The organism is Ruegeria sp. CDSC045 (genome assembly GCF_059610725.1).
In genome coordinates, this window is the sequence record NZ_JBXWOE010000003.1 from 111,312 (window position 1) to 221,918 (window position 110,607).

Annotated in this window: 114 protein-coding genes, 4 tRNA genes, 1 other RNA gene and 1 pseudogene (2 of these 120 running past the window's edge); 66 read left to right on the forward strand and 54 right to left on the reverse strand. The window is 57.6% G+C overall.

The features are described 5' to 3' along the window. Positions 1-754, reverse strand: the 5' portion of a protein-coding gene (locus tag AC2FH6_RS07810; protein WP_496701963.1) for an N-acetylmuramic acid 6-phosphate etherase. Its footprint begins 131 nt before the window's first position; 754 of the gene's 885 nt are visible here — the first part of the coding sequence; the start codon lies at positions 752-754; its stop codon lies off the left edge, out of view. A 171-nt stretch (positions 755-925) separates the two neighbouring features. Between AC2FH6_RS07810 and AC2FH6_RS07815 the strand changes: the two genes are divergently transcribed. From AC2FH6_RS07815 to AC2FH6_RS07850, 8 genes are all read left to right on the forward strand, one after another. Further along, complete coding sequence (locus tag AC2FH6_RS07815; protein WP_281972697.1) at positions 926-1,801, forward strand: glucosamine kinase nucleotide-binding domain-containing protein; 876 nt, start codon at positions 926-928, stop codon at positions 1,799-1,801. After that, positions 1,788-2,537, forward strand: a complete 750-nt coding sequence (locus AC2FH6_RS07820) for a GntR family transcriptional regulator (protein ID WP_281972698.1) — start codon at positions 1,788-1,790, stop codon at positions 2,535-2,537. Before AC2FH6_RS07815 ends, AC2FH6_RS07820 begins: the two co-directional genes overlap by 14 nt. Before the next feature lie 19 nt (positions 2,538-2,556). Beyond that, entirely contained in the window at positions 2,557-3,585 is a 1,029-nt protein-coding gene (locus tag AC2FH6_RS07825; protein WP_496701965.1) for an SIS domain-containing protein, read from the forward strand. Then, a complete protein-coding gene (gene nagA / locus AC2FH6_RS07830) occupies positions 3,582-4,718 on the forward strand; it encodes an N-acetylglucosamine-6-phosphate deacetylase (protein ID WP_496701967.1) in 1,137 nt (378 codons plus the stop codon). The genes AC2FH6_RS07825 and nagA overlap by 4 nt, the downstream gene beginning before the upstream one ends. Before the next feature lie 138 nt (positions 4,719-4,856). Beyond that, a tRNA-Gly gene (locus tag AC2FH6_RS07835) sits at positions 4,857-4,931 on the forward strand. Positions 4,932-5,058: 127 nt separating this feature from the next. Next, positions 5,059-6,879, forward strand: coding sequence for an ABC transporter transmembrane domain-containing protein (locus AC2FH6_RS07840; RefSeq protein WP_496701969.1), 1,821 nt, complete (start codon positions 5,059-5,061; stop codon positions 6,877-6,879). A 151-nt stretch (positions 6,880-7,030) separates the two neighbouring features. Further along, a complete protein-coding gene (locus tag AC2FH6_RS07845) occupies positions 7,031-8,920 on the forward strand; it encodes an acyl-CoA synthetase (RefSeq protein ID WP_496701971.1) in 1,890 nt (629 codons plus the stop codon). Between the two features lie 13 nt (positions 8,921-8,933). Then, positions 8,934-9,857 (forward strand): alpha/beta hydrolase, encoded by a 924-nt coding sequence (locus AC2FH6_RS07850; RefSeq protein WP_496701973.1) that lies wholly within the window; start codon positions 8,934-8,936, stop codon positions 9,855-9,857. A 4-nt stretch (positions 9,858-9,861) separates the two neighbouring features. Here AC2FH6_RS07850 and AC2FH6_RS07855 read toward each other — a convergent pair whose 3' ends face one another. From AC2FH6_RS07855 to AC2FH6_RS07930, 16 genes and pseudogenes are all read right to left on the reverse strand, one after another. Further along, positions 9,862-10,698 carry an alkaline phosphatase family protein gene (locus AC2FH6_RS07855; RefSeq protein WP_496690969.1) on the reverse strand — a complete coding sequence of 279 codons (837 nt, stop codon included), beginning with the start codon at positions 10,696-10,698 and terminating at the stop codon, positions 9,862-9,864. A gap of 143 nt (positions 10,699-10,841) precedes the next feature. Beyond that, positions 10,842-12,479 (reverse strand): ABC transporter ATP-binding protein, encoded by a 1,638-nt coding sequence (locus tag AC2FH6_RS07860; RefSeq protein ID WP_496677699.1) that lies wholly within the window; start codon positions 12,477-12,479, stop codon positions 10,842-10,844. Continuing rightward, positions 12,476-13,291, reverse strand: a complete 816-nt coding sequence (locus tag AC2FH6_RS07865) for an ABC transporter permease (protein WP_142636698.1) — start codon at positions 13,289-13,291, stop codon at positions 12,476-12,478. Before AC2FH6_RS07865 ends, AC2FH6_RS07860 begins: the two co-directional genes overlap by 4 nt. Continuing rightward, on the reverse strand, positions 13,291-14,247 hold the full coding sequence (locus AC2FH6_RS07870) for an ABC transporter permease (protein WP_142636701.1): 957 nt from the start codon (positions 14,245-14,247) through the stop codon (positions 13,291-13,293). The genes AC2FH6_RS07865 and AC2FH6_RS07870 overlap by 1 nt, the downstream gene beginning before the upstream one ends. Positions 14,248-14,262: 15 nt before the next feature. Next, positions 14,263-15,846 (reverse strand): ABC transporter substrate-binding protein, encoded by a 1,584-nt coding sequence (locus tag AC2FH6_RS07875; protein WP_142636703.1) that lies wholly within the window; start codon positions 15,844-15,846, stop codon positions 14,263-14,265. Positions 15,847-15,971: 125 nt separating this feature from the next. Beyond that, positions 15,972-17,963, reverse strand: coding sequence for a CocE/NonD family hydrolase (locus AC2FH6_RS07880; protein WP_496701975.1), 1,992 nt, complete (start codon positions 17,961-17,963; stop codon positions 15,972-15,974). 51 nt (positions 17,964-18,014) lie between these two features. Then, positions 18,015-19,118 (reverse strand): glycerate kinase type-2 family protein, encoded by a 1,104-nt coding sequence (locus AC2FH6_RS07885; RefSeq protein ID WP_496701977.1) that lies wholly within the window; start codon positions 19,116-19,118, stop codon positions 18,015-18,017. Continuing rightward, positions 19,118-19,555 (reverse strand): D-aminoacyl-tRNA deacylase, encoded by a 438-nt coding sequence (gene dtd, locus AC2FH6_RS07890; RefSeq protein WP_496701979.1) that lies wholly within the window; start codon positions 19,553-19,555, stop codon positions 19,118-19,120. Before dtd ends, AC2FH6_RS07885 begins: the two co-directional genes overlap by 1 nt. Before the next feature lie 20 nt (positions 19,556-19,575). Further along, positions 19,576-20,244 carry a nitroreductase gene (locus AC2FH6_RS07895; RefSeq protein ID WP_496701981.1) on the reverse strand — a complete coding sequence of 223 codons (669 nt, stop codon included), beginning with the start codon at positions 20,242-20,244 and terminating at the stop codon, positions 19,576-19,578. 81 nt (positions 20,245-20,325) lie between these two features. After that, positions 20,326-21,435 carry a TFIIB-type zinc finger domain-containing protein gene (locus AC2FH6_RS07900; protein ID WP_496701983.1) on the reverse strand — a complete coding sequence of 370 codons (1,110 nt, stop codon included), beginning with the start codon at positions 21,433-21,435 and terminating at the stop codon, positions 20,326-20,328. A gap of 18 nt (positions 21,436-21,453) precedes the next feature. Beyond that, complete coding sequence (locus AC2FH6_RS07905) at positions 21,454-21,945, reverse strand: cytochrome b (protein WP_496701985.1); 492 nt, start codon at positions 21,943-21,945, stop codon at positions 21,454-21,456. A 65-nt stretch (positions 21,946-22,010) separates the two neighbouring features. Further along, entirely contained in the window at positions 22,011-23,159 is a 1,149-nt protein-coding gene (locus AC2FH6_RS07910) for an SPFH domain-containing protein (protein ID WP_281994943.1), read from the reverse strand. A gap of 22 nt (positions 23,160-23,181) precedes the next feature. After that, on the reverse strand, positions 23,182-24,186 hold the full coding sequence (locus AC2FH6_RS07915) for a DUF2927 domain-containing protein (protein ID WP_496701987.1): 1,005 nt from the start codon (positions 24,184-24,186) through the stop codon (positions 23,182-23,184). After that, positions 24,155-25,345, reverse strand: coding sequence for a toxic anion resistance protein (locus AC2FH6_RS07920; protein WP_281994942.1), 1,191 nt, complete (start codon positions 25,343-25,345; stop codon positions 24,155-24,157). Before AC2FH6_RS07920 ends, AC2FH6_RS07915 begins: the two co-directional genes overlap by 32 nt. 31 nt (positions 25,346-25,376) lie before the next feature. After that, on the reverse strand, positions 25,377-26,291 hold the full coding sequence (locus AC2FH6_RS07925; RefSeq protein WP_496701990.1) for a 5-bromo-4-chloroindolyl phosphate hydrolysis family protein: 915 nt from the start codon (positions 26,289-26,291) through the stop codon (positions 25,377-25,379). Between the two features lie 177 nt (positions 26,292-26,468). After that, a pseudogene (locus AC2FH6_RS07930) lies at positions 26,469-27,275 on the reverse strand (pseudouridine synthase); the annotation flags it as partial. A gap of 61 nt (positions 27,276-27,336) precedes the next feature. Between AC2FH6_RS07930 and AC2FH6_RS07935 the strand changes: the two are divergent. Next, complete coding sequence (locus tag AC2FH6_RS07935) at positions 27,337-27,792, forward strand: nucleoside deaminase (RefSeq protein ID WP_496701992.1); 456 nt, start codon at positions 27,337-27,339, stop codon at positions 27,790-27,792. A gap of 25 nt (positions 27,793-27,817) precedes the next feature. Here AC2FH6_RS07935 and AC2FH6_RS07940 read toward each other — a convergent pair whose 3' ends face one another. Together AC2FH6_RS07940 and AC2FH6_RS07945 are read right to left on the reverse strand one after the other, a co-directional pair. Beyond that, the gene (locus AC2FH6_RS07940) at positions 27,818-28,795 is read right to left on the reverse strand and encodes a nuclear transport factor 2 family protein (protein WP_496701994.1); all 978 of its coding nucleotides are present in this window, start codon (positions 28,793-28,795) and stop codon (positions 27,818-27,820) included. Positions 28,796-28,802: 7 nt separating this feature from the next. Beyond that, positions 28,803-29,495, reverse strand: a complete 693-nt coding sequence (locus AC2FH6_RS07945; RefSeq protein WP_496701996.1) for a metal-dependent hydrolase — start codon at positions 29,493-29,495, stop codon at positions 28,803-28,805. A gap of 58 nt (positions 29,496-29,553) precedes the next feature. On the opposite strand from AC2FH6_RS07945, the gene AC2FH6_RS07950 reads away from it, so the two are divergent. Then, positions 29,554-30,210, forward strand: coding sequence for a ceramidase domain-containing protein (locus AC2FH6_RS07950; protein ID WP_496701998.1), 657 nt, complete (start codon positions 29,554-29,556; stop codon positions 30,208-30,210). Here AC2FH6_RS07950 and AC2FH6_RS07955 read toward each other — a convergent pair. Further along, positions 30,201-30,764 (reverse strand): DUF4202 domain-containing protein, encoded by a 564-nt coding sequence (locus AC2FH6_RS07955; RefSeq protein ID WP_496677713.1) that lies wholly within the window; start codon positions 30,762-30,764, stop codon positions 30,201-30,203. The two genes, AC2FH6_RS07950 and AC2FH6_RS07955, sit on opposite strands and share 10 nt — an antisense overlap. Positions 30,765-30,900: 136 nt before the next feature. Beyond that, complete coding sequence (locus AC2FH6_RS07960; RefSeq protein ID WP_496677714.1) at positions 30,901-31,059, reverse strand: hypothetical protein; 159 nt, start codon at positions 31,057-31,059, stop codon at positions 30,901-30,903. A 227-nt stretch (positions 31,060-31,286) separates the two neighbouring features. Here AC2FH6_RS07960 and gatC point away from each other — a divergent pair, with 227 nt between their 5' ends. The 7 genes from gatC (at position 31,287) to AC2FH6_RS07995 (ending at position 36,091) form a co-directional block, all read left to right on the forward strand. Further along, positions 31,287-31,574: an Asp-tRNA(Asn)/Glu-tRNA(Gln) amidotransferase subunit GatC gene (gatC, locus tag AC2FH6_RS07965; protein ID WP_170562049.1), complete on the forward strand. Its 288-nt coding sequence runs from the start codon at positions 31,287-31,289 to the stop codon at positions 31,572-31,574. Positions 31,575-31,577: 3 nt separating this feature from the next. Next, positions 31,578-33,065, forward strand: coding sequence for an Asp-tRNA(Asn)/Glu-tRNA(Gln) amidotransferase subunit GatA (gene gatA / locus AC2FH6_RS07970; protein ID WP_496690955.1), 1,488 nt, complete (start codon positions 31,578-31,580; stop codon positions 33,063-33,065). 39 nt (positions 33,066-33,104) lie between these two features. Further along, on the forward strand, positions 33,105-33,797 hold the full coding sequence (locus tag AC2FH6_RS07975) for a hypothetical protein (protein WP_496690954.1): 693 nt from the start codon (positions 33,105-33,107) through the stop codon (positions 33,795-33,797). Continuing rightward, positions 33,748-34,503 (forward strand): N-acetylmuramoyl-L-alanine amidase, encoded by a 756-nt coding sequence (locus AC2FH6_RS07980; protein WP_496702202.1) that lies wholly within the window; start codon positions 33,748-33,750, stop codon positions 34,501-34,503. Before AC2FH6_RS07975 ends, AC2FH6_RS07980 begins: the two co-directional genes overlap by 50 nt. 12 nt (positions 34,504-34,515) lie before the next feature. Then, positions 34,516-34,907: RNase P RNA component class A (rnpB, locus tag AC2FH6_RS07985), an RNA gene on the forward strand. Positions 34,908-35,188: 281 nt separating this feature from the next. After that, positions 35,189-35,356 (forward strand): 50S ribosomal protein L33, encoded by a 168-nt coding sequence (rpmG, locus tag AC2FH6_RS07990; RefSeq protein WP_007799108.1) that lies wholly within the window; start codon positions 35,189-35,191, stop codon positions 35,354-35,356. A gap of 216 nt (positions 35,357-35,572) precedes the next feature. Beyond that, positions 35,573-36,091 carry a hypothetical protein gene (locus tag AC2FH6_RS07995; protein WP_142636739.1) on the forward strand — a complete coding sequence of 173 codons (519 nt, stop codon included), beginning with the start codon at positions 35,573-35,575 and terminating at the stop codon, positions 36,089-36,091. Between the two features lie 157 nt (positions 36,092-36,248). On the opposite strand, the gene AC2FH6_RS08000 is transcribed toward AC2FH6_RS07995, so the two are convergent. Then, complete coding sequence (locus AC2FH6_RS08000; protein WP_496690953.1) at positions 36,249-37,025, reverse strand: Bax inhibitor-1/YccA family protein; 777 nt, start codon at positions 37,023-37,025, stop codon at positions 36,249-36,251. A gap of 181 nt (positions 37,026-37,206) precedes the next feature. After that, on the reverse strand, positions 37,207-37,416 hold the full coding sequence (locus AC2FH6_RS08005) for a DUF1127 domain-containing protein (protein ID WP_496690952.1): 210 nt from the start codon (positions 37,414-37,416) through the stop codon (positions 37,207-37,209). A gap of 125 nt (positions 37,417-37,541) precedes the next feature. On the opposite strand from AC2FH6_RS08005, the gene AC2FH6_RS08010 reads away from it, so the two are divergent. Further along, on the forward strand, positions 37,542-38,423 hold the full coding sequence (locus tag AC2FH6_RS08010) for a LysR family transcriptional regulator (RefSeq protein ID WP_142636745.1): 882 nt from the start codon (positions 37,542-37,544) through the stop codon (positions 38,421-38,423). 7 nt (positions 38,424-38,430) lie between these two features. Here the strand turns inward: AC2FH6_RS08010 and AC2FH6_RS08015 are convergent, their stop codons facing one another. Then, positions 38,431-39,387, reverse strand: a complete 957-nt coding sequence (locus tag AC2FH6_RS08015) for an NADPH:quinone oxidoreductase family protein (RefSeq protein WP_496690951.1) — start codon at positions 39,385-39,387, stop codon at positions 38,431-38,433. Between the two features lie 339 nt (positions 39,388-39,726). Here AC2FH6_RS08015 and AC2FH6_RS08020 point away from each other — a divergent pair, with 339 nt between their 5' ends. The 3 genes from AC2FH6_RS08020 (at position 39,727) to AC2FH6_RS08030 (ending at position 42,383) form a co-directional block, all read left to right on the forward strand. Beyond that, on the forward strand, positions 39,727-40,098 hold the full coding sequence (locus AC2FH6_RS08020) for a helix-turn-helix domain-containing protein (RefSeq protein ID WP_142636749.1): 372 nt from the start codon (positions 39,727-39,729) through the stop codon (positions 40,096-40,098). A gap of 44 nt (positions 40,099-40,142) precedes the next feature. Next, a complete protein-coding gene (hisN, locus tag AC2FH6_RS08025) occupies positions 40,143-40,934 on the forward strand; it encodes a histidinol-phosphatase (protein WP_496702000.1) in 792 nt (263 codons plus the stop codon). A 114-nt stretch (positions 40,935-41,048) separates the two neighbouring features. Next, positions 41,049-42,383, forward strand: a complete 1,335-nt coding sequence (locus tag AC2FH6_RS08030) for an 8-oxoguanine deaminase (protein ID WP_496702002.1) — start codon at positions 41,049-41,051, stop codon at positions 42,381-42,383. Here the strand turns inward: AC2FH6_RS08030 and guaD are convergent. Next, positions 42,380-43,669, reverse strand: coding sequence for a guanine deaminase (gene guaD, locus AC2FH6_RS08035; protein ID WP_496702204.1), 1,290 nt, complete (start codon positions 43,667-43,669; stop codon positions 42,380-42,382). The genes AC2FH6_RS08030 and guaD overlap by 4 nt on opposite strands. A 140-nt stretch (positions 43,670-43,809) precedes the next feature. Between guaD and mgtE the strand changes: the two genes are divergently transcribed. Then, positions 43,810-45,204, forward strand: a complete 1,395-nt coding sequence (mgtE, locus tag AC2FH6_RS08040) for a magnesium transporter (RefSeq protein ID WP_496701598.1) — start codon at positions 43,810-43,812, stop codon at positions 45,202-45,204. Beyond that, positions 45,201-45,758, forward strand: coding sequence for a 5-formyltetrahydrofolate cyclo-ligase (locus AC2FH6_RS08045; protein WP_496702005.1), 558 nt, complete (start codon positions 45,201-45,203; stop codon positions 45,756-45,758). Before mgtE ends, AC2FH6_RS08045 begins: the two co-directional genes overlap by 4 nt. An 8-nt stretch (positions 45,759-45,766) precedes the next feature. Here the strand turns inward: AC2FH6_RS08045 and AC2FH6_RS08050 are convergent, their stop codons facing one another. Next, entirely contained in the window at positions 45,767-46,000 is a 234-nt protein-coding gene (locus AC2FH6_RS08050; protein WP_142636759.1) for a putative hemolysin, read from the reverse strand. 87 nt (positions 46,001-46,087) lie between these two features. Between AC2FH6_RS08050 and AC2FH6_RS08055 the strand changes: the two genes are divergently transcribed. The 3 genes from AC2FH6_RS08055 to AC2FH6_RS08065 all read left to right on the forward strand — a co-directional run bounded on the left by AC2FH6_RS08055 (position 46,088) and on the right by AC2FH6_RS08065 (position 49,615). After that, entirely contained in the window at positions 46,088-46,903 is an 816-nt protein-coding gene (locus AC2FH6_RS08055; protein ID WP_142636761.1) for a TIGR00282 family metallophosphoesterase, read from the forward strand. A gap of 90 nt (positions 46,904-46,993) precedes the next feature. Beyond that, the gene (locus AC2FH6_RS08060) at positions 46,994-48,772 is read left to right on the forward strand and encodes an SLC13 family permease (protein WP_496702007.1); all 1,779 of its coding nucleotides are present in this window, start codon (positions 46,994-46,996) and stop codon (positions 48,770-48,772) included. A gap of 96 nt (positions 48,773-48,868) precedes the next feature. Beyond that, positions 48,869-49,615: a YbaY family lipoprotein gene (locus tag AC2FH6_RS08065; protein WP_496702009.1), complete on the forward strand. Its 747-nt coding sequence runs from the start codon at positions 48,869-48,871 to the stop codon at positions 49,613-49,615. Here AC2FH6_RS08065 and AC2FH6_RS08070 read toward each other — a convergent pair whose 3' ends face one another. The 4 genes from AC2FH6_RS08070 to AC2FH6_RS08085 form a co-directional block, all read right to left on the reverse strand. After that, positions 49,616-51,277, reverse strand: coding sequence for an FAD-binding dehydrogenase (locus tag AC2FH6_RS08070; protein WP_496702011.1), 1,662 nt, complete (start codon positions 51,275-51,277; stop codon positions 49,616-49,618). An 11-nt stretch (positions 51,278-51,288) separates the two neighbouring features. Beyond that, positions 51,289-52,146 (reverse strand): bile acid:sodium symporter family protein, encoded by an 858-nt coding sequence (locus AC2FH6_RS08075; protein ID WP_496690945.1) that lies wholly within the window; start codon positions 52,144-52,146, stop codon positions 51,289-51,291. Positions 52,147-52,218: 72 nt separating this feature from the next. Further along, entirely contained in the window at positions 52,219-52,953 is a 735-nt protein-coding gene (locus tag AC2FH6_RS08080; protein WP_496702013.1) for a glutamine amidotransferase, read from the reverse strand. Positions 52,954-52,970: 17 nt separating this feature from the next. Next, positions 52,971-54,743, reverse strand: a complete 1,773-nt coding sequence (locus tag AC2FH6_RS08085; RefSeq protein WP_142636773.1) for an SLC13 family permease — start codon at positions 54,741-54,743, stop codon at positions 52,971-52,973. A gap of 110 nt (positions 54,744-54,853) precedes the next feature. Between AC2FH6_RS08085 and AC2FH6_RS08090 the strand changes: the two genes are divergently transcribed. Together AC2FH6_RS08090 and AC2FH6_RS08095 are read left to right on the forward strand one after the other, a co-directional pair. Continuing rightward, positions 54,854-55,594 (forward strand): YebC/PmpR family DNA-binding transcriptional regulator, encoded by a 741-nt coding sequence (locus tag AC2FH6_RS08090; protein WP_142636775.1) that lies wholly within the window; start codon positions 54,854-54,856, stop codon positions 55,592-55,594. Between the two features lie 135 nt (positions 55,595-55,729). Continuing rightward, complete coding sequence (locus AC2FH6_RS08095) at positions 55,730-57,001, forward strand: permease (RefSeq protein ID WP_496702015.1); 1,272 nt, start codon at positions 55,730-55,732, stop codon at positions 56,999-57,001. A gap of 14 nt (positions 57,002-57,015) precedes the next feature. Here the strand turns inward: AC2FH6_RS08095 and AC2FH6_RS08100 are convergent, their stop codons facing one another. Beyond that, positions 57,016-57,900, reverse strand: a complete 885-nt coding sequence (locus tag AC2FH6_RS08100) for a LysR family transcriptional regulator ArgP (RefSeq protein ID WP_496693833.1) — start codon at positions 57,898-57,900, stop codon at positions 57,016-57,018. A gap of 86 nt (positions 57,901-57,986) precedes the next feature. Here AC2FH6_RS08100 and AC2FH6_RS08105 point away from each other — a divergent pair, with 86 nt between their 5' ends. From AC2FH6_RS08105 to AC2FH6_RS08130, 6 genes are all read left to right on the forward strand, one after another. Further along, positions 57,987-58,586, forward strand: coding sequence for a LysE/ArgO family amino acid transporter (locus AC2FH6_RS08105; RefSeq protein WP_282021478.1), 600 nt, complete (start codon positions 57,987-57,989; stop codon positions 58,584-58,586). A 40-nt stretch (positions 58,587-58,626) separates the two neighbouring features. Then, on the forward strand, positions 58,627-59,535 hold the full coding sequence (locus tag AC2FH6_RS08110; RefSeq protein ID WP_496702017.1) for a DMT family transporter: 909 nt from the start codon (positions 58,627-58,629) through the stop codon (positions 59,533-59,535). An 87-nt stretch (positions 59,536-59,622) separates the two neighbouring features. After that, entirely contained in the window at positions 59,623-60,195 is a 573-nt protein-coding gene (gene betI, locus AC2FH6_RS08115) for a choline-binding transcriptional repressor BetI (protein ID WP_271949443.1), read from the forward strand. After that, positions 60,192-61,700: a choline-sulfatase gene (betC, locus tag AC2FH6_RS08120; RefSeq protein WP_496702019.1), complete on the forward strand. Its 1,509-nt coding sequence runs from the start codon at positions 60,192-60,194 to the stop codon at positions 61,698-61,700. Before betI ends, betC begins: the two co-directional genes overlap by 4 nt. Before the next feature lie 86 nt (positions 61,701-61,786). Further along, positions 61,787-63,445 (forward strand): choline dehydrogenase, encoded by a 1,659-nt coding sequence (gene betA / locus AC2FH6_RS08125; RefSeq protein ID WP_496702021.1) that lies wholly within the window; start codon positions 61,787-61,789, stop codon positions 63,443-63,445. A gap of 78 nt (positions 63,446-63,523) precedes the next feature. Continuing rightward, positions 63,524-63,763, forward strand: a complete 240-nt coding sequence (locus tag AC2FH6_RS08130; RefSeq protein ID WP_142636790.1) for an HP1242/YdcH family protein — start codon at positions 63,524-63,526, stop codon at positions 63,761-63,763. 59 nt (positions 63,764-63,822) lie between these two features. Here AC2FH6_RS08130 and AC2FH6_RS08135 read toward each other — a convergent pair whose 3' ends face one another. Beyond that, positions 63,823-65,223 (reverse strand): helix-turn-helix domain-containing protein, encoded by a 1,401-nt coding sequence (locus AC2FH6_RS08135; RefSeq protein ID WP_142636792.1) that lies wholly within the window; start codon positions 65,221-65,223, stop codon positions 63,823-63,825. A gap of 65 nt (positions 65,224-65,288) precedes the next feature. Beyond that, positions 65,289-66,494, reverse strand: a complete 1,206-nt coding sequence (locus AC2FH6_RS08140) for a multidrug effflux MFS transporter (protein WP_281972733.1) — start codon at positions 66,492-66,494, stop codon at positions 65,289-65,291. A 183-nt stretch (positions 66,495-66,677) separates the two neighbouring features. On the opposite strand from AC2FH6_RS08140, the gene AC2FH6_RS08145 reads away from it, so the two are divergent. The 5 genes from AC2FH6_RS08145 to AC2FH6_RS08165 all read left to right on the forward strand — a co-directional run bounded on the left by AC2FH6_RS08145 (position 66,678) and on the right by AC2FH6_RS08165 (position 72,291). After that, positions 66,678-68,210 carry an acyl-CoA carboxylase subunit beta gene (locus AC2FH6_RS08145; RefSeq protein ID WP_142636795.1) on the forward strand — a complete coding sequence of 511 codons (1,533 nt, stop codon included), beginning with the start codon at positions 66,678-66,680 and terminating at the stop codon, positions 68,208-68,210. Between the two features lie 251 nt (positions 68,211-68,461). Further along, positions 68,462-68,794 carry a DUF6497 family protein gene (locus AC2FH6_RS08150; RefSeq protein WP_281972735.1) on the forward strand — a complete coding sequence of 111 codons (333 nt, stop codon included), beginning with the start codon at positions 68,462-68,464 and terminating at the stop codon, positions 68,792-68,794. A gap of 73 nt (positions 68,795-68,867) precedes the next feature. Next, the gene (locus AC2FH6_RS08155) at positions 68,868-69,221 is read left to right on the forward strand and encodes a hypothetical protein (protein WP_142636799.1); all 354 of its coding nucleotides are present in this window, start codon (positions 68,868-68,870) and stop codon (positions 69,219-69,221) included. A gap of 706 nt (positions 69,222-69,927) precedes the next feature. After that, complete coding sequence (locus AC2FH6_RS08160) at positions 69,928-70,131, forward strand: hypothetical protein (RefSeq protein ID WP_142636801.1); 204 nt, start codon at positions 69,928-69,930, stop codon at positions 70,129-70,131. Between the two features lie 114 nt (positions 70,132-70,245). Further along, positions 70,246-72,291 (forward strand): ATP-binding protein, encoded by a 2,046-nt coding sequence (locus AC2FH6_RS08165; protein WP_496702023.1) that lies wholly within the window; start codon positions 70,246-70,248, stop codon positions 72,289-72,291. Positions 72,292-72,367: 76 nt separating this feature from the next. Here AC2FH6_RS08165 and AC2FH6_RS08170 read toward each other — a convergent pair whose 3' ends face one another. Continuing rightward, positions 72,368-72,814 (reverse strand): DUF4174 domain-containing protein, encoded by a 447-nt coding sequence (locus AC2FH6_RS08170; RefSeq protein ID WP_496690937.1) that lies wholly within the window; start codon positions 72,812-72,814, stop codon positions 72,368-72,370. A 168-nt stretch (positions 72,815-72,982) separates the two neighbouring features. On the opposite strand from AC2FH6_RS08170, the gene scpA reads away from it, so the two are divergent. The 6 genes from scpA to AC2FH6_RS08200 all read left to right on the forward strand — a co-directional run bounded on the left by scpA (position 72,983) and on the right by AC2FH6_RS08200 (position 78,449). Beyond that, on the forward strand, positions 72,983-75,109 hold the full coding sequence (gene scpA, locus AC2FH6_RS08175; protein ID WP_496702025.1) for a methylmalonyl-CoA mutase: 2,127 nt from the start codon (positions 72,983-72,985) through the stop codon (positions 75,107-75,109). Between the two features lie 108 nt (positions 75,110-75,217). Beyond that, on the forward strand, positions 75,218-75,820 hold the full coding sequence (locus AC2FH6_RS08180) for a VOC family protein (RefSeq protein WP_496702027.1): 603 nt from the start codon (positions 75,218-75,220) through the stop codon (positions 75,818-75,820). Beyond that, on the forward strand, positions 75,817-76,305 hold the full coding sequence (locus AC2FH6_RS08185; RefSeq protein WP_496702029.1) for a GNAT family N-acetyltransferase: 489 nt from the start codon (positions 75,817-75,819) through the stop codon (positions 76,303-76,305). Before AC2FH6_RS08180 ends, AC2FH6_RS08185 begins: the two co-directional genes overlap by 4 nt. Before the next feature lie 45 nt (positions 76,306-76,350). Beyond that, complete coding sequence (locus tag AC2FH6_RS08190) at positions 76,351-77,031, forward strand: molecular chaperone DjiA (RefSeq protein WP_142636813.1); 681 nt, start codon at positions 76,351-76,353, stop codon at positions 77,029-77,031. A gap of 4 nt (positions 77,032-77,035) precedes the next feature. After that, entirely contained in the window at positions 77,036-78,040 is a 1,005-nt protein-coding gene (locus AC2FH6_RS08195; protein ID WP_496702031.1) for an endonuclease/exonuclease/phosphatase family protein, read from the forward strand. A 37-nt stretch (positions 78,041-78,077) separates the two neighbouring features. After that, the gene (locus AC2FH6_RS08200; RefSeq protein ID WP_496689681.1) at positions 78,078-78,449 is read left to right on the forward strand and encodes a hypothetical protein; all 372 of its coding nucleotides are present in this window, start codon (positions 78,078-78,080) and stop codon (positions 78,447-78,449) included. A 3-nt stretch (positions 78,450-78,452) separates the two neighbouring features. Here AC2FH6_RS08200 and AC2FH6_RS08205 read toward each other — a convergent pair whose 3' ends face one another. The 5 genes from AC2FH6_RS08205 to AC2FH6_RS08225 all read right to left on the reverse strand — a co-directional run bounded on the left by AC2FH6_RS08205 (position 78,453) and on the right by AC2FH6_RS08225 (position 84,240). After that, positions 78,453-79,997 (reverse strand): Ppx/GppA family phosphatase, encoded by a 1,545-nt coding sequence (locus tag AC2FH6_RS08205; RefSeq protein WP_271949467.1) that lies wholly within the window; start codon positions 79,995-79,997, stop codon positions 78,453-78,455. 49 nt (positions 79,998-80,046) lie between these two features. Continuing rightward, the gene (locus AC2FH6_RS08210; protein ID WP_142636820.1) at positions 80,047-80,736 is read right to left on the reverse strand and encodes a P-loop NTPase family protein; all 690 of its coding nucleotides are present in this window, start codon (positions 80,734-80,736) and stop codon (positions 80,047-80,049) included. After that, positions 80,737-81,810, reverse strand: a complete 1,074-nt coding sequence (locus AC2FH6_RS08215) for an AI-2E family transporter (protein WP_142636822.1) — start codon at positions 81,808-81,810, stop codon at positions 80,737-80,739. A 91-nt stretch (positions 81,811-81,901) separates the two neighbouring features. Next, on the reverse strand, positions 81,902-82,876 hold the full coding sequence (locus AC2FH6_RS08220; RefSeq protein WP_496702033.1) for an isopenicillin N synthase family dioxygenase: 975 nt from the start codon (positions 82,874-82,876) through the stop codon (positions 81,902-81,904). Beyond that, positions 82,876-84,240: an FAD-dependent oxidoreductase gene (locus tag AC2FH6_RS08225; protein ID WP_496702035.1), complete on the reverse strand. Its 1,365-nt coding sequence runs from the start codon at positions 84,238-84,240 to the stop codon at positions 82,876-82,878. Before AC2FH6_RS08225 ends, AC2FH6_RS08220 begins: the two co-directional genes overlap by 1 nt. A 167-nt stretch (positions 84,241-84,407) precedes the next feature. Here AC2FH6_RS08225 and proS point away from each other — a divergent pair, with 167 nt between their 5' ends. Beyond that, positions 84,408-85,748, forward strand: coding sequence for a proline--tRNA ligase (gene proS / locus AC2FH6_RS08230; protein WP_271949474.1), 1,341 nt, complete (start codon positions 84,408-84,410; stop codon positions 85,746-85,748). Then, the gene (locus AC2FH6_RS08235) at positions 85,732-86,622 is read left to right on the forward strand and encodes a glycosyltransferase family 2 protein (RefSeq protein ID WP_496702037.1); all 891 of its coding nucleotides are present in this window, start codon (positions 85,732-85,734) and stop codon (positions 86,620-86,622) included. The genes proS and AC2FH6_RS08235 overlap by 17 nt, the downstream gene beginning before the upstream one ends. Here the strand turns inward: AC2FH6_RS08235 and AC2FH6_RS08240 are convergent. Beyond that, on the reverse strand, positions 86,619-86,978 hold the full coding sequence (locus tag AC2FH6_RS08240) for a hypothetical protein (RefSeq protein ID WP_281972745.1): 360 nt from the start codon (positions 86,976-86,978) through the stop codon (positions 86,619-86,621). The genes AC2FH6_RS08235 and AC2FH6_RS08240 overlap by 4 nt on opposite strands. A 247-nt stretch (positions 86,979-87,225) precedes the next feature. Between AC2FH6_RS08240 and AC2FH6_RS08245 the strand changes: the two genes are divergently transcribed. The 3 genes from AC2FH6_RS08245 to AC2FH6_RS08255 all read left to right on the forward strand — a co-directional run bounded on the left by AC2FH6_RS08245 (position 87,226) and on the right by AC2FH6_RS08255 (position 90,346). Further along, positions 87,226-88,308, forward strand: coding sequence for a DUF6492 family protein (locus AC2FH6_RS08245; protein ID WP_496702040.1), 1,083 nt, complete (start codon positions 87,226-87,228; stop codon positions 88,306-88,308). Between the two features lie 63 nt (positions 88,309-88,371). After that, a complete protein-coding gene (locus AC2FH6_RS08250) occupies positions 88,372-89,667 on the forward strand; it encodes a lipoprotein-releasing ABC transporter permease subunit (protein WP_271949481.1) in 1,296 nt (431 codons plus the stop codon). Next, positions 89,660-90,346, forward strand: a complete 687-nt coding sequence (locus AC2FH6_RS08255) for an ABC transporter ATP-binding protein (RefSeq protein ID WP_496702042.1) — start codon at positions 89,660-89,662, stop codon at positions 90,344-90,346. The genes AC2FH6_RS08250 and AC2FH6_RS08255 overlap by 8 nt, the downstream gene beginning before the upstream one ends. Here AC2FH6_RS08255 and AC2FH6_RS08260 read toward each other — a convergent pair. Next, positions 90,330-90,767: a DMT family transporter gene (locus tag AC2FH6_RS08260; protein WP_142636840.1), complete on the reverse strand. Its 438-nt coding sequence runs from the start codon at positions 90,765-90,767 to the stop codon at positions 90,330-90,332. The genes AC2FH6_RS08255 and AC2FH6_RS08260 overlap by 17 nt on opposite strands. 91 nt (positions 90,768-90,858) lie before the next feature. Between AC2FH6_RS08260 and AC2FH6_RS08265 the strand changes: the two genes are divergently transcribed. Next, positions 90,859-91,263 (forward strand): c-type cytochrome, encoded by a 405-nt coding sequence (locus tag AC2FH6_RS08265; protein ID WP_496702044.1) that lies wholly within the window; start codon positions 90,859-90,861, stop codon positions 91,261-91,263. Positions 91,264-91,266: 3 nt separating this feature from the next. On the opposite strand, the gene AC2FH6_RS08270 is transcribed toward AC2FH6_RS08265, so the two are convergent. Together AC2FH6_RS08270 and AC2FH6_RS08275 are read right to left on the reverse strand one after the other, a co-directional pair. Further along, entirely contained in the window at positions 91,267-91,953 is a 687-nt protein-coding gene (locus AC2FH6_RS08270; RefSeq protein ID WP_496701628.1) for a hypothetical protein, read from the reverse strand. Positions 91,954-91,997: 44 nt separating this feature from the next. Continuing rightward, complete coding sequence (locus AC2FH6_RS08275) at positions 91,998-92,660, reverse strand: DNA-3-methyladenine glycosylase I (protein WP_496702047.1); 663 nt, start codon at positions 92,658-92,660, stop codon at positions 91,998-92,000. Positions 92,661-93,046: 386 nt separating this feature from the next. Here AC2FH6_RS08275 and AC2FH6_RS08280 point away from each other — a divergent pair, with 386 nt between their 5' ends. The 5 genes from AC2FH6_RS08280 to AC2FH6_RS08300 all read left to right on the forward strand — a co-directional run bounded on the left by AC2FH6_RS08280 (position 93,047) and on the right by AC2FH6_RS08300 (position 98,480). Continuing rightward, entirely contained in the window at positions 93,047-93,997 is a 951-nt protein-coding gene (locus AC2FH6_RS08280; protein WP_496702049.1) for an ABC transporter substrate-binding protein, read from the forward strand. Positions 93,998-94,007: 10 nt separating this feature from the next. Continuing rightward, entirely contained in the window at positions 94,008-95,057 is a 1,050-nt protein-coding gene (locus AC2FH6_RS08285) for a quaternary amine ABC transporter ATP-binding protein (RefSeq protein ID WP_271949493.1), read from the forward strand. After that, positions 95,054-97,117: an ABC transporter permease gene (locus AC2FH6_RS08290; RefSeq protein ID WP_496702051.1), complete on the forward strand. Its 2,064-nt coding sequence runs from the start codon at positions 95,054-95,056 to the stop codon at positions 97,115-97,117. Before AC2FH6_RS08285 ends, AC2FH6_RS08290 begins: the two co-directional genes overlap by 4 nt. A gap of 105 nt (positions 97,118-97,222) precedes the next feature. Next, on the forward strand, positions 97,223-97,888 hold the full coding sequence (locus tag AC2FH6_RS08295; RefSeq protein ID WP_496702053.1) for an NnrU family protein: 666 nt from the start codon (positions 97,223-97,225) through the stop codon (positions 97,886-97,888). 70 nt (positions 97,889-97,958) lie between these two features. Beyond that, positions 97,959-98,480, forward strand: coding sequence for a DUF2478 domain-containing protein (locus tag AC2FH6_RS08300; protein ID WP_496694801.1), 522 nt, complete (start codon positions 97,959-97,961; stop codon positions 98,478-98,480). 110 nt (positions 98,481-98,590) lie between these two features. Here AC2FH6_RS08300 and AC2FH6_RS08305 read toward each other — a convergent pair. Further along, positions 98,591-98,674 (reverse strand) — tRNA-Tyr (locus AC2FH6_RS08305). 116 nt (positions 98,675-98,790) lie between these two features. Here AC2FH6_RS08305 and rlmB point away from each other — a divergent pair. The 4 genes from rlmB to AC2FH6_RS08325 all read left to right on the forward strand — a co-directional run bounded on the left by rlmB (position 98,791) and on the right by AC2FH6_RS08325 (position 101,085). Beyond that, a complete protein-coding gene (gene rlmB / locus AC2FH6_RS08310; RefSeq protein WP_271949501.1) occupies positions 98,791-99,564 on the forward strand; it encodes a 23S rRNA (guanosine(2251)-2'-O)-methyltransferase RlmB in 774 nt (257 codons plus the stop codon). A 15-nt stretch (positions 99,565-99,579) separates the two neighbouring features. Beyond that, the gene (locus tag AC2FH6_RS08315; RefSeq protein WP_142636860.1) at positions 99,580-99,858 is read left to right on the forward strand and encodes a hypothetical protein; all 279 of its coding nucleotides are present in this window, start codon (positions 99,580-99,582) and stop codon (positions 99,856-99,858) included. Between the two features lie 108 nt (positions 99,859-99,966). Next, positions 99,967-100,413, forward strand: a complete 447-nt coding sequence (locus AC2FH6_RS08320) for a YHS domain-containing (seleno)protein (RefSeq protein WP_496702056.1) — start codon at positions 99,967-99,969, stop codon at positions 100,411-100,413. Between the two features lie 201 nt (positions 100,414-100,614). Further along, positions 100,615-101,085 (forward strand): CoA-binding protein, encoded by a 471-nt coding sequence (locus AC2FH6_RS08325; protein WP_496702058.1) that lies wholly within the window; start codon positions 100,615-100,617, stop codon positions 101,083-101,085. Between the two features lie 4 nt (positions 101,086-101,089). Here AC2FH6_RS08325 and AC2FH6_RS08330 read toward each other — a convergent pair whose 3' ends face one another. The 3 genes from AC2FH6_RS08330 to hisF all read right to left on the reverse strand — a co-directional run bounded on the left by AC2FH6_RS08330 (position 101,090) and on the right by hisF (position 102,793). Then, complete coding sequence (locus AC2FH6_RS08330; protein WP_142636866.1) at positions 101,090-101,656, reverse strand: hypothetical protein; 567 nt, start codon at positions 101,654-101,656, stop codon at positions 101,090-101,092. Positions 101,657-101,717: 61 nt separating this feature from the next. Then, positions 101,718-102,035, reverse strand: coding sequence for a phosphoribosyl-ATP diphosphatase (locus AC2FH6_RS08335; RefSeq protein ID WP_142636868.1), 318 nt, complete (start codon positions 102,033-102,035; stop codon positions 101,718-101,720). Continuing rightward, the gene (hisF, locus tag AC2FH6_RS08340) at positions 102,032-102,793 is read right to left on the reverse strand and encodes an imidazole glycerol phosphate synthase subunit HisF (protein ID WP_496702060.1); all 762 of its coding nucleotides are present in this window, start codon (positions 102,791-102,793) and stop codon (positions 102,032-102,034) included. Before hisF ends, AC2FH6_RS08335 begins: the two co-directional genes overlap by 4 nt. A 170-nt stretch (positions 102,794-102,963) precedes the next feature. Between hisF and AC2FH6_RS08345 the strand changes: the two genes are divergently transcribed. Continuing rightward, on the forward strand, positions 102,964-103,356 hold the full coding sequence (locus tag AC2FH6_RS08345; protein WP_496690916.1) for a DUF302 domain-containing protein: 393 nt from the start codon (positions 102,964-102,966) through the stop codon (positions 103,354-103,356). Position 103,357: 1 nt separating this feature from the next. Here AC2FH6_RS08345 and hisA read toward each other — a convergent pair whose 3' ends face one another. Next, positions 103,358-104,077, reverse strand: a complete 720-nt coding sequence (hisA, locus tag AC2FH6_RS08350) for a 1-(5-phosphoribosyl)-5-[(5-phosphoribosylamino)methylideneamino]imidazole-4-carboxamide isomerase (protein ID WP_496690915.1) — start codon at positions 104,075-104,077, stop codon at positions 103,358-103,360. 134 nt (positions 104,078-104,211) lie between these two features. On the opposite strand from hisA, the gene AC2FH6_RS08355 reads away from it, so the two are divergent. Beyond that, positions 104,212-104,619 carry a DUF2147 domain-containing protein gene (locus AC2FH6_RS08355; protein WP_496701638.1) on the forward strand — a complete coding sequence of 136 codons (408 nt, stop codon included), beginning with the start codon at positions 104,212-104,214 and terminating at the stop codon, positions 104,617-104,619. 4 nt (positions 104,620-104,623) lie between these two features. Here the strand turns inward: AC2FH6_RS08355 and hisH are convergent, their stop codons facing one another. Continuing rightward, entirely contained in the window at positions 104,624-105,262 is a 639-nt protein-coding gene (hisH, locus tag AC2FH6_RS08360; protein WP_496701640.1) for an imidazole glycerol phosphate synthase subunit HisH, read from the reverse strand. After that, on the reverse strand, positions 105,263-105,850 hold the full coding sequence (hisB, locus tag AC2FH6_RS08365) for an imidazoleglycerol-phosphate dehydratase HisB (protein ID WP_142636880.1): 588 nt from the start codon (positions 105,848-105,850) through the stop codon (positions 105,263-105,265). 154 nt (positions 105,851-106,004) lie between these two features. Between hisB and AC2FH6_RS08370 the strand changes: the two genes are divergently transcribed. Further along, complete coding sequence (locus AC2FH6_RS08370; protein WP_142636899.1) at positions 106,005-106,244, forward strand: Lrp/AsnC family transcriptional regulator; 240 nt, start codon at positions 106,005-106,007, stop codon at positions 106,242-106,244. On the opposite strand, the gene AC2FH6_RS08375 is transcribed toward AC2FH6_RS08370, so the two are convergent. From AC2FH6_RS08375 to AC2FH6_RS08385, 3 genes are all read right to left on the reverse strand, one after another. Then, on the reverse strand, positions 106,241-106,396 hold the full coding sequence (locus tag AC2FH6_RS08375) for a hypothetical protein (protein ID WP_496701642.1): 156 nt from the start codon (positions 106,394-106,396) through the stop codon (positions 106,241-106,243). The two genes, AC2FH6_RS08370 and AC2FH6_RS08375, sit on opposite strands and share 4 nt — an antisense overlap. 56 nt (positions 106,397-106,452) lie before the next feature. After that, positions 106,453-106,527 (reverse strand) — tRNA-Gly (locus AC2FH6_RS08380). 33 nt (positions 106,528-106,560) lie between these two features. Next, a tRNA-Gly gene (locus AC2FH6_RS08385) sits at positions 106,561-106,635 on the reverse strand. 201 nt (positions 106,636-106,836) lie between these two features. On the opposite strand from AC2FH6_RS08385, the gene AC2FH6_RS08390 reads away from it, so the two are divergent. From AC2FH6_RS08390 to AC2FH6_RS08400, 3 genes are all read left to right on the forward strand, one after another. Continuing rightward, positions 106,837-107,220, forward strand: coding sequence for an MAPEG family protein (locus AC2FH6_RS08390; RefSeq protein ID WP_496702064.1), 384 nt, complete (start codon positions 106,837-106,839; stop codon positions 107,218-107,220). Positions 107,221-107,422: 202 nt separating this feature from the next. Next, positions 107,423-107,806 (forward strand): hypothetical protein, encoded by a 384-nt coding sequence (locus AC2FH6_RS08395; protein ID WP_496702066.1) that lies wholly within the window; start codon positions 107,423-107,425, stop codon positions 107,804-107,806. A gap of 29 nt (positions 107,807-107,835) precedes the next feature. Then, a complete protein-coding gene (locus tag AC2FH6_RS08400; RefSeq protein WP_496702068.1) occupies positions 107,836-108,282 on the forward strand; it encodes a hypothetical protein in 447 nt (148 codons plus the stop codon). A gap of 53 nt (positions 108,283-108,335) precedes the next feature. Here AC2FH6_RS08400 and AC2FH6_RS08405 read toward each other — a convergent pair whose 3' ends face one another. After that, on the reverse strand, positions 108,336-110,607 hold the 3' portion of the coding sequence (locus AC2FH6_RS08405; protein ID WP_496702070.1) for a pyruvate carboxylase. The gene runs 1,166 nt beyond the window's last position; only the last 2,272 of its 3,438 coding nucleotides appear in the window; its start codon lies off the right edge, out of view; its stop codon occupies positions 108,336-108,338.

Here is a 110,607-nt window from a genome sequence, read left to right on the forward strand (position 1 = left end):
CGCGCTTTGCTGCGTCTGTGTCCACCTCGGCAATGCGGGTGACGATTCCGGCCGCGCGGGCGCGCAGTTTGTCATTGTCTGCGCGCAGGTTGACCATCATGCCGCCATGTACGTGGCCAAGGTCCAGCGCCATCAGCGACGACAGCATATTCAAAGCGATCTTTTGCGCCGTTCCCGCGCCCATCCGCGTTGATCCCGAAATCAGTTCGGGCGGGGTGGCTAGCAGGATCGGTATGTTGGTCTGTGTCAGCAGGGGACTGTTGGCGTTATTGGCGATGCCGATCAAGGTCGCGCCTTTTGCACGGGCGATGCCTGCGGCTGTCATCGTGTAGGGGGTCGACCCGCTTGCGGATACGGCGATCACCGTGTCCCGGGCTGACAAACTGTTCAGCGCTTCACGCAGGTCACCGTCGGCGTCTTCGGAATCACCCGGCATCTCGACACCCGTCGGAAGACCACCAGCCATGTGAATCCGCAACTGATCCGGCGTGATCGAGAATGTTCCGCCCAGCTCTTGCGCGTCAGCCGCCGCCATCAAACCGGACGAGCCCGCCGCAACATAGTGCAGCATGCCGCCCGACCGGAGTGTCTCGGCCATCGCAGCGGCGCCCAATGCAATAGCCTGCGTGGCCGAACGCACCGCCGCTGCCGCAGCGATCTGCCCCTCGGCCAGCAACAGCGCCGACCCTGTCAGGTCTTCGCGGCTCAGGCTGGCGGCGTCGCGGTGCAGTTGTTCGGTTGACGGCAGCGTCAAGAGAATCCCCTCCCAGGTTTCCCGATTACAATACCTATTTAATACCACCTGTCCAACATTTTCTTTTCGGTATTATTTGGGTGCTGATTTTAAAGGAAAAATCGAGATATTGGCGAAAATAGCATAAAACGAGGCTTTTCTAATCGAAATAGGTATTGTATTGGTATTGTCATGACTGAGTCCCTGAATAATGCTGTGCTGGCCATTGATGGCGGTGGAACGCGCTGTCGTGTGGCCTGTGAAGTTGCTGGAATCGCTCACAGCGTTGAAGTTGGCGCTGCAAACGTCTCGACTGATTTTCAGGCTGGCGTTTCACAGATAAAGCTGGGGTTAGACCGGCTGTCTGGCAAGCTTGGCATCGGGGTTGAGGGCTTGTTGGCAAGTCCTGCCTTTGTTGGTTTGGCTGGGGTCACGGATCAGGCGATCGCAACTCGTTTGAGGGATGCGCTTGGTCTAAAGCACGCCCGGATAGAGGATGATCGTCCCGCAGCCTTGCGCGGGGCGCTGGGTGCGCAGGACGGGCTGATTGCCCATTGTGGTACAGGCTCATTTCTGGCCAGACAAACTGGTAGAGACATGCGCTTTGCCGGTGGCTGGGGCTCGGTCTTGGGGGATGAAGCCTCGGCCCAGTGGGTTGGAAGGATGGCATTGTCCTTGGCATTGCGTGCGTTTGATGGAACGCAGGCCCGTTCGGACCTTTTGACCACTTTGCTGTCCGAGCATGACGGACCTGCCGGGATCGTTCGCTTTGCGGGGGCTGCAGACCCTGCGCAGTTTGGTGCGATTGCACCAAAAGTGACCATGGCTGCCCAAGATGACGACGTGGTTGCGCAACAAATCATGCGGGCAGGTGCTGCCTATCTGGCGGATACCGCCACGCATTTGGGGTGGAACCCGGGAACCGCGCTGTGCCTGACGGGCGGTATTGGTGGTCAATACGCGTCGTATCTGCCCGAAAACATGCAATCCGACCTGCGCGCGCCGTTAGGAGAACCGCTCGACGGGGCGCTCGCCTTGGCAAAGGAGGTCGAACATGAGCATTGCTGATTTTCTGCGTTCGGATTCCTGGCTGACCGCTGATAATGGGCCGAGATATGTCCAACTGCGGCGAAGGCTGCAGGAGGGCATTGATACGGGTGTTCTGCCCCCCAAATCGTCGCTTCCTTCCGAGAGAGAACTTGTCGAGATCACGGACCTTTCGCGCGTCACCGTGCGAAAGGCGATTCAAGAGCTTGTCCAGGAGGGCGTGATCGAACAGCGTCAGGGCTCGGGCTCGTTCATCCGCGAGCGCATGCCACGGGTCGAACAATCGCTGACGCATCTGACATCCTTCACCGAAGACATGTCCAGCCGTGGAATGAAAACCGCGTCGAAATGGCTGGAGCGGGGGGTCTTTGCGCCGACCCAAGAAGAGATTGCCGCCTTGAGCTTGTCCGAGGGTGAGCAAATCTCTCGTATCTACCGATTGCGCGAAGCCGATGGCCGCCCGCTGGCGCTGGAAAAAGCGGCGTTGCCTTTGGATATCTTGCCCAACCCGATCGAAGTGACCACCTCTCTGTACGAGGTCTTGGATCGGCTGGGCCGCCGTCCTGTTCGGGCGGTTCAGAAGATCTCGGCCCTGAATTTGGCCGCGCGTGAGGCTGAACTGCTTGATGTTCCCGAGGGAGCCGCTGGGCTGAATATTGAACGTGTTTCTTTTCTCAGAAACGGACGCGTCGCCGAACTGACACGCTCGCTTTATCGCGGCGATGCGTATGATTTTGTTGCTGAATTGCGGTTGTAACCGGAAAGGACGGAACTAGATGTCCGTAGAACTCTCTAAGATGCGTCAGGAAATACTGGAAATTCCTGATGCCGTAGACCGATTGCTAAGCAATGGGGCTGACAATATCCGCCACGCTGCCCAGTTGGCGCGCGACGCAGACCCGCGTTTTCTGGTCTCGGTGGCGCGAGGATCTTCGGATCACGCCTGCACCTATCTGAAATATGCATGCGAACTGTTGCTGAATCTTCCTGTTGCCTCGGTCGGGCCTTCGGTCAACTCGATCTATGGTGCCGAGCTTCGGGCGCAGGGTGCGTTGAGTATATCGGTGTCGCAATCTGGTCAAAGCCCGGACATCGTTGGCATGACGCGCGCGCTGAAACGATCTGGTGCCGTGACGGTCGCCATTACGAACAATACGGAATCCCACCTTGCAGATGCCACGGATGCCGTCCTGCCTCTTCATGCCGGACCGGAATTGAGTGTGGCAGCAACCAAGACCTTTGTGACGTCTCTGGTGGCGGGGCTGTGGTTGCTGGCGGAAATCGCGGATGAGGCTGAGCTGAAGCAGGCCATATGGTCACTGCCCGGGTATCTTGGGAAGGCTGCACAATGCGACTGGACCCCGGCTGCAAATGCGATTTCCGGCCGGTCCCTGTTTACCTTGGGTCGCGGTCCGTCGCTGGCGATCTCGAATGAAGCGGCGCTGAAGATCAAAGAGACCTGCCAGATTCACGCCGAGAGCTATTCGACTGCCGAAGTTCTGCACGGGCCGGTCTCAATCGTTGAAGAAGGGTTTCCAACCATTGTGTTCGCCGCCGGTGATGCCGCTGAACAAACAACGGCAGAAGCGGCTGATGCTTTGGCGGCAAAAGGGGCTACCGTTTTTGCCGCAACCTCGGCGGTGAAACGGGCGCAGCCTCTGCCGGTCGTCAGAACGGACCATTGGCTGACCGATCCCATCAGCACCATCACATCGTTCTACAGCATGGTTGAATCGGTCGCCTGCAATCGCGGAATTGACCCAGATGCCCCGCGTCACCTTAAGAAAGTTACGGAAACTGTATGACCTCTGAGACGGTTGTATTCAGAAACGGCACCTATTTCGACGGCACACGCCTGCTGGAGGGGCAGGCGGTTGTGTTTCGCCAAGGTAATTTGTCCGAGATCACCCCGGCAGACGGAACCGAAATCGCCGGGCAGCAGGTCGATCTGAACGGTGATATTCTCTGCCCCGGATTTGTGGACCTACAGGTCAATGGCGGCGGTAGTGTCATGTTCAACGATGATCCTTCTGTCGAGACTATCCAGCGCATTTCTCAAGCGCATAGAAAGCTTGGCGTCGCATCCTTTTTGCCCACCCTGATTACCGACACTGCGGCCAAGACCCAGCAGGCAATAGAGGCCGCGATCAAGGCTGTGGATGTCGGTGTTCCCGGTGTCGCTGGATTGCATCTGGAGGGACCGCATCTTTCGTTGGCGCGAAAAGGGGCGCATGACGCGGCGCTGATCCGCCCGATGGATGAAGATGATCTGACCACCCTGATAGCCGCGGCCAGCCGATTGCCTTGCCTCAAAGTAACCCTGGCGCCAGAAGCTGTGTCTGAGCGACAGGTTACCTCCTTGGCTGAGGCCGGAATTCTGGTGTCTCTGGGCCATAGCGATGCGGATTTCGCGACCTGTCAACGCTATGCTGCGGCTGGTGCACGCTGTGTCACACATCTGTTCAACGCCATGAGCCAGCTTGGAAATCGCGAGCCCGGCCTTGTGGGCGCGGCGTTGGCCAGTGCGGGTTTGTCTGCGGGTCTGATTGCCGACAGTATACACGTACACCCTGAGGTCATGCGGGCGGCATGGGCGGCAAAGACCGGCCCGGCCCGGATATTTCTGGTCAGCGATGCCATGGCTGTTGCCGGAACAGAGGATGCCGAATTCAACCTTGAAGGGCGCCGTATTACCAGAACGGATGGCCGCCTGACGCTTGAAAATGGAACGCTGGCAGGGGCTGACCTGGATCTGACGACGGCTGTTCGCATACTTGTTAAAAATGTCGGTGTCCCGCTGAAGGATGCGCTGAGCGCCGCAACGACCTATCCTGCGAAGTTGATTGGTTTGGACGAATCTTCCAGTAAGAATCTGGCATCCATGATCCGTATTTCGGCGGATCTTGAAACTTGCGAATGGGCGAATGCCGCGCGTTGAATAAGCCGCGCGCTGCCGAAACGACCCCGGGATTACCGATGCGCCGGGGTCCGTCCCCGGGTGTCATATGATTTTGAATTTCGCGTGCGAACTGTGCTTGACGACACCTTGGGCATGGCATAAACCAGCCACCGCTGAGCGGGCGTCGTATACTGGCTATTACCTCAGCCTTCCAAGCTGATGAAGCGGGTTCGATTCCCGCCGCCCGCTCCAAATCAGCCCCAAAAGTCTGCGTCAAATAGCCTTTCGTTTGGGCCATTCGGCTGCACCGCTTGACCCGGCGGGTTGTAGACGCCAAGAAGCGGGATACCGGAATTCGAACACGATGTAAGGGCCTGACATGGCAAAACCCGTCTCAGCCAGTCCAGCAGCAAAACCCGCACCCGGTGCGGCTGAGGAACGGGCCAGGTCCAGGAAGATCGGTGTTCTGGCTTCGCTCTGGCCATTCATGAAGCCTTATCGATTGCAAATGATTGGGGCCTCTTTGGCCTTGGTTCTGACCGCCAGCATGACGCTGACATTGCCTTTGGCTGTCCGCCGTGTGGTCGACAACTTTCGGATCGAAGACGGAGAGCTACTGGATTGGTACTTTCTGGCGGCGCTGGGCATCGCCGCGATTCTGGCCGTCGGAACAGGTATCCGCTACGCGCTTGTTACGCGCCTGGGCGAACGCGTTGTCGCCGATATCCGCAAAGCCGTTTTTGATCGCGTCATCGGGATGAGCCCCGAATTCTATGAACGTATCATGACGGGTGAGGTGCTGAGCCGGATCACGACCGACACCACGCTGATTCAATCCGTGCTGGGCTCGTCAGTCTCGATCGCTCTACGCAATATGTTGATGTTTCTGGGCGGGCTTGTGCTGATGCTGCTGACCTCGGCCAAGCTGACCGGGATGGTCTTGCTGCTGATTCCGCTGGTTGTGGTTCCGATACTGGTATTGGGGCGGCGCCTGCGCGTTATTAGCCGGGAAAACCAAGACTGGATCGCAGCCTCATCGGGCAACGCCGGTGAAGCGCTGAGCGCAGTTCAAACCGTTCAGGCCTTTACCCATGAGCAGGCCAGCCGAACTCAATTCGGTGAGATGACCGAAACGTCCTATACTGTCTCGCTGCGCCGAATTCAGACCCGGGCCGTGCTGACCGTCATCGTTATATTCCTGGTGTTTTCCGGAATCGTGGGCGTGTTGTGGATGGGGGCGAATGATGTCCGCAACGGTGTCATGACCGAGGGCGTTCTGATCCAGTTCGTGATCTATTCGATCATCATGGCCGGTTCGGTTGCGGCCCTGTCCGAAATCTGGAGCGAATTGCAGCGTGCGGCCGGTGCGACCGAGCGGTTGGTCGAGCTGTTGAATGCTCAGGACACCGTGAACGATCCCGGCCAGGCGCAAGCTTTCCCCGCGCCCGTGCGCGGCGAGATTCAGTTCGACGATGTAACTTTCCGCTACCCGGCGCGTCCGGATGTCGTGGCGTTGAATGAACTGTCGCTGACAGTCAACCCCGGGGAAACCGTCGCATTTGTCGGCCCCTCGGGGGCTGGAAAAACAACCGTGATCCAGATGATTCAGCGATTCTATGATCCTGACTCGGGACGCGTTTGTTTGGATGGCATTGACCTGCGAGATTTGGATCGTTCCAATTTCCGCCGTCATATGGCACTTGTGCCTCAGGATCCCACGATATTCGCAGCATCGGCGCGCGAAAATATCCGATTTGGGCGGCTCGATGCGACGGATGCCGAGGTTGAAGACGCAGCCCGCGCAGCTGCGGCCCACGAATTCATCTCGACGCTGCCCGAAGGCTATGACAGCTTTGTAGGAGAGCGAGGCGTCATGCTGTCCGGGGGACAAAAACAGCGGATCGCCATCGCCCGCGCCATTTTGCGCGATGCTCCGATCCTGTTGTTGGATGAGGCGACATCGGCATTGGACGCTGAAAGCGAGCGCGCTGTGCAAGGGGCTGTCGACAGGTTGCGTGCAGGGCGGACGACGCTGATTGTTGCGCACAGATTGGCAACCGTGAAAAAAGCCGACCGCATCATCGTCCTGGAGAACGGGCAGATCGTTGCGCAGGGAACGCATGACGATCTGGTATCGCAGGATGGGCTGTACGCGCGTTTGGCTCGGTTGCAATTTACCGATGGTGTTGCAGCAGAGTAACCTGATGGCGAGATATTTTGTTTTGCGCCCCAGCGTCATTCTACATTCTGGGTTGTTCTGCCGTTAAGCCCTTACTTGCACATGAGCGGGTTTTACTTTCATCCTAGATGAGAGCCTGCGCGTGACGCAGTAAAAGTACAGGGAGGAACTAATGGCATTCGCGGGATTAGACGATAAGGCAAGAATAGAAAATGAAATGCCGTGGGAGGATCGAGACGTACCGGTAACCTTTCATCAGTTACTTTCTCGAACGGCGGCCAAGTTCCCCGACCACAAGGCCATTAGCTTTCAGCTGTTTTCCGGCCCAACCGATAAGGCCGAGACACTGACGTGGTCTGATCTGCTGGGTAAGGTCAATCAGGCCGCCAATCTTTTCAGATCTCTGGGTATCGGTGAAAACGATGTGGTGGCCTATGTTCTGCCCAACTGCAACGAAACTCTGGTGACCCTTATGGGAGGGGCCGTCGCAGGGATCGTGAACCCGATCAACCCGTTGTTGGAGCCCGAGCAAATCGCAGCAATTTTGCGCGAGACGAAAGCCAAGGTTGTTGTGACGCTAAAGTCATTTCCCAAAGCCGATGTTGCACAGAAGGTGGAAGAGGCCGTACGCCACGCGCCCGGTGTGAACACAATTCTGGAAATCGACCTGAATCGCTATCTGACGCCTCCGAAATCGTGGATCGTCCCCCTTGTGCGTCCCAAAATGGGCGACAAGGCTAAATTGGCTCATGCGGACTATTTGAATTTCAGTAAAGAGCTGGCGAAACAGTCCAAGATACTGACATTCGAAGACAGTAAATCAGACCGTGTTGCGTGCTATTTCCATACTGGTGGTACAACCGGCATGCCCAAGGTTGCACAACACAAATATTCCGGCCTGATCTATAATGGCTGGTGTGGTGGCACCTTGTTGTTCGACGAAAACGATGTGGTCATGTGCCCACTGCCCATGTTCCACGTCTTTGCTGTGCATGTGATCGTCATGGCTGCGGTGAGTTCGGGTGCGCATGTGGTCTTCCCGACGCCTCAAGGATATCGCGGGGATGGCGTTTTCGACAATTTCTGGAAACTGATCGAGCGTTGGAAAGTCAGCTTTATCATCACGGTTCCGACAGCGATCTCTGCCAAAATGCAGCGCCCTGTCGACGCTGATATCTCGTCAGTGAAAACGGCCTTCTCAGGCTCGGCTCCTTTGCCGGTTGAACTGTTCCGTCGCTTTGAAGAGGCCACCGGCGTCACTATAGTCGAAGGCTATGGCCTGACCGAAGCCACCTGCCTTGTGTCGTGCAACCCGGTGGATGGCGAAAAGAAGATCGGTTCGATTGGCGTTCCGTTCCCTTATACGGATGTGAAAATCCTGCAGGATGGGCCCGACGGTCCGACCGAATGTGGAACTGATCAGATTGGTGAGATCTGTATCTCGAACCCCGGCGTATTTGCGGGCAACACGTATACAGAGGTCGAAAAGAACGTGGGCCTGTTCCACTATGACAAATATCTGCGCACCGGTGATTTGGGCCGGTTTGACGATGATGGCTATTTGTGGATCACCGGTCGTGCCAAGGATTTGATCATTCGCGGCGGGCACAATATCGACCCGGCCGAGATCGAAGAGGCGCTGTTGGGGCATGAAGCCGTGGCATTTGCCGGTGCGATCGGTCAACCAGACGCCCATGCGGGTGAAGTGCCCTGTGCCTTTGTCGAACTGGTCTCTGGGGCCAGTGTGACAGAGCAGGAGCTGATGGAATACTGCAGAGTTCACGTTCACGAGCGTGCCGCGCAACCTAAGCACATGACCATTCTGGACGAACTGCCCAAGACGGCAGTGGGCAAAGTCTTTAAGCCCGAGCTACGTAAACAGGCGATCACACGCATCTACAATGGTGCGCTTGAAGACGCAGGCGTTGCTGCGCGTGTGGTTTCGGTTCTGGATGATAAAAAGCGCGGACTTGTCGCGCAGCTTGACGCCAACGGTTCCTCGGACGACGATGTCAACAAAGTGCTGGGATCGTTCACCCGGCCATGGGAGTGGGCTGCCTGATCGCGGAGGGGCTATGGACTATGAACGTCTGATCGATGAAGAAACCTGGGCGTTCATAAGACGAACGGCTGAAAGCTATCCTGATGACGCGGTCGAATTGTCGATCGAAGATCAGCGCGGCGTCTATGACGTAATGTGCAAGGATTTTCGCCAACCTCGCCCAATGGGTGTTGAAGCAGAAGACAGGCGCGCCGATGGCGTGCCTGTTCGCATTTACACCGCAGGCAATCCAAGCCGGACGGTGATCTATTTCCACGGCGGCGGGTTTGTCGTCGGCGGGCTGGACAGTCACGACGATGTCTGTGCCGAACTTTGTGCACAAACTGGGTATCGGGTGATTGCCGTGGATTACCGCCTGAGCCCCGAACATATTCATCCTGCCCAGTTTCACGATAGCTGGGCTGCAACCAACTGGGCGGTGCAAGAGTTCCAGGACCCTTTCGTTCTGGCGGGCGACAGCGCGGGTGGAAATCTGGCCGCCGCAGTTTCACAGCACGGACGGACGCAGTTCGACAATCTTCTTGGTCAGGTCCTCATCTATCCAGGCTTGGGCGGAGATTCATCCCGTGGTTCCTATAAGGAACATGCCCATGCGCCTTTGCTGACGCTGGAGGATGTAAGTTTTTACGAGAAGATGCGCTGTGGTGGAGATGTGCCGGAAAACGACCCGACATTCGCTCCATTGCATGACACGGATTTCTCGGGGCTGCCCCCAACCGTGGTGGTAACTGCAGATTGTGATCCCTTACGTGATGATGGTGCGATCTATTGCGAGCAGATCAGGGCTGCAGGTGGGCAAGCTCATTGCATCAATGAACCCGGCCTTGTGCACGGCTATCTGCGGGCGCGCACCATGGTCAAACGTGCGGCGGACAGCTTCGAGAGGATCTCGGTGGCGATAGAGGCGTTGGGCCAGCAGATCTGGCCCTACGACTGATTCCCTACTTCAAGAAGGGCTGACCCTTCATGGTTTCGGCAACCGGGGCACCCAAACGGCCCAGAATCGTGGGCGCCAGTTGTAGCTGGTCGATCACAGCGTCCGCATCGGGGCCTTCGGCGTCACCGAAGTAATACAGCGCGGTTTCCTGCTGCAATGCGCCACGCCCACCGTGATGGCCACGATCGTCCTGGCCGTGATCTGCGGTGACTATGACGTCGTAACCCAACTGCCGCCAGCGCGGGATAAACGGGGCCAGCATTTCGTCCATCACGAAACAGGCATGGTCCATCTCTTCACATTCATGAAAGAATCTGTGACCCATGCTGTCCAAAGTGCTGGTATGCAGCAATCCATAGTCCAAGCCATGGCGTAGGCAGAGATTTGTCAGCGTCGCGAACAGATCGACGTCACAGGGCGTCATCTGGTTGGCTTTGCCATAGCCTGTCATCGTGTGGAACCGACCATGATTGATCGTTTTGCTGTTGGGCTCGTCGTATTCAACATCGCGGACATAGTCGAATGGATGGCGATTAAAAAATTGCGACCAGAAGCTGTGGGCCACAGCCCCAGTCACGCCGCCGGCTTCGCGCACTTGGCTGAAGATGTCCTTCTGACTCAGGCGGAACACGTTGCCATTGCCGGTACAGCCATGCTCCTGCGGTGTAACACCGGTATGGATCGAGGCATAGCAGCTTGCCGAGATTGACGGCAGCACAGCGCGCTTCTTCCAAACGCGCGCCTCGCCGGTGTCGACCCAGCCTTCCAGATTGCCGAACAAACGACGGAAATTGCGCCATGGAACACCGTCCAGAATGATGAGGAGAAGTTTGCGGTCCATGCTCTGACCCTTTTTCAGATTGCTTCAGCCGACCCTAAAAGATTCGGTGCGGTCTGGCTGCCTGATCCCGCCCCAAATGGCAAAATCCCGACACCTTGATCGAATGGCGCCGGGATTTCATAAACTTACAGGAAGGGCCGGGATCAGTTCCCGGCGCTTTCCATTTTGCGGTGGGCGACGACCTCTTCCAGCCAGCCCAGATGCATTTCGGGGACAGAGCTGAGCAGTAGGTCGGTATAGTCGTCAAACGGTGGGCTCAGCACCTGCGACTTGGGGCCGTAGCGGACGACTCGGCCCTGATACATCACCGCAATACTGTCGCTGATCGCGCGCACTGTTGCCAGATCGTGGGTGATGAACAGATAGGCCACATCCTCGATCTTTTGCAGGTCCAGCAGCAGTTTGAGGATACCATCCGCGACTAGCGGATCCAGCGCCGAGGTGACCTCGTCACAGATGATCATCTTGGGCTTGGCCGCCAATGAACGCGCAATGCAAACACGCTGTTTCTGGCCGCCAGACAGTTCCGCCGGATAGCGGTCCATGTATTTTTCGCCCAGCTCGATCTCATCCAGCAGTTCCACGATCCGCTTGCGTTTTTCCGCGCCGCGCATACCGAAGTAGAACTCCAGCGGGCGCCCGATGATAGTGCCGACGGTCTGACGCGGGTTCATCGCCACGTCTGCCATCTGATAAATCATCTGCAACTCACGCAGGTCTTCACGGCTGCGGCCCTTCAGATCGCCACTGAGCTTGCGTCCGGCGAAATTGATCTCGCCATCGCGCGGTGGAAGCAGCCCGGTGATCACCCGTGCCAGCGTGGACTTGCCAGAACCGGATTCGCCCACAACCGCTAATGTTTGGCCCGGATGGAGCTCGACATTGACGTTGTGCAGCACGTCGAAATTCAGCCCCTTATAGCGCGCAGTGATCCCGTCAACTGTCAGCACTGGTTCGGAAGTTGGCTTCTTTTCTTCATGTTCGATGGAGCGGACCGAGACCAGCGCCTTGGTATACTCTTCCTGCGGGTTGTTGATGATCTGATCGGTGTTGCCGTACTCGACCGTGTTACCCATGCGCAGAACCATGATGTCGTCGCTGACTTGCGCAACGACTGCCAGATCGTGGGTGATATAGAGCGCGGCAACGCCGGTATCACGAATGGCTTCCTTAATGGCCATCAGAACATCGATCTGGGTGGTCACATCCAGCGCAGTTGTCGGTTCGTCGAACACCACCAGATCAGGCTCAGGACAAAGCGCCAGCGCTGTCATACACCGCTGTAGCTGACCGCCCGAAACTTGGTGCGGATAGCGATCACCAATATTGTCCGGATCGGGAAGCCCCAGCTTGGCGAACAGTTCCCGCGCGCGGGCTTCGGCCTCTTTACGCGAAAACTTCTTGTGCTCCACCGCGGCTTCGATCACCTGATCCATGATCTTCTTGGCTGGGTTGAACGATGCTGCGGCGGATTGCGAAACATATGCTACTTCGCCTCCGCGCAGATTGCGGATATCGCTATGCGGGGTTTTCAGGATATCGCGCCCGTTAACCCAAACCTCTCCGCCGGTGAGTTCAACACCACCACGGCCATAGGCCATTGAGGCCAGACCAATGGTGGATTTACCGGCCCCGGATTCACCGATCAGCCCCAACACCTTGCCGCGTTCAAGGTCAAAGCTGACCCCGTGCACGATTTCGATATCATGGGGTTTTTCACCCGGTGGATAGACGGTCGCGCCGATTTTGAGGTCGCGGACCTTGAGAAGGGTATCACTCATCCCCGGCCTCCTTTCAGCGATGTGGTACGGTTCAGGACCCAGTCAGCAACAAGGTTGACCGAGATGGCGAGGGTCGCGATGGCAACAGCCGGATATAGCGCCGCGCCGATGCCATAGACGATACCGTCTTTGTTTTCCTTCACGATTCCACCCCAATCCGCCAGCGGCGGTTGGACGCCCAGACCCAGGAACGAGAGGGTCGAGATAAACAGAACCATAAAGATGAACCGCAATCCGAACTCGGCCACCAGAGGCGACAGAGCATTGGGCAGGATTTCCCGGAAGATGATCCAGATACGACCCTCACCGCGCAGCTTGGCAGCCTCAACATAGTCCATCACATTGATATCCACAGCGACTGATCGCGACAGGCGATAGGGGCGTGTGGCATCCAGCAGGCCCATCACCAGGATCAGGATCGGGACAGTCACCGGGACAATCGCCAGAATGACCAGCGCCAGGATCAGTGTCGGGATCGACATGACCAGGTCAACCGCTCGGCTGAGGACCTGATCGGCCCAGCCACCAAGAACAGCGGCCAGCAAGCCCAGCGTGGTGCCGGTGGCAAAGCTGAGGATTGTGGCAGCAGCAGCGATAAAGATGGTCGTGCGCCCGCCATAGATCATGCGAGTTAGCAGATCGCGCCCGATATTGTCCGTACCCAACAGGTGTTTGGCACTGGACGGTTCCCAGACATCACCGACCACCTCAGCCATGCCGTAAGGAGCGATCAGGGGTGCCGCGAGCGCCACGAAAAAGTACAGCCCGGTGAAAAACAGACCGATCATGGCCGAAATAGGAAGATTCTTCATCATTTCGGGTGCCTCAGTCTTGGATTGGCAAGGATGGACACGATATCGGCAACCATGTTCAGCCCGATATAGACCGCAGCGAAGACAACGCCGCAGGCCAGAACCACAGGCACGTCACGCTTGGTCACCGAGTCCACAAGATATTGCCCCATGCCAGGGTAAACGAACACCACTTCGACCACGACGACGCCCACGACCAGATAGGCCAAGTTTAGCATAACAACGTTGACAATGGGCGAAATCGCGTTGGGGAAGGCATGTCGCGCGATGACCTGAAAACTGGACAAACCTTTCAGCTCAGCCGTTTCGATATAGGCCGACTGCATCAGGTTTAGGATTGCGGCGCGGGTCATCCGCATCATCTGTGCCAATACCACCAGCGTCAGCACAAAGGCCGGCAAGGCGATTGCATAGAGCTTTTCGCCGAAGGACATCGAATCGTTGATCATCGCAAGCGAAGAAAACCAGCCCAGTTTTACGGAAACGAAATAGATAATCACGTAGCCGATCAGGAATTCGGGGATCGAAACCGTGGTCAAGGTCACAGCCGAGATCAATTTGTCCGGCATACGATTGCGATAACGGACGGCCAACAAGCCAAGGAAGATAGCGAGTGGTACGGAGACGACGGCGGCGGCACAAGCCAGGAACAGCGTGTTGCCCAGGCGCTTGCCGATGCTTTCAGCGATATCCAGTTTGTTGGTCATCGATTGGCCCAGATCGCCTTGAACGATCCCGCCCAGCCATTCGGCGTATCGGGTCAGGGCAGGGCGGTTCAGCCCCATTTCCTCACGTAAGTTAGCAAGAGCCTCAGGAGTTGCGGACTGTCCCAGGACGGCTTGCGCGGCGTCTCCGGGCAGGGCTTCGGTCAGGCCAAAAATCAGGGCCGAAGCGCCAAACAGCAATAGGAGTCCCAGCGCAAGGCGCTGGGAAACCAATTTGATGATAGGATGCATGATCCGTGGTCCTTATCAGGAGAACCACATCTTGCGGGACATGTTGCCGTTCATCATCTCTTGGGTCGGGTCGCTTTCCCAACCTTCCAGCTGATTGCTGACACCTTCGACGAAATCATTGAACATCGGGCAGATTACGCCGCCTTCGTCGCGGACCATCATGCCCATCTGTTTGTAGATGTCCTTGCGCTTGTCATTGTCCAGCTCGGCGCGGGCTGCAAACAGCATCTCGTCAAAGGCCGGAACCTTGAACCGCGTGTCGTTCCAGTCTGCGGTCGACAGATACGCGGTCGAATACATCTGGTCCTGCACCGGACGGCCACCCCAGTACGAGGCGCAGAACGGCTGTACGTTCCAAACCTCGGACCAGTAACCATCGTTGGGTTCACGCTTGATTTCCAGCGGGATACCAGCCTGAGCCGCGGTCTGCTGGAACAGGGCGGCCGCGTCCACCGCACCAGGGAAGGCGCCATCAGCGACCTGCAGAATGATTGGTGAGCCGTCATGACCCGACTTCTTGTAATGCTCAGCTGCTTTTTCGATGCTGAATTCACGCTGCGGGATCGAACCGTCAAACAGCGGGTAGGCCGCGTTGATCGGCATGTCATTCCCAATCGAGCCATAGCCACGCAGAACCTTGTCGACCAGATCCTGACGGTTAATCGCGTGTTTCAGGGCCAAACGCAGTTCATTGTTATCAAACGGTGCCGTGTCGCAATGCATGATAAACACATAGTGGCCACGGCCTGCGGTTGAATGCACAGTCAGGTTCGGTGCGCGACCTAGCAGATCAGCAATCTTGGGCTCAACCCGGTTGATCGCGTGGACCTGACCGGATTGCAGCGCGGCGGTCCGGGCGGTAGCGTCATTGATAACAACCACTTCGACGCTGTCGAAATTGCCGTAATCGCTCCAGTGGTTGGCGAACTTTTTGAACACGTGGCGGACGCCGGGTTCGTTGACTTCCACTTGGTAAGGGCCGGTGCCAACCCCTGCGCCAGGATCTTCCATGCCGCCATCCGGCTGGATGATCAGATGATAGTCTGCCATCAGATAGGGCAGGTCGGCATTTGGTTCATTCAGCGTAACCTGGAAATTGTCGCCATCAGCCTTCATCGATTCGATGCCGCGCATGATTCCCAGAGCACCGGATTGGGAATCCTCGTTCGAGTGACGCTCCATGGTTTTCAGCACGTCTTCGCTGGTCATGGTCTTGCCGTTGTGGAATTCCACGCCCTGACGCAGTTTGAAGGTCCAGACCCTGGCATCCGCGCTGCCTTCGACGCTTTCTGCAAGGCGCGGTTCGATCGATCCATCGGGCGCAACCTCGACCAGTTGGTCGCCGAACTGCTTGCCGTTCTGGAACGGAACCGAGCTGGCATAGGTGGCCGGGTCAAGCGAGTTGGTGGATTCCCCGCCCTGCAGGCCAAATTTCAGATCACCGCCCTTTTTCGGGCCAGCCGCGCGTGCAGCATCGGCAAACATTGTGCTGGCCATCGCAGCAGACACACCAAGTGCTGCAGCTTTCCCCATAAATTCGCGGCGGGTCAGCTTGCCAGCTGTAACCTGCTTGGCCATGTGAGTGATTTGTTCGTTCATTCAGATATCTCCCAGTGATTTATCTCGTCAGCCCCTGACGGGTTTTTTTATTGACGCGCCAGTCAAGTTAGGCGCAATTCGGTTGGTCGAGCAAGAAAAAAGTCCGGCTCAGACCTGCTTGAATTTCACATATGATTACGCGGTACGGTATCCTCCTTAGTCTTTGAAAATACCAAACTGCCGTTTTCAAATGCCTTGAGTTCAGCACAGAGGTAGAAGTTTCCGGCGTCTGACCACATTTCGCAAGATGTTTCTGTACGCAGATCTGTGCCGTCACGGATTATCTCTTGTGTCCAATGGCAATATCCGCGCGCAGATAACGGGTCATCAGGGCGAATCGACCAACGTTCAAAGGCTGTTCCGCCATGTGTCAGGCCGTGGTGGTTGTCTGTAACAAGGCCAAAGTCATCTTCTATAATCAGATGAGTTTCCCCCGAATTCATGTCAGTTTCGACCTGTCGAGAGTTCCGGCTGTCTCGGACAGTCGTGATGTCGTGTGCGGCCTCGGCATCCGGGGGAGGGAATACATATGCCTCGCTAGCCGCGTGACGGATGGGCAGCTTGATTTGGCCTTCGGTCAGATGCAGTTCTGCAGACTCGGGCGAAGGCCAGATCAGCGGCCAATAGGCGCTGGATACCGCAATCCGCAAGTGGTGTCCCTTTGGCACCCGATAAGCGATATGGTCCAGATCCAGCGTGACCTCGTAAACCTTGCCAGGGACCAATTCGGTCGGTTGCGAATGGGTATCGCGATGGCACAGGTTAAGGACACCGTATGTTATGCGTGTTGTTGCCCCATCGGGATGGACGTGATTCAAGCGCACGGCCATCTGGGCATGGGGACGGTCGGCACTGATGTGCAGGCATATTTGCGGCGCGCCCACGATTTTCAAATCATTGGCCAGTGGGGCGCTGTCGAAGCAGGCCGAAAATGCATCATCCACACGCTGATCGCCCGGCATATCCGGCCCCAACCAGATGGCGCAGTATTCTCCACCTTCCATCCCGCAGGTCTGGGGGGATCGGATGCACATGTCCAGCGGTCCGGGTTGGTCCAGCCCAGCATTAGAGATATTCAGAGTTTGAATAGGAAGATGCGAGGTCGCGCCTTTTTCCTCGGTTATCCAGCAACCGGGCCGTTCCTTGTACCAGCGCTGGGGGCGTACCCCATCCATAAGATAGGCGCGATAGTCGGGTTCCTGGTCGACGCCAGTATCCTGGCCTTTCAACCAATGGTCCCACCAACGCAGGGCTTCTTGCAGAAATCCGATTCGGGGCTCCGGAACAGCAAAATGCGGATACTTGTGAACCCAAGGTCCGACGATCCCCTTGACCGGAGAATCAAGCTGTTCAACCAATAAAGGCACCGTATTCTTATAGGCATCACCCCAGCCGCCAACAGCCAAAGTCGCCGCCCGGATAGCGCTGAAATCCTCGCAGACTGACCCGTGACGCCAATAGGCATCCCGAGTCTGATGGCGCAACCAGACAGAGGGCAGAAAGGGCTCGTTCTCAAGGCGGTCCAGCCACAGCTCGCGCCAGTTCGGACGCAGGGCCGGATCGGGAGCGCGCGATGAATAAGACCACATGGTCGCGCCCCAGCCGAGATTTTCGTTCAGCAGGCAGCCACCCTTGTAGTGGATGTCGTCCGCATACCGGTCGGCGGTCGAGCACAGCGTGATAATCGCCTTCAGCGCCTCTGGCTGTAGTGCCGCCACCTGCAAAGCATTGAAACCGCCCCAACTGATCCCCATCATTCCTACAGAACCAGAGCACCACGGTTGCTGCGCCAGCCACTCGATAGTTGCAACTGCATCGTCCAGTTCCTGCTGGGTATACTCATCCTCCATCAGCCCTTCGCTGTCACCATTGCCGCGCATGTCCACGCGGATGCAGGCGTAGCCGCGCTTGGCAAACCATGGATGGGTCAGGGCGTCTCGTGTCGCAGTGCCGTCGCGCTTGCGATAGGGCAGGAACTCCAGAATGGCAGGTACAGGGTGGCTTTCTGCATTCGACGGCTTCCATATCCGGGCTGAAAGCCGGCACCCATCCGGCATGTGAATGCCGACATCTGGCAGGTCTTCGATGTCGAGTAGCGAATTGTCGGCTGGATTCATTCGGTCAGTCTCGGGGCCAAAAGGGTTTTGGTGCAGGTGAAAATCGTCAAATCAGCTTCGGATTGCGACAATAAGGTCCATTACGTTGGTTCCGGTCGGTCCGGTGACGAAAAGAGCATTTGCGCGTTCCAGATAGCTGCCGCTGTCAGCATCCCGCAGCGCCTTTTCCGCACCATCGCCCCAGGTGGTCCCGTCAACAATCGCCCCCGCGGCCTGGGTCGGCCCGTCGGTGCCGTCGGTGCCCCCGACAAGCAGCGTCAGCCCAGCAATACCCGCGATTTCTCTGGCCAACGCTAAAGCGAGTGCCTGATTGCGCCCACCTTTGCCTGGATTTCTGGGCAGCACGACAGTTGGCTCTCCACCGAAAACCATGACGCCTTCGGGCATATTGCGCAGCCGTGGCCCCAAACGGGCTGCTATGCTTTTCAGGTCATCGTGCAGGCATTCCTCATTCGCTAGAACGGGTGCGCCCTCGGCCATGGCCTGTCGGACGGCGGCAGCACGGGCATGCTTGTTCGATGCAACGATGCGCGCAACTCCCTGAAAATCGCGCGGCTCAGGAAGTGCGCCAATGCCCGATCCGATAACGTTCAGGTCATCGCCGGGCACATCGGAAATCGCCAGTACAGTCGCCTTCGCTCCTTTGAACTGGGCCAACAGGCCAGACCCTTTGATTTGGGACAGTTTGCGCCGTTCGGCGTTCATTTCAGAGATATTCAACCCTTCCGACAGCAGTTTTCGGTTCAACTGCTCCAGATTCGCCAGCGTTTTGCCGGGTACAAGGTCCTCAGCCAAAGACGAGGCCCCGCCCGAAGCCAGCAGCAGCAAATGCGAAGATGATCCCATCGACTGGACCATCTCACGCAGTGCGCGGCCCGCTTGCAGACTGCGGATATCAGGAACGGGATGAGAGGCCTCGATCACCCTGACATGGTCAGGCAGGGCGTCCCCGTGGCCATCCTTGGTGACAACCAAAGCGGGGAGGGGGCCGAAATGGTCCAGCGTTGCGCGGGTCATCGCCGCCGCAGCTTTGCCGACAGCCAGAATTTGGTTGGGCTGCTCTACATCGTTCAAGGCGGATAACGTCGCCGCATATCCACCAACCGCGTCAACCCCGGCCTGCCATATTCGGGTTGCCTTTTGCCTTTGCTCCATCAGCTTTCGACCCAGATCGTGACCGGTCCGTCATTGACCAGTTCCACGGCCATATCCGCCCCGAACTGGCCGGTTTCGACGGGGACACCAAGGCCGCTCAGCCGATGCGCGAAAACCTCATACAAGCGTTTTCCAACCTCTGGCGGTGCGGCTTCAGAAAACCCCGGGCGGTTCCCGCGCGAGGTATCAGCGGCAAGTGTGAACTGGCTGATTACTAGGGCCGAGCCACCCATATCCAGAACCGACCTGTTCATCTTGCCGGCCTCATCCTTGAATATCCGCAGCTTCGAGACCTTGGCAGCAAGCTGTTCGGCCTTTTGGTCGTCGTCTCCTTGCATCGCGCAAACCAGTATCAGCAGGCCCGGACCGGTTTGTCCGATCACCGTACCCTCGACCGAGACTTTTGCCAGCGAGACCCTCTGCAACAGCGCACGCATTTGGTTCCTCCATTTGATGGTCAGTCGACCCACTCGACAAACGCGTCGGGCGCGGCGCGACTGGTTCTGAACCCGTTGGCCGGGTGGTCTTTGTCTGCATAGCCGAAAGAGATCGCACATAGGATCAGACGGTCATCCGGGATTTTGAAATATCGGTGCAGAAAAGGGCCATAGCTGGCCACTGCGGCCTGCGGAATTGTCGCTATGCCCAGAGCCTGCGCCGCCAGCGTGAAGGCCGTAACAAAGCCACCACAATCCATGGCGCCATAAGCGCCGAGTTCCGTTGGGCTGGATATGATTGCACAATGGGGCGCTCCGAAAAGGGCGAAATTCTCCATCATCTGCCGGGTGGACCCGGCGCGATCTCCGCGTTCAACGCCAACGGCTTCGTAAAGGGCCCAGCCGCATTCACGGCGTCGTTCCTGGTAGATGCCCGAATAGGAGGCAGGAAAGGGCAGGTCCGGGGATGGCGTGTCCGCGGTTACCTCATCCTGCAGTGCCTTCCGAAACTTATCGGTCTCTGGCCCGCTGGTGATGGTCACGTTCCAGGGCTGCGCATTGCACCAGCTTGGAACGCGGGCTGCGCTGGTCAGGATCTGATTAATCTGATCCTTTGGCACCGGGTCAGAAAGGAAGGCGCGGCAGGAATGCCGTTGATCCAGTAGATTGTTCAGAGCGGATAGTGTCACACAGGCCTCCCCATCGGCGTTGACAGGGCGCAGGATGATGTCAGACCGGCGGATGTTCAAGGGCTGATGCGGTCGGCAGGGTCACTGTTGACCGGTTGCCACCAGATAGCCAACACCGGCTGCCACCAGCAGGCCAAGGCACACGGCGACCGAGATTTTGAGCGCTGACCAGGGACGTTCACCCTGAACGCGCCCGGTGCGGCCGTTGACCACAAACCTGTAGGTCTGCCCCCGATATTTGTAGGCGGCCATCCAGATCGGCAGAAGGATATGCTTGAAGGTCACATCGCGCACATCGGTCTCAACCGCGTGAATGCGCTGCCGATCGCCACCAATATCAAAGCGTACATCCCGTTCTATCACGCGGGACATATGTGTGCGGGCTTCGGTGTAGCCGTCATTCAATTCGACTGTATAGGCCTCGGCCCGGAAACCGGCGAGGTACTCAGGCTGATACGGTTCCAACGCGGGTAAATCCCAGGGTTCCAGCGCGTCGGTATATTTCTTGGGCAAAGACTGAGAGGCCAGAACAAGAACGTCATCAAAGAACCGTGCGACCCGGCCCGATTTAGGAGACCACCTGACTTTGGCGACCCGTTGCTGAACTTGCTTGCCATCGCGCATGACGCTGCGCGTTTCATAGTAAACTATGCCGCGCTCACCCCGATAGTTAGATTTCGTGTCGGCATCAAAGGTCCAGTAGGGAACATAGATACCCTGCATCTTGCGCCCTTTGCGGGCGTAGTCCTTCAGGCCGTTTGGGGCGAACCATAACCGTCCCAGCCAGTCTCCCATCGCTTTATGCGCAGTGCGTTCATCCAGCGCAAAGGGCAGCACGCCGCGGGGTTTGATGTGACGGCTGATGCCGGTATCCGTTACTACTGGGGTTGCGCAAAAGGGGCATTCGGCTGCGTGCGTGGCCGGGTCAAATTCAACTTGAGCCGCGCAGTTGGGGCAGGTCAGAACACGCGTTTCCTCGATCTCATCATCAGGCAGCTGATCTGACAGCGCGCTGTTGAAATCCAGCTCTTTCAGGCTGGCGCCGCCCCACGGTCCCGCGCCAATGGACTCGGAGTGACCGCAATGGTCACAGGTGAGCGTACCATCACCGGGATTGAACCGATAATCCGCCCCGCATTGATCGCAGGGAAAGCGGTGTTCGTCTACAATGTTAGGGTCGGTAGGGGCCATTGAAGCCTCGAATTTGCGTTATCGGCCAGAGGACAGGCGCATCCGGTTCAGCACCCCGTCCCGTTTGATGAAATGATGCCAGATGGCAAAGGCAGCGTGACCTAATGCGACGAACAACAGGGCATTGCCCACGGTTTCGTGGACCTCACCAGCAACATGGATTCCCCCGAACCAGGCCAGCATACCAAAGATCGGAACGGCGACCATCAGCGCATACAGCAACAGATGTCCCAAATTTGCTGCAGTCGCCATCAGGGCCGAGCTCTCCTCAACCGGGGCAGGCGCGCCCTGTCGCCACCGAAGAAGGATGCGGACCAGGATCAGCGCAAAGACGATGCAGCCAAGCCAGACATGAGGGGTGGCGCCTTCTGTCCAGACCGTGTTGCCCTCGAGCCGGGCGTGCAGGGCGCGTCCCATGCCATCGCTGCTGATCCATTCGCCGATGATGATCACAGCGATCAGCCAGTGCAATACGATTTGGGGCTTTGAGTAGCGGTCCAAAGTAGACATTCGTTTGCTCTTTCAGAGAAGTTGCGGATACGCGTTAAACGTTGCTGCCTAAGCTTTCCGTCACTTCAGGCTCCGGGCGGGGGTGGCGGCAGGATCGTGAACAACTGCGCCAGTTCCTGTACCTCACCCGCCTTTTTCCAGCCGTCCTGACCGGCGGTCCAGACATGGGTGTCTCGGGTGATCTCTCCGTCTGTCGCCATGCGGCCCATCTTGGCCTTGGAAAATGGCCCGCTGGTTTGCCCGTCAACGGCGATATGCCAGACATGTTCCACTGGCGGTGGCGGCGGAGGCGCCGTATGCGCCGCAGGTTGCTGGGCAGCGGGGGCAGAACCGCCCCACGGACCGCTCGGCTGACCCGCTGCCATGTTCGACATCTGCTGTGCCATGGCCATGCCCATTCCCATGCCAAGGCCAGCGCCCATGCCACCGCCCTGACCGGGATTGTTGGCCGCGGCTGTCATCGCCTCAGCGGCTGAATACTGGGTGAATTTACCCAGATCACCAGCCAGCCCCATCGATGTCCGCTTGTCCAGCGCCGCTTCAACTGCGGGTGGCAGTGAGATGTTCTCGATATAAAATTCAGGCATCTCCAGCCCGTACCCGTCCAAGACCGGGGTCACTTCTGCCGCGATCAACTTGCCCAGATCGGCGGTATTGGCGGCCATGTCCAGAACCGGAATGCCTGATCCTGCGATGACCCGGCTGAATTCCTGAACGATGATATTGCGCACCTGAAAGCTGATCTCGTCCATCGTGAACTCACCATCGGTGCCGACGATTTCGATCATGAATTTTGCTGGGTCTTTGACCCGGGTTGTATAAGTACCGAAAGCGCGAATGCGGGTCGGTCCGAATTCCGGATCGCGCAGCATGATCGGATTCTTGGTGCCCCATTTCAGGTCATTGAAGCGAGTCGTGTTGACGAAATAAATCTCGGATTTGAACGGAGACTGAAAGCCATGGTCCCAATGCTGCAGTGTCGTCAGGATCGGCATATTGTTGGTCTCAAGCATATAGAGACCGGGGGTGAAAACATCCGCCAGCTGCCCCTCATGCACGAAAACGGCCGCCTGGCCTTCGCGCACGGTCAGTTTGGCGCCGTATTTGATCGCATGGCCCTCGCGTTCGAACCGCCAGACCATCGTATCGCGGGTGTCGTCGACCCAGTGGATGACGTCGATGAACTCGCCGGTCAGAAAATCGAAAATACCCATTTGGGGTCTCCTTATCTTGGGCTCACAGCTGCTGGCCCATCAGTTCGCGCGCAATGATCCGCACCACAGGACGCGCGTCTTCGACAGCCACGCCAGGCTCAAGACGCGGGTCATAGAGCATTGTCAGTAATTTCTCGTCATGGCTGGTCAGCAGCGCAAATTCATCGTCATCATTAAAGATGGATGGTCGCGCAGCGTTGCTGTCATTGGAGAGTCCCAGCCCCTGCGCCATTTCTTCGTGGATGCAACTGCGCCGCAGCATATCAGGCAATTCAGCACGGATCAGCACCACCGCCCGAACAAATCGGTGCAGGGACCGGTTGGTCGGAGACGCGATGACAAAACAGTCAATATTTGAACGCGGGTTTGCAACCAGGTCAAGCAATGGCTGATCGATGCCAGGTACAAGCTGTTTCAGGCGGGAGACCACGTATGCACTGTCATCCTTTCCCGCGAAAAAGACATGGAAATTTGCCTTGCGGGTAACGACAGACATCGGATGACCGGTCACTTTGGACAGCCGCGCGGTAAAGGTCTCGACCTGTTCGGCATCCTTTGCCCGCATTTCGGGGGACACAGACGGGGCGAATTCTGTCTGAACACGGATGGGGGCGGACCATCGGCTAAGCTGGCCCTCGGTCGAGTATGTGGTCGCGGTGACGGCGTGATCTGGATACTCGTTGAAAAAGGCAATCGTCTCGAAATTGCGCTCCAGATCGCTGGCATCATAGGGTGTGTCCGGCCCGCCGCCATCGCTGCGCAGCATACCACGCGTTAGCAGGTCACGTTCTACCCGCTGATAGAACCGCGCCAGATCCTGACTGGCCGCAGATGGAGGTACATAGGCATTAGGGGCAGGCGCTGGGGGGACTACGGGGCGCGGTTGAGTGGCAACCGAAGACGTCAGGGCCTCGTCGCAGTTGGCCAACGCCAGCAATGCGACCAGACCCAATACGGGCTTCAGATATCCCAGTGACCGCACCTTCAATCCACCATTAGCCCGGAACAGCTGTTCCGGCGTTGTCACCGATACCGTCCTTGCGCGCTTTGGCTGCGGCCAAAGTGTCGCGCAGTTCGGTTTCCATCTTCTGCAGCTCTTGCTCGGCAGCGGCGCGTTTGGCCTTGCCTTCATCCGCAATCTCCAGGCTTTCATTGATGGTTCCGATCAGATCGGCATTGGCCTGTTTTACGGCCTCGATATCAAAGACACCGCGCTCCATTTCCTGACGGATCACCTTGTTCGACTCGCGCAGGTTGGCGGCATTCGCGGTCAGAAGGTCGTTGGTTAGGTCATTCGCATCGCGCACGGCGGCGGCGGCCTCGGCGCTGCGCTGAATGGTGACGGCTTGTGCCAGCTGGGTTTCCCAGAGCGGTACGGTGTTCACTAGGGTCGAGTTGATCTTGGTCACCAGGGATTTGTCATTTTCCTGAACCAGACGGATCGAGGGCAGCGACTGCATGGTTACCTGTCGCGTCAGCTTCAGATCATGCACCCGGCGTTCCAGATCATCGCGCGCAGCACGCAAATCGCGCAGCTCCTGCGCTTTCATCACCTGATCCTCTTCGGGCGCGGCCTGAACCTCGGCCTCTTTCTGAGGAATGTCCCGGCTGTCCAGTTCGTTCAATTTCTCTTCGCCGGCCGCGATGTAAAGCGCCAGCTCATCATAAAAGCCCAAGGTTTTTTCATACAGGATGTCCAGGGACTTGATGTCCTTCAACAGCGTATGTTCATGCGAAAGCAAGTCATCCGTGATCCGGTCGATCTGGCCTTGAACCTGTTCGTATTGGGCGGTGAACTTGGCGAACGGGGCGGCCTTGCCCAACAGTTTTTCCCACCAGCTACGCTCGCGCCGCACGTCGAGTTCGCTGACCGAGAATCCACGGATCGTGGTCACGATATTACGCAGGCTGTCACCTGCCGGACCGACATCCTTGTTGCGGACATCCGCCAGCATCGCCTGGCTGATTTCCTGCAACTCGGCCTGCGCACCCGAGCCGAAGGACACGATCGAGTTCGTGTTCCCCATGTCGATCTCGCCCATGCGTTTACGAATTTCAGCACCTACAGGCTCGTCGGCCTCTTTCAGAAGGACAACTTCCGCCGTGGGGTCGGGCAGGGCTACGGCGGTCACTTCCTGTACCAGCGTTTCGGCTTCGACCGCCTTGTTCTTTACTTCCTCGGACATGGGGTAATCCTCTCTGTATACTTTGGGCCGGTCAGTCCAACCGAACGCCTTCGCGCTGCAACCGTTCGCGCAGCACGTCAATTTCAACCGTCAGATCGCTGCGGTCATCCAATAGCATCTTACGGGTCCTGGCAGAGAAATTCTGTTCCAGGTCATCCAGTAGAGACGAGTAATTCTGCAGCGACTGTGCATCACGTGTTCTGGCATAAACATCCGAGAACTTGACCGTCGCGTCACGGGCACCCTGCAGATAGACGGTCAGGTATTTTCTTGCTCCGGCCAGATCGCGCGGGTCTTCTTCGACGGTGCGAAACAAATCGCGGGCAGTTTCCTGAAATCGCTCGACCCGCGCTTCGATCCGGCGGTCCCCAGCACGTTTGATGGCGTCGGTCATTTCGGTCAGATGCGCCTCAGCGTCTTCGACTACCCGTGCGACACGGTCCTGCTGAAAGGTATCGATGCCTTCCATGCCTTTGTCTGACATAGGGTCCAGGCCGAAGGAAACGGAATGCAACACAGCAGCGGCGGTGCCGAATAAAACTGGGGCGATGAGGCTGGCGTCAGACACGGTTGCCGCATCGAGAAACTCGGATCGGTACGAGGCCAACGCGGCCCCAAGGCCGGTCAGAACGCTGGAAAATATCTTGCGGGGAATTGCCGGGCGCCGTGCGGTGCGCCGCGCGTTATAGGCCGCTTCGGCCCGCAACCCTTCGCGCAGCAGAAAGGCCGCCCCGGTCAGCAAACCAGCGGCAACAAGTCCAATGGTCATGCCGATTGCGCCGTCGTTCAGCGACAGAAACACCAATGGAACAGCCGGGATAAACAGGATATTAGCCCGTGCTCCAGCTGGTTCTACGCGCGCGCCATCAAACTGACCGCGCGCCGGTTGATCTGTCGACGAATCTGAGTCGTGTGGGCTGTATTTGCCGCCAAAGCGTTTGGCCATGTGCTTACAGCCCTCCCAGTAACCCGGTGCAGACGCCGAACAACAGAACCAATAAGGCCACGTAGGCCAGTTTTTGTACTCCGGACCCGGACATGATGCTCCCTGAGTTTCTCTTTGCGGAAAACTTAGGGGATGCGCGGCCCCGGCGCTAGGGGGAAGGTTACCTAACCCTTATCATTTGCGAGATTTCTTGCCGATCGGAGGCCGTTTGCGCTGTGGTCGTGCAGGGCGTTTGGCCGGAGCCTCTGGCTCAGCCTCAAGACCAAGCTGATCACGCATGACCCGGCGGCGAATTTCCTCGACCTCTCCGGGTTTCAGTTTGCCCAACTGAAACGGGCCGTACGAGACGCGCAGCAACCGGTTCACGGCAAAGCCGATATCCTCGATCGCGCGGCGGATTTCGCGGTTTTTACCTTCGCGCAGGCCAATGGTCAGCCAGGCGTTTGCGCCCTGTTGCCGATCGAGTGTTACGTCCATCGGTTGGAACCGTTCACCCTCGATCACCAGCCCCTTTCGGAGCGGCACGAAATCCTCGTCTTTTGGACGCCCGTTTACACGGACGCGGTATCTGCGCAGCCATCCGGTGGCAGGCAGTTCCAGCTTGCGCTTGATGCCGCCATCATTTGTCAGCAACAGCAACCCTTCCGAGTTCAGGTCAAGCCGCCCAACGCTCATGACGCGGGGCATGTCCTCGGGCAACTTGTCGAAGATCGTCGCGCGGCCTTTTTCGTCCTTCGTCGTCGTAACCAGACCGGGTGGCTTGTGGTACAGCCAAAGACGTGACGGTTCCGGCTCGGACACAGGCTTGCCGTCGACGGTGATCTTGTCTTTGGCGGTAACGTTCAGCGCGGGGCTGTCGATGGTCTTGCCGTTCACAACCACACGACCTGCTTCGATCATGCGTTCCGCTTCCCGGCGCGAGGCGACGCCAGCGCGGGCAAGGACTTTGGCGATCCGGTCGCCTGGAGGAGGGGTATTAGTCATTTGCAGCCCATAGCGCATCCCGCCGCCTTGCGAAAGGCAGGTTTCTGATGCAGTCAGAGGCATGGAGTTCAGATCGTACATGGATATCGCGCTTGAGCAGGCGCGCGAAGCCGGTGAACACGGCGAAGTTCCGGTAGGGGCTGCTATCGTGCTGGGCGACCGGGTTGTCGCCGTGGCAGGCAATCAGACACGCGAGTTGAACGACCCAACCGCACATGCCGAGATTCTGGCCCTGCGCGCCGCCTGTGCTGCGACCGGATCGGAACGCCTGATTGACCACGACATCTATGTCACACTGGAACCCTGCGCGATGTGCGCCGCGGCTTTGGCCGCCGCTCGTGTTCGGCGGATCTATTACGGGGCCTCTGATCCCAAATCGGGTGGGGTAGCTCACGGGGCGCGGGTGTTTTCCCATCCACAGTCGCACCATAAACCCGAAGTGTTTGACGGTATTGCCGCCAAGGATTGCGAAGCCCTGCTGCGCGAATTCTTCACCAAAAAGAGGACCAGTAAATAATCTGGGTTGGGACTGGCCTGCGGTGCTAGGGTTTGGCCCAGTCCACGCGATAGACCGTCTGTGGCCCACCGAACCCCTTTAGTTGAGCCGAAATCGGAGCGCTGAACTGCAGCCCAGCGGTCGCGCCCAGCAGCAATCGGGTAACGTCGGTGACAAGAATTTCATTCGCGCCACAAAGACCAGTCACCCGTGCGGCCTTATTGACCACCGATCCAAAGAAATCCTCGTCCCGCTGAATGACATCGCCGGTATGAATGCCAACCCGAAGACCCAAGGGTATATCCGACTGTAGGGCCGCATTATCCCTCTGGAATTCGGTCGCCGCTTGGATCGCGTCGTGGACAGAGGAGAAGATCGACATCGTGCCATCCCCAAGTGATTTGACCAGTCGGCCGCCATGGGTGTGAATCAGGTTTTCAGCCAGATCGAAATGGCTGGATATGAGCGCGGTCCATTTGTGATCTCCGACCTGACGCGTGATTTCAGAAGAACCTGCGATATCAGTAAACATGACCGATGCCGCGCCCTCTTGTTGATCCTGAGTGAATTCCTGCCGAGCTGCCGCGATCAATGCGTTCAGCGCTTCATGCTCGATCCCGATTTTCTCCATGTTCGAAGTCGGGTTGGAGACATGCATCTGGATCATCTTCCAGACACCGTTTTCCAGATGCAATACAAAGGTGAACCTATGGAGCGCGGCTTTGCCGTTTGATGTGAATGCAAGTGTTGCTTCGCAATGGGCCCATCCTATGTCACCGCATTCAAACGCCTCGAGCGAATGTTCGTCCCAGCTGAAATCCGGAATTTCGCGGGTGTGGTCGGCAAAGCCCTGGCGGAACACCTGTCCGGACCAGCTTTCGCCATCTGCCGACCCCTGATACCGCAGATGTTCAGATGACGAGAGCAGGTTCATCAGCGCGGCGCGATCCTTGAGGCGAACCGCATCATTCCAGCGCCGTATGACGGCGACCAGTTCTGGAGAGGGTGTTACCGCGTTACTCATCAAGCGGCTACAGCTTGATGGCTTGCATCAGCTGCGGTTCGATCACCTCGACACCCGGCAAACCGTCCGCCAGCACCTGCGCGGATTGTTCCAGAATCGGGAAGGTCTTGTAATGGCAGGGAATCACGGTTTTGAAATTGAAATAGCGCTTTGCAGCATAGGCGGCGCCTTTCATGTCCATGGTAAAGTGGCCCCCTGCGGACAGGATACCAATATCGGGATTATAGTAATCCCCCATCCAGTCCATATCGGCCATGATATCGGTGTCGCCCGAAACATAGAGCATGTGCCCCTCGGATGAGATCATGAAACCGACCTCGCTGCCGCCGGTGCGCAGCCCGTCTGGGGTCGAAAATGTCGAGCTGTGCGAGGCGGGTACCATCGAGACCATAACACCGTTCAGGTTGACGGTGCCGCCTTTGTTGAAGCCGACTGTTTCCAGTCCCTCGGCTTCGCTCCAGTACCCCATTAGGTCATACTGACCGACTACGGGGACGTTCAGATGTTTGGCCAATGAGACAACGTCAACAACATGATCGAAATGCGTGTGTGTCAGCAGGATATGTGTCGCGCCCTCCAAAACAGCGTCATGCTGATCTTCAGGCAAAACGGGGTTGCCGGTCAGCCAAGGGTCGATCAGCAGAACCTGTCCTGCTGTTTCAATGCGAAAGCTGCCATGCCCAAGCCAGATGATATTCATGAAAAGCACTCCCAAATGAACTGTTGGCAGCAGACTAGCATCGGGTATGTAAAATTTCATGGATTGGTTTCGGGAAATTGACAGCTATTGCGAGCGTTTATCGCCTGCCTATTGGGCAGAGCCGATAAATGCGGTTACGAATACCGCCTTTTTGATTGCGGCTTTCATTATGTGGCGGCGGGTGCGCGGGCCGGGGATGCCATTGGCAAAAATGCTTGTGGTTATCCTGGTCGGCATCGGAATTGGCAGTTATTTGTTTCACACCCATGCACAGGTCTGGTCCGCGTTGGCGGATACTGCACCCATCCTGCTTTTTATTCTGACCTATATTTTTGCAATGAATCGCGACGTCTGGCAGTTGCGGCCGCTTTACGCGTGGATCGGCGCGGCCCTGTTTGTGCCATATGCCGCTTTGACGATTCCGGTGTTCCAACTGATTCCGGGTCTGGGCGGATCGGCCGCCTATGCTCCGGTGCCGCTATTGATCCTGATTTACGCAATCCTGTTGTCGAAACGCCGGCCTGATACCGCCCGCGGGCTGGCGACCGGCGCAGTGATCCTGATCGTGTCGATTACCTTTCGCGCTTTGGACGCACCGATTTGCACGCAGTTCCCGACTGGTACGCATTTTCTGTGGCACATCCTGAACGCCACGATGTTGGGCTGGATGATCGAAGTCTACCGCAGGCACCTAAGCCGTGCGTCTCAGGCCTGAAACGCAGCAGCCAGTTCTGCGGGCAGGTCAAATTCGGCCAGAACCCTGGTGCGTGCATCGGATGACATCTTACGCGCGGTTTTCTCGACTATGCTGAGGATTTTTTCCTGCGAGTGCTTTTCGGCGAAGGGAGCGAAATACCATTTGAGGAACACAAAACAGGCCACATCTTCCAGCGCCTGCACCTCGATGTCACGTTTGATACCCTGCTTACGCACCATGCGTCCGGCGTCTTGGATTTCGTTTTCTTCAAATCCGCACTGCTTCATCAAGGTCATGACGGTTTGCGCATGGTGTTCGCCCTGCGCCTTGCGCCAAGCCAGATATCCGGCGCGCCCTTCGGGATATTCACTTCGGGCCAGCTTCCAGCGTTCAACATGTTGCCCGCGTGCGGCGATCTCAAGCGAGTTCGATGCATCGGGAAAAAGCCTGGCCAGTTCAGCGCTCATGCGTTGTCCGTAAAGCAACGCTGCGGGTTGGCCGTTCTCTAAGGTTGGATCTTGGGTGTTGGCTGCGTCGATTGCGTCCAGGACTGCCTGTTTTCGCGCGCTCATTCTATGCTCCGTGGCCTTGCCGGAAATCCGGCGGTGTGTTCGGAAGCATCGTAGCGAGTCGGCAAATCAAACGCAGCAGTCAAATGCGAAATTCCGGGTCGGAGAGGGGGGATCCGACCCGGACGAAGTTGTGGCGTCAGTTACCCAGCTTCGTTTTGTCCTGTGTAACTGGTTCGGAAACCTGATCGGGGAAAGACAGGTCGCGGGTTAGCGAACCCATGGTGGGTCCGAATGCCTGAGCTTGCGCAGCAAGAACAGTAGTGGCCAACACAAATGCGGTCATGAGCGTTTTCATCATCTTACTCCAGTTAGTGGCTGTGCCATGCTGTAAGAAGTGAACGGCGCAGTTCACTTTTTCAAGGCGGATTCTGAACTAATTGGTTTACTTTTGTGCATAGGCGCTATGCATTTTTGTATGGCTAAGCCACCTCCTTGCATAGAAGGGGCAGAACAACCGCCTGCTACCCTTGCGACCGAGGCATCAGACAGGTAAATGCCCCCTGACGCATATGAGGTTTTCCGATGTCGATTGACCAAAGCACCGCCGCAAAGGTGGCCAAACTGGCCCGGATCAAGGTCGAGGATGACGCGCTGCCTGCGCTGGCATCCGAGTTCAACACCATTCTTGGGTTCATCGAACAGTTGAATGAAGTGGATGTCGACGGTGTCGAGCCGATGGTTTCGGTCGAACCGATGCGCCTGAAGCGCCGCGAGGATGTGGTCACCGACGGCAGCCAGCAGGACAAGGTTCTGGCCAATGCCCCCGACGCACGCGAAGGTTTTTTCGCAGTCCCCAAAGTGGTGGAGTAAGACATGAGCGATCTGAACAAACTGGGCCTGGCCGAAGCCCGCGACGCCCTGCGTGCCGGTGATGTCACCTCGGTCGAGCTGACCGAAGCCTGCTTGACCGCCATTGATGCAGCCGATGCGCTGAACGCTTTTGTTCATAAAACCCCCGAGATCGCGATAGAACGTGCCAAGGCAGCGGACGCGCGCATCAAAGCGGGTGATGCGCCGTCGATGTGTGGTCTGCCAATCGGCATCAAGGATCTATTCTGCACCAAGGGCGTGCCCTCGCAGGCAGCCTCAAAGATTCTGGAAGGCTTCAAGCCGGAATATGAATCCACCGTTTCGCAGCAACTGGCCGACGCCGGTGCCGTGATGCTGGGCAAGCTGAACATGGATGAATTCGCCATGGGCTCGTCAAACGAAACTTCGGTCTATGGCAATGCGGTCAGCCCGTGGCGCCGTGGCAATGATGACGCGCAGCTGACACCGGGTGGCTCATCCGGCGGGTCCGCCTCGGCCGTGTCGGCTGATCTGTGTCTGGCCGCAACCGGGACCGATACCGGTGGCTCGATCCGTCAGCCTGCGGCCTTTGTCGGCATTACCGGCATCAAGCCAACCTATGGCCGGTGTTCGCGCTGGGGCATCGTGGCCTTTGCATCCTCGCTGGATCAGGCCGGGCCGATGACCAAGAATGTCCGCGACGCGGCGATCATGCTGGAAACCATGTGCGGTCACGACCCCAAGGATTCCACCAGCGCCGAACTGGCCGTCCCGAATTTCGAGGCCATGCTGACCGGCGACATCAAGGGCAAGAAGATCGGTATCCCCAAGGAATACCGGATGGACGGCATGCCCGCCGAGATCGAAAAACTCTGGGCAGGTGGCGCCGCGATGCTGAAAGACGCAGGGGCCGAGATCGTCGACATCTCGCTGCCGCATACCAAATACGCGCTGCCCGCCTATTACGTGATTGCGCCTGCCGAGGCGTCCTCGAACCTGGCGCGCTATGATGGTGTCCGCTATGGCCGCCGCGCGCAGTTGGGGCAGGGCGACGGCATCACAGAGATGTACGAGAAAACCCGCGCCGAGGGCTTTGGTCACGAGGTGCAGCGCCGTGTGATGGTCGGGACATATGTTCTGTCGGCAGGTTTCTATGACGCCTATTACAACCGCGCCCGCAAGGTCCGCACGTTGATCAAGAAAGATTTCGAGGACGTTTTCGCCGCCGGTGTTGACGCCATCCTGACCCCGGCCACGCCTTCGGCGTCGTTCGGTCTGGGTGAAATGACCGAGGCGGATCCGGTTCAGATGTATCTGAACGACGTCTTTACCGTGACGGTTAACCTTGCTGGTTTGCCAGGTATTTCGGTTCCTGCAGGTCTTGATTCTCAGGGTTTGCCGCTTGGTCTGCAGCTGATTGGCCGTCCATGGGACGAAGGCGATTTGCTGAACACGGCCTATGCGCTGGAAAGCGCTGCGGGCTTTGTGGCCAAGCCGGGGAAATGGTGGTAATCCTCTGATCAACAAGACAACGTAGAACGGAGCAGCTGGATGCGCTTTTCGATTCTGATCCCCGCAATCGGGTTGATGGCCGCCTGTAACACGGTGGCTCCGGTTCAGGGTACAGGGTTCAACACCCCGACTTATCAGGCGCAAAGAGAAGCTGAGCTGGCAGGGCAGGGCGGCACTGGAAGCCCTCTGCCGGAACCCTATGAGGTCTCGCAACAACCTCTGGGGTCGTCCACATCGGGCGCGGATGGCGCTGACCTGGCCACGGCCACTGCTGCAGCGCTTGCAAGCACCTCGACGCAGGCGACCGCCACTTCAGCATCGGTGCCGACTGCCAGCAACAGCGGCATCTCTGACGAACAGGATTTTGCTGCGGTTTCTGAACGTCGTAGTATCGAAACCGATGCTGCTCGAATCGAACAGAACAGCCAAACCTATGAGGTTGTCTCCCCAACCGCGGTTCCGCAACGCGGAGCGGATGGTCAGCCAAACATCGTCCAATACGCGCTGAGCACATCCAATCCGGTCGGTGCCCAGCTCTACAGCCGTGCGGGGTTCAACCTGCAGGCCAAGGCACAGCGGAATTGCGCGAAATTCCCATCGGCGGACCAGGCGCAGATCGAGTTCCTGTCAAATGGCGGTCCCCAGAAGGACCGCAAGGGGCTTGACCCTGATGGCGACGGATATGCTTGCGGCTGGGATCCCAGCCCGTTCCGCAGTGCCGTCAACAACTGATCCTCAGCCCATCTGGCACCCATCCCCCAATTTCGGAGATCGCCGGGATGGGCTGACGCCGTCTTTGGTGGTTCTCCACTACACCGCAATGGACAGTGCACAGGCTGCGCTGGATCGCTTGTGTGACCCGGCTTTCGAAGTCTCTGCGCATTACCTGATCGGTTCCGATGGCACGCTTTGGCAAATGGTGCGCGAAGAGGACCGGGCCTGGCACGCCGGAGCAGGGGAGTGGCGCGGGCGAACCGATATCAATTCGCGTTCGATTGGGATAGAGCTGGATAACTCAGGGCTGGTTCCGTTTTCGGAGCCGCAAATGGCTGCTTTGGAGAACTTGTTATCGGATATTCAAGACCGTCTGGGAATCCAACCATGGAATGTTATCGGCCATTCGGATTTGGCCCCCCAGCGAAAACTTGATCCTGGTTCCAAGTTCGATTGGGATCGCCTTGCGCATCTTGGGTTGGCCGTAGGGCCTACTGTCCTCAAGGGTATTTGCCTGGATCAAATGCCTCCAGATGAGAAACACTTCGCATTTATTGCGATGAGAGTAGGCTATCCAGAGGCCAGCACCGAGGATTTACTGAAAGCGTTCAGAAGCCGGTTTTCTCCGGTGCGGCGCGGCCCGCTTTCCAAGGAGGATATGGGTGATATCGAAAGATTGGCAGGGTTCATGGAACATCTTGACGGTATCCGAGCGGAAGTTTAGTCGGGTCTTTGCGCGGAGGGCCGGATGGCTGCTGGGGCGTAAGCCCGAGAGGAAAGTCCGGACTCCACAAGACAACGGTGCCGGGTAACGCCCGGGCGGGGCAACCCGACGGAAAGCGCCACAGAAATCAGACCGCCATGCGTGCATGGTAAGGGTGAAACGGTGGGGTAAGAGCCCACCGCGCCCCTGGCAACAGGGGTGGCACGGCAAGCCCCACCGGGAGCAATGCCAAATAGGGTCCCCACGCGGGCAGGTCGGCGTCCGCCGATACCGCCGCTAAGTGCGTCTTGGCCGAGAGGGACCGGGTTGGCAGCTTGAGCCGTGCAGCAATGCACGGCCTAGAGGAATGGTCATCGAAGGGGGCAACCCTGGAACAAGATCCGGCTTACAGGCCCTCCGCGCGTTAATATTGCTAAGACGAATCGCGTTGTTCCGCAGCTGGGTCACGGCTGGAGTCATCCTTTGATACAGGTCTTGCTGTGGCTGCTGAGCTGGCATCCCTTGTGGCCGAAATGGCCGCGTTAAGGTCTGCGATAAGCTGGGTGCAGGGACGATCTTGTGTTTTGATGAAATCTGCGCCGATCTACCCGAATTCAGGTTGACTCGGCTGCATGACCGGGTAAAAGCGCACGCTCATAGGAATTCAACCGAAAGGCCCCTGCCTTTTCGGACGCAGGAGATAACCATGGCGAAGCCGACGACAATCAAGATCCGTCTGAACTCGACCGCGGGCACGGGCCACTTCTATGTGACCAAAAAGAACGCGCGCACCATGACCGAGAAAATGACCGTTCGTAAATACGACCCGGTCGTTCGGAAGCATGTCGAGTACAAGGAAGGCAAGATCAAGTAATCTGCCGTCCTGCTTGGACAGAATGACAAGGGTCCTGTTTCGACAGGGCCTTTTTCGTTTGCGCGACGATGTTTCATACCTGAATCTATCGGGTCAAGGCAGCCGGAGCGCGCTTGGAGGCCGTTGCAGCGAAGCATCAGCAGCCGAGGCATTCGTTTGCCCGCTGGGTTGCTTTTTGGAATGTATTGCAACTACGCTTGAGCTAACCGTTCCAAAATGTTGGCCGTCATGAAAAAAATCTTGTTATCCACAGCAACTATTCTGGCTCTCGCAGCCTGTGAAGACCCCTATAACCGCGAGGGTGTTGGCTTTACGGGCATTGATGGTGAGCCGCGGAGCATCAGCGAAGTGCCGGGTGCGGCGGCGTTTGTTCCAGAGTCCACCAATGTTCCGGCAGAGTTGGCAGAACTGCCCCCGGTCCGAGTTTCAACGGACGAGACCGATCCGGGTAAAATTGCACGTGTTGCAATAGAAAATGGCGCGCGCAGCGATACCAGCGCAGTAGTCGTTTCCGGCTCAGATACAAACCTGTTCCTGAGCACTGTTGAAGTGAACGGAACGCTTTTCGGCGTCGTGCGTACCGAAAATAGCCGCACCAGGGTTCCAAATACGATTGGTGCTAACTTTGGTACTGGCGCTGAACAATTCACTGGCTGCTTGCCTGTCGGCGACGTTTATCGCAAAGGTTCAGAAAAGCGCAGTTCCGGATTTGCTGTTCAGTTGAACTGCAGCTAGATTCATATTACTGTGGAATTGAAGGGCCTCTCATCGTCAGGATGAGAGGCCTTTTTTGTTGCGGCATTCGAGCCTAAAGCCAGTGCGCTAACCAGAAAGAACAAAGGCGGACCAATCGGCCCGCCTTTGACGTTTTCAAAATGGTTGGTGGTCCGGACTATTCACGGCTTCCAAACAACTGCAGCAGGAACATGAACATGTTGATAAAGTCCAGATACAGGCTCAGCGCGCCCATGATGGCTGCTTTGCCCAGCCATTCCTGATCGCCGGTATGTGCCATCTGCAAGTAGGTGGTTTTGATCTTCTGGGTGTCATAGGCGGTCAGACCGGCGAAGATCAGAACACCCAGAACCGAAATCGCGAACGTCATTGCAGACGAGGCCAGGAAGATGTTCACGACCGAGGCAACGATCAGCCCGATCACACCCATGATCAGGAAGGTGCCCATTGCGGACAGGTCTTTCTTGGTCGTGTAGCCGTACAGGGAAAGCCCCGCGAAAGCGATTGAGGTGATCAGGAAAACCTGAATGATCGACTCGCCGGTGAAGACCAGGAAAATCCAGCTGATCGAAACGCCCATGACTGCGGCAAACAGGTAGAACACTGTTTGTGCCGTTGCAGCCGACAGGCGGTTGATGCTGGCGCTGAAGCCAAAGACAAAGGCCAGCGGGGCAAACATGATGACCCAGCGCAACGGCGAGGCGAACAGCGAATACCCAAGCGACGTCAGATATTTGTCAGAGCTCAGCTGTGCCGCAGCCGCCGAAGGGTCGGTTGTGGTCGCTAGGCCAGCTATGGCCCAGGCCGCTGCAAATGTAATCAGCATGCCCACGGACATTGTGCCGTAGACTTTGTTCATATGGGCGCGCAGGCCCTCGTCAATCTGGGCAGCGCGCGTACCGGTCGCTGTCCGGATCGTGTCAAATTGTGCCATTAAAAGGTCTCCCTCCACATATTCTTTTTGCGTCCTGATGTCAGGCCGCGCTCCTCGCAAATATCGGCAAGTGCGGGCTGTGTTTCAAGGGTTTAACGCGGGAAACAGGCTAAAACACGCAACAAAAATGGCGGCTTCGAGGTGTCAGCCGCCATTCAGTGGTAAAAGTAGTGGATTAGGTTCATTTTTGCCAGAATTCCGGAGCATCCCATATGCGGCGTTTTGCTTCGGCTTCGGCCTCTTCACGGGAAATACCGATATCGAGAAGGGCGCGGTCGTCCAATCTGGCGAGCTGACAGCGTTGGCGCCGTAGCGATAGTGCATCCAGAACAGAAGTGAGCTTAAAGCGCTGCCGTGGTTTGCAATATGTTGAAGCTGTGATTTGCGTCATAGCCTTGTCCTTTCGGTTTTGCTGATGTGTTGTGCCTATTGCATCAACTTCCTTGATTTATATGGAGGGCTGTGACACATTTTGAAAATGAATATTATTGAACACATCCATAAGGAATCGTGAAGATGCGAAATTTGGACATCACCACTCTCCGCTCCTTTGTGGCAGTTGCCGATCAGGGTGGCGTGACGCGGGCAGCCGGTTTCCTGCACCTGACACAATCTGCCGTATCGATGCAGCTAAAGCGGTTGGAGGAGCTTTTAGGTCTGGAGCTGCTGGACCGAAGTGGCAGAACCATCGCGCTGACAGCGTCGGGCGAACAGCTTTTGGCCTATGCCAGACGCATGATCTCGTTGAATGACGAGGTGATGTCCAAGCTGACGGATCAGGCCTATGAGGGCGAGGTCGTTCTTGGTGTGCCGCATGATATCGTCTATCCGGCGATCCCCCGGGTGCTGCAGCGATTCAACGCGGATTTCCCACGCGTCCGTGTGCAGCTTATCTCCTCCTATTCGCTGCAACTGAAGGATATGTTTAAGCGCGGAGACTGCGATTTGATCCTAACGACCGAGGCGACAGTGGGGCAAGGGGCCGAGACGATTGCCGAGCTTCCTTTGCGCTGGATTGGTGCGCCGGGCGGGTCTGCCTGGCGAAAACGCCCCATTCCGCTAGCGCTTGGGCGTCGGTGTCTGTTCAGGCCGCAGGTCATTGCTGCGCTGGACGCGGCTGGAATTCCCTGGGAGCTTTCGGTGGAAACCGAAAATGACCGTACTATCGAGGCAACCGTCAGCGCCGATTTGGCGGTTCATGCCATGCTCGAAGGGACAGAGGCCGCACATCTTGCCCAGATCGATTCGGGTGGCGTCCTGCCCGAGCTTCCTGCGCATATGATAAATCTGTATGGCGGCGAAACTGGCCGCGGAGCCGTGGTTGAGGCGTTGGCGACGCTGGTGCGCCAGAACTTTCGTTTGCTTGGGGGGGTGCCGCTCAAAGCCGTTGTCGGTTGATCATCCCTCAGGGGGTTATGACGACTTTCCCGGTGGCCGTCCTGTCGCGCAGCATGGCCAGTCCGCGTTCGGCTTCGGACAGGGGCAGAACATGGCTGATATGGGGTTTGATGCGGCCCTCGCTATGCCAGCGAAACAGCGTTTCAAAGCTGTCCGTCACAATCTGAGGTCGAAACTTCAAGTAGCCTCCGATGTAGAGCCCGATGACTGTCAGGTTCTTGACCAGTAGGTGGTTGGCCGGAATTTGCGGCACCTCACCGCCCGCAAAGCCAATGGGCAAGATGCGACCTTCGGGGTTGGTCGCGCGAAAGGCGGCTTTAAACACATCGCCGCCGATCGCGTCATATACGACATCCGCGCCTCCTAATGCCTGGACACGGGCGCGGAGATCTTCGGATGCGTCGATCAGATGATCGGCCCCGGCCCTCTGTGCCACCTTGAGTTTCTCACTACCGCGCGCCTGCGCAATAACCGTGGCGCCCATAAGCTTGCCGATCTCTACCGCCGTCAGGCCGACGCCACCTGCCGCACCGGTCACCAGCAGGGTTTCGCCGGGCCTGAGCCGCGCACGATGACCCAAAGCAATATGGCTGGTGCCATATGTGATCTGAATTGCGGCGGCGTCTTCAAAGCTCATAGAGTCAGGGATTGCGATTGCACGATCGGCGTCGAACACTCCGAATTCAGCGAGGCCACCCTGGCCGGAATAGACAGCGACGCGGTCACCCGGGTTCAGGTGGCGTACATTGTTTCCAATTTCGCGAACAATCCCTGCGACTTCCATGCCCAAGGAAAAGGGCGCCACCGGGGTGTCCTGATACGTCCCCTTCTGCATAAGGAGATCCGCAAAATTCAAACCGCAGGCTTTGATTTGAATGCAGACCTGGCTGTCGCCGGGTTCTGGCGGGTCAATATTGCAAAGCTGGGCCTTGGCCCCGTTGGTCTGGATATGAAACGCCAGCATGATTTGGCTCCGTCTTTTCGGGCATAGGTCAGTGCTGTCGTGGTCTTGTCAATCTGTTACCCTGCTGAAGACCCTGTTAATCCGGTGTTGATCAGGTGATTGTTTCCAGATCGGAATCAACGTGTGCGCGGTATTCACAACACAACTATAAACCATTGTTTGTGGAATCAGATTCAACCTTCTTGAAAAAAGCGCCAAAAAACGTAATAGTGCGCTATGGTGCTGATTTGGGGGGCATGTTCCAAATTAGGGAGTGGTTAAGTCGGGCTCGCTAATGTTGCGGTAACAAAGCATGTTGCGCACCCGTTTCAGTTGTGTGTGTAAGGGAGGATAGTACCAATGACCCATCACGTCGATGTCCATGTGGGCAAACGCGTCAGGCATCGCCGCTGGCTGATTGGCATGACCCAACAGCAGTTGGCACAGCAAGTTGGTATCAAGTTTCAGCAAATCCAGAAATATGAAACCGGTGCCAATCGAATCAGCGCGTCTCGTCTTTGGGACATTGCCGAGGCATTGGATGTTCCCGTCAGTTTCTTCTTTGAAGGCCTGGAAGAAGTCGAGAAAGGAAGCTCGGATAAGAAATCGGTTCCTGCAGACCTTATGGGCGACAAAGAGGCCCTGGATCTCGTCCGCTCTTACTATGCCATACCGGAAAACCAGCGTCGCCGCCTGTTCGAGCTTGCGCGCGTTCTGAGTGATGTTGCCTGATTTCACGGGTTGACTCTGATCCTGACGGAACGCACGGGTAGCGTATGGATAAGATGTCGCTGAGTGATCTTGAAGTAGCTGAAGAAATGGCCGACGCGGCGCGTGCGGCCATTCTTCCTTTTTTCAGGCAGTCTAATCTTGAGACTTCGAATAAGCTGGATCAGGGATTTGATCCGGTCACTGTCGCCGACCGCGCAGCTGAAAAAGCTATGCGCGCGGTTTTGGCCCGACATCGGCCCCAAGATGGAATCTTTGGCGAGGAATATGGGCAGCACGAGGGGCAAAGTGGCCGAACCTGGGTTCTGGATCCGATCGACGGCACCCGAGGGTTTATCAGCGGGACACCGACATGGGGGGTTCTGATTGCGCTTAGCACGCAAGACGGGCCAATCATGGGGATCATCGACCAGCCGTATATCGGGGAACGCTTCATCGGCTCGGCGGATATCGCGCGAAGCCATGGTCCTACGGGCGATATGTCCCTGAAGACCCGTTCAACACCTTCTTTGGACCAGGCAATTCTGTTCACGACCTTCCCCGAGGTCGGCGCGTCGGAAGATCGTGCCGGGTTTGAGGCTGTGTCACAGCACGTACGCCTGACCCGCTATGGGATGGATTGCTATGCTTATGCTCTGCTTGCAGCGGGTCAGGTGGATTTGGTGATCGAAGCAGGTCTGAACGCCTATGACATTCAGGCGCCAATCGCCGTGATTCATGCGGCTGGCGGTATCGTCACAGACTGGCAAGGCGGCCCCGCCCATGAAGGTGGTCGGGCTCTGGCGGCGGCAAACCCGCAGATCCACGCGGCGGCGCTAGAAATCCTGCGCAACTTCTAAAAACTGTTGCGGCGGACTGGCGGGCCGATTAGCCTTAATCCGGCTGGTTCTTGTGCCCGTTTTCCGCCAGCTTTTGCACTCCATGCATGAAACGGGCGATGCAAGGAGAGCAAGATGACCGATATCCTAATCCAAAATGCAGACACGATCCTGACCATGGATGACCAGCGCCGAGAGCTTTCGGGCGCGGATATTCTGATCCGAGACGGGCAGATTGAACAGATCGGCCACGGGTTGCAGGCAACCGCAGAGATCCATAATGCAAGCGGATGTGTGGTGACGCCCGGCCTCGTGAACACGCACCACCATCTGTACCAGACCCTGACCCGCGCCGTGCCTGGCGGGCAGGATGCGCTTTTGTTCGGATGGCTGAAAACGCTCTATCCGATCTGGTCGCGATTTGGCCCCGAAGAGATGTTCGTATCCGCCCAGATCGGTTTGGCCGAGCTGGCTCTGTCGGGATGTACGCTCAGTTCTGATCACCTGTATCTATATCCGAACGGTGCGCGTCTGGATGACACTATTGCTGCGGCTGCCGAGGTTGGCCTGCGGTTCCACCCAACACGCGGCGCGATGAGTATTGGCGAAAGCGATGGCGGCCTGCCACCGGATGCTCTGGTCGAGGCCGAAGCAGATATTCTCGACGACATGATCCGCGTGGTTGACGCGTTTCACGACCCTTCCGAGGGTGCAATGTGCCGCGTCGGGCTGGCCCCGTGTTCGCCGTTCTCGGTCAGTCGCGATTTGATGCGGGACACGGCCATTCTGGCCCGCGACAAGGGCGTCATGCTGCATACCCATCTGGCCGAGAATGACGAGGATATCGCCTATTCGCAGGAACAATTCGGCTGCCGCCCCGGTCAATATGCCGAGGATTTGGGCTGGACCGGGTCAGATGTTTGGCACGCCCATTGCGTGAAACTGGACGGGGCAGAGATTGATCTGTTTGCACGGTCCCGCACAGGCGTGGCGCACTGTCCCTGTTCGAACTGCCGGTTGGGCTCGGGGATAGCACCGGTAAGGTCGATGCGAGATAGTGGCGTGCCTGTGGGTCTTGGCGTCGATGGGTCGGCCAGCAATGACAGTGGCAATCTGATCCTCGAGGCGCGGCAGGCTATGTTGTTGCAGCGCGTCGCAAGCGGTGCCGATGCCATGTCCTCACGTGAGGCGCTGGAGATTGCCACGCGCGGCGGGGCGGATGTCTTGAATCGTCCCGATTGCGGTCGGCTGGAGCCCGGAAAACGTGCTGACATAGCCATATGGGATACGCGCGGTATTGAAAGCGCGGGCAGTTGGGATCCAGCCGCCCTGTTGCTTGCCGGACCGACGCGGGTGAAGCACCTGTTTGTCGAAGGTCGTCAGATCGTGCGGGACGGGCAGATCGCAACGCTGGATCTGCCCCGGGTGATTGAACGGCAGAACCGATTGGCCCTTGCCTTGCAATCCTAGGTCCTGACAGGTTGACCTGCGATCCAAACCTCGGCAATCGCCCTGTCATCGCCCATCATGATGGTGGGAAAGATGGCCTCCCACAAATCATCGGCGCAGGCCTCGCGCTGAGCTATGGCCGGGGTGGAGGCGAGATCGAGCACGATCAGGTCGGCCTCCATTCCCGGGGCGATATTGCCGATGCTGTCATCCAGCCTCAGCGTTCGGGCCGACCCTACGGTGCCCAGCCACAGCAGTTGCGCGGCGTGCAGCGGCGTTCCGCGCAGTTGTCCGATCTCATAGGCCGATGCCATCGTGCGCAGCATCGAGAAACTTGAACCGCCACCAGTATCCGTTGCCAGACCAACCCGGTGTCCGTCGCGCATCAACCCTGCCATGTCGAACAGTCCTGACCCGATAAAGGTGTTTGAGGTCGGACAATGGATCAACGCAGCGTCGACCTCACGCAGTCGGTCGCGCTCACGTGCCTCAAGGTGGATGACGTGGCCATACAGGCCGTTGGGGCCCAGCAGGCCGAACTTTTCATAGGTGTCCAGATAATCGCGGGCGTCGGGAAACAGCTCGCGTACCCAGGCAATTTCATCTGTCTGTTCGCTGAGATGGGTTTGCATCAGGCAATGGGGATGCTCTGCCCATAATGCACCCATGGCCTCTAGCTGTTCGGGTGTGGAGGTGGGTGAGAAACGCGGCGTAATCGCATAGGACAGGCGGTCGACCCCATGCCATTTCTCAAGCAGAGTCTGGGATTGGTCATAGGCAGTTTGCACGGTATCTCTCAGGCCATCGGGTGCGTTGCGATCCATGCAGGTTTTGCCCGCAACCACACTTTGACCGCGTTGTTTGGCCGCAAGGAAAAAGGCATCAACACTCTCGGGATGGATGGTGCAATAGCTGCACATCGTGGTGGTGCCGTGTGCCGCTGTCAGGTCCAGATACCGGTTGGCAATCTCAGAGGCATAGGCTGCATCCCCGAATTTCATCTCTTCGGGGAAGGTATAGGTGTTCAGCCAGTCGATCAGGCGTTTGCCCCAACTGGCGATCATGGCGGTCTGCGGATAATGCACATGCGCATCAACAAATCCTGCAAGGATCACGTGCTGACCATGATCCACGACTTTTGCCTCGGGGTGGGCATTGTGCAGACTGTCGGCATCCGATACGCTGGAAATCCGACCGTTTTCGATCAGAACCGCTTCGCTGATTTTGACAGCCTCGGTCGGTTCGCCCTCGAACGGGGTGCCAGTGAAACTCAGGACACGCCCTTTCAGCAGCGTTTTTTGCGCCATACTCATTCATCTCCGCCTGTCTGGGACTGCGAAACAGCATAAGGGCAGGAAAGTTGTCGGTAAATCGGCGCATTGTCATTGTTTTCCGGTAGCTGCTTCTTCTATTTAGGGGCCAATGGGCGAACAAAGCGGGGGCAGATATGACAACAGGTATTAACGAACCCGTAAGTGAGCCGACTTCTGATGATGACGCTTATGCACTGGATCGTCGAACGGTAGCATCCATTCTGTATGCAGTTGATGTTGATGACCGCGACAAGCTGGTCGAATTGATGGACCCGCTGCACGCTGCCGACATCGCCGACCTTCTGGAACAGATCAACCCCTATGACCGCGCCCGGTTGATCCGTCTGTATGACAAAGAGTTCGACGGCGATATTCTGTCTGAACTGGACGAAGGTGTCAGGGAAGAAGTTATTGAAGTCCTGCGTCCCGATGTTCTGGCGGATGCCGTACGCGACATGGAAAGCGACGATGTCGTAGATCTGCTGGAAGACCTTGAAGAGCCGCAGCAAGAAGCCATCCTGGGTGCGCTGGAGGATTCCGAACGGATCGCGGCCGAACAGGCGTTATCCTACCCGGAAAACTCGGCCGGACGGCTTATGCAACGCGAGGTCGTCATGGCGCCCGAGCATTGGACAGTTGGGCAGGCCATTGACTTTATGCGTGCCAATGACGGACTGCCAGAACAATTCTACCATTTGGTTCTTGTTGATCCGCGGCTGAAGCCAACAGCACAGGTAACACTGGGCAAACTCATGGCCACCCGGCGCGAGGTGCCTCTGCACGAAATTGCCGAAGAAGAGTTCTATACCATTCCCGTCGATCAGGATGAAGAGGACGTGGCCTATGCGTTCAATCAGTACCATCTGATCTCGGCCCCAGTGGTTGATGGCGATGGACGGCTTGTTGGTGTGATCACCATTGATGACGCGATGGTGGTGCTGGATGAGGAATACGAAGAGGATATGCTGCGCCTAGCCGGTGTCAGCAACGAAAGCTCGCTGTCCGACAGTGTGGCCGCGACCAGCAGGCGACGCCTGCCGTGGTTGGCGGTCAACCTGTGTACTTCGATCTGCGCCTCGCTGGTGATTTCCCAGTTCGAGGCGGCGATTGATCAGTTGGTGGCGTTGGCCATTCTAATGCCGATCGTGGCCTCGATGGGGGGCAATGCGGGGACACAATCGCTGACCGTCGCAGTGCGAGCCCTGGCAACGCGCGACCTGACAGGTGCGAACGTGATGCGGGTGATCCGACGGGAACTGCTGGTGGGCATGTTGAACGGGCTGTGTTTTGCCACCGTTCTGGGCGTGGTGGGAATGTATTGGTTCGGCTCGCCGTTGCTGGGTGTCGTGATTGGCTCCGCTCTGGTCGTGAACATGGTGATCGCAGGCTTTGCAGGTACGGTAGTACCGGTCGTGCTGGACCGGATGGGTGTTGACCCGGCGCTGGCTTCAGGGACCTTTGTGACGACAACGACGGATGTCATGGGATTCTTTATCTTTCTTGGGCTTGCCAGCGTGGTGCTATTGTGACCGATCTGACCGAAATCAAAGCTGCCGCGCGCAAAGCGGCCTTTGCCCGGCGCAAATCTGCGTTTGATGCAAGTCCGCCCGGTGCCGCCGGGCGACTATCTGAAATTCTGGCCGGGCACCGCGGAGTACCCCTGTCGGGTTATATGCCCATCCGGACCGAGAGTGACCCGCTGCCCGCCATGGCCGAGGCGTCCGCTTATGGCCCGGTTGGCGTACCGGTTATTCAGGCGGCCGGGCAGCCGCTGAAATTCTCTCGCTGGACGCCCGAAGGCAGGCTGAAGGATGGCCCGTTTGGCGCCAAGGTGCCTGAGGTCGATGACTATTTCGATCCCGAAATTCTGATCGTTCCGCTGGTGGCATTCGATGCAAATGGAGGGCGTCTGGGTTATGGGGGTGGGTTCTATGACCGGACATTGGAAGGGCTGCGCGCGAAACGCCCGACTCTGGCCATCGGTTTTGCCTTCGATGCGCAAGAAGCAGACAGGTTGCCGCTGGAACCGACGGATCAACCGCTTGATATGGTTATCACCGAAAGCCGCGTGTTGACCTTTTAACCAGCCTATCAGCCCTGGTTTTTGGCGCGGAAATATTCCCAGGCGTTTTTCTCGGTCCCATCAGGCAATATGCACACGCCGGTCTGGCCATTCTCTCCGTCCCGAATTTCATACCTCCCACCGCTGTCGATGCAATAGATGGCCGAGGGGTTTGGCAGCTGTGGGTTTGAGTTGACCGCTTGCTCTTCCGAGCAGGCAGCAAGGGTGGCACAGACACCAAAGGTCAGACCGATCCGAAACATAAAGAATCTCCTAAATAAAGAGTTTTGCCGTTCATTGGGTCAGCTTAACGGCTTGTACTTGCGAATTGCCACACTTAGACGGTTTCTATGAGGATACTTTTTCTGGGTGACGTTATGGGCCGCGCTGGACGCGCGGCTGTTCAGCAACATCTGCCACGTCTGCGCGACGAATGGCGGCTGGATTTCGTGGTGATCAATGGTGAGAACGCCTCGAACGGAATGGGTTTGACCGGGGATCATGCCAAGCTGCTGTTAGATGCAGGGGCGGATTGCCTGACGCTGGGCGACCACGCTTTCGACCAGAAGGACATGTTGCAATTCATCGAGAGCGAACCGCGCATTGTGCGCCCCGTTAACTTTGCCAAGGGTGCTCCGGGACGCGGGCATCGTCTCTATACCGCCCCTGGCGGGCGCAAGGTTTTGGTCGTACAGGTGCTGGGGCAGGTCTTTATGAAGCGGCCCTTCGATGATCCGTTTTCGGCGATCGAGCCAATTCTGAAGTCGCACCCGCGCGGCGGTCAGGCCCAGGCGATCATCGTTGATATGCATTGCGAGGCCACATCCGAAAAGATGGCGATGGGGCATTATTGCGACAAGCGCGCCAGCCTCGTGGTTGGAACCCATACGCATGTTCCGACCGCGGATGCTCAGATACTTCCGGGGGGAACAGCCTATCTGACCGATGCCGGGATGTGCGGGGATTACGATTCTGTCATTGGTATGGAAAAGCTAGAACCGATGCGTCGGTTCATCACCGGGATGCCCAAGGCGCGGTTTACGCCTGCAAATGGCGAAGCAACGCTAAGCGGTGTGTTCGTGGAAACCGATGATCGCAATGGTCAGGCAAAATCCGTGCAAATGGTGCGCGTTGGGGGTCGCTTGCAACAAGCCGGGCCGCAATAGCGCGACGTTGGGCTTGCCCTGCTGCCCGCAATACGGGAAACTGCCCGACGGGCGCGCAAGCTGGGCCAGGGTTCGGACTGAATACCACGAATGCAATTTCTTCAACTGACAGAAACGGGCAGCGCGATCGTGGCGCTATTGGTTGTCGCAGGCATGTTTGTCATGTTCCTGCGCGAGGCTTACCCGACCGAGGTTATCGCCATCGCGGGCGTTGCCCTGATGCTGGTGACCGGTATCCTGCCCTATCAAAGCGCGTTGGCAGTTCTGTCCAATCCTGCGCCATGGACGATTGCGGCGATGTTCATCGTCATGGGGGCTCTGGTCAGAACCGGGGCATTGGATTCCTTTACCGCAACTGCGCAGAAACAGGCACAGGTTAACCCGCGTATCGCGATTGCCATGCTGATGGGGTTTGTGGTTCTGGCCTCGGCGGTGGTGTCAAACACACCCGTGGTCGTCGTGATGATCCCGGTTTTTGTACAGATTGCCCGCACGTTGAACGTGCCGGCCTCGAAATTGCTGATCCCGCTCAGCTATGCTGCCATCATGGGGGGGACGCTGACACTGATCGGCACCTCGACCAACCTGCTTGTGGATGGTGTCGCGCGATCTCAGGGTCTGGCTGCATTCACGATTTTCGAAGTCACGCCCTTGGGCATCGCAGTAGTGATCTACGGCATGATCTATCTGCGCTTTGTTGCGCCGCGCCTGCTGCCGGAACGCGACAGCATGGCCTCGCTTCTCAGTGATCGCTCTAAGATGAAGTTCTTCACCGAGGCCGTCATTCCGCCCGACAGCAACCTGATCGGGCGCGAGGTGACAGGGGTGCAACTGTTCAAACGCCCCGGCGTACGCCTGATTGACGTGGTCCGCGGGGACGAGTCTTTGCGGCGCAACCTCAAAGGGGTGACGCTTGAGGTTGGGGATCGCGTGGTCCTGCGGACCGAGATGACCGAGTTGCTGAGCCTGCAAAGCAACAAAGAGTTAAAGCGTGTTGATCAGGTTTCTGCGGTCGAGACCAAAACGGTCGAGGTGCTGATCACACCGGGGTGCCGTATGGTTGGGCGAACGCTGGGCGTGATGCGCCTGCGCCGCCGCTATGGTGTCTACGTTCTGGCGGTACATCGGCGGAACCAGAATATCGGTCGTCAACTAGACGACCTCGTGGTGCGAGTCGGGGATACTCTGCTGTTGGAGGGATCACCTGCCGATATCCAGAAGCTTGCCGCTGATATGGATATGGTCGACGTGACACAGCCCTCGGCGCGGGCGTTCCGCCGCAATCACGCTCCGGTGGCGATTGGCGCACTTATCGGGATCGTTGTATTGGCTGCTTTAGGTGTGGCGCCAATTCTGCTGCTGTCCATTCTTGCGGTCGCTCTGGTTCTGGTCACCCGCTGCATAGACGCGGATGAGGCGTTTTCCTTTATCGAAGGGCGACTTCTGGCATTGATATTCTCGATGCTGGCCATCGGGGCCGCGCTTGATAAATCCGGGGCGGTTTCCCTGATCGTCGATGCAATCGCACCTGGGCTTAGTGCGCTGCCACCGTTCCTGATCGTTTGGGCCATCTATGTTTTGACCTCGGTGCTTACCGAACTCGTCTCCAACAACGCCGTTGCGGTAGTGGTCACGCCGATCGCAATCGGGTTGGCGCAGGCCGTCGGCGTAGACCCAAGGCCGCTGGTAGTTGCGGTGATGTTGGCGGCATCTGCATCCTTTGCGACACCAATCGGATATCAGACCAACATGATGGTCTATGGTCCGGGGGGATATCGGTTTGTCGATTTCATGAAGGTTGGCATCCCTTTGAACCTGACGGTAGGGTTGCTTGCTTCGTTGCTTATTCCGATCATCTGGCCGTTGTAACACCGGCGCGAACCCGCCGGTTTTGCTCTGACGGTCTTGTAAAGGCTGATCCAGACACAATCTTTTCCTCTAGAACTTGGACGAAAGGACGGGATTATGCCTTTTCCAAAATTTGGTCAGTTGATCGTAATGGGTGCGATTATGGTGGCGCTGATTGGCAGCGATGTATCGGCTGGTTCGGTGACCGGTACCGTCTCCTATCGCGAACGGATTGCCGTACCTGAAGACGCGACGCTTTATATCGAGCTGCAGGATATATCGCTTGCGGATGCGCCAGCGGTAACGCTGGCTGCGCAGCGCTACGTGCTGAGCGGGGTGCCTGCCGAGTTTGAACTGACCTATGATGATGCTCTGATCCGTGACGGGATGACCTATGCGGTGCGGGGGGCAATATATCGTGGGTCACAACTGCTGTTTACGACCGACACGGTGTATCCGGTCCTGACCAATGGTGCGCCGGATACAGCCGACCTTTTGTTGGTCAAGACTGGCGGCCCCACGTCGGCGGGGCTGGAAAACACAAGCTGGACGGCGATTGGTGTGGATGGGGCCGTGCTGAACAGCGAACGCGCCCCGCAGCTTGAGTTTGCGCAAGGCGGTGCCTTTAGCGGCTCAGGCGGTTGCAACCGGTTCACCGGGCAGGCCGAGATATCGGGCACTTCGCTGACGTTTCCAGACAATATTGCGGCCACTTTGATGGCCTGCCCGCCCGAGATGGAGCAGGTCGAGGATCAGTTCTTTGCCGCCCTGCAAAACGTGGTGTCCTATGCGGTGGCGGGCGATAGCCTTGCGCTGCTGGACAGCGCAGGCGACCCGGTTCTGAAATTCATACGCACGCAGTAATCAGGCCACAGCGCGCGACCGTCCTGCGTTGCGCCCGGAAAAGATGCAGCCGCCCAGAAATGTGCCTTCCAGCGCGTTGTATCCGTGATAGCCGCCGCCGCCGAAACCGGCGACCTCTCCTGCGGCGAACAGCCCGGGAACGACCTGACCGTTTGCACCGATCATCTGACTGTCGAGGTTGGTCTGCAAACCGCCCAGCGTTTTGCGCGTCAGCATGTGAAGTTTGACCGCGATTAGCGGCCCATTGGCAGGATCAAGGAACTTGTGTGGTTTGGCGGTGCGGATCAACCTGTCACCCCGATAGTTGCGGGCCGCCAGAATAGCCGCCATCTGCGCGTCCTTGGTAAACGGGTTGTCGACCTGTGAGTCCCGCGCTTCGATCTGGGCGCGCAAATGCGCCTCATTGATCAGATCGCCACCCAGTTGGTTCATGCCGCTGACCAGTTCGGTCAGAGTGTTGGCAACGATGAAATCTTCCCCGTGTTGTTTGAAGGCCTCGACCGGCGCGGTGGCTTGAGATCCTGACAAAATGCGCTGACGGATAACCTCTTTCCAGCTGCCCGAGGTGAAATCCGGGTTCTGTTCCGACCCGGAGAGCGCAAATTCCTTTTTGATGACTTTCTGCGTCAGTACAAACCAGCTGTATTCATAACCGGTCTTCAGGATCTCTTTCAGCGTGCCCAACGTGTCGAACCCCGGCAAACAAGGGGGCAACAGACGATTGCCGCGCGCGTCAAACCACATAGAGCTTGGGCCGGGCAGGATACGAATTCCGTGCGATGGCCAGATCGGGTTCCAGTTTTTGACGCCCTCGGTGTAATGCCACATCCGGTCGCCGTTGATCACATGTCCACCGGCCTTTTCGCTGATGGGGATCATGCGGCCGTCAACGTGGAACGGCACGCCCGCGATCATGTCTTTGGGTGGTTCGCCCAGGCGGTCGCGCGGCCAGTTCTTGCGCACCATTTCGAAATTGCCACCAATACCGCCCGAACTGACGATGACCGAAGGAGCATAGACCTCGAATTCCCCAACCTCTTCTCGGTTGGTCTTGGCGCCATGCGCGGCTGCGTCCTCAGCCAAGACCTCTCCCGAGACGCCTTTGGCACAGCCGTTTTGCATAATGATATGGCTGACTTGGTGGCGGAACTTCAGCTGGATCAGTCCTGTGCTGACATGTTCGCGCACGCGACGGATGAAATGTTCCAGAACACCAGGGCCGGTGCCCCATGTGATGTGGAACCGAGGTACCGAATTGCCATGCCCATCGGCATAAGAACCGCCACGTTCGGCCCATCCAACCACAGGAAACCATCGCAGCCCCATATCGTGCAGCCAGGGCCGCATTTCACCGGCGGCGAATTCGACATAGGCCTCGGCCCATTTGCGGGGCCAAGCGTCTTCTTCGCGGTCAAACTGCGCGCTGCCCTGCCAGTCACGCAAGGCCAGTTCTTGGCTGTCCCTGATGCCCATCCTGCGCTGTTCTGGCGTGTCGACCATGAACAGTCCACCGAGGCTCCAGAATGCCTGACCGCCGAGGAAATGACCGGGTTCCTGATCCAGTATGATCACCTTTTTTCCGCGGTCGCCTAGCTCGGCCGCGGCCGCAAGCCCGGCCAGCCCAGCCCCAACGACAATGGCATCTGCGGTGTTATTGGTCATGTTTTTTCCTCTCAGCTGCGGCGCAGCCAGGCGATAAATGGCAGGGCGACGACATACATCAAGATACCATAGACGGCCGATGGCAGAGCAAGAGGGCTTAGCCCGTTTTCCGTGCTGGTAATCAGCGCTGCCAATGTGATGCCAAGAGTCGAGTTTTGGATGCCAGTTTCGATCGAGATCGTCTTGCTCTCGTTCCATGACAGGTTCACGGCGCGGGCCAGTCCCAGCCCGATCAGCAGCAGCGCAATGTTCAGGGTGATCAACGCCGACCCCATCAGCCCCAAATTTTCGACGAACATTTCCCAGTTCCCGGCCAGCGCGGCGAGAACGATCAGGACGAAAAGAATCGAAGCCAGTTTGGACAATGGGGCATCGACACGTTCTGCGAATCCTTTTGCGAAATGCCGTATACTGACGCCGATGGCGACGGGCAGGGTGGTGATCAGGAACATCGCTATGGCCAGCCCGGTGATCGAAACCTCGGGTGCGTCCTCGCCCATGAAGTGATTGATCGACCATGCGGCCAATACGGGTACCGTCACCATCGACAACAAGCTGATGATGGCTGTCAGGCTGACGGAAAGAGCGACATCACCCTTGGCCAGTTTAGTCAGGATATTGCTGGTAACACCGCCGGGGCAAAAGCTGAGGAGCATAACACCGACTGCTATTTCCGGTGGCAGTGCAAAGAGTTTGACCGTCGTAAATGCCGCAATGGGAAGCAAGATCACCTGGCAGAACGCCCCTATCGCAAAAGGGTATCGTCTGCTGACAACCCGGCGGAAATCGGCGATCTCAAGCCCGACACCCAAGGACAGCATGATTATGGCCAACGATAGTGGCAGGCCGACATTAATAAGCAGATCCAACTACAACTCCTCCCAAAGCCGTTCGGACTAGCGTAAGCGAGGGTCAAAGCCGCAGGCAACCGCGCCGTAGGGTCAGCCGTAGCGTTGGGCGAACCTGCGCAGGATTTCACCGGGCAGAGTGACATTGGCGGCGTGGCAAATGTCGATCAGACGCTGCGCATCTTCGGGCGGGAAATAGCCGTGGTGTTTGTAGATGGTGATACGTTCTTCAAAGTCGCGGGCATCAGCCTCGGGGTGGAACTGTGTGGCATAGACATTCTGGCCCCAGCGGATCATCTGGAACGGGCAAGGGTCCGAGGCAAGCAGATGCACGCACCCTTCTGGCAGGGATTGCACAGCCTCTTTATGGCCCACAAACGCATCAAAACTCTGACCCAGCCCCGAGATCAGTGGATCGGTCGCACCGTCCTCTGTCACGTGGCAGGTCGAGGGGCCGACGGGCTCTCCGAACTGGTCCTTGCTGACATCACCACCCAGATGCGCGGTAAGAATACCTAGCCCATAGCAGCACCCCATGAACGGATGATCGCACGCGGTGATCTGCGGCATCAGGCCCATGATCGCGGCTTCGATTCGGGCATCCATGTGCGACTTTGCAGTCGGATCATCGCTGACACAGCCGGGGCCGCCGCCGACGATCACTCCGGCATAATCTGTCACGTCCAAACCCTCGGGCAGGTCTTCGCAATCCAGCCGGATGCGATGAGTTTGATCAGGGCTTAGGCCGGTCTTGTCCAGAATCGAGGCATATTCGGCATCCGACGCATCGGTTTCCGGGCGTAACTGCAGGATCAGAAATTGTTTCATGGAACGGCTCTTACCCGTCACAGCGGCCAGAACACAAGGATGGCGGGTATCGAAACCGCAATGATCAGGATTTCCAGCGGCAGGCCCATGCGCCAGTAGTCTCCGAACCGATAGCCACCCGGACCCAGAACCAGCGTGTTGTTCTTATGCCCGATAGGTGTCAGGAACGCGGCCGAGGCTGCAACGGCGACCGTCATCAGAAACGGGTCGGGGGAAACCTCAAGCGTGCGGGCCATCTGAATGCCGACCGGGGCCGCCACAATCGCCGTAGCGGTGTTGTTCAACACGTCCGACAGGGTCATGGTGACCACCATCAGAACGGTCAGAATAGCCCATGCAGGCAGGCCGTTAGTTAACTGGATCAGCGCATTGGCGATCAGTTCGGTGCCGCCCGAGGTTTCCAGCGCGCTGCCCAGGGGGATCATCGAGCCCAGCAAAACGACCACCGGCCATTCGATGTGAGTATAGAGATCCGCGATTGGCATGATCTTGGTCAGCACATAGGCAACCACAACAAGCCCCAATGCGACCGGCAGGTAGATCAGCCCAACACTGGCCGCCAGCACCGCGGTGGCAAACAGGCCAATCGCAAGCCATGCCTTTTCATTGGCGGTGACGTTCAGACCGCGTTGGGCCAGCGGTAGGCATCCCAGCCATTCGGTCACATCGGCGCTGCGATCACGCGGGCACAGCAACAACAGGATGTCGCCAGCCTCAACCTCGGTTTTGCGGACCTGTTCGGTGATGCTGCGGCCCTGGCGCGAAATGCCCATCAAAACGGTGCTCTGCCGCCATGCCAATCCCAACCCCTGCGCCGTACGCCCGGTGATGCGGGCGTTTTCGGTCACGACAACCTCGACGACTTCCAGCCCGTCGCCTTCAGCGGTCAGAAGCTCCTGTCGACGTGTGTCCGAAAAATCCAGCTTCAGCGCCGCGCGGAATTCATCCAGCGCCTCGGGGCGGGCCTCAAGCACCAGCGCGTCACCCTGATTCAGTGTTGCATGGGCCGACCGGCCATAGCGGCGCTTGCCGTCGCGGATCAGGCCGATGATGGCGACGTCAGATTTCTCGGCATCTTCATAAAGCTCGCTGACCCGTTTGCCGATCAACGGCGATTCCGGTGGGACGGTTAGTTCTGCGATATATTCGGCCAGCGCCTCAGAGGTTTCGGTTTGCGGTCCCCGGTTCGGGATCAATCGCCAGCCCACCAGTGAGACAAAAGCAAGCCCGGCAATCGCAGCAATGCCACCCACAGGGGCGAAATCGAACATACGAAAGGGCTCGCCCAGAGTTTCTGCGCGGATTGAGGCGATGATGATGTTCGGTGGCGTGCCAATCAGGGTCGCCATCCCACCCAGAATTGTTGCAAAGCTGAGCGGCATTAGGGTCAGGCCGACAGCTCGTCCGGCTTTTCGTGCGGTCTGAATGTCGACCGGCATCAATAGGGCCAAGGCAGCGACGTTATTCATGAAGGCGGACAGAACCGCCCCGATACCGCCCATCAAGGCGATATGGGCCCCAAGGCCGCGTGACGCGTCAACCAAGGATCGCGTGATCAGGAATACCGCACCGGACCGGACCAGTCCGGCCGAAACGACCAGAACCAGCGCGACGATGATGGTCGCCGAGTGACCAAAACCGGCAAAAGCGTCATCGACTGGTACTACACCCAACACCACTCCGATCAGAAGCGCGGAAAACGCAACAAGATCATAGCGAAACCGCCCCCAAAGCAGCATTCCGAATACAGTGGCAAAGAGAGCGAAAAGTATGATCTGATCTGTCGTCATACCGCCAACATACTCGCAGAAGAAGCCGTCGCAAGCCGGTCTCTTGATCCCATGGCCCGCAAACGTCTATATGGGCGCCAAATACGCAATCACTATCACGAGGACGCACCATGGCAGGCCACTCCAAATGGGCCAATATCCAGCACCGCAAGGGACGTCAGGACGCCGCGCGGTCCAAACTGTTTTCCAAGCTGTCAAAAGAGATCACCGTTGCCGCTAAGATGGGCGACCCCGATCCCGACAAGAACCCGCGTCTGCGTCTGGCGGTGAAAGAGGCCAAGTCGAACTCGGTCCCCAAAGACGTGATCGACCGGGCGATCAAGAAATCGCAGGCGGGCGATGGCGACGAATACGAAGAAATCCGGTATGAGGGCTATGGCCCCAACGGAGTGGCCGTCATCGTCGAGACGATGACCGACAACCGGAACCGGACCGCATCGACCGTGCGCTCGACCTTTTCCAAGAATGGCGGCAATCTTGGCGAGACCGGCTCCGTCGGCTTTATGTTCGAACGCAAGGGTGAAGTGGTCTATCCAGATACGGTTGGTGATGCCGACACCGTGTTCGAAGCGGCCATTGAGGCAGGCGCGGAAGATGTTGAAAGCTCGGACGAAGGTCATATCATCTGGTGCGCCGACACCGATCTGAACGACGTCTCGAACGCGCTCGAGGCCGCGCTGGGTGAAACGGAATCCACCAAACTGGTTTGGAAGCCAAGCACCACGACCGAGCTGGGGCTTGAGGATATGCAAAAGCTGATGAAGTTGGTGGATGCGCTGGAAGATGATGATGACGTTCAGCGCGTCACAACCAATTTCGAAGCCTCGGATGAGGTGATGGCGCAGCTTTGATCTGCCCCCATCTTGAGATTTGGAAACCCGGCCGTCAGGCCGGGTTTTTTGTTGGTTGGAGGATAGGGCTATTGGCCGATCAGGTTCGAACCCATAGGCTGGGTCGAATAGCTGAAGCAGCGAGTCAAAGAGCAGATGACCGAACCTCAATTTGATTTGGCCAAACGCAATGTGCCTGTTTTGACCGGGCAGAGTATTCTGTCGCAGGTCGCCTGGACCCTTGGCAGCCCGTCCATTGTCTTGCCATTTCTTGCGGTTTCGCTGGAACTTCCGATGTTCATCGCCGGCGCGCTGGTTTCAATCCGCATGGTCGGCAGCATGATCGCCGACGTGTTTCTGGCCCAGGTCATTGCGCTGCGCGAACAGAAGAAACGCAGCATCGCTATGACCGAAGTATTGATCGGGGCCTGCCTTGTCATGGCTCTGGCGGCGGCCGCGACGGGTAGTCTCGTGTTCACGGCCACAGCCTTTATCGCCGCATTTTTTTTGATCGGTCTTGTGGGTGAGATCCAGACATTGCTGCTTACTGACCTGCTGGGCGTGCACGTTCAGTCCAGGTCACGGATGATCATGCGATATCTGCAGTTAGGCGCCGGCGGATTGGGCGCAATCGGTCTTGTTCTGTTGGTCCATCAAATCACGCTGGGCAACCCACCGTTTGCGCGCCATTCGGTTGTGATCGGAGTTGCAGTGGTGTTTTTTCTGTTGTCTGGCCTATCAATCCTGGCGATGTCCGAAGTTCCGCATCAGAAAATTTCCACAGCGCCTGAGGACGTAAGCAAAAGACATTGGTCCGAATATTTCACCGATATTCTGGCGATGTTCAACCAGACCTGGTTCCGGCGCTATATGGTCATGCGCCTTCCGATTGTGGTTGTCAGTCTATCGGTTCCGTTCTTTGCCCTGATGGCGGCCGAGGCACATCACAGTTCGGCCAAAGGTCTTACCGCAATGATCATTTCGTCGGCCTCTGGATATCTGGTCTCTGCGCCTTTGTGGCAGTTTGTTAACCTGAAATCCCACCGGGCGGTCATGGTATCCGGAACTCTGATGGTGGCCTTGACCGGAGCAGGGCTGCTGGCGGTCCATTACCTCCATATCGGTCATCAAGTGCACACTCACGCGGTTGCCCTGTTTGTGGTGACCGTGGCGGTTACAGGCATCAGCAGTGCCCGAAAGTTGTATTTTCTGGATATCGCCCCGTTTGATCAGCGGGTCAAAGGGGCGGCTGCGGTGAAAAGCATCTCGCGGATTGTTGCGGTCATCGTGTCGGCGGCGCTGGCTGGTCTGGCACATATGCACGAGGTCTCGGCGGCGGTTTTGATCGTTGTCTTGGTGAGCCTGATCGCAGCTTTTGCCTGTTACCGGGTGGTCACGCCAATTCCTAAAGCGCCCGAGCCATCCTGATCGGCCAATCCTGTCTATCGTTGAATAAGCGCGTCGACAGCCGCGCGCTTTACAGCGGCGGTCAGCGGCGAAAGGGCCGAGGATAAGACACGCCCGACCTGCCAGGTCAGCGGAACATCAAGGGGCGTGTCTGGTATCAAGGGGCACAACAGGCCATCTGCCAAAGGCTTTTGTACCAGCTCAATCGGGTTCATTCCCCACCCGATGCCGGCGATCGCTGCATCCACAAACCCGTGTGAGGATGGCAGAAAATGCGATGGCGGGGAAATGTGGTGCCCAAACTCTCTCGCAAACCAGGCTTTCTGAAGACCGTCCTTTTGATTGAAGGTCAGGCACGGTGCTATGGCAAGGCTGCTTTTGGTTACACCGTCCCGGAACCATTTTTGCATAAAACCTGGGCTGGCCGTTGGAATATACCTGAAATCCCCAAGTGGATGGGCATCGCAGCCAGAGACCGGTTGCCCTCCGGTGGTAACAGCCGCGCTGACCTCACCGCGGCGCAACCAATCGGCCGAATGGTCCTGGTCATCAATTACCAGATCGAACAGCAACTCATCTGTTTGGGCCATCGCAGCGATGAACCATGTGGCCAAACTGTCTGCAGGAATTGCAATGCGCACCTGGGTCGGGCCAGAGGTTCCCTCCAACGCAAGTTCACGGGCCAGCTGTGCCTCAAGCAGCCCGATATCCTCGGCGTATCTGGCAATGCGCAAGCCGGCGGGTGTCGCTGTGCAGGGCGCACCACGAGTGATCAGAGCGGCGCCTATCCGATCCTCTAATGACTTGATCCGCTGCGATATCGCTGAAGGCGTCACCGACAGCTCTGTGGCGGCGGCGTCAAAGCTTCCGTGGCGTAGAATGGCCGAAAGTGCGGCAAGGTGATTGGGATCCAGCAACATTAGCAGAGCTTAACCAGGTGTAACTTCTTTAATTTGATAAATCGACTGACTGGCTCTAGTCAATCAAATCGAACACAGGAGGTTTCATGTCCGCATCTCTGATTTCCGGATTCGCTCTGGGCTTTAGTCTGATTTTGGCCATTGGTGCGCAGAACGCCTTTGTCCTGCGTCAAGGGCTGCGCCGCGAACATGTTTTTGCCCTATGCCTGACCTGCGCCGTATCGGATGCCATTCTGATTGCGGCAGGGGTTGCCGGGTTCGGAACGCTTGCTCAGACTGCTCCTTGGTTCGAGCCGGTCATGCGCTTTGGCGGGGCTGTGTTTCTGACCTGGTACGGGTTGCGCAGCCTGCTATCGGCCTGGCACGGCGGGTCTTCCATGGATGTCAGTGAAGGGACACGTTCAAGTCTGAGGTCTGTCCTGCTGACCGTGCTGGCATTCACCTGGTTGAATCCGCATGTCTATCTGGACACGGTGGTTCTGATCGGGTCGATATCTGCACAATATGATGACCGGTTGGCCTTTGCTATTGGAGCGATGCTGTCCAGCTTTGTCTTCTTCTTCTCGTTGGGCTACGGGGCAAGGATTCTGTCGCCGGTCTTTGCCCGCCCAAGGGCATGGCAGGTGCTGGATGTTGTTATCGGTTTTGTCATGCTGGCGATTGCGGCCAAGCTGGTGGCGATCTGAGGTCTTGTTCCCACCTGTGTTTCGGTGTTGAACCGTTAACATGACAACTCAACCTAACACCTATCGGCCATTGGCGGGAATGTTCTGGATGTTTTCCGCCGGTCTGTCCTTTGTTGTCATGACTGCGCTCGTCAAATCTCTGGGCACCTCCATGGACCCGATACAGGCCGCATTTCTGCGCTTTGTCTTTGGGTTGGTGTTCCTACTGCCAGCGTTAAGGCTGATCGTTACGACACCTCTGACACGGAGGCATTTGACACTGTTCGGCATCCGCGGGGTGGTTCACGCCATTGCCGTGATGCTGTGGTTCTTTTCCATGACCCGAATTCCGTTGGCCGAAGTCACGGCTATGAACTACATGACGCCTGTCTATGTCACATTGGGTGCTGTGCTGTTTCTAGGCGAGAAGCTAGCCTTCCGCCGGATTGCCGCCATTGGTGTCGCATTGATCGGTGTAGCAATTATTCTCCGACCTGGGTTTCGGGATATCTCGGTTGGTCACGTGACCATGTTGGGGACTTCGTTGACGCTTGGTGCGTCCTACCTGCTGGCCAAGATGCTGGTGCGAGATCTGCCGCCCTCGGTCGTGGTTGCACATATGTCCATATGGGTGACGATAGCGCTGATACCTTTTGCCATTGCCGTGTGGTCCCCTCCAAGTCTCCATGATTTGGGTGTGCTGTTTCTAGTTGCCTGTTTTGCCACACTTGGACACTATCTGATGACATTGGCCCTGCAGGCCGCCCCTGTAGCAGTGACGCAGCCCGTCACATTCTTACAGCTGATCTGGGCCACGCTGGTTGGGGCGTTGGTTTTCCACGAAAGCGTAGATTTGTGGGTGGTCGCCGGGGGCACGCTGATTCTGTTGGCAGTCAGTTTTATTGCCTGGCGCGAGGCCGTGTTGAACCGCAGCAGCCTGACGACCCCCAGTATTGCACCTAAACTTTAGCCGATTTCTGCCGAAAAAACGTTATTAATTGACGAGTCAATAAAAATCTCCTAGCGTTTTTCTATCAAAAGCAGTTGAGGGGTACGGATGCCGAAACTCGGAATGGAGCCAATCCGCCGTGATGCGATCGTAAAGGCAACGATTGCTGAGCTCGGGTCGAAAAAATCCCTCGATGTAACCGTCAGCCAGATCGCTAAGCGGGCTGGCATGTCCAGCGCGCTGGCACATCACTATTTCGGCGGAAAAGATCAGATTTTTCTGGCAGCGATGCGCCGCATCCTGTCGGATTTCGGGGCAGAGGTCCGGTCCGAACTGAAAGCAGCCACGCCAAGTGGGCGCGCGCAGGCGATCATCCGGGCATGCTTTGCCCCATCCTGTTTCACGCCGGATGTGACGGCAGCGTGGATGACGTTCTACGTTCTTGCGCAGACTAATGACGACGCCCTGCGATTGTGGCAGATTTATCAGGCCCGTATCCGGTCGAACCTGGTTTATGCGCTGCGCCCGCATTTGGCCGATCCGGTTGAGGCGGCCGGGAACATGATCGCCTTGATCGACGGACTTTATATCCACGCCGCGCTGAGCGCCCCGGAAGAACCGCAACTGGCTGTAAACCACGCGATGCGCGTGCTCAGCACCTTGCTCGAGGCCGAGAAATGACAAAACCTAATATTCTGATCCTGATGGTGGATCAGTTGAACGGGACCCTTTTTCCTGACGGTCCTGTCGATTGGCTGCATGCGCCAAACCTGAAAAAGCTGGCCGAACGATCCACGCGATTTGCGAATGCCTATACGGCGTCGCCCCTGTGTGCGCCGGGTCGGGCCAGTTTTATGTCTGGTCAGTTGCCGTCGCGCACTGGTGTCTATGACAATGCCGCCGAGTTTGGCAGTGATATTCCGACATATGCCCACCATCTGCGCCGTGCAGGGTACTATACCTGTCTGTCGGGCAAGATGCATTTCGTCGGGCCCGATCAGTTGCACGGGTTTGAAGATCGCCTAACCACCGACATCTACCCCGCCGATTTCGGCTGGACCCCGGACTACCGTAAACCAGGCGAGCGGATTGACTGGTGGTATCACAATATGGGTTCGGTCACGGGCGCAGGTGTAGCCGAGATTTCCAACCAAATGGAATATGATGACGAGGTGGCCTATAACGCCAAGTCCAAGCTATACGATCTGGCCCGTGGCAAGGACGACCGTCCATGGTGCCTGACTGTAAGCTTTACCCACCCGCATGATCCCTATGTTGCACGTCGCAAATACTGGGACCTGTACGAAGATTGCGAGCACCTTCTGCCCGAGATTGCCGACCTTGGTTATGATAATCAGGACCCGCATTCGAAACGGATTTTTGACGCCAATGACTGGCGCAGCTTTGACATCACTCAAGAAGATACCCGCAAATCACGCCGCGCCTATTTCGCCAATATCTCGTATCTGGACGACAAGGTCGGCGAGATACTCGAGGTGCTGGAAACCACGCGGCAAGAGGCGATCATCCTGTTTGTCTCGGACCATGGCGATATGCTGGGTGAGCGCGGGCTGTGGTTCAAGATGACTTTCTACGAAGGGTCATCCCGCGTCCCGCTGATGATCTGTGCACCCGATCTGCCAGCGGGCCGGATCGACGCTCCGGTTTCGACCATAGATGTGACGCCGACTTTGGGCGCTCTGGCCGGTGTCGATATGGAAGAGATCGCGCCCTGGACAGATGGCGAAAACCTTGTGCCGCTGGCCAAGGGTCACGAACGCAGTGCGCCGGTTGCAATGGAATATGCGGCCGAGGCCTCTTATGCGCCACTGGTGTCCTTGCGCTATGGCAAATGGAAATACAACCGATGTGCGCTAGACCCTGATCAACTGTTCGACCTCGAGACGGACCCTTCCGAGTTGGAGAACCTCGCAGACAGGCCAGAGCATGCAGGAACGTTGCAGACCTTGCGTGCCAAGTCCGATGCCCGTTGGGATCTGGATCGGTTCGACGCCGAAGTTCGCGCCAGCCAGGCGCGTCGCTGGGTCGTGTACGAGGCGTTGCGCCAGGGCGGGTATTATCCGTGGGACTACCAGCCCCTGCAGAAAGCATCTGAGCGGTACATGCGTAACCACATGGATCTGAATATCGTCGAGGAAAGCCAACGCTTTCCACGCGGAGAGTAACAACCCGAATTAACAAGACCCTCTCCGGTCAGGCAGAGATTTTTCGATGAAAAATCTTGGCTCCGGTTGAGAATGGAGACCCGAAAATGGAAGCAGATTTCGTCATCGTCGGCGCAGGTTCCGCAGGCTGCGCGATGGCATATCGTTTGAGTGAGGCCGGTGCCTCGGTTCTGGTGATCGAGCATGGCGGTACCGACATGGGCCCGTTTATCCAGATGCCCGCCGCGCTAAGCTATCCGATGAACATGTCGCGCTATGACTGGGGCTATCAATCCGAGCCTGAGCCGCATCTGAACAACCGCCGTCTGGCCTGCCCGCGAGGGAAGGTGATTGGTGGGTCCTCTTCGATCAACGGAATGGTTTATGTGCGCGGCCACGCCCGGGACTTCGATACCTGGGCCGAGATGGGCGCGGATGGTTGGTCTTATGCGGATGTTCTGCCGTATTACAAACGGATGGAGACCTGGCATGACGGCGGTCATGGTGGTGATTCCGCGTGGCGGGGCACTGACGGGCCGCTGCATGTGTCGCGGGGCCCGCGTGCGAACCCGCTGTTCCAGGCCTTTGTCGATGCGGGCCAGCAAGCCGGGTATGAAATCACGGGCGACTATAACGGTGAAAAGCAAGAAGGCTTCGGCCCGATGGAGCAGACCGTCTGGAAAGGGCGGCGCTGGTCGGCGGCAAATGCTTATCTGCGGCCTGCGCTCAAGCGCGAGAACTGCGATATCGTGCGCGGTCTTGCGACCCGGATTGTTCTGGAAAACGGAAGTGCTGTTGGTGTTGAACTGATCCGTGGCGGCAAGACAGAGGTGATCCGCGCCCGCCGCGAAGTGGTCATCGCAGCCTCGTCCATCAACTCGCCGAAGCTGTTGATGCTGTCTGGAATCGGCCCGGCTGCGCATTTGGCTGAGCAGGGGATCGGAGTTGTTGCAGACCGTCCGGGAGTTGGCGCAAATCTACAGGACCATTTGGAGCTGTATATCCAGCAAGCGTCGCTTCAGCCGATCACGCTCTACAAACACTGGAACCTGGTCAGCAAAGGCCTGATCGGGGCGCAATGGCTGTTCACCAAGACCGGCCTTGGTGCCTCGAACCAGTTCGAAAGCGCGGCCTTCATCCGATCAAGGCCGGGTGTCGAATACCCCGACATCCAGTACCACTTCCTGCCGATGGCGGTGCGCTATGACGGGCAGGCTGCGGCCGAGGGGCACGGGTTCCAAGCACATGTGGGTCCGATGCGATCGGAATCACGGGGTGCTGTGACATTGCGCTCAGCTCGACCCGAGGACGCACCTGTCATCCGGTTCAATTACATGAGCCAGGAAAAAGATTGGGAGGAGTTCCGCACCTGTATCCGCCTGACGCGAGAGATTTTCGGGCAAGAGGCGTTCAGACCCTTTGCCGGGAAAGAGATTCAGCCCGGTGCTGCGGTACAAACAGATGAAGAGTTGAACGCCTTTATCGCTGAGCATGCCGAAAGTGCCTATCATCCCTGCGGCACCTGCAGGATGGGACGGGCGGATGACCAGAACGCGGTTGTCGACTCCGAAGGCCGGGTGATCGGCGTGGATCGGCTGCGTGTGGCGGACAGTTCGATCTTTCCGCAAATCACCAACGGCAACCTTAATGCGCCGTCGATCATGGTGGGCGAGAAAGTCTCGGATCATCTGCTGGGCAAAGATCCGTTGCCCAAAGCCAATGATCAGCCTTGGATTCATCCGCAATGGGCCTCGGCGCAGCGCTGATTTGATCCGCGTCAAAGCGGGGGGAGTGGGACCAATATAGACCTGAATCGCAACGCATTTTCTAAGGAGCGAACAGGAATGTCCCACACCCCGCACGAATTGGCCGAAGAGTTTCCCGACAAGGTCGAATTGATCAGTCAGCTTAAACAGTCCGATGCGCATTTTTCTCGTCTGGCTGAAGAGTATCATGAGGTCAATCGTATCGTGCACCGCGCGGAAACTAACGTCGAGCCGATGGAGGACCTTGCCGAAGGCGAGCTGCGCAAGAAACGCGCCGCACTGAAGGATGAGATCTGGGCGATTTTGTCGAACGCTTAAGGGTTGGGCGGGGGCATTGCCCCCGTTTCGGCTGGCCGCGGTTTTAGGCCGGGTAAAGCTCAGGTGACTTCATAGGGTAAGGTTCCGCGGGTATGAGTGTCGATGGACAGGCGACGTTCCAGCGGAGGAACTGACCGTTGGTGGCAGTTCTGGCGTTCGCAGATCCGGCACGAGATACCTATGGGCTCGTAGGCACTGGCGTTTGAGATATCCAGATTGTCGGCATAAACCAACGCTTCGGCGTGGCGGACCTCGCATCCCAGCGCAATCGCATAGCGCCGGACAGGCGCTCCGTACGAACCGCCCGATTTCGAAACATCCCGCGCCAGCGAGATATAGCGGACCCCGTCCGGGGTTTCGGCAAGCTGCCGCAGGAAGTGACCCGGAGTTTCAAAGGCGCGGTGCACATTCCACAACGGGCACGCACCGCCAAAGCGCGCAAATTGCAGGCGCGTGGCGGAGTGGCGTTTTGTGATCGTTCCGGCCTGATCCACCCGAACAAAGAAAAATGGTATCCCCTTTGCACCGGGGCGCTGCAGTGTCGAAAGCCTGTGGGCCACCTGTTCGATGGATGCTCCAAAACGATTGCTGAGCAATTCCAAATCATGGCGGTAAAGCTGGGCTGCACTGAGAAATTCGCCATAAGGCATCAGAGAGGCGCCAGCGAAATAATTCGCCAGGCCGATCTTCGCAATCGCGCGCGCCTCATCACTGTGAAATTTGGCGAAATCCAGTGTCGCTTCAAGCAGCTTGTCCTGATTGATTAGGGATACCTGCAAGAGCAGCTGAAACACTTGTGTTTGCGGTGCAATCCGTGATGACAGCAGCAATGTTTTGCTATCCGCATCGTATTTCCGGGTTTCTTCGATATCCGGGAACTGAACGCGAATACCGTTTTCACCCAAGCTTTCGATTGCGGCGGCGCGAATTCCGCCTTTGTCCTGAGCGCGGCCAGAAAATCGTTCTGCGGCCCGGTCAACCGCGTCTATGTAGTTGTCGCAATAATGGAAAAAGTCTCGCACTTCTTCCCAGGGGCTGGCCTGAATCTGTGCGTCTTCACGTCCCAGGGCTTCGTCCAGCGAGGCCAGCCTTTCATGCGTCTGGCGATACGTGCGGTGCAGGGCGATAAACGCTCGGGCCATTGCGGGGGCGTTTGAAGCTGTTAGGCGCAGATCAGCGAGCGGTGGCATGGCGTCATCAAACACGGGGTCCGCCAGCGCCTCGCGCAGGTCTGAGACCAGACGTTCGCTGTCGCCAGTGCTAAGTTCGGTCACGTCCATGCCGAATTCCTGCGCCAGAGCCAGAACAACCGTGGTCGAGATCGGGCGGTTGTTATTCTCCATCTGGTTCAGATAGGGAAGCGAAACCCCCAGTTTGGCTGCGAATTCTTTTTGTGTCAGCGTCAGGCGCGTGCGCATTTCACGCAGTTTTGCACCAGCATAGAGCTTTTGGGTCGCCATGGCGTGCCTTTGCAACTTTTCTAATCTTGAACGCTAGCTTTGCAAACCGTCCTGCGCAAGGCGTGTTACAGGCCCAAATACCGTTCGCGCCGGATCACGATGGCAATAGCAACGATGGCAAATGTTGCAGAGGCCAACATCAGCCACAGCAGCGGCATCGCGCCTGTTTCATGGGTTAGTATTGCGCCCGTGAGCGCGCTCAGGCCAGCTCCGCCGCCCAGCATGATGGCCCCGCTCAGCCCAGATGCTGTCGCGGCCAGGTGCGGGCGGACGGACAGTGCGCCTGAAGTTGCGTTTGGAATGGTCATACCATTGCCCACACCAACAATGGTCATGAACCCAAAGAAGCTGAGAACCGAGCCGAAGCCCGTAAGGAACACGATAGTCGACAGTGCAACGCCGGTTGCGTTCATCCAGCACCCCCAAAGAACCATCCGGTTCACGCCAAAGCGGACAGAGAACCTGCCGCTGAAGAAGTTGCCGAAGAAATAACCCACCGCAGGGGCGCCGAAGTAAATGCCCAGTTCTGACGCTGTTAGGCCGAACAGTTCAGTCCCGACGAAAGGCGCGCCGCCCAGATAGGCGAAAAAAGCGCCCGACGACAGGGCTGAGGCCATGGAATAGCCCCAGAACCGAGGGGATCTGAGCAATTCCGGGTATTCACGAAACTGCTGCAGCAAGGTCAGCCCGCTTTTGCGGGATGTTTCTCCGAAGTCGGAATAGGTCAGCATTAGCGCCAGTAGGCCCAGCCCGAAAGGAAGCCAGAAATTTGCCTTCCAGCCAAAGCTCTCTTCCAGAAAGCCGCCGATGGCAGGGCCGATCATTGGAACAATGGCCATTCCCATGGTGACATAGCCGATCATTGAAGCGGCCTGATCTGCTTCGTAAAGGTCTCGCACCGCTGCACGGCTAAGGACCATTCCAACTGCGACGACCGCTTGAAACATCCTGAAGGCCAGAAATACTTCGGCGTTCGGGGAGTAGATGCAACCCAGTGTTGCAATCAGAAACAGAACCAATCCCCAGAGAATAACCGGCCTGCGGCCAACCTTATCTGCGATGGGGCCGATCAGAATTTGGATTACTGCGCTGATCATCAGATACAGAGCGATCGACAGCTGCATGACTTTGTAGTCTGCGTCAAAATACGCGGCCATATTGGGCAGGCTGGGAAGGAAAAGATTCAAGCTCAGTGCTGACAGCCCGGATAGCATCACAAGTGTGGCAATGGTGGGGGGCGAACGACGCGCTGGCGAAAAAGTAAACTGCATGGTTCACATGTATAGTGACGGTTTTTGGGATTGCCATCCGTGACCGTGTCTCAGTGCGAAACTTTGCATGTTTACAATTACCCGGAACTATCTTTTCAAAGATTTGCAAATTTGCCGAATGACGCTTTGGTCTGAACGAAACTAAGTATAGTGTCGCGCCAAATTTCAAAGGGGATCATCGTTATGAAAGACATCCTTTCCGAGCTTGAAGGCCGCCGCAACGATGCACGGCTGGGGGGTGGGCAAAAACGTATTGATGCGCAGCATGCGCGGGGAAAGCTGACCGCACGCGAACGCATAGAGCTGTTGGTGGATGAAGGCAGTTTCGAAGAATTCGACATGTTTGTCAGCCATCGCTGCACGGATTTCGGGATGGAAAATCAAAAGCCTGCAGGCGATGGTGTCGTCACCGGATGGGGCACAATTAATGGTCGTATGGTCTATGTCTTCAGCCAGGACTTCACCGTTTTCGGCGGGTCTCTGTCGGAAACCCACGCGCAGAAAATCTGCAAGATCATGGACATGGCAATCCAGAATGGTGCTCCGGTGATCGGCATCAACGATTCGGGTGGTGCGCGAATCCAGGAAGGTGTGGCCTCGCTTGCGGGTTATGCCGAGGTGTTCCAGCGTAACATCATGGCCTCGGGCGTGGTTCCGCAGATCAGTGTGATCATGGGGCCCTGCGCCGGTGGCGCCGTCTACAGTCCGGCGATGACCGACTTTATCTTTATGGTCAAAGACACCTCGTACATGTTTGTGACGGGCCCTGATGTCGTCAAGACAGTCACCAATGAGGTTGTAACCGCCGAAGAGCTGGGCGGTGCATCGACCCACACCAAGAAATCTTCGGTTGCCGACGGTGCATTCGAAAATGATGTCGAAGCACTGGCCGAAGTGCGCCGTCTTGTCGATTTCCTACCGTTGAACAACAAGGAAAAACCGCCCGTTCGTCCCTTCTTTGACGAACCGGGCCGGATTGAGGCTTCGCTGGATACATTGATCCCGGACAACCCGAACACGCCTTATGACATGAAAGAACTCATTGCCAAAGTGGCGGACGAGGGTGATTTTTACGAAATTCAAGAAGATTACGCCAAGAACATCATCACGGGCTTTATCCGTCTGGAAGGTCAGACCGTAGGTGTTGTAGCCAACCAGCCGATGGTGCTGGCCGGCTGTCTGGATATCGACAGCAGCCGCAAAGCCGCGCGCTTCGTCCGGTTCTGTGATTGCTTTGAAATTCCGATTTTGACACTGGTCGACGTGCCGGGCTTTTTGCCGGGAACCTCGCAGGAATATGGCGGTGTGATCAAACATGGCGCAAAACTGCTGTTTGCCTATGGCGAGGCGACCGTTCCGAAGGTCACAGTGATCACCCGAAAGGCCTATGGCGGTGCCTATGACGTGATGGCATCCAAACATCTGCGTGGCGATTTCAACTATGCTTGGCCAACCGCCGAGATCGCGGTGATGGGGGCCAAGGGCGCGACCGAAATCATCCACCGTGCGGATCTGGGCGATGCCGAGAAAATCGCACAGCACGCTCAGGACTATGAGGACCGGTTCGCCAATCCGTTTGTGGCTGCGGAACGTGGATTCATTGATGAGGTGATCATGCCGCATTCGACCCGCCGCCGCGTATCGCGAGCTTTTGCAAGCTTGCGTAACAAGCAACTGAAAAACCCCTGGAAAAAGCACGATAACATTCCGCTGTAAGCTGAAGGTCGCGGGGCAGGTGCTCTGGTGTGCCTGCCTCTCGGCACGTTGGTGTAAAGACCACCAAACGGCGAATTTGACTTTGAGAGCAAAGCTGCTAAATGAAATGCCTTATTGGACATAGAAAAGCGCGAGCCAGTAGGCATGCGCGCGCGATCCCGGAGAGAGGAGCTCGCCTTTGGTGGGTCTGGGATCGCGCCTTATGTCTGGCAATTCTCTGTCTTGGTTCGCCTACATTCGCTGAAGCATTGGTGCCGGTGCCCTCTGGGCAGCCTGTACATCTGAACGACGTCCTGCTGGACAACAATCCGGGCGAGTTATGGCTGCGCTTTCGGTTCATCGCGCCAAAGATCGGCTCGGATGTGGGACGCATTGGATATGATGTCGCCACGATCGACATGGAGCACCTGTGTCAGACGCTGGCCGTGGCCTATGTCGCGCACCACAAGCTGGAACCAGCCAGGGTTGTGATTTCCCTGTCGAACAAGCCGATAGATTTTGGCCATACCGCGCCGGATGCCACGCAGTTCTTCGAAGCGTATCTTCTGCAGGATTCCCAATGTGTCTGGGATGGAGGGATTTGAGAATGGTTGTCAATTACCACAATTTCTGTGCATTCCCCTTCGCCTCAAAGGACCTTAGCGAAGAGGCGCTGAAATGTTGAAACATCGCGGATTTCCCGGCCGTCTGACCGGGACGGATTATCAATTCACTATCAGACGGGCCAACCCAAAGGGTGTTACCCCACTGACAACGCGTGAACGGTTCCGGGATCGTAAACCTGCTGATCGTCGCGCGGATGCAGCGTTTATCGAGGCCTTGTGGGAGCATTTTGGCGACCAGCCATTCGAACGTGGCAATCTGGATGCCGGTCGCCTGAGCTGGTTTTTCGGGCGTGAGGTCATTCCGGCGGAGGATCCGTTTGACCCCGCCAGCTATGATGCATTGCTGGTCATTGATCCGAGCGTGGCCAGAGCCTCGTTTCCGGACATTTTCGGCGGGGATAGCTGAAGGTGATCGACGTCGTCGCACATAAACGCCTTGGAAATTCCAACAGGGTTTCTTTGCTCTGGTTGGGCCAAGAAGGATATGTGCGCTGTGCAGATCGGGCGCGTGACAATCGCGCAAAATACCTGAGGGAAAGGGCGCAAACCACTGATTCTACGGTGTGTATAACCCGTGGCTTGGTGGCGGGAGAACCATCAAGGCTTGGGCAGGAAAAAGGCCGGTCGGCGGGGGTTGGCCGCGGCGACTTAGGATCGAATTCTTCAGGTCATGTGATCTCAGGTAGTGTTGATAAAACAAAGGTTTGCGTGACTGTCGGGGTGCGAATTTCGCCCTGCCCAACCAAAGTTCACGCGAGCGGAATCGGCGCGTTTCTGCGCGATATTTCGCTGAATGGGCAGATTCTGGCCGGAAATTTCACCACTGGCCAATCCCGGTTTGCAGGTGCAACCGGGCCGTGCATGGTGAGCGGGTCGTGCGGCTCTACTTTGCCTGCGTCGCACGCGCACCTACTATTCCGTACCCCTTCCTTCCGCGGGCAGGCTTGTGGTTTTCACAATGTCCTGCCCGCGTTTTTCTTTGTGCAAACTTCAGTCATTGGATGGCATAAAACTGCGCAAATGGGCATTTCGGTACGCTCGTTATTGAATAACAGTGGCGATTTCCCGCATCTGGCTCTGAAATTGTTAAAAAACCAAAAAGGGCAGACATCATGCGAATCTCGAAAGTCATTCTTGCAATGGCGACCTGTGCAGGGCTCGCGGCGTGCGGAGACTCGACCGGCGAGCAGGCGTTGCTCGGCGGCGGAGCCGGCGCCGTTGGCGCGGCAGTCGTCAGTGCCGACCCGCTGTTGGGTGCCGTGGTCGGCGCGGCAGGCAACGTGCTTTACTGCAAGACCCAGAACAACTGTAGATAACGAAATCTTCGGGGCCCCCGTCGCCCCGACCGTCATCGCGCGACACGCCGTCGTGGGGCCATTGCCCCGCGGCGGCGTTTTGCGTTTCCAGAACTTCAAGACAGAGGACGTTCCATGTTCAACAAGATCCTGATCGCCAACCGGGGCGAGATCGCCTGCCGGGTTATCAAAACCGCCCGCAAGATGGGCATCGGCACGGTCGCCATCTATTCTGACGCGGACAAGAACGCCCTGCATGTATCGATGGCGGATGAGGCGGTGCATATTGGCCCACCGCCTGCAAACCAGTCCTATATCGTCATCGACCGGGTGATGGAGGCAATCCGTCAGAGCGGCGCGCAGGCGGTTCACCCGGGGTATGGTTTTCTGTCGGAAAACTCGAGATTCGCCCAAGCTCTGGATGCCGAAGGCGTGGCCTTTATCGGCCCTCCGGTCGGTGCGATTGAAAGCATGGGTGACAAGATCACCTCTAAAAAGATCGCGCAAGAGGCCGGCGTCTCTACGGTTCCGGGCTATATGGGCCTGATCGAAGACGCCGACGAGGCCGTCAAGATTTCGAATGAGATTGGATATCCGGTCATGATCAAGGCCAGTGCTGGTGGCGGTGGCAAGGGTATGCGGATCGCATGGACCGACGACGAGGCGCGCGAAGGGTTCCAGTCCTCCAAGAACGAGGCCGCGAATTCCTTTGGAGATGACCGGATTTTCATCGAGAAATTCGTGACCCAACCCCGTCACATCGAGATTCAGGTTCTGTGCGACAGCCATGGTAATGGCATTTATCTGGGCGAACGCGAATGCTCGATTCAGCGCCGAAACCAGAAGGTTGTGGAAGAGGCGCCATCGCCTTTCCTGGACGAGGCGACACGCAAGGCGATGGGCGAACAGGCGGTGGCCTTGGCCAAGGCTGTGGATTATGCCAGCGCTGGCACGGTCGAGTTTATCGTTGATGGTGACAAGAACTTCTATTTTCTGGAAATGAACACACGCCTGCAGGTGGAACACCCGGTGACCGAACTGATCACCGGTGTCGATCTGGTCGAACAGATGATCCGCGTCGCGGCCGGTGAGAAGTTGTCGATCTCCCAGGACGATGTCACACTGACCGGCTGGGCGATTGAAAACCGTTTGTATGCCGAAGATCCTTATCGTGGCTTCTTGCCGTCCATTGGTCGTTTGACGCGCTACCGCCCGCCGCAGGAAACTGCCGCTGGTCCGCTGTTGGTAAATGACAAATGGCAGGGTGAGGCCCCCAGCGGAGAGGCCGCCGTTCGCAACGATACCGGCGTCTATGAAGGCGGCGAGATCAGTATGTATTACGATCCGATGATCGCCAAGCTCTGCACCTGGGCCCCGACCCGTGATCAAGCGATTGAGGCGATGCGAGTGGCGCTGGACAGTTTCGAGGTCGAAGGCATCGGGCACAATCTGCCGTTCCTGTCGGCAGTGATGGATCATCCGATCTTCATCAAGGGCGAGATGACTACCGCGTTCATCGAAGAACAGTACCCCGATGGGTTCCAGGGCGTAGAGCTGCCCGAGGCTGACCTGCGCCAGATCGCAGCCTCTTGCGCCGCCATGCACCGGGTGGCCGAGATTCGCCGCACCCGTGTATCGGGCCGGATGGACAACCATGAACGCAAGGTCGGCAAACGCTGGGTCGTGACCCTGCAGGGCCAGGAATACGCAGTTCAGGTGAATGCCGATAAAGAGGGCGCGACGGTCAAATTCGAAGACGGCGCGACATTGCGCGTGGCCTCGGAGTGGACGCCGGGCGACCAGCTGGCGGTGCTGGACGTAGACAGTAGCCCGCTGGTTCTGAAGGTCGACAAAATCTCGGGCGGGTTCCGGATCCGCAACCGGGGTGCGGATATGAAGGTGCATGTGCGCCGTCCGCGACAGGCGGAACTGGCTAAGCTGATGCCCGAGAAACTGCCGCCGGATACGTCGAAACTGCTGCTCTGCCCGATGCCTGGCCTGATCGTAAAGGTCGATGTCGAAGTGGGCCAAGAAGTGCAGGAAGGTCAGGCGCTGTGCACCATCGAGGCGATGAAGATGGAAAACATCCTGCGCGCCGAGAAAAAAGGCACCGTTGCCAAGATCAACGCAGGCCCCGGCGACAGCCTCGCCGTGGATGATGTGATCATCGAGTTTGAATGATCATGACCGTGCGTTTGACATATCCTGCAAGGGAACCGGCGGTCGCCGCCGGGGCCGTCGGGTATGGGAAACGCGTTCAGCCGCCCTCGCGCCGTTCACGGATTTCGCGTTGGCGCAGGGGGGTCTTATCGATGGAGCGACCGATTTCACGCACGCTCCAAGGGGAAGGTTTGCGCAGTTTGACCACGCCGTCCTTGTCGACAAACACCATCTGGAACCCGCGCGGGCGTAGTTTTGACCGGATGGGCGAGCGGGCGTCAGGGTCAGTGTCGATCAGAACGACCACATCGCGGTCGCGCATGACGTCCTCCCCTTCCAAAAGCATGTCGACCTGCTGCTGGAATCGCGGGTCAGCAGGTGTATCGGCAAAGACAACAATGGGCCGCTTGATCCACAGATATTCGCTGAGCTCGCTATCCCCCACAGGGCGGACAAATTCATCGTCAGCCGGGGCTGCCCCGTCAGCTGCAAGGGCCGCCAGTGGAAATAGCGCCGAAAAAACAAAGGCTAGCGTTCGTGTCATTGGGCCTCCTGTTGGATTGAATATAGTCCCTGTGCGCACGAATGCGACCAGCGAAATGCACGCAGCCCATAAAATATTGCGTCCCATCCAATTCCAATGGGCGCAACCACGGATGATAACGCGCGGGCCACGCCCTTGCGCGACCCGAATTGAGAAAAGGATATCGCAATGACCAATAGGAAAGACTGGCAGGCGCTGGCCGAGAAAGAGCTGCGCGGTCGCCCGTTGGACGACCTGACAAAAGAGACGCTGGAAGGCATCGCCGTCAAGCCACTCTATACACAGGAAGATACGGCTGATCTGCCGCATATGGACTCCATGCCCGGGTTTGGGCCGTTCACGCGCGGGGTAAAGGCGACAATGTATGCCGGTCGTCCTTGGACGATCCGCCAATATGCGGGGTTTTCCACCGCCGAAGAATCGAATGCCTTCTACCGTCGCAATCTGGCGGCGGGTCAGCAGGGGGTCTCGGTGGCTTTCGATCTGGCCACGCACCGCGGATATGACAGCGACCACCCACGCGTTGTCGGCGATGTGGGCAAGGCCGGTGTGGCCATCGACAGCGTAGAGGACATGAAAATCCTGTTCGACGGCATCCCGTTGGACAAAGTCTCGGTCTCGATGACCATGAACGGTGCCGTGGTTCCTATCCTGGCAAGTTTCATTGTAGCGGGTGAGGAACAGGGCCACGACAAATCCGTCCTGTCCGGCACTATTCAGAATGACATTCTGAAAGAATTCATGGTGCGTAACACCTATATCTACCCGCCTGAGCCTTCGATGAAGATCATCTCGGACATCATCGAATATACGTCGAATGATATGCCCAAATTCAACTCGATCTCAATCTCGGGCTATCACATGCAAGAGGCCGGCGCGAACCTGGTGCAGGAGCTGGCCTATACGCTGGCTGACGGGCGCGAATACGTTCGTGCAGCGACGCAGGCCGGAATGGATGTCGACAAATTCGCTGGTCGCTTGTCGTTCTTTTTTGCCATTGGCATGAATTTCTTCATGGAAATTGCCAAGCTGCGTGCGGCCCGTACCCTTTGGCATCGGGTGATGACCGATTTCGGCGCGAAATCCGAGCGCTCTAAGATGCTGCGGACCCATTGCCAGACCTCGGGCGTGTCGCTGCAAGAACAAGACCCCTATAACAACGTGATCCGCACCGCCTATGAGGCGATGAGTGCGGTTCTGGGCGGCACCCAATCGCTGCATACTAACGCCTTGGACGAGGCGATTGCGCTGCCCACCGATTTCTCTGCTCGCATTGCACGGAACACGCAGCTGGTCTTGCAAGAGGAAACCGGGGTGACCGATGTGGTCGATCCGCTGGCCGGGTCTTTCTATGTCGAAAGCCTGACCAATGAGCTGGTCGAAAAAGCCTGGGCTCTTATGGAAGAGGTCGAGGAAATGGGCGGCATGACCAAGGCCGTTGCATCCGGCATGCCAAAGCTTCGGATAGAAGAAAGCGCCGCCCGACGGCAGGCGATGATCGACCGGGGTGACGAGGTAATCGTCGGCGTCAACAAGTACCGCAAGGAACGGGAAGACCCGATAGACATTCTGGATGTCGACAACGTGGCTGTCCGCGAGGCGCAGGTGGCACGTCTGGAACGCATCCGTGCCACGCGCGATGAGGCTGCCTGCCAAAAGGCGCTGGACACCCTGACGACCACCGCCCGCGATGGCGGCAACCTGCTGGCCGCTGCTGTCGAAGCCGCCCGTGCCCGCGCATCCGTAGGAGAGATCAGCATGGCAATGGAAAAGGAATTTGGTCGCCACCGCGCCGAGGTCAAAACGCTGGCGGGTGTTTATGGGGCCGCCTATGAGGGCGACGAAGGCTTTGCCGCCATCCAGAAGTCCATTGAGGATTTTGCTGAGGCCGAAGGCCGTCGCCCGCGCCTGCTGGTTGTCAAGATGGGGCAGGACGGGCATGACCGGGGAGCCAAGGTGATCGCCACAGCCTTTGCCGATATCGGCTTTGACGTGGACGTTGGCCCGCTGTTCCAAACGCCGGCCGAGGCAGCACAAGACGCGGTGGACAATGACGTCCATGTCGTCGGCATTTCGTCTCAGGCAGCCGGGCACAAGACGCTAGCCCCGCAGCTGGTCGAAGAACTGAAAAAGGCCGGGGCTGAGGATATCATCGTCATCTGCGGAGGTGTCATCCCGCAACAGGATTATAAGTTCCTCTATGATCACGGGGTTAAGGCGATCTTTGGTCCGGGTACGAACATCCCAGAGGCGGCACAAGATATCCTGCGTTTGATCGGCGAAGCCAAAGATTGAACCGGCACCAAGATTTTTCGTCGAAAAATCTTGTGATCCAGCGCCTTTGAGGAAAACATACGGCCAGACCCTTGCGGTCTGGCCGTATGTCATCTGGGGGGCTCATCCGTGTTACTTGATCACTTGGCGGTTGCTGGCGAAACGCTTGAACAGGCTTCGGCTCATGTCGAACAGGCGCTGGGCGTACCCTTGCAGGACGGCGGCAAGCACGAGAAATTCGGAACTCATAACCGGTTGTTGGGCCTGCGGGACGGTTTGTATCTGGAAGCCATCGCGATTGACCCCGATGCACCCAATCCGCAAAGAACCCGCTGGTTCGATCTAGATCGGTTTCAGGGCGCTCCCCGCCTGACTAACTGGATTTGTCAGGTTCCGGATATCGAGGCCTCGCTGACGGTCTTTCCTGACGGAGTCGGCCAACCGATCGACCTAAACCGTGGCGCGCTGCGTTGGCGCATGGCGGTGCCTCCCAATGGGCGCCTGCCGTTTGATAATCTTTTCCCGGCGCTGATCCAGTGGCAGAGTGACCTTCACCCGGCAAACATGCTGAACGACAGTGGCTGCCAGCTGCGCCGCCTAGTCGTCTATCACCCTGATGCGCTGGATCTCGCCAAAGCGGTGGGGCCGTTGGGGCAAGTTGAGTTCGACAGCGGTCCGGCGGCGTTGCGTGCCGAAATCGACACACCGCACGGGGTACGGGTATTGGAATGAACATCCGGCAAGCCCAGCCAGAAGATGCACCCGCTGTTGCGGCGATCTGGAATGCGATCATCCGCGATACGCTGATCACATTCACCACTGAATTGCGCAACGATGACGCCGTTGCCTTGGATATCGTCTCCAGGGGGGCGGCGTTTCTGGTGGCCGAGCGTGACGGCGTTGTTCTGGGCTTCGCAACCTATGGTGCGTTTCGGTCAGGGCCGGGCTATGCCCATACGCGTGAACACTCGATCCTGTTGGCACCGCAGGCGCGGGGCCAGGGGATAGGCCGCGCATTGTTGCAGGCCTTGGAAGCCCGCGCACAGATGGACAATGTTCATGTTCTGATTGCGGGCATTTCCTCGGCCAACCCTGCGGCCATCGCTTTCCATACGGCTGCCGGATTTACACAAGTGGGCCTGATGCCCGAGGTGGGGTTTAAATGCGGTCTGTGGTTAGATCTTGTGCTGATGCAGAAAATTCTTGCCCCGCAGTGATCTGTCGCACCTGACAGTCGCGACAGAGCGGGTTAGGGTGCGCTCATGTCGATTTGGACCCGTATATCCGATGCGCTAAGCGCGCTTGCACAGGGCGAAAGCCTGACGGCCGTGTTCGAGAAACTGCGCACGCCGCCGGAACGCTCGGTCGCCTTTGCGATTGCGGTCATCGCCCTGGGGGCTAAGATGGCCAAGGCCGACGGGCAGGTCACGCGAGACGAGGTTACTGCCTTTCGGGATGTATTCCAGATCGCGCGCGAAGATGAGGCCGGTGCAGCCCGTGTCTTTGACATGGCGCGCACCGATGTCGCCGGGTATCAGGAATATGCCAGCAAAATTGCCTATATGTTCGCAGAAGACAGCACCACCTTGTGCGACCTGATGGAGGGGTTGTTTCATATCGCAATGGCCGACGGGTTTTATCATCCCAACGAAAATAAGTTTCTGGAAGATGTCAGCCGGATATTCGGTCAGACCGATGCTCAGTTTCTGGCCTTACGCGCACGGTTTGTACCGGATGCACCAAAGGATCCCTATACGGTGCTGGGTGTGCCGCGGAATATGCCTCTGCCCGACATTCGTAAGGTCTGGCGACAACTTGTACGCGACACTCATCCCGACGCCATGATGTCACGAGGCGTTCCGGAAGAGGCCATTCGTCTGGCCGAAAAAAAGATGATCGACATCAATCGCGCCTGGGATGAAATCAAAGGCGCGCAGGCCTGAACCGATGCGATTGGCAACCTACAATATTGAATGGTTCGCCAATCTCTTCGACCGGCAAGACCGTTTGATCGTAGATGACAGCTGGTCCGGCAGATACAATGTCACCAAAGCTGAACAGATCGAGGCCATCGCAAAAGTGCTGACGGCGATTGATGCGGATGCCGTGCTGATTGTTGAAGCTCCGAATACTGGTAAGACGCAGAACACGGTGCGTGCGTTGCAAGGGTTTGCCGAAGCGTTCGATCTCCGCATAGGAAACGCGATCATGGGGTTTCCGAACGATACCCATCAGGAACTTGCGTTTCTTTTCGATCCTCAGATCCTGTCATTGCGCCATGATCCCAAAGGAAACAAGGAAGGAAAAGGGGCTGCCCCTCGTTTTGATGGCGTGTTCAAGATCGACCTGGATATTGATGCAACCGAGGATCATGTGCGCTTTTCCAAGCCGCCAATGGAGTTGTCAGCGCAGACGTCAGGCGGGGCGACGTTCCGCCTGATCGGAGCGCATCTGAAATCCAAAGCCCCGCATGGGGCAGAAAGCCGCGATGAGGCGATCCGGATATCCATCGCCAATCGACGCAAACAGCTTGCACAGGCTGTCTGGTTGGGGCGGCGAGTACAGACGCATATTGCGGCTGACGAGCATGTCATCCTTTTGGGCGATCTCAACGACGGGCCGGGCTTGGATGAGTTTGAAAACCTGTTCGGGCGCTCATCTGTTGAAATCCTGTTGCAGACCGGTCTGTTCGATCCGCATGCGGTGATGGCAAATGAGGCTGAATCCGAAATCTTACCCTCGTCCGCGCGCTTTGTGCGCCGCGACAGGGCTGATCATCTTGAGGCGTTGTTGGATTATGTCATGATCAGCGAAGGGCTGCGTGCAAAGCGTCCGAAATGGCGCATCTGGCACCCCTTTCAGGACCCGGCTTGTTTGGCCGCGCCGGATCTGCACAAGGCGTTGCTGACTGCCTCGGATCACTTCCCTGTCACGCTGGATATTGATCTGTGACCTTTCATCGCCGGCGTGGGCGACTTATATCTGAAGCATGAAAAAGTTCATTTCAATATGCGTGGTCACAGCGGCCATGGGCGTTCCGGCACAGGCAGAGGACGACACAGGCAAATCCTTGATGGAACAAGGGGCTGAGCTGTTCTTTGAAGGGCTGCGTCAGGAAATGGAACCCGCGCTTGAGGATTTGTTGGGGCTGGCAGATCAATTCGGCCCCGCGATGCAGTCGTTTTTTGAGGAAATGGGACCGGCCCTGGCGGAACTGGCCGCCGAAGTGCAGGACTGGAGCGTTTACGAGGCTCCGGAAATCCTGCCGAACGGGGATATCATTATCCGCAAAAAGCCGCCCGAGCCCGAGGTTGAGCCGGAAAAACCCGAAAATGAGCCCGAAGGCGAGATTGATATCTGAGGGTCAGCCTTTGATGATCAAGCGGGGTTCGGATTTCAGCGTGCTTGCCAATGAGTTCAGTCGTGCTTCGGCCACTTCGCTAAAGAGAGGGGCTGCGGCTTCGGGCAAAATCAGCTCTAGCTGACGTTTTTTAGGGTACAGCCGAAGCGTGCCCATCGTGGCTTCGTTCTGCATCCACAGCATTGCACCAAAGCGCATGGCTTTGCCCAGAATCTCGGCCTGTTCCTGATCTTTTTCGCCCAACAAGTCATAGAGAGGGGTAAACCGGTTGCCCTCACGCTTGTTGCGATACCTGTGCTGCAGGGCCAGCCCGATATAGACCCGTTCGGAATGCTTTAAACCGCCCAAGTTGGCGCGAGTTACGTAATCAAAGCAGGTTTCAGCCCGGTAATCCGGATGGGCGCGCCAACTGACATCGTGCAAAAGACACGCAGCCTTGATCAGCCTGACCCGCGCGGGCGGCGCGGATTTGAACAGAGGCATGACGAATTCGAACAGATGTTTGCCAAACCCGGGCAGGCGGGCATCTTTGGCTTCGGAAAAATAGCTGGCTTCGATCAGAGGGTCACGATCGCGCAGGATTTGTGGCATCTGTTCGTAAAGCAGGCCTTCGCGGATACCATAGCTGGAAACGGCAATGTCCTTGGGTTTGAACGTTCGCACCAGTCGCGCAAGCACATCCATCGCATAAGGGATCAGCGCCATCCGAGAACCCGAGACGCCTGCCAGACTGCGCAGTTTTTCCGGGTCACCCTTTTCGATGAATTTGATGGTCTGATGCACCTGCTTTGTCGTCATCCGATATTCATGCAGCACGTTCAGGGGATATCCCCGGCGCAGCATGTCGAGCCTTGCAAAGGCCCGCCAGCTTCCGCCCACCAGAAACAGACGATCGCGCTGAGGGCCCATCTGGTCGCGCAGGTTTTCCATCGTCTCCTTGATTTGCGCCTTACGCGCGCGACGACCGCCCTTGATATCCCGCAGCTTCAGCGGACCCAGGGCCGACGAAAGGCGACGACCAACGTCGCCGCCACCGATCTCGGCCAGCTCCATCGAGGACCCGCCGATATCACAGATCAGACCATATGCACCGGGCCAGCCCAGTAAAACGCCCTGAGCGGACAGGCGTGCCTCTTCCCCGCCGTCGATGACCGAGACCGTCAACCCGGTTAGCGCGTGAACTTCGGCGCAGAAATCCGGGCCATCCTTGGCCTCTCGCACGGCGGCGGTGGCCACGACGTGCAGCCCCGGCAGACCCAGATCGTCTGACAGCCGGGAAAAACGCTTCAACGCAGCCAGGGCACGTATCCTGCCAAGCGGGTTCAGGCGGCCGGTCTCGGACAGGCCTGCGCCAAGCTCGCACATGACTTTTTCATTGTAGAAATAGGCAGGCGATCGCGCAGCACCATCAAAGATCACCATCCTGACCGAGTTCGACCCTACATCAACAACGCCGACGCGCGACAGGGCGCGGGCCTCGGGGTTGTCAAACAACGGCTTTCCGAAAGGTCCCCAGTCGGGAATGTTAGTATCTACGGCTTGATCCATATCTCGTCCAGATATTCCAGGCTTAAGATGCGAAATCACCGGGGACGGGTCAATCGCTGGTTTCGGCATCTTCCAGTTCCGCACTCAGTACTCGTACGGCCAGAGCCCGCGTGATGTCTCGTTTCTCGGACAGCGCCAGTTGATCCAGCAGCGCCACAGTGCTGGCGGCGGTTTCGAAACGGCGATCCATATGTTTGACGAGGTAAGCGATGACCTCGGGTCCGGGGTTCAGCTGTCGGTCTACGAACAGTTTGGCCAGCACGGCGCCTAGCAGCGCGTCATCGGGCGGGTCCAGCGCAACGTGATGTGCGCCTTCGATCCTGCTTTGCAGGTCAGGCAAGGGCAACTGCCAGAAATTTGGCGCCAGGCGCCCGGTCATCAGCAGGGCGTGGCCTTCTGCCAACACAAGATTGTGCAAATGGAATAGGGTTTTCTGCTGGTCCATATCGCCAGCAATCATGGGGACATCTTCCACCGCGATCGGTGTTTGGGCGAGGTCAGGAACCTCGTCGTGCTTAATCTGCGAGGCTTGCACAATGCGACCACCGGTCTCGGCCGCCCACACATGGGCCAGATGTGTCTTGCCCGCGCCAGCAGGTCCGCTGAGCACCAGTTTATTCCCCGGCCATGAGGTGGCCGAGATCATGGCCACGGCCAGTGCATTTGCGGGCGAGACGAAAAAATCCTCGCGCCCCAGCGCAGTCTTGGCCGGTAGATCAAAGCTCAGCTGTAGGGCCATTCAATCGTCTTCCTGGTCCAAACCCACAAGGCCAGTATACAGACGGCTATCCAAATAGATCGACGTGGCAAAGCGCGCCAGAACGCCAAGTGCTGCAGCGACCGGCACCGCGATCAGCATCCCGACAAATCCGAACAGGGCGCCAAAGACCGACAATGCCAGCAACAGCCAGACCGGGTGCAACCCGACCGAGCTGCCGACGAGCTTTGGCGTCAGAAAATTGCCCTCGGCCACCTGACCCAATGCAAAGACCGCTGCGACCAGCCCAATTTGCGTCCAGTCTCCCCAGAACTGGAACAGTGCCAAACCAATGGCCAGTGAGCCCCCGATCAGGGCCCCCAGATAAGGGATAAACGTGACTAAGCCGGCGATAAATCCAACGACCAGCCCGAACTGCAGTCCGACGGCCATCAGCGCGACGGCGTAATAGGTGCCCAGGATCAGGCAGACCGTGCCCATTCCACGTACAAATGAGGCCAGAACGCTGTCAATCTCACCAGCCAGCCGCTTGATGGTGGGGGCGTGGTCGCGGGGCAAAAGCTCTGCGATACGAGCAATCATGCGGTCCCAGTCCAACAACATGTAGACGGTGACTACTGGGACAATCACCAGCAAAACCACCACGTTGATGGCTGATCCAAGCGACGCAGCGACAGATTGCAGGACATCACCAGTTTTGGACTGAAGCGTCTCACCCAAGGACACCAGAAACTGGTGCGTGTTGGATTCGCGGTCCAAAAGCGACGGGAATTGCTGTTCGATAAACCCTCTTAGCTGCTTGAGAAGGCTGGGCATAACCTCGACCAGGTCGATCAACTGGGTGATCAGCGCCGGAACGACCATCAGGATAAGCAGTACGAAACCCAAAACGCCGACAACCGTGATAACCCCCGTAGCGGCCATACGGGACAGGCCCAGCTTTTCAAGCCTATCCGCAACAGGATCAAGGAAATAGGCAATCGCGCCACCGATTACAAAGGGCAGCAATACATCGCCAAGTGCCCACAACAGCAGTACAATAACCACTGCGGCGATGCCCCAGTACCTGAGTTGATCTCTTACCGGCAAAGCCATGGCTGTCCCCTTGTTTCGGCACGTGCAAACGTTCTTGGCGTATGCGGCCCCACGATGCAAGCGCTTCATGACCCGCCAGAATCGCGCGGGGCTAGTCGCTTAACGTGCCCAGTTCAGGGGTGGCGTCATGGGCTGTTTCGTCGGGCCAGTTGGTGCGCCAGATTTCGGCAGACCAATGGCCGCAATGAACGGATGGACGGTCAAAGCCGGGCAGAGGCGTCAAAAGCGGTTCGACAACCACATCATGCCGCGGCACCGCGAAATACGGGAAGGAATAGCGTTCCTGCCCCGATCGGTTGACCACTCTGTGAGGGGTGGATTTGAACCGGCCACCCGACCAAAGCTCTAGCATGTCGCCGATATTGACGACAAACCCATCCGGCGGGCAGTCGGGTGTGATCCAGCCGCCATCGCGGGTCTGAACTTCAAGCCCGCCGACCGGGTCAGGGGCGATGATGGTCAGCGCATCTGTGTCCTTATGCGGGTGGATGCCATAGCCGGTATCGTCCGGGGCCTGAGGGGGATAGTGCAGCAGGGACATATTGGTCATAGGATCATGAAACGCGTCTCGCACCTGGTTCGCAGGTAGCTTCAATCCCATCTCCAGCGCGCCCAGCAGCATATGCGCAACACCGTCCAGCTTTGACCAGTAATCCAGAATCACTGCCTGTGCCCGTGGAACATGACAGGGCCAGATATTGGGGCCATAGAGGGCACAATATCGGCGGATGGGCGCATCCAGGTCCACCTGATAATGCAGCTTGTAGCCTTCGTATTTATCCGCTTTGCCCGACCCGTCATTCGGGGTGAAAAACCCCATCGGGATAAAACCGCGATAATTCTCGCGTGTGATCGCCTGATCCCATTTCGCATCATCGTCGATGTCGAAAATCTCCCGGACGCAAGTGCGCATGTTGTTGACGGTGTCCCGCGAAACGCCGGTGCCGGTAATCGACAGGAACCCAATCCGGGTGCAGGCATCCATGACTGCCTGAACGGTTGCGTTGAAATCGGGGTGGCTGGAGTCACCCAGCGGAGCAATGTCGATTGTTGGGATGTGGTCCATCAGCGCATCCTCACGCCTTGCCGTGCCAGTTCTTTATGCACCGGGGCAAGGTTCAATTTATCGAGGTCTTGGTTGCTTTTGAGTGAAAGCGCCGCAGCAATCCCCGCGCCCTGACCCATGACCGCACAGCAAGCCATGTTGCGCGTCGCCGCATGGGCAACCCGGTCCGCCCCATGTGACCGGCCCGCGACCAGCAAGCCTCTGATCCCTTTGGGCAGCATCGACCGATAGGGGATATGCATGTACCGACCAGTCGTGGGCAGGATCAAAATGCCATAGCCGTCGATGAATTCGGGATAGATGCCGATGGTGTCTTCGAACCGGCCCTGATGGCGGGCGTCATCCTCGGTCATGTTGTACACCGCGTCGATTTTGCGGGTGTCGCGGATGCCGATGGTCATCCCGAAATTCCGCAGCCGGGCGTTCTCACACCCGGGCATGAACCGGCGCAGCGCCTCGATGGCGAGCATTGACTGACGTCGCCCTTCGATCTCACCGCGGGTCATGCTGTCGGGATCGGTGCCATCGATCCCGGCCAGATGAATCAGGTTCATATAGGTCAGCTCACCGGTGTCATGCATCGCACCCCAAGTGCCCGCGATGGTGTTCAGATGTGCCGGGATCAGCCCCTGATCAATCGCCTGCTGGAACGGTTTGTGCACAAAGGGCGAGTACATGTCGTCCTCTTTACCGCTGGTCTCAATGTTCCATTCGCCACCACCGCCCCAGTCCTTATAGGTCTGGGGGTCGGCCTTGACGCCTTCGATAAAGGCGCGCTTGTCGACGCCCGCCAGATGGAACATGACCGAGGCCGCCATCATGTCTTCGCGCGCGGTCTTGTGCGTGGGCGCACCGGCGCGATGGGCGACATCTGCGTCCCCGGTAGCGTCAATGACAACCTTCGCCAGTATCGCCTCGCGCCCGGCTTTGGATTCGGTGATGATGCCGGTGATCCGGTCGCCGTCCATGATCGGAGCCACGAATTGCCGGTGCAGCATCGGATGCACACCGGCCTCTTCGATCAGTTTGTCGGCGACCAATTTGAACCCTTCGCTGTCCAACTCATAACTCAGCGACTGACTTTCTGGCACCGCCGCACCCATTTCTTTGGCGCGGGTTTCGAACTCCATGCCGATGCCGCCAGCCTCAACCGTTTGTTCGTGGCGATACCAGGCAAAGCCTTCAACGCCGACAGCGGTGATATTGCCGCCCATGCAGCCGAAGCGGTCGACCAGCGACACTTCGGCTCCGGCCCGTGCGGCCGCCAGCGCTGCGGCCAGACCTGCAGGCCCGGAGCCAACGACCAGAACGTCCGTGGAATGGACAACGGGGATCTGACGGGCGGGTTCTTGAATGGTCTGCATGGGCGCCTCGGTGACTTTACATTGCCGCCACATTTGATGCAGCTAACTGGCGGGTCAATCAAAAAACCGACAGGCCCGTGGTCGTAAAACCCCAATGCGTGATTGCCCCCGGCGGGGCTTTGGCATAATCACCTTTGAAGTCGAATTTTACCTCTAAAGGTCAAGCCATGCGCCTCAGCCGTTACTTTCTGCCCGTTCTCAAGGAAAACCCCTCCGAGGCTCAGATCGTCAGCCACCGGCTGATGCTGCGCGCGGGCATGATCAAGCAGGCCGCTGCTGGGATCTATTCCTGGCTCCCGCTGGGGTTCAAAGTTCTGCGCAAGCTGGAAAACATCGTGCACGAAGAACAGGCGCGGGCGGGTCACATCGCCATTCAGATGCCTGTCATGCAATCGGCAGATCTGTGGCGCGAATCCGGACGTTATGACGACTACGGCCAGGAAATGTTGCGCATGAAAGACCGGCATGACCGGGACATGCTTTTTACCCCGACTGCCGAGGAACTGGTGACCGACATTTTTCGGGGTCATGTCAGTAGTTACAAGGACCTGCCGCTGACGCTCTATCAGATCCAGTGGAAATTCCGCGATGAAATCCGTCCGCGTTTCGGCGTGATGCGGGGCCGCGAGTTCTATATGAAGGACGGTTATAATTTCGACTTGACCAAAGAGGATGCGCTGCACGCCTATAACCGCCACCTGGTTACATACCTGCGCACCTATGAGCGCATGGGTTTGCAGGCGATCCCGATGCGCGCCGATTCCGGCCCAATCGGTGGCGACGATACGCATGAATTCCTGGTTTTGGCTGAAACCGGCGAGTCTGAGGTATTCTATGATAGCGCCGTCACCGACCTGACTTTTGGCGACCGTCAGATTGACTATGACGACCGTGGTCAATGTCAGTCTATTCTGGAAGAGTTCACTTCAAAATACGCCCGCACCGACGAGACGCATGACGAGGCGCTGTTCAATCAGGTGCCGGAAGATCGGCGCCGCGTGGCGCGCGGGATCGAAGTTGGCCAGATCTTTTATTTCGGCACAAAATATTCCGAACCTCTTGGGGCAACCGTTCAAGGACCCGATGGCAAACCGGTTCCGGTCCATATGGGTAGCCACGGCATCGGTGTCAGCCGCTTGGTTGGCGCGATCATTGAAGCCAGCCATGACGACAAGGGCATCATCTGGCCCGAGGGCGTGACCCCGTTCCATTGCGGTATCGTGAACCTGAAACAAGGCGATGACGAAGCGGACGCAGCCTGTGAAAAACTCTATGCCGCGCTGACCGTGCTGGGGTTGGAGCCACTTTATGATGACCGTAACGAACGGGCAGGCGGTAAATTCGCCACGATGGATTTGATCGGCCTGCCTTGGCGGATCACGGTCGGTCCGCGCGGCCTGAAGAACGGTGTGGTGGAACTGACTTGCCGCCGCACAGGCGAAAGCGAAGAGTTGAGCCCCGAAGCCGCCGTCACCAAGATCGCCGAGATCTATGAGCGTATCGCCTGAAACCGACGCGCCGCTGATCTCGGTCATCACGGCGACATATAACCTACTGTCCCAAGGGCGGCAGGACAGTTTCCGCGAAGTCATAGCCTGTATGGCCCGGCAGAGTTGCGACCGGGCCGAACATATCATTCAGGATGGCGTATCGGATGACGGCACGGTGGCGTTTCTGGAAGAGCTGACGGCAGGTGCACCACGAACGCGCGTGATCAGCGCGCCTGATACTGGCCTGTATGATGCCATGAACAAAGGCGCCGAGGCTGCACAGGGTGATTATCTGCTGTTCCTGAACTCGGATGACTCGCTGGCATCGGATGACATTTTGAACACCCTTGCCGACCGGCTTGCGGAATCTCGACCGGATTTCCTGTATGGCTCGACCCTGCGCAAATACGAGGACGGTTCGGAAAGTCGGGAAAAGCGCATGTCACTCAAAGCGATCCTGCAGCGGATGCCGTTCTGCCATAATTCGGTGTTGCTGCGGCGGGATGTGTTTCAGGCGCTTGGCGGGCATGACACGCAGTTTCGGGTGGCTGCGGATTATGACCTGATGCTGAGGCTTGTCGCTGCCGGATATCAGGGAGAGCGCACGGATGAGCCTGTTTCCATGTTCTGGGGCAGGGGCGTAACCAGCGACATTGTCAAAACCGCCGAGGATTATGCCCGCGTCTGGGTTCAATTCTATTCAGGTTTCAATGCAGCGCGGACCCTGACCCAACAGGATTTCTTCCGGTTCTACCGCCGCGGACACATGCCTGCCAATCTGATGATCGAATTACTGCGGCGCCCAGATACTCCGGTCGGGATCAAACTGGCGGCACGCCATAGCCTATGGAAAACGGCCCGCCGATCCGTACAGTTTTGGCGGCGCTATTAGTGGCCTGCCGCAGTCGGTCGGACGGATAGCAGATCACCATCAGCCTCGGATCCGCGTGGAACAACGATCGGACGGCCCAAGCGATTGACCAGGTCCTTAAATTCGAACCCCAGAAAGCGTATTCCGCAAACACGGTCGCCAGTCATGCGATCGGTGATACATAACCGCCCCTGTCGAAACGCCAAATGGTACCCTTTATCTTTCAGGATATCCGTCAGATTGCCCCAGCTTGCGGCACCGGAAAATATCGGGCGTATCGCCGCGCGCAGCAGTGCTGCGGTCTCGCAATCAATTTCTGTAGATAGTTTCCGGGCCGAAATTGCGCCCGGTTGTTCTGTTTCAGTACGAATATTCATGAGCGACCCCCGCTCTGGAAATGAATTCCCCCACAAAGTAGGGTGACAAAGTTTCTTTAAATAATCAAAAAGCGAAATAATATTGCGCCTAAAATGTTGCATTTTGAGTGCAGTTTCACCCTGAATGCTCACATTGACTTCATAGCTGAAACAATGCGGTGCTGTCTGTGAAGGGCTTCACAACCAAGGGTATAATGCCGCATGTGGAAATCATCCATATTTTGAAAAACCCCGACCTGATTCGCCGATGGTTGAATTTCTTGCGGAATTGGATCACCTGGAATTTGCTGATACACGGGCCGAAAATCACAAAAGGATCCACGGTTTGCTGAGCTTCACAACCGTCGTCTATTCCAAAGACTTCCCCTTGCTTGAATTGCAGGCATTGTCTTTCGCCCGATTTGTTGACCCTGATCAGGTCGGCTCGATCCGGGTGATCATGAACGATGTGGACGAACCGGCACTGCGCGCGATGGTGGAACCGATTTTGGCTTCTTACGGTCCGTTGCGACCCAAAGTTGAAGTCCTGAGCGGCGATGACGTTTTGCTGTCTCCTGGGCAATGCGCGCGCCGGTCGATCTCGGACAGGATATTGGTCGAAAACCGATACCGCATTCCGGGCGCGCGCAAGGGTGGATGGCGTGGCAACAACGGATACCGGACACAGCAAGTTTTGAAATTGGGATCTGCTCGGGCTGCCTCGACAGAAAACATTGTAATACTGGACACCAAGAACCTGTTTCTGCGCCCCTTTCAGGAGGCCGAGTTTTTCTCGGACAGTGGTGCGGCGCGGATTCCGTTTATCGGTGTGAACAGCGATTATCATAGACGCTGGCTGGAACAGAGCTTTGATGCGCTGGGCGCGTCGATCCCGGAAACGGACGGCCTGCAGACAACAAATTTCGCAACGCCGTATCCTGTGCGCCGGTCGCTGATCCTGAATCTGCTGCAAGAGATAAATGCGCGCCACGGATCGGTTCAGTCGCTATTTGCCTCTCGCAGGCGCCCGTCTGAGTTTATGTTGTTGAATGCATTTTGTCTGAAATCCGAAGCCGGTTTTGCGCCTTGGTTCGAACCCTCGGGAAACACCAGCATAGGGCTGTGGCCATCCTTTTCGGCGCAGAAACTGACCGATGAGCTTTCCCGGCTGGACGATCCGGAAACTTTGACCCTAGGCTTGCATAACAGAGCGCTTTACAAGCTGCCCGCCGACATTCGAAACCGGGTGTTTCACGAGCTGGAAAGCCGCGGTATCTGCGATCGTTCCATCGCCGAGGCCGCCTTGAACAGAACCGCTGCTTTGACGGGGCAAGTCGAAGTGGGCGGATAACCGGCTTGACCCCCGGTCGAATTGCCGAGAGGGTCGCCACAAAACAAAACCAGCGGAGCAGACATGGCCAAGACACCACCGCCATTTGCGCTTTTTGAGTGGAAAATCGCTTGGCGATACCTGCGTGCGCGCCGTGCTGAAGGTGGCGTCAGCGTGATGACATGGATTTCGCTGATCGGGATTACCCTGGCAGTGTTTGCGCTGATCGCCACATTGGCCGTCAGGTCCGGTTTCCGGTCCGAATTTGTCGGAACCATTCTGGGGGCTAACGCCCATGTGACCGTGTATTCATCGGGTGAGTTCACTGCGCAGGGGCAGGTCGATCGCACCATTGCGGATTATACGGACATGGCCGACCGGATCGCTCAGGTTCCGGGCGTTCAGCGTGCAGCACCTTTGGTGAAAGGTCAGGTTCTGATCACCAATCGCGACCGCAGCAGCGGGGTTGAGGTATTTGGCATCCAGCCCGAAGATTTGCTGGAACTGCCCGGTGTCGCCGAAAGCGAACAGGCGGTTGGTGATCTGTCGATGTTTCAGAACGGCCAGGACGTCATTGCCATAGGTTCAGGCGTCGCGCGCAGCATCGGGGCGACGGTGGGCGATACCATCAAGCTGACCTCGCCCAATGGGGTGAAGACCGCGTTTGGCACCTCTCCCCGGGTGAATGCCTATCAGGTGGTCTATGTGTTTTCTGCTGGGCGTTATGACATCGACCGGACGCGGGTCTATATGCCCTTCGAACAGGCGCAGGGTTTTTTCAACCGCGAGGGTGTGGCTGATGAGATCGAAGTTATGGTTGACCGCCCCGAAGAACTGACGCCGATCCTGATCCCGATCCTTGAAGCCGCAGGCGAGCGCAGTCAGATCTGGACATGGCAGGATGCCTCGGGCGGGTTCCTCCGCGCGCTTGAAGTGGAAGACAACGTCATGTTCATCATCTTGTCGATCCTGGTTCTGATCGCGGCGATGAACATCGTCTCGGGTCTGATCATGCTGGTGAAAAACAAGGGCCGAGACATCGGCATCCTACGCACCATCGGGCTGAGCGAAGGCTCGATCCTGCGCGTGTTCTTTATCTGCGGCGCGTTTACCGGGATCATCGGCACTGCGTTGGGCGTGGTGCTGGGCTGTCTCTTTGCAATCTATATCGACCCAATCTTCAGTTTTGTGAACTTTGTGATGGGGGGCGGGGTTTGGGATCCGTCCATCCGCGGCATCTATGCGCTGCCTGCCGAGCTGCATCTTTCGGATGTGCTCAAGGCCGTTGGCCTATCTCTGGGCTTGTCCTTCCTGGTCACCTATTTCCCCGCCCGTCGCGCGGCGCGGCTGAACCCTGTTGAGGCGCTGCGCTATGAGTGATGTAATGATGCGATTGGCCGGTCTGACCAAGACTTACCTCAAAGGCACGCCGGGCGAAGTTCAGGTGTTGCGCGGTGTCGATTTGAACCTGCGTGCGGGCGAGGCCGTGGCTCTTGTGGCGCCCTCTGGTGCCGGTAAGTCGACGCTGTTGCATATTGCCGGATTGTTGGACACACCCGACACAGGATCGGTTGAGATTGCAGGCCAGAACGTGACCGGGAAAGGTGATCGCACGCGAACTGCGTTGCGGCGGCAGGATGTCGGCTTTGTCTACCAGTTTCACCATCTGTTGCCAGAATTCAGCGCGTTGGAGAATATTACCCTCCCGCAGCTGGCCAATGGCGTGTCCGAAAGGGCAGCCCAGGAACGGGCGATGTCCCTTCTGGATCATGTCGGCGTCGCCGCGCGCGCCGATCACCGGCCGGCCGCCCTGTCCGGCGGTGAGCAGCAACGCGTGGCCTTCTGCCGCGCATTGGCCAACAAACCTCGGGTTCTTCTTGCGGATGAGCCGACAGGTAATTTGGACCCTGAAACCTCGGATCAGGTTTTTGACGCACTGATGGCTTTGGTGCGGGACGAGGGGCTCTCGGCTCTGATCGCCACACATAACATGCAGCTTGCCGCCCGGATGGACCGAACACTGAGGCTGGACGGAGGCGCGCTTAGGCCAGTTGAGTGATGGCAACGCCTGCAGCCATCACTGCGATACCGCTTGCGCGAATCCATGTCAGCGGGGTGACCTGCGCGCCAAACAAGCCGAAGTGGTCGATGGCTGCAGTGCTGACAAGTTGCCCAAGAAGGACAAAGAACACCGCGTTGCCGACCCCAAAATGTGGCGCAACATGGGTGATTGACAGAACGTAAAAGGCGACAAGCACACCGGCCAGAAGCAGGTGCTTGGGGGCATCGGCAATTTTTGAAAGGGCTCCAAAGCCGGGAAAAACCACCATCAACGCTGCACTTGATGCAAAGGCTATCGCAAACAGGACCACAGCCGCTGTTGTTGGCGACCCGATCAATTTGCCCAATGCGGCATTCAACGCGGCAAGGATCGGAACCCCAATTCCAGCCACAAGCATAATAGCAGCATATTGTGTCATGCGGTTTTCCTATTGCCTCGTTGATCTGGATCATTGCGCCAAGCCCAGGCACGGGCAAGCCTGAAAATGTCAAATCTGACAGGAGGATGTGATGATCAGACAGGCAATGGGGGCGCTATCGATAGCGGCGTTTGTGACGGCGTCTCAGGTCAGCGCGCAGGATGCAGATATCGGCGCCGAGCTGTACCAGCATTATTGTGCAACCTGCCACGGGATCGACGCGACGGGCTATGGTCCAATGGCAGGCGTCCTTGTTATTCAGCCAACTGACCTGACGCAGCTTGCAAGCAGCGAAGGGGTATTCCCGACCGCTCGTGTTGTGGCGCGCATAGATGGACGAGACCCGCTGGTCAGCCATGGCAGCCCGATGCCAGTCTATGGACCGTATTTCGAAGGGCAGGATACGGCGATGAAAACACCAGATGGGCAGCCGATCCTGACCAGCCAGCCGATCGTGGATCTGGTGGCTTATCTGCAGACGCTGCAGGCCAACTGAACGTTACCGACAGATTCCTTGGATCTCGGCATCGGCCCAGGGGATGACCACTGTGCTTTCACGCTTGTCACCACGTAGCGGAGCCAGATCGAAATGTGCGCCCAGCATCTCGTGCAGACGCCTGGTGCGGGGCGCCGAAGGATCCAGCGCCCGGCAACAAATGTATTCCTCGACAATGGCCCCCTGCTGTTCGTACCCGTAGGACAGGAAATCTGGTGAGTTCTCCAGATCGAATTGATAGGGGTCGTTATTCCCGCCATGCTCGGCTGCGGCGCGCAGTGGATGATAGCCGGTCTTCTTGCGGTTTTGCCATTGCCACACATGGGTCAGTTCATGACCCAGCAGCATCGCCGCGATCAGGTTCATCCGATCCGGGAATTCGGACATGTAATCGTCCAGATACCAGTCCCGGGTGAAATAGACCTTGTTGAACAGGGCCACTGCCGCGGGTTTTGCGGTAACGATACCTTCCTGCGGGGCGGGAAAAATGCGCTCGCGGCAGGCAAGGCGTGACCGATCTTTACGATAGAAAGTTATTGGCGCAACTGGTGCGCCTTCGACCAACCGCACTTTGTTGAGTTTCAGCGTATCACCCTGAAGTGTGCGGGTAAAAGCAGCCTCCTGATCAGTCAGGGGGCGACCGCAAGCGGTGAATACCAAAAGGGACGTCATCAAAATGAGGCGTAACATGACAAAAAATCTATTCTGGCAGCACACGTGTGCAAATGGTTTTTTTACAGGCTCATTGCTAGGACGCGGCTGATTTCCGTCAGGGATCGCCCGGATTGGTCCATCCAGGTGTTGAACGCCGCCTGCACCGACGCCATCGCCTTTTTCGATGTGGGGGCCTTATCGACCACCCCCTCGGCCACCAGCCGCGCGGTTACATCCTGCGACAGGATAAAACTGTCACGCCCCGCAAATCGCATTGCATATTGCGCCGATGCACCGCCCAGCCGCGACCCTCGCTTGCTCAGCATGTTCAGCAAACCGACATAGTCATCCGAAGGCCACCCTCCCAGAATCTTTCCGACGCCACCTTCTTGGCGCAGTTCCAGCAAAAAGGCGGCATTGTCGCGGACCGTGGCGATCTTGGTGCCATTGCGCACGATCCGAGTGTCCTGCAGCAGAGCATCGAACTTTTCGTCGTCCATAAAGGCGCAGCGTCCAATGTCAAACCCGTCAAAAGCGGTTTCGAACCCGTCCCATTTGTTTTCGATGACCTTCCAGTTAAACCCGGCCTGAAAGATGCATTTCGTGATAATCGACAGCCAGCGATCTTCGGGCATTTCAGCCAGTTCCGCAGGGCTTTTGGGTTTGGAAAGCTTGTTGCTCAGGGCATCTGTCCCGCCGTGACGGCTGGCGGCTATGGCGAAAATCTCGTCGAAATGGCGCATCTGCAGAATCCTCCAAACCTAGCGTCGCGTTTTGCGGTCGATGTTGCAAGGTGGCCCGGGACACGTGCCTGCCAAGGTAAAAAAACATCCCAAGCCCAAAAGAAATGCTCGACAAAGTGGGTGATTCTGGTTTGTGATTGACTCGTCAATCAATATCCGCACCGCAATGCTGGGGAAATGCAGTGGGCGCGGGCGCCTAGCATGATGCTGAAAGAGGGGAAACACTGGGGCAAAGGGGCGAGTTATTCCGTGCCGCGCCGAACTGTCTGCTTCCCTTCTTCGCCAGTTTTTGTGCATGTTGCGACATGGATTTGTCACATGACAAGCCGACTGGCGCGAAACAACGCGCCGGACCGGGCAAAACGAATATTGCAGGGAGAAAATCAATGAAAAAACTGAGTGTAAGCCTGATGGCGCTGACCGTTGCAGGCTCTGCCTATGCCGCCGAGATGGGGGCCGTGGATCAGCCGATCAAACTGGCGATCAACGAATGGACTGGCCAGCACGTGACCACCCATGTCGCGGGTGAGATGCTGAAAGCTGCCGGATACAATGTGGAATATGTGACTGCAGGCATGATGAATCAGTTCCAGGCGTTGGCCGATGGTGACATCGACGCGACCCTGGAAATCTGGTCGTCCAACGTATCGGATGAATATGCCAAGAAGATCGACGAAGGCACCGTCGTTGAAATCGGCGATCTGGGCCTCGACGCCAAAGAAGGCATCGCCTATCCCGCGCATGTGGCTGATCTGTGTCCCGGCCTGCCCGCATGGGAAGCGCTGAAGGACTGCGCGCAGGTGTTTGCGACGGCCGAAACGCTGCCCGGGGGCCGTCTGGTCGATTACCCGGCCGATTGGGGTACGCCCGGCGCTGACCGTATGGTGGGCCTGGATCTGCCGTTCAAAGCGGTTCCCGCAGGTTCCGAGGGTGCTTTGATAGCCGAGCTTCGGGCCTCGACCGAGCGCAACTCGCCGCTGCTGATCACCTTCTGGCAGCCGCATTGGGCCATGTCGGCCTATGATGTGCAATTCGTCGAACTGCCAGCCGGGGAAGACGCCTGTTTCACCGATCCCGCTTGGGGCCCGAACCCGAACGCTGTGAACGATTGCGATTTCTCGCCGTCGCGCATCTTCAAGGCGGGTTGGAGCGGCATGGAAGACAAATGGCCCGCAGCCTATGAAATCCTGACCAACTATCAGCTGGCGGTCGAAGATCAGCAGCCGATGATGGGTGCGATCGACGTTGATGGTGGTTCCGTCGAAGAGGTCGTCGCCGCTTGGATGGATGAAAACGAAGGCAAATGGCGCCCTGTTGTTGACGCGGCAACGCAGTGAGCTGACATCAGTGACTGACGTAAATTCGCCAGCCATCGCCTGCCAGAATCTCTGGCAGGTGTTTGGCCCCGGCGCTGACAAAGCCCTGACCGACGCGCTGTCTCGGTCAGGGAATGACGCTGACAAAGCCGCTGCCGATCTGCGGGAAAACGGGTTCATCCCCGCCGTTCAGGATGCCAATTTCGAGGTCAAGGAGGGCGAGCTGTTTGTGATCATGGGCCTGTCCGGATCGGGCAAGTCCACTTTGATCCGCTGTATCTCTCAGCTTTTGCCGGGCACAGGTGGCGAAATCCGTGTGGATGGCGAGAACGTCATCGGCGCGTCAAAGAAAGCCATGACCGAGCTGCGCCGCAAAAAGCTGGGCATGGTATTTCAGCATTTCGGCCTGTTCCCGCATATGACCGTTGCCGAAAACGTCGCCTATCCGCTGCGTGTTCAGGGTGTTAGCCGCAAAGAGCGGCAGGCCCGTGCGCAGGAGGTGATCTCGTTGGTCGGGCTGGAAGGGCGCGAAGACAGCTTCCCGCGTCAGCTTTCGGGTGGTCAGCGGCAGCGCGTCGGGATTGCCCGGTCTCTGGCCGTGAACCCCGATATCTGGTTTTTGGACGAACCATTCTCGGCCCTCGATCCCTTGATCCGCCGTCAGTTGCAGGATGAATTCCTGCGCATTCAGGCGACGCTGCAGAAATCCATCGTCTTCATCACCCACGATATTCAAGAGGCGCTGAAACTGGCCGACCGGATTGCCATCATGCGCGACGGCAAGATAGTCCAGATCGGTACACCCACCGATATCGTACTGCGCCCGGTGGATGATTACGTGCGAGAGTTTTCAAAGGATGTCGCCAAGGGTCAGCATGCCAAGGTCGCATCGGTCATGCGCCAAGACGGAGAGCGGGGACCAGATGACCCTGGCCTAACAACCTCGATGACATTGGACGCTGCATTGGCGCATTGCATGGAGTTATACGAACCGGTGCCCGTCAGGGATGCCGATGGTAACATCGTCGGAACGGTTCATCCGTCCGATCTGGCCGCCGCCCTGCAGGTTGATGAAACATGACTGTAGCGACGGAAGTTTCTGTGCCGCAGGCGCGCCTGAGCATTGGCGCGCGCGCCGCACTGATCACAGTGATCGTCGGTGCGCTGTGTCTGGCGCTGGAAGGCGTCGCGCCCTGGCTGGTCAAATGGCCCGCAGGCTGGGAACTGCCTGCAACGCAATGGGTAGGCACGTTTCTGGACTGGTTCCTGAACGGGATCAAACCGGCGGCACGGCTGTTTTCCGATCTCATGGCCTATCCCATGAACTGGGCCAACTTTGTGCTTGGCAATACGCCATGGCCCATCCTGATCGGTCTGGTGACTGCGCTGGGTTGGTATTTGGGCGGCTTGCCGATGGCGGCGCTGGGCTTTGTGGGCCTTAGCTTTGTGTTGGCATCGGGCTATTGGGCCGAAAGTATGAACACCCTGGCGTTAGTGGCCGTTTCCGTGCCGGTTGCGCTGATCATGGGCGGAGCTATCGGCATCCTTGCCAACGAAGTTCCGCGGGTGAAGTCATTTGTGCAGGCCGTGCTGGACGTGATGCAGACCGTGCCGACATTCGCTTATCTGACGCCGCTGCTGCTGCTGTTTGGTTTCGGTCCTGTGGTTGGGCTGATCGCCTCGGCCATATATGCGGCCCCTCCGATGGCGCGCAACGTGATGTTGGGGCTGGAGCGGGTCGAACCGGAAATCAAAGAGGCTGCCATCATGTCCGGCGGCACGCGGTTTCAACAGCTGTTTCAGGTCGAGATCCCGGCTGCAGCCACGCAGATCATGGTCGGTGTGAACCAGTGCCTAATGGCTGCGCTGTCGATGGTTATCATCGCAGCCGTCATTGGAGGCTTCAACGATATCGGTTGGGAGGTTCTTCTGACCATGCGCAAGGCACAGTTCGGCGAAGCCTTGATGGCCGGTCTGGTGATCGTGGTCTTTGCCGTCGTCATCGACCGGATGAGCGGGACGCTGGCGACCGAACGTAAACGCTATGACCAGCGTGTCGCCTGGGCAGTAATTGGCGTTGCCGTGCTGTTCACCGCTGTCTTTTGGACCAGGCTGCCGAACCCGTCCGAACTGACCATTCTCGACCCGCTGGCCGGGGTGATTGACGGCGGGCTGACGGCGTTTACCCAGGCTAATGGGCCGTGGCTTGACGCGCTCAAGAACAACTCTTTGTTCTATGTGCTGCTGCCGCTTCGGATTGGTTTGGACCAGGCCGTGCTGCCGTTCACATGGGGTTTTCAGTGGACGCCCGTGATGAGCTATGGCCTGTTCGCCGCCGCCGCAGCGATTGCTGTGCTAATGGCATGGCGCGGACATCTGACCGGCGGGCTTGTGATGCTGATCCTGATCGGGATGCTCGAAACCGGCATTGCCAATCTGCCCTGGCCTTTCGTTCTGACTGCCGCCGCCGCGTTGGGGTGGGTGGCAGGGGGCTGGCGATTGGCGGCGCTTTCGGTCGGATTGCTCTGTACCATTCTTGTCTCGGGCCTGTGGGAACGCGCGCTGTTATCGCTGTATCTGAGCGGTGCTGCAGTGTTTTCTTGTGCCGTAGTCGGTGGTGTGATTGGTCTGGCCAGTGCAGTCTGGTTGCCTGTTTGGAAGGTGGTCCGCCCCGTCTGTGACATGTTGCAGACGATCCCACTGTTCGTGTTCCTGATTCCTGTGCTGATGGTGTTTCAGATCGGCGAGTTTTCGGCCTTTCTGGCAATCTGCGCCTATGCCGTTGTTCCGATGATCCGCTACACACGGCACGGGCTGGTCAATACACCGGATGAGATGATGGAGGCCGCCATCTCTAGTGGCGCGACCGAGTGGCAGATCATGCGTGACGTGCGCGCGCCTTATGCTGCCCCGACTATCTTACTGGGTCTGAACCAGACCATCCTTTACGCCTTTGCCATGCTGGTGATCGCTGCGCTGATCGGAACCACCGGTCTGGGCCAGTCGATCTATCTGGCGCTGGGGCAGGCGGATGTGGGATTGGGGATTTCAGCAGGGGCGGCGATGGCTATCCTTGCGCTGATAGCTGACCGCATCGTGCAGGGCTTTGCCGAGGAACGTCGCAAGGCGCTGGGCCTGTAAACATCGGCAGAAAGGCGGAACAACCGCCTCTCTGCCTCATTTGATTTCGGGCAAGGACGTTCCGGCGCAGGTGATTAAACCTGGCGCAAATGATCGGAGACTACCATGGCAGGCTGGCCCCTATTCTTTGCTGCACTGATAGCGTTTCTGGCGACCCATGCGATACCAGCGCGCCCCGCTGTGCGCGACCGCCTGATCACTACGTTCGGACTGCGCGGGTATTTCGTGGCTTATTCCATCTTGTCTCTGCTGGTTCTGGGTTGGTTGATCATCGCCGCAGCGCAAGCCCCGTATGTCGAGGTGATCCCACCCATTTGGATATTCCGCTGGATTCCCGTTCTGATGATGCCCGTAGTGTGCTGGCTCGCGGTTGCGGGCTTGACGATCCAGAACCCGTTTTCATTTGGTGGCTTGGGCCAGCGCCCGTTCGATCCGGAAAAGCCCGGCATTCTGCGCACCACGCGCCACCCGGTTTTGGTGGCGCTGTTGGTGTGGGCTGTCGCTCATCTGCTGGCCAATGGCAGCCTGTCCCACGTGATTTTGTTCGGTTTGTTTGCGGTATTTGCTGCGATGGGGCTGCCGCTGATTGATCGACGCAAATCCCGTCAGATGGGTGCTGAATGGGGTCGGCTGTCGCGCAACACTGCAAGGTTTTCTTTGCGTGCGCCACGCCCTTGGCCGCCTGTTTGGATCGGGCTTGTAGCGCTGGTGGCATTTGCAATCCTGCTTCACCTACACGAACCGGTGATCGGATTGTCTCCGCTGCCATAAGCTGAGTGGTGGTCGGGGCGGGTCGTGCGTGCTATTTGATGTTTCGAATTGTTGCGACAAGGGGATTTGCATGTACCTCGCCTATGTTACGACCACCGACCGCGGTGCAACCGACCGTCTGCTGAGCGCGGCTGCGGATCGCCTTTTGGCCGCAGATGCGCAGTTGGCGGGTGTGGTGCAAACCAACACCGAATGCGCCGACAGCAGCAAGTGCGACATGGACGTCCGTGTCCTGCCAGAGGGAGAGACCATCCGGATTTCGCAGTCTTTGGGTACACAGTCGCGCGGCTGCCGTCTGGACCCTGCGGCGCTTGAGCGGGCAGTTGGATATGTGACGGCATCGCTGGCAGAGAATCCCCATTTGCTGATCGTTAACAAGTTCGGCAAGCACGAGGCGGATGGGCGCGGTTTTCGCCCGGTCATCGCTGAAGCACTGGCGCAGGACATTCCGGTTCTTGTCGGGGTGAACGGTTTGAACACGGCCAAATTCGAAGAATTCACGGGCGGCGGCGCCGAGCAGATTGAGCCCGACCTTGAGGCGATCTTGGCCTGGTTTGACCGGGTCACTGCGCAACGTGAAGCTGCCGCCTGACAGAGCGGTCATAAGGCGGGGCCATCGGTCCTGCCAATTTCTGCTTGGTACGGTGTGATCATCCATTCATCACTCGCGCTGGCAAAGCTTGCTGGATGTCTGGAAGAAAATGGTGGGCGACCCTGGAATCGAACCAGGCGTGCGTCTCCGCGAGGGAGTTACAGTCCCCTGCCACACCTTGCGGCCTGTCGCCCACTGTCAGGCGTTGCACCTGACGTGGAGGCGTGATTACTAGCGCTCTAAAGGAGCGTCAACAGGAAAATACTGCTTTGACGCAGGAAACCGAATTCGCGGCCCGGAGGCCAAAGAAATGAAGAAACCCAAGTGGGTCGTCGAAAAAGAACAGGCGCGCAAAGCTGCCGCATCCGAAACTGTTTGGCTGTTTGGTCTGCATGCGGTGCGGGATGCGCTGATGAACCCAAACCGCACAAAATTGCACCTGATTGTGACGCGGAATGCGCGGGACAAGCTGGTGGAAGCCATTGAATTTGCAGGTATTGAGCCCGAGATGGTTGATCCACGCAAATTTACCGCTCCGATTGACCCGGGGTCGGTTCATCAGGGCGCGGCCCTTGAGGTTAAGCCTTTGGAATGGGGTGGTCTGGCGGAAAACTGCATCGGGCGCGAACACCCGCGCGTCATTTTGTTAGACCGCGTAACCGACCCCCATAATGTCGGAGCGATTCTACGGTCAGCTGAGGTTCTTGGAGCCAGCGCTGTAGTCGGTATGCGCCATCACGCGGCGCCGGAAACTGGCGCGCTAGCCAAGACCGCCAGCGGCGCACTGGAACGTCAACCCTATTTGCGGGTGCGTAACCTGGCTGATGCCATTGTCGAGTTGCAGGGAATGGGGTTTCTGGTTCTAGGACTGGACGGCGAGGCGGACGACACGATCGAGGCCGCCTTGAGAGGTAACCCGGACCAGCCAGTGGCATTGGTGTTGGGCGCAGAGGGGCCGGGCCTGAGGCAAAAAACCAAAGAAACCGTCGACAAGTTGGTCAAAATTGACGCTGTGGGCGGGTTTGGTTCTCTCAATGTCTCAAATGCGGCGGCGATTGCCCTATATGCTTCTAGGCAAAGATAACGACAGGAGAACGCCATTTCCACGCCATCCAAAATTGCGACCTGCTGTTACTGTGGGACCCGGGCAGCGCTTGTTCTAAAAGGCACGCAGCGCCAAGAGCTCAGTTGTTCAAGCTGCGGTGCCCCGCTGCATAACCTCAAGATGATGCCAAAGCGCAAACTGGACGATGCCAAGGCGAACCGTCAAACAGCCAAGCAGGATCGTCCCTACAAAGGCAAAAAGAAGAAGAAAAAAGGCGTTTTCTCACGGGTGCTGGATGAAGCCTGGGATGTGATCGAGGACATTTTCGACTAAAGGCTGGCGTTGCCGGTTCGAATGTTCACAAGCGCGTTAAAAGGGGTTTCAGTTGCGATAATAAATTGCATCTTGATACCCTGAGTTTCTATTTGTGATCCGATGACCATGAACAGACGTTTCCTTTTTGGCGCGATTGCCGCCAGTGTGATTGCTCTTCCTGCGTTTGCGCAGGATCTGCCCGTCTTCTATCGGACGGACGGTGCAGCCATGGCCGGATATGATGCGGTGTCCTATTTCAATGGCGAAACACCTGTTCGGGGTCAGCCTGAATATGCGGTTATGTGGAAAGGCGCTGAATGGCACTTTGCCACCGCTGAGAATCGGGATGCGTTTGAGATGAATCCGCGTGCCTATGCACCTCAGTTCGGCGGGTACTGCGCCTTTGCAATGGCGCAGGGAGAGCTTGTCAGCACCGACCCAACGACTTGGCAGGTGATTGACGGTCGGCTGTATCTTACCCACTCGCCTGAAATCGAGCGCATCTGGCAGACCGATACCGCCGCCTATATCCGCGAGGCCGAAGCGCATTGGCCGAGCGTTCTGTACAAATAATCGGCCGGCGACTGCTTTTTTCTGATCTGTCATCACAAAATTGCGCGCTACCTCTTTTTTTCTCCGAACTCATGCTTAAATGTCACAGTGACCGCGGAACGGAACTGCCGCGGGTCATTTCACTGTCCCTCGTTCCAACAACTGGCGCTCAGGTATTCCTGGGCGCTTTTTTCTTTTGGAAAGGGCGACTAGGGTGCCCAAATGACTGAATATTCCGATGATTTACTGACCCAGATTCTAAAGCGTACCAAAACCATTGCTGTGGCGGGCGTGTCGATGAATCCGGTGCGACCCAGCTATTATGTGGCGCGGTATTTGTCGCTTAAGGGATACAAAATGATCCCTGTTAACCCCGGCCATGCGGGCAAGATGCTGTTTGGCCAGACAATCCGTGCGTCGCTATCCGAGATTTCCGAACCGGTAGACATGGTCGATATCTTCCGCCGGTCCGAAGCCGTCCCGCCCATTGTCGATGAGGCGTTAGAGGCGTTCCCCAATCTGCGCACAATCTGGATGCAGATCGGGATTGAGCATGCCACGGCCGCGGCCACAGCGCAGGCGCGTGGGGTGGATGTGGTAATGAACCGCTGTCCCAAGATCGAATATCAACGCCTGTTTGGTGAGTTGCGCATGGGTGGTTTTGCCACCGGAATGATTTCGTCGAAACTCTGAGCGGTTATTCACCGAGATATGGTTGCAGTTCGCCGAATTGTTCCAAACGCCGCTTTTCCAGAACCACTTCGCGCGGAACCCAGTCATAGCGCGTGTCTTGTGGTAAGGGCGTCCAGTACAGCACGCCGCCATAGCGCCAGGGGTCCAGCACAACACCGTCATACATTGTCTCGCCTTTGCGGCTGATGATTGCCGTGCTGTGGTCGATCCGGAACGGGTTGTCGGCATTAGCGATGGCGCGGTGCATTTCCAGCGTCTGGAAGTTTTCCTGATCCAGCCGCCGTTCGATATCCTCGGCCCAGTGCCAACACAGTCCGCGCGGCTTCAGGCCCTTGTTGACTTTGGCATTGTGGATCAGTGGCGGGTCGGTGATCTGATATTCCTGAGCCAGTTGATCGGTGTAGGCATAGGCAATGCGCGCGGCGCGGTTGGCCTCTTCAGGGTCGATGTCAGGCCCGAGGTTGCGGATTTCAGACGCCAGGCGCTGAACTTCATCACTGGTGGACGGCGGGGCAATTGCGCAGGACCCCAGAACGGCTAGCGCCAGCCCAAATACCAAAGCTCTGATCATCTGCGCGCCCTTTGACCTGCGAACCTGTCAGGATCAGAATAATGGATCGACAACACCTGCGTCACCCCTTGGGTCGCGCGGCCTTTTCCGCGATGCCGCTGGTGCCCTGACGCCGGGCCAGTTCGGCCAGCACATCATCCAGCGCCACATCGCGCGCGGCCAGCATGACCAGCAGGTGATACAGTACATCCGCCGCCTCTGAGGTCAGCTTGGCCTGATCGCCCTTGACCGCCTCGATGATGGCCTCAACCGCCTCTTCGCCGAATTTCTCGGCGCATTTCTCGGGGCCTTTGGCCAACAGCTTGGCGGTCCAGCTGCCTTCAGGATCCGTCCCTTTGCGGGCCTCAATCGTTTGGGCCAGCTCGTGCAGAATGCTCATGTCAGCCTCATCGGGATGCCAGCGGCGGCCATGTGTTCCTTGGCCTCGCGGATGGTGAATTCGCCGAAGTGAAAGATCGATGCGGCAAGGACAGCGCTGGCACCGCCTTCGGTGACGCCTTCGACCAGATGATCCAGAGTTCCAACCCCGCCCGAGGCGATCACTGGTACATTCACAGCATCCGAAATGGCGCGTGTCAGCGGCAAGTTGAACCCGGCTTTGGTACCATCGCGATCCATCGAAGTCAGCAGAATCTCACCCGCGCCCTTGGCGACGACGGTTTTGGCGAACTCAACCGCGTCGATGCCAGTGGGCTTGCGTCCGCCATGAGTAAAAATTTCCCACTTGCCGGGGCTGACGGTCTTGGCGTCGATGGCACAGACGATGCACTGGCTGCCGAATTGATCGGCGGCTTGGGAGATCACATCCGGGTTTGCCACTGCCGCCGAGTTGAAGCTGACCTTGTCTGCACCGGCCAGCAACAGAGCGCGCACGTCTTCCTTGGTCCGCACGCCGCCGCCAACGGTCAGGGGTACAAAGCACTGTTCCGCTGTGCGCTGCACCACATCGAACATGGTCCCGCGGTTTTCATGGGTGGCATGGATGTCCAGAAAGCAAATCTCGTCAGCGCCTGCCGCATCATAGGCCTTGGCGGATTCCACCGGGTCACCCGCATCGCGCAGGCCAACAAAGTTAACACCTTTGACAACGCGGCCATCGGCGACATCCAGACAGGGTATGATACGGGTTTTCAGCATCTCTCGTCCTTTGTTGGCGCACCTCTAACGGCAAAGCCCCGCCGATGCCAGACTTGTGATTGTCACAACTCTGGAACCTGTGAAAACTGTCCCCAATTCATCAGGAGATCAATGAGATGCGTAGACTCTTTTTAGCAACCACTTTCATTTTCGCAGGAGCAGCTGCCGCAATGGCTGACGATATCATCAAGATGAAGACCGACAAATCGGTGACCCAGGCGCTGGACGCGCTTGAGACGGCGATTGGCAACGCGGGTGCAACGGTTTTTGCGCGGATCGACCACGCCGCCGGAGCTGAAAAGGTCGGAACGCCGATCCCGCCCAATCAGGTGCTGATTTTCGGCAATCCTGCGCTGGGTACGCCTGCAATGCAGATCGACCCCCGTGCCGGACTGTTCCTGCCGCTCAAGGTGCAAGCGTATGAAGATGCCGACGGTCAGGTTTGGCTGATCTATGAAGATCCAAAAGAGACGATGGATGAGTTCGACGCGGTTGAAAACTCTCCGATCATCGAGAAAATGCGCGGGGCGCTGGCAAAGCTGACTGCGGCTGCCGCGCAGTAAATCAGGTCAGGGCGCGAATGGCCTCTGCCAGGTCAATCGCGCCGTCATACAGCGCCCGGCCGGAAATCGCGCCGTTCAGTTCCACACCGCAATCACGCAGAGCAATCAGATCATCCAATGAGCTGACGCCGCCTGACGCGATCACCGGGATCGATACGGCACGGGCCAAGTCCGCGGTGGCCTCAATGTTAGGGCCCTGCATCGCGCCATCGCGGTTGATATCAGTATAGATGATTGCAGCAACGCCGGCATCCTCGAAGCTGCGCGCCAGATCAGTGACCTGCACATTCGTCTCTTCAGCCCAGCCTTTGGTCGCGACCATGCCGTTGCGGGCATCAATGCCAACGGCAACTTTGCCGGGAAAGGCTTTGGCCGCCTTGCGCACCAGATCCGGGTTCTCGACCGCGATTGTGCCCAGAATCACTCGGGCTAGACCTTTGTCGATCCAGGTTTCAATGGTGGCCATGTCGCGGATACCGCCGCCAAGCTGGGCGGGAACGTTGCATTCCTTCAGAATTGCCTCGACTGGGGCGGCGTTGACCGGCTCACCGGCAAAGGCACCGTTCAGGTCAACCAGATGTAGCCATTCGCAACCCGCGTCGACAAAGGCACGGGCCTGGGCGGCGGGGTCTTCATTGAACACGGTCGCTTTGTCCATTTCTCCGCGCAGCAGGCGCACGGCCTGTCCGTCTTTGAGGTCGATGGCAGGATAGAGGATCATGTTGTCAGGCCTTGAATCGCTGTTTTCCCGGCGGGATATCGCACAGGCAGGGCAGGGGATGCAACGCGACGCAAAGTCAATCTTGCCCCACGTCCACCAGCGCGCCAGAGTGCTGGTCAAATAGGGAGGATTTTATGAAGAAAACAACTTTTGCAGCAGCCTTGGGGCTGGCATCTCTGATTTCGGGAGCGGCGATGGCCGACCCGGTTGATGGTCTTTGGAAAACCCAACCCGGAGACACCGGCGGATATCTGCATGTTTCGATCGCCGAATGCGGAAGCGCGATTTGCGGTACCATCGATACCGCTTTTGACAAAGACGGGAATGAACAGCTGGAATATGAAAATCTCGGCAAGCAGATCATCTGGGATATGGTGTCCGATGGCGACGGCACCTATGGCGGGGGCAAGATCTGGGCTCCGGACAGAGACAAGACCTACAGCTCGAAAATGACCCTGGACAGCCAGAACAAGCTGACCGTCAAAGGTTGTGTTGCGGGTGGATTGGTGTGTCGCGGGCAGGACTGGACACGGGTTCAGTAACCGCTCAGGGCGTCCAGGTCAGGAAATTCCCGATCATGCGCAGGCCCACATCCTGGCTTTTCTCAGGATGGAACTGCATCCCGACCATAGTGTCACGGCCAATTACGGCCGTGACGTCCTGACCGTAATCCACATATGCCAGACGCTGTGCGGGATCGCTGACCCGGAAATGGTATGAGTGGACGAAATAGGCGTGATCGCCTGATGTGACCCCGGCAAAGACAGGGTGTTCGCTTTCCAACACCAGATCGTTCCAACCCATATGCGGCACTTTCAGCGACCGGTCTGACGGCGCAATTTGCACCACATCCCCGGCAATCCAGTCCAACCCATCGGTGTCAGTGTACTCATGACCTTTCGAGGCCATCAGCTGCATACCCACGCAGATACCCAGAAATGGGCGGGCTTTCTGCTCGACCGCTTCGACCATCGCGTCATAGATACCCTTGTGCCCGCGCAGCTCGGCCGCGCAGGCAGGGAAAGCGCCGTCACCGGGCAGTACCAGCCGGTCGGCTCGTGCAACGACATCCGCGTCTGAAGTTACTACGACCTCGCCGGCGTCCAGTTCACGCGCCATGCGCTGAAACGCCTTTTCAGCGGAATGCAGATTGCCGCTTTCATAGTCGACAATGGCGGTGAGCATTTACAACGCGCCCTTGGTCGACGGAATCGCATCTGCTTTGCGCGCATCGGTCTCAACCGCGTCGCGCAATGCGCGCGCGACAGCTTTGAACGCCGCTTCTGCGATGTGGTGGCTGTTGAACCCGTGCAACTGGTCGATATGCAGAGTGATGCCGCCATGAGTGGCCAGCGCCTGAAAGAACTCGCGCACCAGTTCAGTGTCGAAGGTGCCAATCTTGGGAGTCGGCAGGTCTACGTTCCAGATCAGAAACGGTCGCCCTGACAGATCCAGCGCACAGCGCACCTGTGCATCGTCCATCGGCAGGTGACATTCGCCATACCGCCGGATGCCCTTTTTGTCGCCCAAGGCCTGTGTCAACGCTTGCCCCAGTGCGATTCCGGTGTCCTCGACCGTGTGGTGGTCGTCGATGTGGTAATCGCCCTTGGCACGGATCGTCATGTCGATCAGAGAATGGCGCGCTAACTGATCCAGCATGTGGTCAAAGAAACCGACGCCGGTCTGGTTGTCATACTGGCCAGTCCCATCCAGATTGACCTCGACCGTGATCTCGGTTTCGGCGGTCTGACGGCTGATCTTTGCGCTGCGCATGGGCGAATTCCTTTTACTACAGGCGTGCTTATAGACGGGGTAGGGCGGGTTGATCCAGACCATCCGTCGCAATCGCCGCAAACTGTTGCAGGGGATTGCGCCCGGGCGCAGCCCATGTCAGCCTGCGGCCAACTCAACCAACAAGGCTCGGCCCATGTCCACCTGTGTTTTCATCCAGATCCGCTGCAAACCCGGCACCACTTACAAGGTGGCTGAAGAGATCGCGTTGCGCGAAATCCACTCGGAGCTCTACTCTACCAGCGGCGAATATGACCTGCTGCTGAAGCTTTACATCCCCGAGGCCGAGGATGTGGGACATTTCATCAATGAAAATCTGCTGGTGATCTCGGGTATAGAACGCTCGCTGACCACAATGACGTTCAAGGCCTTCTAGCCCTGCTCAAACGTGGTCACGCGGAAGATTCGGTCCGGGTCGTGATTGGAGTGCTTCGGCGCGGTGTCAAAGACGTTCTTACGCGCCGCCCGCGCGGCCAATGTGAAGGTGGCTTTGTTCGGTTGCGGCATATGAACATATACGCGGGTCATGCTTTTTCAGCAGGCCGCGCCATAAGAAAACAGCGTTGAGTGAGAGGGTTTGTATCTGGAGCGGGCGAGGCGATTCGAACGCCCGACCCTAACCTTGGCAAGGTTATGCTCTACCCCTGAGCTACGCCCGCATCAGATACATATTTGGTCCGGAGACCTCTCAATGGAGCGGGCGAGGCGATTCGAACGCCCGACCCTAACCTTGGCAAGGTTATGCTCTACCCCTGAGCTACGCCCGCGCCGTTGAGTGAGGCGTGAAGTATTAATTCTGGCGGAAAGCTGCAAGGGGAAAAACGCGACTTTTGCAAAAAATCTTCTCGTGCGGAGGAAATCCAGACAGACTTGACCTCGCGTAGCAGCAGCCCGGTTCAACTGGACCGGTCGAGATTCCGCGTTAAGCTTTGCCCAGAGCTTAGGAATATTAATAGACGGAGCCACCCATGCTGACAATTACACCGGTTTATGCGGCAATAGCCGCCTTTTTGTATCTGGCGCTGAGCCTTCGGGTCATTGGCCACCGACGGGGCGAAAAGGTTTCCTACGGGGATGGTGGCAAGGGGCAAATGATCAAGGCGATCCGGACTCATGGCAATTTCGCCGAATACGCGCCGTTTGCGCTGTTATTGATGGCAATGGTTGAATTGCAGGGCGCCAGCGGGTTGCTGTTGAACCTGTTGGGATTGGCCTTGCTGGGTGGTCGCCTGCTTCATGCATATGGGTTTGGCAGGTCTCCGCAGATCGTTATCCTCAGGCAAATCGGAATGCTGCTGACATTTGGTTCAATCCTCGTAGCTGCAATAGCCAATATTGTGTTGGCGGTGTGAGCGCGGTGGGTCGCTCACGCCGAAAAAGGCCACCGTTTTACCCAGATTCAATTATTAACTAACTGTCAACGTTGTCTCAGGTGCTTGATTTTGTGGTATCTGCTGCCACTGCTCAAGAAGGACAGGTGAATAATATGAAGCGGTTCTTGTTACTTTCGCGTGTAGTTGCACCTCATTTCTGCTGCTTGGCGCTGTAAGCTTTGTGGCAGTTGTTGCCGCACCTGATATGGCCATCGCCAAAAATGGTGGCGGCAAAGGCAATGGCGCTGGCAAAGGCAATGGTGGTGGAAATGGGAACGGCGCGGATAAGTCTGGCGACAAGTCCTCACAGGTGAAAGGTGGCAAGTCCTCGGGTAAAAAGGGGACGGGCAAAGGGTTGCTCGCCAGTCTTGGCCTAAAAAAGCAAAAAACTGCCAAAACGGGCGCTACGACTCAAAAGAAAAACGGGCTGGTCGCTTCGATTGGTAATCTGGTCAAGGGCAATAAGAAACCTGCCAAGATGACCAAAGTTACCACTGCTGTCGTTGATGAGAAGCTGGTTCACCCCAACAAGCACGGCAAATTGCATCGGAGCTTAAAGGTCTGAACGCGGCCCATGCCAGACAAACGGCTCTCATGAATGCGTCCCCGAACAGTATGCCAGGAAAGCTGTCCTCTTATCAGCAGAACATCCTTGGTCATACCGACGCGACGACAGATCTGCAGGATAAGAACGACGAACTGGAAGACCTGCAGGAACTGACCGCAGAAGAGATCGAAGAGGCCTATGAGCCGACCGAGGACGAGCTTGCCGAGGGCATCACCGCTCAGGACAAGTACGACGACGCGGTCGAAGCGGCTGAGCTGGCTGTAGAGGAGGCCGAGACAAACCTGGCCGGATCTTCTGACCCGCAAGAGGCTCTGGATACTCTGACCGGCGGTCGCGAGTTGTCTGACGACGCCCTGAACGAGCTGCACGACCTGCTGGGTCTGCCGGCGCTTGCGGATTATGATGTTTCTGATGATGAAACAGAAAAGGCATTGGTCGAAGATGAGGTTGAAGAAGAAACCGTAGACGGCTGAACCTTAACCCAATGAAATGGAAAAGGCGCGCCCCAGAGGCGCGCCTTTTTTTGCTATTCCAGCTCGATCAGCAGGTCCTTGGCGTCAATTTGACCGCCTGGCTGAACGTGGATGGCTTTGACTACGGCGTCCCTTTCGGCGTGAATGCCAGTCTCCATCTTCATGGCCTCGATGGTCAAAAGCATATCGCCTTCTTTGACCTCTTGTCCCGCAGTAACCGCAACGGTTGCCACGACACCCGGCATCGGTGCGCCGATATGTGCGAGGTTGCCGATTTCTGCTTTGGGTCGGGCCTGCGTGGTTGATGTCACCAAACGGTTTGGCACCCGGATCACACGGGGCTGACCGTTCAGTTCAAAGAACACTTTGACCTCACCATTTTCATCGGTTTCACCGATGGCCTGACAGCGAATTTCCAGAGTCTTGCCGGGATCGATTTCCGCGGCGATCTCTTCGCCGGGCTCCATTCCATAGAAGAATGTGCGCGTGGGCAGGGTGCGGACGGGGCCATAGATCCGATGGCGACCCATGTAATCAAGGAACACCTTGGGATACATCAGGTATCCGTTCAGATCCTCGTCGTCGACCTCTTTGCCGTCCAGTTGTTTGGATAGCTCGGCGCGCGTTTCCTCCAGATCGACCGGGGGTACGTCTTTGCCGGGGCGGTCAGTGTTGGGGCTTTCGCCCTTAAGCGCCTTGCTGATGATCGCATCAGGGAACCCGCCCGGAGGCTGCCCCAGATTGCCGCGCATCATGTCGATGACCGAATCCGGGAAGGCCACATCCGAGTCCGGGTTTTCGACATCGGCGCGCGTCAGCCCCTGGCTGACCATCATCAGCGCCATATCGCCAACCACTTTTGACGAAGGCGTGACTTTGACGATATCGCCGAACATCTGGTTCACGTCCGCATACATCTGCGCCACTTCATGCCAACGCTCTTCCAGGCCAAGGCTGCGCGCCTGAGCCTTGAGGTTGGTGAACTGGCCACCGGGCATCTCGTGCAGATATACCTCGGATGCAGGGGCCTGCAGGCTAGATTCAAAGGCCGCATACTGGCCTCGGACCACCTCGAAATAGTCGCTGATTTCGCGGATGGCCTTGATGTCCAGACTGGTGTCGCGTTCCGTATGGCGCAGCGCTTCGACCACAGTGCCCAATGTCGCCTGAGAAGTGTTGCCACTGAAGCTGTCCATCGCGCAATCCACTGCGTCCACACCCGCCTCGGAGGCGGCCAGAATGGTGGCGCTGGCGATACCGGCAGTGTCGTGCGTGTGGAAGTGGATTGGCAACCCGACCTCTTCTTTCAGCGCACGGATCAAAATCTTGGCCGAGGCTGGTTTCAGCAGGCCGGCCATGTCTTTCAGGCCCAGAATATGAGCCCCGGCATCGCGCAGCTCTTTCGCCATGCCAACATAGTATTTTAGGTCATATTTGGCACGGTTCGGGTCCAGAATATCGCCAGTATAGCAAACGGTGCCTTCACAGATTTTACCGTTCTCGACCACCGCATCCATCGCGACCCGCATATTTTCGACCCAGTTGAGAGAGTCGAAGACGCGAAACACGTCGATATTTTCTGACGCCTGACGAACGAATTCCTGTACCACGTTGTCGGGGTAGTTGGTGTATCCAACCCCGTTTGCACCGCGCAAAAGCATCTGGGTCATCAGGTTCGGCATCACCTCGCGCAGGTCACGCAGACGTTGCCATGGACATTCCTGCAAGAACCGATAAGCCACATCGAAAGTGGCGCCGCCCCAGCATTCGACGCTGAACAGCTGCGGCAGGTTGGCCGCATAGCTCGGGGCCACTTTGATCATGTCGATCGACCGCATCCGCGTCGCCAGCAGCGACTGGTGCCCGTCGCGCATCGTGGTGTCGGTGATCAGCAACTGGCGCTGAGCCTTCATCCAATCGGCCACCGCCTGCGGGCCCTTTTGTTCTAGCAGATTGCGGGTGCCCATCTGCGGTTCACTTTTCAGAGCCGGGGCCTTGGCCTCTTTCAGATCGGTACGCGGTTCGGGACGATCCTTGGTTTCGGGATGCCCATTCACGGTGATATCCGCAATATAGGTTAGAACCTTGGTGCCCCTGTCACGGCGTCGTTTAAAGGTGAACAGCTCGGGCGTCGTGTCAATGAACTTGGTGGTGTATTCATTCGACAGGAAGGTCGGGTGTTTCAGCAGGTTGATGACAAAGTCGATATTGGTGCTGACGCCACGAATACGGAACTCGCGCAGCGCTCGGTCCATTCGCGAAATCGCGGCCTGTGGCGTCGGGGCCCAGGCCGTGACCTTGGTCAGCAGCGAGTCGTAGTACCGC

What these genes read in the sequence shown, in the direction of transcription:
- AC2FH6_RS07815 (WP_281972697.1), top strand. Translation starts at nt 926, where the DNA reads ATGACTGAGTCCCTGAATAATGCTGTGCTGGCCATTGATGGCGGTGGA.
- AC2FH6_RS07820 (WP_281972698.1), top strand. Translation starts at nt 1,788, where the DNA reads ATGAGCATTGCTGATTTTCTGCGTTCGGATTCCTGGCTGACCGCTGAT.
- AC2FH6_RS07825 (WP_496701965.1), top strand. Translation starts at nt 2,557, where the DNA reads ATGTCCGTAGAACTCTCTAAGATGCGTCAGGAAATACTGGAAATTCCT.
- nagA (WP_496701967.1), top strand. Translation starts at nt 3,582, where the DNA reads ATGACCTCTGAGACGGTTGTATTCAGAAACGGCACCTATTTCGACGGC.
- AC2FH6_RS07840 (WP_496701969.1), top strand. Translation starts at nt 5,059, where the DNA reads ATGGCAAAACCCGTCTCAGCCAGTCCAGCAGCAAAACCCGCACCCGGT.
- AC2FH6_RS07845 (WP_496701971.1), top strand. Translation starts at nt 7,031, where the DNA reads ATGGCATTCGCGGGATTAGACGATAAGGCAAGAATAGAAAATGAAATG.
- AC2FH6_RS07850 (WP_496701973.1), top strand. Translation starts at nt 8,934, where the DNA reads ATGGACTATGAACGTCTGATCGATGAAGAAACCTGGGCGTTCATAAGA.
- AC2FH6_RS07855 (WP_496690969.1), bottom strand. Translation starts at nt 10,698, where the DNA reads ATGGACCGCAAACTTCTCCTCATCATTCTGGACGGTGTTCCATGGCGC.
- AC2FH6_RS07860 (WP_496677699.1), bottom strand. Translation starts at nt 12,479, where the DNA reads ATGAGTGATACCCTTCTCAAGGTCCGCGACCTCAAAATCGGCGCGACC.
- AC2FH6_RS07865 (WP_142636698.1), bottom strand. Translation starts at nt 13,291, where the DNA reads ATGAAGAATCTTCCTATTTCGGCCATGATCGGTCTGTTTTTCACCGGG.
- AC2FH6_RS07870 (WP_142636701.1), bottom strand. Translation starts at nt 14,247, where the DNA reads ATGCATCCTATCATCAAATTGGTTTCCCAGCGCCTTGCGCTGGGACTC.
- AC2FH6_RS07875 (WP_142636703.1), bottom strand. Translation starts at nt 15,846, where the DNA reads ATGAACGAACAAATCACTCACATGGCCAAGCAGGTTACAGCTGGCAAG.
- AC2FH6_RS07880 (WP_496701975.1), bottom strand. Translation starts at nt 17,963, where the DNA reads ATGAATCCAGCCGACAATTCGCTACTCGACATCGAAGACCTGCCAGAT.
- AC2FH6_RS07885 (WP_496701977.1), bottom strand. Translation starts at nt 19,118, where the DNA reads ATGGAGCAAAGGCAAAAGGCAACCCGAATATGGCAGGCCGGGGTTGAC.
- dtd (WP_496701979.1), bottom strand. Translation starts at nt 19,555, where the DNA reads ATGCGTGCGCTGTTGCAGAGGGTCTCGCTGGCAAAAGTCTCGGTCGAG.
- AC2FH6_RS07900 (WP_496701983.1), bottom strand. Translation starts at nt 21,435, where the DNA reads ATGGCCCCTACCGACCCTAACATTGTAGACGAACACCGCTTTCCCTGC.
- AC2FH6_RS07905 (WP_496701985.1), bottom strand. Translation starts at nt 21,945, where the DNA reads ATGTCTACTTTGGACCGCTACTCAAAGCCCCAAATCGTATTGCACTGG.
- AC2FH6_RS07910 (WP_281994943.1), bottom strand. Translation starts at nt 23,159, where the DNA reads ATGGGTATTTTCGATTTTCTGACCGGCGAGTTCATCGACGTCATCCAC.
- AC2FH6_RS07920 (WP_281994942.1), bottom strand. Translation starts at nt 25,345, where the DNA reads ATGTCCGAGGAAGTAAAGAACAAGGCGGTCGAAGCCGAAACGCTGGTA.
- AC2FH6_RS07925 (WP_496701990.1), bottom strand. Translation starts at nt 26,291, where the DNA reads ATGGCCAAACGCTTTGGCGGCAAATACAGCCCACACGACTCAGATTCG.
- AC2FH6_RS07935 (WP_496701992.1), top strand. Translation starts at nt 27,337, where the DNA reads ATGGAGTTCAGATCGTACATGGATATCGCGCTTGAGCAGGCGCGCGAA.
- AC2FH6_RS07940 (WP_496701994.1), bottom strand. Translation starts at nt 28,795, where the DNA reads ATGAGTAACGCGGTAACACCCTCTCCAGAACTGGTCGCCGTCATACGG.
- AC2FH6_RS07945 (WP_496701996.1), bottom strand. Translation starts at nt 29,495, where the DNA reads ATGAATATCATCTGGCTTGGGCATGGCAGCTTTCGCATTGAAACAGCA.
- AC2FH6_RS07950 (WP_496701998.1), top strand. Translation starts at nt 29,554, where the DNA reads ATGGATTGGTTTCGGGAAATTGACAGCTATTGCGAGCGTTTATCGCCT.
- AC2FH6_RS07955 (WP_496677713.1), bottom strand. Translation starts at nt 30,764, where the DNA reads ATGAGCGCGCGAAAACAGGCAGTCCTGGACGCAATCGACGCAGCCAAC.
- AC2FH6_RS07960 (WP_496677714.1), bottom strand. Translation starts at nt 31,059, where the DNA reads ATGAAAACGCTCATGACCGCATTTGTGTTGGCCACTACTGTTCTTGCT.
- gatC (WP_170562049.1), top strand. Translation starts at nt 31,287, where the DNA reads ATGTCGATTGACCAAAGCACCGCCGCAAAGGTGGCCAAACTGGCCCGG.
- gatA (WP_496690955.1), top strand. Translation starts at nt 31,578, where the DNA reads ATGAGCGATCTGAACAAACTGGGCCTGGCCGAAGCCCGCGACGCCCTG.
- AC2FH6_RS07975 (WP_496690954.1), top strand. Translation starts at nt 33,105, where the DNA reads ATGCGCTTTTCGATTCTGATCCCCGCAATCGGGTTGATGGCCGCCTGT.
- AC2FH6_RS07980 (WP_496702202.1), top strand. Translation starts at nt 33,748, where the DNA reads ATGCTTGCGGCTGGGATCCCAGCCCGTTCCGCAGTGCCGTCAACAACT.
- rpmG (WP_007799108.1), top strand. Translation starts at nt 35,189, where the DNA reads ATGGCGAAGCCGACGACAATCAAGATCCGTCTGAACTCGACCGCGGGC.
- AC2FH6_RS07995 (WP_142636739.1), top strand. Translation starts at nt 35,573, where the DNA reads ATGTTGGCCGTCATGAAAAAAATCTTGTTATCCACAGCAACTATTCTG.
- AC2FH6_RS08000 (WP_496690953.1), bottom strand. Translation starts at nt 37,025, where the DNA reads ATGGCACAATTTGACACGATCCGGACAGCGACCGGTACGCGCGCTGCC.
- AC2FH6_RS08005 (WP_496690952.1), bottom strand. Translation starts at nt 37,416, where the DNA reads ATGACGCAAATCACAGCTTCAACATATTGCAAACCACGGCAGCGCTTT.
- AC2FH6_RS08010 (WP_142636745.1), top strand. Translation starts at nt 37,542, where the DNA reads ATGCGAAATTTGGACATCACCACTCTCCGCTCCTTTGTGGCAGTTGCC.
- AC2FH6_RS08015 (WP_496690951.1), bottom strand. Translation starts at nt 39,387, where the DNA reads ATGCTGGCGTTTCATATCCAGACCAACGGGGCCAAGGCCCAGCTTTGC.
- AC2FH6_RS08020 (WP_142636749.1), top strand. Translation starts at nt 39,727, where the DNA reads ATGACCCATCACGTCGATGTCCATGTGGGCAAACGCGTCAGGCATCGC.
- hisN (WP_496702000.1), top strand. Translation starts at nt 40,143, where the DNA reads ATGGATAAGATGTCGCTGAGTGATCTTGAAGTAGCTGAAGAAATGGCC.
- AC2FH6_RS08030 (WP_496702002.1), top strand. Translation starts at nt 41,049, where the DNA reads ATGACCGATATCCTAATCCAAAATGCAGACACGATCCTGACCATGGAT.
- guaD (WP_496702204.1), bottom strand. Translation starts at nt 43,669, where the DNA reads ATGGCGCAAAAAACGCTGCTGAAAGGGCGTGTCCTGAGTTTCACTGGC.
- mgtE (WP_496701598.1), top strand. Translation starts at nt 43,810, where the DNA reads ATGACAACAGGTATTAACGAACCCGTAAGTGAGCCGACTTCTGATGAT.
- AC2FH6_RS08050 (WP_142636759.1), bottom strand. Translation starts at nt 46,000, where the DNA reads ATGTTTCGGATCGGTCTGACCTTTGGTGTCTGTGCCACCCTTGCTGCC.
- AC2FH6_RS08055 (WP_142636761.1), top strand. Translation starts at nt 46,088, where the DNA reads ATGAGGATACTTTTTCTGGGTGACGTTATGGGCCGCGCTGGACGCGCG.
- AC2FH6_RS08060 (WP_496702007.1), top strand. Translation starts at nt 46,994, where the DNA reads ATGCAATTTCTTCAACTGACAGAAACGGGCAGCGCGATCGTGGCGCTA.
- AC2FH6_RS08065 (WP_496702009.1), top strand. Translation starts at nt 48,869, where the DNA reads ATGCCTTTTCCAAAATTTGGTCAGTTGATCGTAATGGGTGCGATTATG.
- AC2FH6_RS08070 (WP_496702011.1), bottom strand. Translation starts at nt 51,277, where the DNA reads ATGACCAATAACACCGCAGATGCCATTGTCGTTGGGGCTGGGCTGGCC.
- AC2FH6_RS08080 (WP_496702013.1), bottom strand. Translation starts at nt 52,953, where the DNA reads ATGAAACAATTTCTGATCCTGCAGTTACGCCCGGAAACCGATGCGTCG.
- AC2FH6_RS08085 (WP_142636773.1), bottom strand. Translation starts at nt 54,743, where the DNA reads ATGACGACAGATCAGATCATACTTTTCGCTCTCTTTGCCACTGTATTC.
- AC2FH6_RS08090 (WP_142636775.1), top strand. Translation starts at nt 54,854, where the DNA reads ATGGCAGGCCACTCCAAATGGGCCAATATCCAGCACCGCAAGGGACGT.
- AC2FH6_RS08095 (WP_496702015.1), top strand. Translation starts at nt 55,730, where the DNA reads ATGACCGAACCTCAATTTGATTTGGCCAAACGCAATGTGCCTGTTTTG.
- AC2FH6_RS08100 (WP_496693833.1), bottom strand. Translation starts at nt 57,900, where the DNA reads ATGTTGCTGGATCCCAATCACCTTGCCGCACTTTCGGCCATTCTACGC.
- AC2FH6_RS08105 (WP_282021478.1), top strand. Translation starts at nt 57,987, where the DNA reads ATGTCCGCATCTCTGATTTCCGGATTCGCTCTGGGCTTTAGTCTGATT.
- AC2FH6_RS08110 (WP_496702017.1), top strand. Translation starts at nt 58,627, where the DNA reads ATGACAACTCAACCTAACACCTATCGGCCATTGGCGGGAATGTTCTGG.
- betI (WP_271949443.1), top strand. Translation starts at nt 59,623, where the DNA reads ATGCCGAAACTCGGAATGGAGCCAATCCGCCGTGATGCGATCGTAAAG.
- betC (WP_496702019.1), top strand. Translation starts at nt 60,192, where the DNA reads ATGACAAAACCTAATATTCTGATCCTGATGGTGGATCAGTTGAACGGG.
- betA (WP_496702021.1), top strand. Translation starts at nt 61,787, where the DNA reads ATGGAAGCAGATTTCGTCATCGTCGGCGCAGGTTCCGCAGGCTGCGCG.
- AC2FH6_RS08130 (WP_142636790.1), top strand. Translation starts at nt 63,524, where the DNA reads ATGTCCCACACCCCGCACGAATTGGCCGAAGAGTTTCCCGACAAGGTC.
- AC2FH6_RS08135 (WP_142636792.1), bottom strand. Translation starts at nt 65,223, where the DNA reads ATGGCGACCCAAAAGCTCTATGCTGGTGCAAAACTGCGTGAAATGCGC.
- AC2FH6_RS08140 (WP_281972733.1), bottom strand. Translation starts at nt 66,494, where the DNA reads ATGCAGTTTACTTTTTCGCCAGCGCGTCGTTCGCCCCCCACCATTGCC.
- AC2FH6_RS08145 (WP_142636795.1), top strand. Translation starts at nt 66,678, where the DNA reads ATGAAAGACATCCTTTCCGAGCTTGAAGGCCGCCGCAACGATGCACGG.
- AC2FH6_RS08155 (WP_142636799.1), top strand. Translation starts at nt 68,868, where the DNA reads ATGTTGAAACATCGCGGATTTCCCGGCCGTCTGACCGGGACGGATTAT.
- AC2FH6_RS08160 (WP_142636801.1), top strand. Translation starts at nt 69,928, where the DNA reads ATGCGAATCTCGAAAGTCATTCTTGCAATGGCGACCTGTGCAGGGCTC.
- AC2FH6_RS08165 (WP_496702023.1), top strand. Translation starts at nt 70,246, where the DNA reads ATGTTCAACAAGATCCTGATCGCCAACCGGGGCGAGATCGCCTGCCGG.
- AC2FH6_RS08170 (WP_496690937.1), bottom strand. Translation starts at nt 72,814, where the DNA reads ATGACACGAACGCTAGCCTTTGTTTTTTCGGCGCTATTTCCACTGGCG.
- scpA (WP_496702025.1), top strand. Translation starts at nt 72,983, where the DNA reads ATGACCAATAGGAAAGACTGGCAGGCGCTGGCCGAGAAAGAGCTGCGC.
- AC2FH6_RS08185 (WP_496702029.1), top strand. Translation starts at nt 75,817, where the DNA reads ATGAACATCCGGCAAGCCCAGCCAGAAGATGCACCCGCTGTTGCGGCG.
- AC2FH6_RS08190 (WP_142636813.1), top strand. Translation starts at nt 76,351, where the DNA reads ATGTCGATTTGGACCCGTATATCCGATGCGCTAAGCGCGCTTGCACAG.
- AC2FH6_RS08195 (WP_496702031.1), top strand. Translation starts at nt 77,036, where the DNA reads ATGCGATTGGCAACCTACAATATTGAATGGTTCGCCAATCTCTTCGAC.
- AC2FH6_RS08200 (WP_496689681.1), top strand. Translation starts at nt 78,078, where the DNA reads ATGAAAAAGTTCATTTCAATATGCGTGGTCACAGCGGCCATGGGCGTT.
- AC2FH6_RS08205 (WP_271949467.1), bottom strand. Translation starts at nt 79,997, where the DNA reads ATGGATCAAGCCGTAGATACTAACATTCCCGACTGGGGACCTTTCGGA.
- AC2FH6_RS08210 (WP_142636820.1), bottom strand. Translation starts at nt 80,736, where the DNA reads ATGGCCCTACAGCTGAGCTTTGATCTACCGGCCAAGACTGCGCTGGGG.
- AC2FH6_RS08215 (WP_142636822.1), bottom strand. Translation starts at nt 81,810, where the DNA reads ATGGCTTTGCCGGTAAGAGATCAACTCAGGTACTGGGGCATCGCCGCA.
- AC2FH6_RS08220 (WP_496702033.1), bottom strand. Translation starts at nt 82,876, where the DNA reads ATGGACCACATCCCAACAATCGACATTGCTCCGCTGGGTGACTCCAGC.
- AC2FH6_RS08225 (WP_496702035.1), bottom strand. Translation starts at nt 84,240, where the DNA reads ATGCAGACCATTCAAGAACCCGCCCGTCAGATCCCCGTTGTCCATTCC.
- proS (WP_271949474.1), top strand. Translation starts at nt 84,408, where the DNA reads ATGCGCCTCAGCCGTTACTTTCTGCCCGTTCTCAAGGAAAACCCCTCC.
- AC2FH6_RS08235 (WP_496702037.1), top strand. Translation starts at nt 85,732, where the DNA reads ATGAGCGTATCGCCTGAAACCGACGCGCCGCTGATCTCGGTCATCACG.
- AC2FH6_RS08240 (WP_281972745.1), bottom strand. Translation starts at nt 86,978, where the DNA reads ATGAATATTCGTACTGAAACAGAACAACCGGGCGCAATTTCGGCCCGG.
- AC2FH6_RS08245 (WP_496702040.1), top strand. Translation starts at nt 87,226, where the DNA reads ATGGTTGAATTTCTTGCGGAATTGGATCACCTGGAATTTGCTGATACA.
- AC2FH6_RS08250 (WP_271949481.1), top strand. Translation starts at nt 88,372, where the DNA reads ATGGCCAAGACACCACCGCCATTTGCGCTTTTTGAGTGGAAAATCGCT.
- AC2FH6_RS08255 (WP_496702042.1), top strand. Translation starts at nt 89,660, where the DNA reads ATGAGTGATGTAATGATGCGATTGGCCGGTCTGACCAAGACTTACCTC.
- AC2FH6_RS08260 (WP_142636840.1), bottom strand. Translation starts at nt 90,767, where the DNA reads ATGACACAATATGCTGCTATTATGCTTGTGGCTGGAATTGGGGTTCCG.
- AC2FH6_RS08265 (WP_496702044.1), top strand. Translation starts at nt 90,859, where the DNA reads ATGATCAGACAGGCAATGGGGGCGCTATCGATAGCGGCGTTTGTGACG.
- AC2FH6_RS08270 (WP_496701628.1), bottom strand. Translation starts at nt 91,953, where the DNA reads ATGTTACGCCTCATTTTGATGACGTCCCTTTTGGTATTCACCGCTTGC.
- AC2FH6_RS08275 (WP_496702047.1), bottom strand. Translation starts at nt 92,660, where the DNA reads ATGCGCCATTTCGACGAGATTTTCGCCATAGCCGCCAGCCGTCACGGC.
- AC2FH6_RS08280 (WP_496702049.1), top strand. Translation starts at nt 93,047, where the DNA reads ATGAAAAAACTGAGTGTAAGCCTGATGGCGCTGACCGTTGCAGGCTCT.
- AC2FH6_RS08290 (WP_496702051.1), top strand. Translation starts at nt 95,054, where the DNA reads ATGACTGTAGCGACGGAAGTTTCTGTGCCGCAGGCGCGCCTGAGCATT.
- AC2FH6_RS08295 (WP_496702053.1), top strand. Translation starts at nt 97,223, where the DNA reads ATGGCAGGCTGGCCCCTATTCTTTGCTGCACTGATAGCGTTTCTGGCG.
- AC2FH6_RS08300 (WP_496694801.1), top strand. Translation starts at nt 97,959, where the DNA reads ATGTACCTCGCCTATGTTACGACCACCGACCGCGGTGCAACCGACCGT.
- rlmB (WP_271949501.1), top strand. Translation starts at nt 98,791, where the DNA reads ATGAAGAAACCCAAGTGGGTCGTCGAAAAAGAACAGGCGCGCAAAGCT.
- AC2FH6_RS08320 (WP_496702056.1), top strand. Translation starts at nt 99,967, where the DNA reads ATGAACAGACGTTTCCTTTTTGGCGCGATTGCCGCCAGTGTGATTGCT.
- AC2FH6_RS08325 (WP_496702058.1), top strand. Translation starts at nt 100,615, where the DNA reads ATGACTGAATATTCCGATGATTTACTGACCCAGATTCTAAAGCGTACC.
- AC2FH6_RS08330 (WP_142636866.1), bottom strand. Translation starts at nt 101,656, where the DNA reads ATGATCAGAGCTTTGGTATTTGGGCTGGCGCTAGCCGTTCTGGGGTCC.
- AC2FH6_RS08335 (WP_142636868.1), bottom strand. Translation starts at nt 102,035, where the DNA reads ATGAGCATTCTGCACGAGCTGGCCCAAACGATTGAGGCCCGCAAAGGG.
- hisF (WP_496702060.1), bottom strand. Translation starts at nt 102,793, where the DNA reads ATGCTGAAAACCCGTATCATACCCTGTCTGGATGTCGCCGATGGCCGC.
- AC2FH6_RS08345 (WP_496690916.1), top strand. Translation starts at nt 102,964, where the DNA reads ATGGCTGACGATATCATCAAGATGAAGACCGACAAATCGGTGACCCAG.
- hisA (WP_496690915.1), bottom strand. Translation starts at nt 104,077, where the DNA reads ATGATCCTCTATCCTGCCATCGACCTCAAAGACGGACAGGCCGTGCGC.
- AC2FH6_RS08355 (WP_496701638.1), top strand. Translation starts at nt 104,212, where the DNA reads ATGAAGAAAACAACTTTTGCAGCAGCCTTGGGGCTGGCATCTCTGATT.
- hisH (WP_496701640.1), bottom strand. Translation starts at nt 105,262, where the DNA reads ATGCTCACCGCCATTGTCGACTATGAAAGCGGCAATCTGCATTCCGCT.
- hisB (WP_142636880.1), bottom strand. Translation starts at nt 105,850, where the DNA reads ATGCGCAGCGCAAAGATCAGCCGTCAGACCGCCGAAACCGAGATCACG.
- AC2FH6_RS08370 (WP_142636899.1), top strand. Translation starts at nt 106,005, where the DNA reads ATGTCCACCTGTGTTTTCATCCAGATCCGCTGCAAACCCGGCACCACT.
- AC2FH6_RS08375 (WP_496701642.1), bottom strand. Translation starts at nt 106,396, where the DNA reads ATGACCCGCGTATATGTTCATATGCCGCAACCGAACAAAGCCACCTTC.
- AC2FH6_RS08390 (WP_496702064.1), top strand. Translation starts at nt 106,837, where the DNA reads ATGCTGACAATTACACCGGTTTATGCGGCAATAGCCGCCTTTTTGTAT.
- AC2FH6_RS08400 (WP_496702068.1), top strand. Translation starts at nt 107,836, where the DNA reads ATGAATGCGTCCCCGAACAGTATGCCAGGAAAGCTGTCCTCTTATCAG.